We start from the raw sequence: 111716 nt of genomic DNA, 5'->3' as shown, positions 1-111716 counted from the left end.
AAATATCGTCCTATTGAAAATATTTAAAATGAAACAGATAGATAGAAGAATTGATAACTGGTTTCTTGGCTACACACGCAGCGTTCACACCAAATCAGGCAGCCTGAATTTTGGTAGTCGCCACTCGTCCAAACCACTCAAAACAGGTACAGGTTTAACCAATCTACGTGCCGCCGCACAAAAAAAGCCCGAAGTCATGGTAAAAATTCCCAAACGCCACAGCAAAAATTCCAAAGGCATGAAAGGGATACGCAACCATGCGGATTATGTTTCACGCAATGGAGAAATTGCACTGGAAAACCAAGACGGCGAAATTTTTCATGGTAAACGAGCGGTAAAAGAATTTTTGAACGACTGGCAAAGCCATTGCGGTATCGCCGATGAGACACGACACAAAGAAGCCCTGAATATTGTCTTGTCCATGCCCAAAGAAACGCCACCCGATGCCCTATTACAGGCAGCGCGTGATTTTGCCGCAGAGCAATTTCAAGGACACCAATATTTTCTAGGCTTGCACCACAACAGCCATGACCCTGACGAACCCGAACACCCACACGTTCATCTATGCGTACTGATGCGAGATGAACGCGGTCAGCGACTCAATCCACGCAAAAATGATTTGTTTGAGTGGCGTGTCCGTTTTGCCGAAAAGTTGCGTGAAAATGGCGTTGATTGCGCCGCCACCAAGCGCGTACATCGTGGTAAAACCCAAAAGCCTGAAAACAGCACAATCCGCGCCATGCGTGAACGTGGACAAAGCAGCAAAGCAGAGTTGCAGCAGAAACTAGCCATTTCACAAGCTATTTTGTCAGGGAAACGCCCTGAACACCCATTTTTGAATCAAGCGGACAAAACGCGCCAAAAGATTGTTGCAGAATACAAAATGATTGCGCGTGAACTGTACATGAATGGCTACAAAACCGAAGCCAAAGCCATGAGCAAATTTGCCCAAGAAGTGTCTGAAAAAGGATTTACCACCCAAGCGCAACAGGAATTTGACAAGGTTCAGATACAAATCAGGCAGCCTGAAAAATCGCCCGACCGCTCACACGATAATGAAATGGAACGCTGAAATATTTTCAGGCTGCCTGTTTCAATTTGACAACGTACCAAGAAAACCCCTATGCTGATAGCCTATTTTTTCAACCCTATACGGAGTTTCAAAAATGAAACGCATCACTTTATCGGTTCTTGTTTTGATGTTGGCAGCGTGTGGCGGTAAAAACACAGATGATTATGTCGGTGTTTGGCAACGTGATGATGCTGAATTTTTGCAATTTGTAGAAATCAAAAAAGACGGTGGCAATTACCTATTTTCACAAGAAACACAAAACTACACTTTTTCTGAAAAGAATGGGGAATTGGTATTGAACACAGGATTGGGAGAAATTCCATTTACGCTGTCTGACGATAGAAAAACGCTGTCAGCTAATTTGTATTCAAGCGGTAGCAACCGTTTTTTTAAAGTGGAAGATGAATCTTGTAAACAGTTGATTGCAGAATTGCAAACTGCACAAGGAAAATTACCACTGAACGCATTGAGTAATGAATTTAAACAAGCAAGCGCAAATATCAAAGCAATTAGCGAAAAATACATCAGTCAATGTAGTAAAAATTGACGTCCTTCCCTCCGTGAACGAAGGGAATTCCTACGGCGGTTAGCAATGTTTTGCTCACTCGCTTCGGTGGGTTCGTGCTGCTGACAACCTGACTGCATTGTTCACTTCACACGCGCTACGGACACGTCCTGCCCTGATTTTTGTTTTTAGCTTCGCTGAACTTCGTTTCAGGCAGCCTGAATGGCTTGCCCACGTTTTAATATATTGATTGCACCGACTACATCGGCATTGTTTTGATAGCCACACTCTACGCATTCAAAATTCGCCTGCGTTTGGCGGTTGTCTTTTGTCGTATGTCCGCAATTCGGGCAACATCGGCTGGTATTTTGTGGTGGAACAGCAAACACAAAACCACCATTCCAAGCCAATTTATACGCCAATTGTCGCCTAAATTCCGCCCAAGACTGGTCTAAAATCGCCCGATTTAAGCCTGATTTCTGTTTCACATTTTTGCCATGCTGTTCAGCATCGCCTTTTGCTGACTTAGACATATTAGCTACTTGCAAATCTTCAACGTACACAATCGCGTGGTTTTGGCTGATTTGGCTGCTGATTTGATGCAAGTAGTTTTTACGGATATTGCTGATTTTATGGTGCAATTTGGCAATTTTGGCTTTTAACTTTTGCCAATTTTTAGAAAATTTGGTCTTGTTTTTGAAACGTTTTTGTAGTTTCGCTAATTTGCCTTTTAGGTTCTTAAACGCGTTAATCGGCTCAAAATATTCGCCGTTGGACAAAGTCGCGAAGCGCACGATACCCATATCAATACCGACTTCTCCACCGTTTGGCGTAGGCGTTTCCGTCTCAAATTCTGTTTGAATAGAAACATACCACTTACCGCATTTTTGGCTGACGGTTACGTTTTTCAGGCTGCCTGAAATAGCTCGGCTATTGCGATAGCGTACCCAACCCATTTTGGGTAAATAGATGCGGTTATTTCCTTGTTCCAATTTGCAACCTTGCGGAAATCTGAAACTGTCTTTTTCTCCCTTGCGTTTAAATTTTGGAAAGTCCGAACGTTTGGCAAAAAAGTTTTTGAATGCACTTTCCAAGTCTTTTAGACTTTGTTGCAAAACCTGACTGTGGCAGTCTTTGAGCCAAACTAACTCACGTTTCCATTCAGGCAACAATGCGGTTAGTTTTGAATAGCTAAATTTGAATGATTTATCTAACTGATATTGTTCATTTTGATACGCCAAAGCCCGATTGAATACGAAACGCGAACAGCCGCAAAATTGTTTCAGTTTGCGGATTTGTTCTCCGTTGGGTATAAGTTCAAATTTGAACGCTTTGAGTATCAACATTTTTAGGTTTCAGTTTTAAAAAATTGGCTAAATTTTAACATTGATTGGGCTGCTTCGCAGTCCGCGCCTGATATCTCCGCCGTGAACGGCGAAGTTTTACGGCGCATTCAGATAAACGCATCAAAATGAAAAAACGCCCATGGCTGCCTGAAAAAATTCAGGTAGTCATAGGCGTTTTTGGTACAATTTAATAAACTGTTGAAAAAGGAATAATCATGCCTTTACATATCCCCCCAACCAGCAAACAGCGTTACATCAGTGATATGGTCGCGCTCAATATTCGCAGTCCACAAGGTACAGGTGATTGGCATTCAGCCGCAACATTCGCCAGTGCGCTACCTGAACGTGTTTTTGTTTATGGCGATAATCAACCATACAACACCAATCAACTATTAGGCGCAAAAGGTGTTATTGACGGTACAAAACGATTGAATAGCATGGGTATTTTTCCTGAAAATAGCCCAGTTTTCATTGCCGACCACCCACGCGCCTGTTTTGATTTGCTTTACACCGTTGTTTTGCAAAAAGGCGCAATCAATAGCGTAATTTTAGATGATTGGTTTCCAGCACCCGAAGACAAGCGAGCCGTGTACGCGCTGATTCAGGCTGCCGAACCTTATTTAAATCATCAACAAAAAGAAAGATTAGCCACATGGAAACAGAAAAATCCAATCAACTGATTTCACAAGAAGAGCGGAATGCCGCCCATGAAAAGTTAATGGTTGCCATTCTGCAAAATCTTTCTGATACTCCTTTGGTACTCAAAGGCGGCACGGCTTTATATTTGGGCTATGGTCTAAACCGATTTTCAGAAGATTTGGATTTTGATTCCAATAAGAAATTGAATTTATTGAACAAAATAAAAGAATCTACACCTGTCGGTTTTAAGATTGATAATATCAATGTTAAAAAAGATACTGAAACAGTTAGCCGTTATGTAATCCAGTATTCCGTACCTAAAATTGGTTTACAAGATGCGCTGAAAATGGAAATTTCTTACCGTACACCTGTTCCCGAAGAACAGGTTACGGTTAAAGATGGCATTCGCTTTTCATCAATAGAACGGATTATTGACAATAAATTACACGCTGCTTTTGACGGCGATAATACACGCACAAAAGCACGAGATTTATTTGATTTACATTATCTTGCTAAAAACTTTCCCGATAATTTCAACGAGAATCTAGCGCAACGCCTACAATCCTTTTCACAAGACCCTGATAAATTAGTCAGCGCGTATGAAACTGATGCAGAACGCGACCCACTTTTAATCAACACAGATTTGGAAACAATGGCTTTGGAATTGAATGAAATGGCAAATCATATTGCCTTATCACAAGAATACCAAGCTAAACAAAATCTGCTCACACCTGAACAAAAACAAGTTGCTGCCGTTTTTGAACAAAATGCTCACGTTTTACAGCCCGAAACCCAACTGCAAACACGTTCAAATTTGTATCAGAATCAGCTAGATGAAATCAATCAGAGACAATCCCAACATTTTTCTCATGATGAACCCGAAATAGAACGCTAAAAAGCCTACGGCTGCCTGAAAAATATCAGGTAGCCGTAGGTTTTTTTTACGCCTGAAAATTGCCCCTACTCTCTCTTTGTTGACGTCCTCCCCTTGCTAAAGCAAGGGGATTCCTACTGCGGCCAGCAATGTTTTGCTGACTCGCTTCGGTGGGTTCGTGCTGCTGACAACCTGACTGCATTGTTCACTTCACACGCACTACGGACACGTCCTGCCCTGATTTTTGTTTTTAGCTTCGCTGAACTTCGTTTCAGGCAGCCTGAATGGCTTGCCCACGTTTTAACACATTGATTGCACCAACAACATCAGCATTGTTTTGATAGCCACACTCTACGCATTCAAAATTCGCCTGCGTTTGGCGGTTGTCTTTTGTCGTATATCCGCAATTCGGGCAACATCGGCTGGTATTTTGTGGCGGAACAGCAAACAAAAAACCACTATTCCAAGCCAATTTATATGCTAACTGTCGCCTAAATTCATACCAAGATTGGTCTAAAATCGCCCGATTTAAGCCTGATTTTTGTTTCACATTCTTGCCATGTTGTTCAGCATTACCTTTTGCCGATTTAGACATATTCACCACTTGCAAATCTTCAACATACACAATCGCGTGGTTTTGGCTGATTTTGCTGCTGATTTGATGCAAGTAGTTTTTGCGGATATTGCTGATTTTGTGGTGCAATTTTGAAATTTTGGCTTTTAGCTTTTGCCAATTTTTGCTGAATTTAGTTTTGTGTTTGAACTGCTTTTGCAATTTCGCTAGTTTGCCTTTTAAGGCTTTGAAAGCGTTAATCGGTTCAAAATATTCGCCGTTGGACAAAGTAGCAAAACGAACGATGCCCATATCAATACCGATTTCTCCGCCGTTGGGTTTTGGCGTTTCTGTCTCAAACTCTGTTTGAATAGAAACATACCACTTACCGCATTTTTGGCTGACGGTTACGTTTTTTAGGCAGCCTGAAATAGCTCGGCTATTGCGATAACGCACAAATCCTATTTTAGGCAAATAGATGCGGTTATTTCCTTGTTCCAATTTGCAACCTTGCGGAAATCTGAAACTGTCTTTTTCTCCCTTGCGTTTAAATTTTGGAAAGTCCGAACGTTTGGCAAAAAAGTTTTTGAATGCACTTTCCAAGTCTTTTAGACTTTGTTGCAAAACCTGACTGTGGCAGTCTTTGAGCCAAACTAACTCACGTTTCCATTCAGGCAACAATGCGGTTAGTTTTGAATAGCTAAATTTGAATGATTTATCTAACTGATATTGTTCATTTTGATACGCCAAAGCCCGATTGAATACGAAACGCGAACAGCCGCAAAATTGTTTCAGTTTGCGGATTTGCTCGCCGTTTGGTATGAGTTCAAATTTGAACGCTTTGAGTATCAACATTTTTAGGTTTCAGTTTTAAAAAATTGGCTAAATTTTAACATTGATTGGACTGCTTCGCAGTCCGCGCCTGATATCTGTGCCGTGAACGGCGAAGTTTTACGGCGCATTCGGATAAATTATTCTTCATGAAAAAAATAGCCGCATCGCGGCGTTTCCGCACGAGCGGAATGTAAAAAAACGGCGATTTAGTCCGTTTTTTGGCACACTGTGCCTATCCTGCGTTCTAAATTTTTAAGGTTTTTAAATAAAGAAAAATACCTAAAACCGATAAATTACCGATGAAAAATGATAAATACGGATACAATACGATTTATATGCAATAAAAAGCAGGTTAAATTCAACTTAATACGATAAAGATGCATTTTAAATACGATAAAATTTATTCCATAATAGATTTTTTACGATAAAATACAATTTTTTAGCGATAATGGAGTCATCATGGAAAAAAAGATTACCGCAACCGAATTTATGCAACAAAACACCATACCAAAACGTTCAAAACTCACGCCGTTTCAAGATGACATTTTGCTTCTGAAACAAAACGGCTATACCGATAGCCAAGTTTTAGAATTTTTAGCAATGAATGGGGTCAGAGTAGCCCAAAGCACACTCAATGAATTTATCAAAAGAAAAACACGCAATCAAACTGTTCAACCTGCCAAAAACAACGTTAGCCACACCCAAATAACCCCACCACCGCCCACAAACACCGAAATACCCCAAAATCAAGCGGAAAACGCCCCTGTTCGGCGTGGTTTACGAAAACCCACACCCACCCGAAAATTCAACTGGGACGAACGTCCCGACCCCGAAACTTTGAAATAAAAAATCCCCAAGATGGCACACAAACCATCTTGGGGATTTTTTATCCAACTAACTCAATAAACTCAATAATTCATTCCATTTTTTCAATGGCATATCTGAATGAGTGGGCAAATCAACAGACGCAAGCCAGCGTTGCATTGCTCGGGTTTGTACGCCTAATTTTTCTGCGGCTTCACGTTGATTTAAATTGAGTTCGTGCAATAAATGGCGGAGATTATCGGGCGTATAGCCTACATCAGGAAAACCCATTATGCTATCCTTATGAAATAAACAAACGGAAAATGTAACCTGTAACCAGCAAAATTACCCCCCATTTCAATAATTTATGCTGTAAAGAAATTTCTTTTTCAATTTGTTCATTTTGTTCATTCACTTTGTCTTGAAATGATTTCATTTTAATACTCCAAAATAATTTTAAGTGGGTAGGTTGGGAAAATCCATTTTCCCAACCCCTTTATTTAAAAACCAAAAATCTTTTTAATCAAGGCAACCACATTATCCAACCAAGTTACCACCCCTGTAAAGAACACCACCCAAACCATTAACCAATTAGAACGACTGCTTTCACGCTTTGCGATGGCTTGTTGTTTTAAGGCTTCGGCTTTCGCCTTTTCTACTTCAAACTCTTGGACTTGGGCTTTCAATTCAACGTCCAATTCCAAACTTCTGACTTCGGCTTCAAATTTACGATTTTCAAGCTGTTTGCGTTTTAGCTCGGCTTTCTTAAATTCAAGGTCTAGGTCTTTTTGATTGTTACTCATATTTAGCTCCTGTAGCTTTGCTTAATTTATGGGTAAATTACACGTTATTTAAAGACGTAATTCAAGCATTTTCTCGTAAAAAATTAAACTTTTTTCATTTAAATTCAATGAAATAATCATCAGAAAACAGACTTACCCACCACGCCCCAAACTCCACCAAAGAGCATTTTTTCTTCTGATGAATTTTTTCCTGAAAAATCAAATATAACAATCTTGTAACACCCGAATAAGAAAAAAATTATCAAAAGAAACATATTTATGTTGTTTCAAGCTATCTGAAACCTTTCATCAGAAAAATATTCTGATAAATTTTTGTGGTTACAATGGTTACAAATATATAATTATTTGAATTTTAATGAATTTAATTTAAAATTGACTGGTTACACATTATTCCCATAGTGGTTATGGTGGTTACAGTATTCACAAAAAAGTCGCCAAATCTTTAAGCTAGATTTGACGAATTTTTTATAAATTTATGTTTTTTCAGGAATTTCAATTCCATTGATAACATAAAAACGCCCTTTATCACGTTTTGGGTATTTCCAGCGCTTTTCATCTAATCGTTTCAACCACCCCAAATCACACAAAACCTGACACGCTTTTTGAACATCAATGCCCTGAAAAATTTCCTGTTCAAATACCGCAGGAACTATCCAATATTGGATACTCTTGCCATAATCTACTTCCCTGAAATACCCTGCATGATGTGGCGATGTGGTTTTGCATCCCATTGAGCAAAACGCCCATTATCCGCGTTCAGTTGCATGAAGTCCGCCATTTTCTTGATGATTTTCAAATTTTCCTGCGTTCTAGTTTTTAAATGGGTTTAAACGATTTTATAGGGGGTAAAAATTAAAAACAAGCAAAAATATTGCTCAAACCTTGCTAGACTATTTAAATTTGATTGCAAAAACTTGCTATATATTGCAAATAGATTGATAACCTTTATTTTTCATTTCCCAAAACTTGCTAATACCAGAAAATATCTTGCTTATTGCTTGCTAAATGTTGCATAATCATTTTTTTCAAGAAAAAGGGGATTCACGCCATGAACGACATTGAGACTTTTTTAAATCAGCGAAATCATGCCGCGAAATCGGACAAGGTTTCTGTTCTTGAACCGTACAAAGACGAAATTTTTCAGTTGAAAAATATGGGCTACGCAGAAAAAATCATCGTTGAATTTTTATCTGAAATGAAAGGCGTAAATGTCAGCCGTCAAGCCGTTAATCAATTTATCCGCTCACGTTCGGCTCAAATGCACAACACGGCGCAAATCAAGCCGATTATGGCAACAGATAGCGTTGCAGCAATACAAACCACTCAAACGGTTGAAACAGCCCAAAATCAAGCAGAAAATGCACCTGTACGGCGTGGTTTACGAAGACCAACACCCACTAAAAAATTTAACTGGGAAGATAAACCCGACCCCGAAAGCCTGAAATAGCAAAATCCCCAAGAAAATCAATTCTTGGGAATTTCTCAATACGCAATATTCCTACTTATTCACTTTGCCTATTTTTATCTTCCAGCATAGAAAACAATGCTTTCCAATGATGTAAGGGCATATCACGATGTCCATTTTTATCATCGTCCATGAGCCAATTTTGCACATTACGCACCGAGCAGCCTAATTGTTCAGCGGCTTCACGTTGGTTCAAATTCAATAATTTCAGCAAATGCCTTAAATTATCTTGGGTATAACCCACATCAGGAAAATTCTCCATTTCATAACCTATTATTTCAAAAAGAATAAAATCATTGTAATGCAAAATACAATTACGCTCAAAATAGTGAATACTTTTGCACCAGTTTCATAAAATTTGTCATTAACTTTCATATTGATACTCCAAAATATACGTCAAGGAATTGAGACAAGATAAGCCGTTGGGTAGGTTTCTTTTACAAAACCCACCAATAACCACTATTTTAAATAAACTGCCAAGCTACTTAAAATCATCATCAGTAACCCTGCTAATGCTTGCCAAAAGGCTAATTTTTTATCAACAGCATTTTTGATTTTTTGCGCTTCCATGTCTGCATTGTGCTTTTCTTGATTAAATTGGAGTTGTTGCTGATGCGTTTCATATTTAATCAAAGCATCAATGAGAATTTGGATTGCTTCGGCATTGATTTTATTTTCTTCGGCTTCATTCATATCTCAATTCCTTGTATTGATTTACGAAAGGTTTAGCGTTGTGCTTTCCTTTAACTGCTGCCCATTATACTCTCTTTTAGAGAGTAATCAAGCATTTTTCGCCTAATTTTAAAAATAAATTTTCAATAAACTAAACCATTTCAGGCAGCCTGCAATATCATCAACAATAGTCATCATACCACAATTTTTTTCTTGATAAATCAATCAGTTCACTATCTACCATCTCTAAAAAAAGAAAAAATTAAAAAAAACACACCGCTCGGCGTAGCCGAATAAAATTTCTTTGAGTGTAATCTTTATTTTGTAATCTTTGTATATAGCGCGTTGATTTGGTGCAATCTAATCTGTGGTTTATCAGCGAAGTAGTCCGCCGAAAATCAGCAAACATAAGTTTTTAAAAAACTTTTTTCTTGATAAAAAGGCTGCCTGAAACTGCTCTGTAACGTCAAATTCTACCTAAAAAATAGGCAAAACCAATCATCAGACGAAAAAAAACACCCCAAAGGGTGCAAACACATTTTCAGGCAGCCCGAAAGCCCAAAAAATGCGCCAAAATCGCGCAAAATTCAATGTATAGACGTGTTTAAGTACAGCAAGCTATTCACTTGCTGCTATTTTTTACTCAACCCTAGATTTTTTAGCAGGTCTAAACGTCCTGCTGTATTCAAATCTCGTGGCTTTTTAGGTTGTTGCTGCTCTTGCTCGGCTTCTTGTTGCTTCTGCTTCATAAACGCTTCGTATTCGGCTACGGAGCTAGTCGGAGCAGGGGCATGGTTCGGAGCGGATTTATCGGGGCGGTAAAAACCAGCCCAACCCGAAATCAGCGATTTTTGCATCACGTGTTTCAAATCAAATTTTTTTTCGCGTAAATCGGTTAATTGTTGAATAAGCTGTTTCTTTTGCTCTGCGCCAAGTGGTTGTTTAGATTTACTTTTGTTTTCGCGCATTTTGAGAAATTCATTCCATTCGTGCAACGGAATAAATCGGGGAACGTGATAACCGTCTTTATCGGTATGGAACGCCGACTGAAATTCAGGCTGCGACATACCGCGAACTTTGGTGTAAATCAGTTCAAACAGTTTTTCACGGCAAAGACGGTACGCCATTTTGCCAAACACGCCAGCGCGTTTGTATTCAATCAAGCCCATTTCCAATAGGCATTCACGCGCTTTTTCATATTTGTGGCGTGTTAATTTGAGTTCGTTGGCGAAATCTTCGGCGGTTTTGGTAATCCAGCCTTGTTTTTTGGGGCGGTGATTGTCCAGCCATTCAGACCAGCCGAACAGGTTTGCCAGCACAAGCGCGGCTTCGCTGTTTTGACCGCACAACGCAAAAAACTCCACATAAATTGCTGTGAAGTTGGGCGTGAGATGTTGGCGAATGTCGGCGGTTAGCATCATGATTTTAGCGTTTGTATAATTCTGGATTAACAATTAAGGCATTATTACTGATACGCTGTAATTTATATGCCTGTTTCTCGGGGATAATTTCTTTCCATTGGCTAATTGCCGATGGCGATATTTTTAGAACTTCTGCTAGTTTGACAAGTGTTCCGTAGTAATTTAAGACATCTTCTTTGTACATAGCCTTTCTCCATAAAATTTAAGATTTCTTAAAATTATAGGTTGAAAGCACTCTTAAATCAATATGTTTTAAGATTGCTAAAACTTAAATTTTAGGTGGTCTTATGATTGAAACACTCGGACAACGAATTAAGGAGCGTAGAAAAGCCTTAAAACTCACGCAGATGGACTTATCAAGAAGAATGCAAGGAGTTAGCCATGCTGCTATTTCTCAATGGGAAAATGACACCACAAAACCAAATGCAGAAAATTTACTTGATTTATCTATAATCTTAAATTGCGAATTTGGCTGGTTATTGCGTGGTTCTCCTAACCCAAATAAATCTCTATCTGTAATCCCATATTCGCCTCTTGATGAGATGAAATTACCTATTTATGATTGGCAGTCATTAGATAAATTAAAAGAATGTGATACTACTCAACTTGTTGATTTAACAAGAGAGTACATTATGACCGATTTTAAAAAGTCTAAAAATGCCTTTGGTTTGAAAATCAAAGATGATTCAATGTCGCCTGAATTTAAAATTGGCGACGTCATTATTATTGACCCTGATGTAGAACCACAAGCAGGAGAATTTGTAATCGCAAAATATGGAGACGATTTTATTTTCCGTAAATTCAAATTAGATAATGATAATTCAATGAAATCAAATAATTTCATCTTAATTCCATTGAATGACGATTATGGTAGGTTGCATTCTGTAAATGTAGAGTTGCTCATTATTGGTACAATGGTGGAACACCGTATTTACAGAAGAAAACGTTAGTAATCCATTGATTATTATTGAAACCTGTTGCTTTAAAGTCAAAGCAGCAGGTTTTTTGTTATCTTTAATTTAAGAAAACTTAAAAAAATTCTTGTCTTTTATTTTAAGTTATCTTAAAATTGTTTCAGTTAATAAATTTAAGTTCTTTAACAATCTAGTAGCGCAGCAACCCACTAGCCTGATTGGTTTCAGGCGAGCAAGTCGTTAAGCGGTTGCAGGCGGCGTTCAATCCGCCCAAATACAAATGTCGTGCATACGGGTAGCGCGTTGTGCGTCCGTGAACAGGCGGCAATTTGAACGTATCTTGTTAATCGGGGCGTATCCCCGATGCTGGGATTATCTACGGACAAATCCTAACGCCACAAAAATTGCGGTGGCGAATACACAGTTTCAGGCAGCGTTGAGTTTACTCCGCGCTGAAACGTGTCGGAAATCGGGTGCAATGGACGGTTATGAGACGTTCAGTGCGCCCCATGTTTCCAAAATCAAACCTGTTCGCTATGAGCAGGTTTCTTTGTGGGAATATCGCCTGAACACCATGTAAAACTTATGTTTTCAGGCTACATGAGTATCACAGAAAGGGCTGCGATGTATTATCTTCCATCATTGCTATTTGATTATCCTGAAATTTATTACGTTTTGCTTGCCGTTGGCGTCATCGCAATACGTTACAGTTTTACGACAGCACGTTATCCGCAATATATCGCGTGTTATTTTTGGTATGTAGGTTTGGCAGTTATTGCTCTGACGGCAACGCTATCATTGGCTCGCTTCCAAAATGAGATTTTAAAAACGCCAACAGCTACATATTTTTATGTTTACCAATTTGACGGAAAAAATCACGATGTTCGTCATTGCTTTGAAAAATTTAGCCAACAAAATCAAGTAGATTATGCAGATTTTATGGATAAATGTTTACAGCACGAAGAATATCAAAATTTAGTTAAATGAGTTCATTTTGATTATTCAAAACAGAAATTTAAATAAGTTCATGTGTGTATGTTGAGATTGGAATAAGGCAACTAGACCAGTATGGAAAACAAATACTGCGAAATTTGCAGCGAATAAAACGTTTTTCTTGCTTGGATTTAGAAAGCGCAAACCAAAAATGAACGGTTGGCGTTTCATCTGAAAAATTTGGATTTAGCCAATAATCTAGATGGATAGTTCGTGTTGGCGTTTTAGGAAAGCGATAATTTTCATCATATAAGCCAGTGCCATAAGCAAAAAAACGGTAATCTTCTATTCCAATAATTTTAGCGTGATAAAACAAAAATCCGTGTTTTTGTCGTTGAATTTCAATCAAAGCTATATCATAAAATTCATTATCTGTTAATAACTTAACTTTAATTTGAGGTTTAATTTTATGACGATATGGAATAATGCTCAAAATCAGTGCAATGATAGAAACAATGAGAGCTAAAGTTGCGGTATCAATGTCAAGTTTCATGGGCGTTTTCCTTTGATAAGTTATGAAAAGGTGTGGTAACTCAATCATAACACAGAGAAAAACGCCCACCTTTTTTCAGGCAGCCTGAATATGAAAACCAACAAAATTACAGCATACCTAAAAACCGAACTACAAGCTGTTTTAATGTCTTTGTTGCCTTGTGCCATTCCTTTGTCTATGCAAATCAATGGAGTGGTGGATTTTCGCCAAGTGCCACCATCGTTAATAACATTTGCAACAAATTTACCTTTGTATCTATTTGGTTTATTTGGTGTTTTAGGCGGATTGATGTGTTTATATCGGATTATTGTTTGTGTGATTGGGTGTTTCAGGCTACTTTTAGAAAGTAGCCAAAGCTGCTGAAATTGTTTTACAACGAATATCTTTGCGATACGGTCAAACCGATGTACGCAGGGCGCGTTGATGATGCGTGAATTGATTTTCTGCTCGCGCTTGACCGCGATTATTTGCAAATGGCGATTGAATACGTCAATGAATTAGAAATTTAGTTTCAGGCAGCCTGAATCCATTTTCAGACTGCTTTTTTTTCCTGAAAAAAACAATGGGAGTTTCAAAAATGAAAGTTAAACCATTTTTAGCGGTTTCCGCGCTGACTGCCGCGCTGCTTGCGCCTATGACCGCCAGCGCAGACGATAATTTGCTGACAGGTGATGTTCGCTTGGCGTGTGAAGCGGTGCTGTGTTTGTCTAGTGGTAATCGCCCAAGTGAATGTGCGCCGTCTATCAAACGCTATTTCTCTATCAATCATAAGAAATTGAGCGATACTATCAATGCTCGCCGCAGTTTTTTAAATTTATGTCCATCGGGTAATGCTCAAGGAATGCCACAACTGATTGATGCGATTGCCAATGGTGCAGGGCGTTGTGATGCGGCTGCTCTCAATCGTAGGGGGCATTACACAGGCAGTAGCCGTGATGGTACACGCCGTTTTATTGTCAATACGCAAAAACCTGATTATTGCAAAGCGTATGAAAATCATGCGTGGACGCGTGTTACGACTACTAAATTAGAACCGATTTACTGTAATTACACCACAGGTGACACACCTTGGCGGAAAAAACGTGTGGAAAAATACCAATGTGGGCAAAAATGGGTTGATGTCCAATAGTTTCACTCTGCTTGATGGCAGTTTTACCGTTCGCATTGGACGGTTTTTTATGCGTTTCAGGCAGCCTGCAAAATAAAGTGCAGGCTGCCTGAATAGTTAAATCTCATTGAAGAAAGATGATTATGAAAGAAGTACATTTTACCATGCAAGGCAAAGGCGGTGCTGGCAAGTCGTTTATCACTTCTATTTTGGCGCAATATCTAAAAAAACGCATCGGCGATAAAAACGTTACTTGTTTTGACACCGACCCGATTAACCCGACATTGAGTCGCTATGCCGCTCTCAATCCCACCATTATTCACTTGTTGGAAGATGGCAAAATCAACAGTCGCCATTTTGACGAACTCATGGAAATCATTGAAGCGCAAGATGGCATCGGCGTAGTAGATACAGGCGCAGGGACATTCGTACCATTGATGTATTATTTTTCTGAAAACCATATTGCTGAATATTTGTTTGATTGTGAAGTCAATTTGGTGGTTCATGTGCCGATTGTCGGCGGTCAAGCATTCAATGATTGCTTGGTAGTGCTAGACCAAATTTTGAGTAGCATGGGTTGCGATGTCGTGATTTGGTTAAACCATTTTCAGGGGAAAATCACAAATTTCCAAGAAACACAGGTTTACAAAGAATACAAAGACCGCATCATTGGTATCATGGAAATTCAGAACAAAGATTCTGATACATTCGGCAAAGATTTGGAACGCATGACCGAAATGAATTTAACCTTTGATGAAGTGCAAGAATCCAAAATCTTCAAAGGTATGGAACGCAACCGCCTGAAACATTTTGCGCGTGAAATGTTTGAAGATTTGGACAAAATCTCATTCATCGCCACCCTGAAAGATGATGATGAGCCAAGTTCATGAAGCGGAAATCCGCCAACTGATTGCCGATGTGATGCGCGATACTGGTATTCGCATTGATGCTGACGACCCGATTGTTGCCATGCTGTTTGCTCAAAAGCGTGAATTAGCCAAGTTTTTGCAGCAATCCAGCGATGAACAAACCGCGCAACATCAACGCTTTTTAGCGGATTTCAAAACGCTTTCAGACGGCATCATCACTGCTGCTGCCGAATTGCAAAATCAAAAGCAACAAATGGTTGCAGAGTTGATGCAAGCCAACGCCAACGACCGCGCCGAAATAGAACAGAAATTGTTTGGCAGCATCAGTCAGCGCATTCAAACACAATTTCAGGCACAAGCTGCCGAGTTAGCCAAACACATTTCTGGCAGCCTGAAAATGGGCGTGATGGTTTGGGCGGTGGTGCAAATGCTGATTTTTGCTGTGATGATTTTTTTGTTGAAATAACAACAGGCAGCTTGTTTCAGGCTGCCTGAAACGGAGTAATCATGAAAACCTACACCGTAAACGAAGCCGCCGAATATTGCTGCTGCCACCCCGAAACCCTGCGCGAATACATACGAGCAGGAAAACTGGTCGCCAGCAAAGTAGGGCGAGCCTATTGTATTCGTCAAACAAAACTTGACGAATTTTTAGCACAACTTGAAAATGATACCGTACAGGCATCACTCATCAAACGGAGTAAACAAAAATGTCAAAAAATTCAAACGGATTGTACCAACGTAATGGTACATGGTACATGGATATCAGATCGCCAAGTGGTGAGCGCATTAGACGCTCTCTTGGCACACAAGACAAACAAAAAGCCCAAGAATTGCGCGCGAAATTAGAACACGAATTTTGGCAACAAAGCCGTTTAGGCGTAAAGCCCAAAAAATTGTGGGACGAAGCTGCTCTGCAATGGCTAAAAGAAAAGGAGCATGACAAAAAAAGCATTAAAGATGACATCAGTCGCTTGCGAAATTTGCCCCAATTCAGGGGTATTTTTTTGGACGAATTGAGCCGCGAAACTATCATGGCGGTGATTGGTAATTTGCCTTGTGGTAACAGTACAAAAAACCGCTATATTGCATTGATTCGGGCGATTTTATATAAAGCGCGTGATGAATGGAACTGGATTGATACCGCCCCAAAACTCACGCAATATAAAGAGCCAAACAAACGCATTCGTTGGCTCAAACCTGATGAAGCACAGCGATTAATTGCTGCGCTGCCTGAAAACTTTTGGCGGCAAATGGCAATATTTAGCTTATGTACAGGTTTGCGGCAAAGTAATGTATTTGGGCTGAAATGGGAACAGGTGGATTTGGCTAAGCGCATTGCGTGGATTTATCCTGATGAAACCAAAGCGGCAAAAGCAATAGGTGTACCGCTGAACCAAACAGCGGTTCAGATTTTGTCAGATAGGGTTGGTATTCATCAAACCTACGTTTTTACCAATAGCGTGAACAATCCAATCTGCGAACTGGATAGCCGCGTATGGGAACGTAGCCTGAAAAAGGCGCACATCAAAAATTTCAGATGGCATGATTTGCGCCATACTTGGGCAAGTTGGTTGGTGCAAAGTGGTGTACCGCTTTTGGCATTAAAAGAAATGGGTGGTTGGGAGAAGCTGGATATGGTGATGCGATACGCGCATTTAGCAACCGAACATTTGCAAAGTCATGCGGATATTCTGGACACAATTTACACTTTGGGGCACAAAATGGACACAAGCGAAATTGTGGCGCAAAAAGAAAACCGCCTAAACGATTGTTTAGACGGTTTAAATTTGGCTCCCCGAGCTGGGCTCGAACCAGCGACCTGCGGATTAACAGTCCGTCGCTCTACCGACTGAGCTATCAGGGAATGAAATCTGAATTATATACGAATTCTGAAACCTGTCAAACACTATTCGTAAATTATTTTTAACTTATTGTTAAGAAATAAAATTTAGTTTTTCAGGCTGCCTGAAAAAGCGATTATGCTTTATCTAAACCAAATTCTTTATGCAAAACACGCGTTGCCAATTCCATGTATTTTTCATCAATCAACACAGAAACTTTGATTTCAGATGTAGAAATCATTTGCAAATTAATGCTTTCAGCCGCCAAGGCGCGGAACATTTGCGCTGCAACGCCCACATGTGAACGCATACCCAAGCCCACGATAGACACTTTGCAAACCGCGTCATCGCCGCTGATTTCTGCCATGCCGATGGTGCTTTTCAGGCTACTCAACAAATCTAAAGTTGGTTTGAAATCGCCACGTGGCACGGTAAATGAGAAGTCAGTTGTGCCTTCGCTGCCCACGTTTTGAATAATCATGTCCACATCAATGTTGGCATCGGCAACTGCGCCCAAGATTTGGTAGGCAATGCCTGGTTTATCTGGCACGCCACGAACATTGATACGCGCTTGGTTTTTGTCAAAGGCGATGCCTGATACAACCGCTTTTTCCATATTATCGTCTTCCTCAAAAGAAATTAATGTGCCTTCGCCACCTTCTTGCAGGCTGCTTAAAACGCGTAGGCGAACTTTGTATTTGCCTGCAAATTCCACAGAGCGGATTTGCAACACTTTGCTGCCCAAGCTCGCTAGTTCCAACATTTCTTCAAATGTAATGGTATCCATGCGGCGCGCTTCTGGAACAACGCGTGGGTCTGTAGTGTAAACGCCGTCCACGTCAGTGTAGATTTGGCATTCATCGGCTTTTAACGCGGCAGCGAGTGCTACGGCTGAAGTGTCTGAACCGCCGCGACCGAGCGTGGAAATATCGCCTTCGCTGCTGATGCCTTGGAAACCTGCCACAATCACAACTTTGCCAGCTTTCACATCAGCCATCATTTTGTCGCCGTCAATATCTTCAATACGCGCCTTGGTGTGTGCGGTATCGGTTTTCACGGCAACTTGCCAACCTGTGTAACTTTTCGCGTCCACGCCGATGTTTTTCAACGCCATTGCCAGCAAACCGATGGTAACTTGCTCGCCTGTTGCTAAAACCACGTCCAATTCGCGTGGGTCTGGGAACTCTTGCATTTCGTGCGCCAAAGCAACTAAGCGATTGGTTTCGCCGCTCATCGCTGAAACCACCACAACCACATCGTGTCCTTCATCGCGCGCTTTTTTCACGCGATTGGCAACATTCTTAATGCGTTCTGCAGAACCAACCGATGTGCCACCGTATTTTTGTACGATTAAAGCCATTTTATGCTTTCCTTTTGGTAATAGTTTTAAAGATAAAAGGGTGCGAGGATTATAGCACTAAAAGCGTTTTGTAAAAGTATGTAATGCAAAAAATGCAGCCTGAAAATGGTATCATTCCACATCACAAAAAATCTTAAAAATTCCCAGTCATGTCAAACGAATTCCACCCCCTAAAAGCCCCCATTTCCCAAACCAACCTGATTGAAGCCAGCGCAGGCACAGGCAAAACATGGAACATCGCCGCTCTGTTTACCCGACTGATTGTGTTAGAAAAACTCAGCGTGGACAACGTGCTAGTGGTTACGTTTACCAAAGCTGCCACCGCTGAACTCAAAACCCGTCTGCGCGACAGACTAGACGAAGCCCTGCGCGTGTTGCTGCAAACGCCCAACGCCGCTGAAAATCCAGAAACCTTGCTTGCCAACTGCCACAACGACCCCAACGATTTTCTCTACCAACTCCTGCAACAAGCATTAGAACAAGAACCCGACCAAACCAAAATCCAACTGCGCCTAAAAGCCGCCATCAGCAATTTTGATAACGCCGCCATTTACACTATTCACGGCTTTTGCCAACGCATCTTGCAAGACTTTGCCTTTTACTGCCAAGTCCCATTCAGCATAGAACTAGACGAAGACAACGCCCCAAACGACCCCACATTTGCCCAAGATTACTGGCGCAGCCAAATCGCCCACCACGCCCAACGCGCAGACTTGGTATACCACCGCAACGTCAGCCCACAAGACATGGCAAAACAACTCGCCAGCTTCGTGGGGCGACCTTATCTACAATTCAGGCAGCCTGAAAACGCCTTTTTATTGGCAGACGCACAAGACGAATTTGAACGCGCATGGCAACACACCGCGCCACAATTCGCTGCACTCACAGACGCATTCTGGGCATTGCACCCCCAATTAAAATATTACGATGAAGCCCAATACCGCGACAAATTCGCCAAATTAACCCAATTTTCAGGCTGCCCACGCGCCAGCGATTTATGGGCAATGTTCGCCATAGAAGTTTCTGAAAAAGACAAAGCAACAGGCATCACACGCAAATGGATAGAAAACCCATTCAGCCAATTTCTGTTAGAAAAACGCACGCGCAGCAAACAAATTTTAGATGAAACCCAGCTCAACCAAGTGTTATTACTGGGCGAACTCTTACAATGCAGCCTGAAAGTCGCCACCGCAGAAGACCAAGAGTTAATCCGAATCGCCCACGAACTCGCCCACTATTTGCGCGAAGCCCACGAACAAAACAAAAAAAGCAGCCCCACGCGCCAATTTGACGACCTACTGCTAGACGTATTCGCCGCCCTGCAAGACAACCGCGAACACGCCCAAGCACTCGCCAACGCCATTGCCCAAAACTGGCGTGTCGCTCTGATTGACGAATTTCAAGACACCGACCCCCTGCAATACAACATTTTTCAGGCTGCATTTATCCAATCCGCATTCAGGCTGCCTGAAAAATTGCGCCCCACATTATTCATGGTAGGCGACCCAAAACAAGCCATTTACAGCTTTCGCGGCGCAGACATTTTCGCCTACCTAACCGCCGCGCAACACGCCAAAAACCGCTACACCTTGCGAACCAACCACCGCAGCCACCGCAAGTTAATCAACAGCATAAGCGCATTGTTCGCCCACCCAGCCCCGTTTGTGTTGTCGCAAATTGACTACACCTCCGTGAACGCTAGCCGCGAACAAAACAACCTGCCGCAAGGCAACGCCGCCGTGCGCGTATCATGGTTAAACGACCCAGACGCACCCAAAACCGAAAATTCAGACGTATTAACCAAACGCGCCGCCCAATGGTGTGCCGATGAAATCGCCCAAACCCTGCGAACCGCCGCCGCAGGGCGTTTCAGGCTGCAAACCGAAAACGGCGAAAAAACCCTACACGCAGGGCAAATCGCCGTATTAGTCCGCGCCCGAAAAGACGGCGCACGCGTCCAACAAGAGCTAAAAAAACACGGCGTACAAAGCGTGCTGCTCAGCCGTGACAGCATATTTGGCGAAGACGAAGCCCTAGCCATTTACGCCTTGCTCGGATTTTTCATTCAGCCGCAACGCGTCCAACAGCTCAACTATGTGCTTTCAGGCTGCCTATTTGGTTACACTGCCGCGCAACTCACCGAGCTAAACGAAAACGAACACGCCATGACCCAATGGACAGACGCAGCCACACGCGCCTACGAAGAATGGAAAATTAACGGCGTGTTTACCGCGCTGCAAAAATTTCTAGCCGAACACAAAACCGAACAGCAACTGCTCGCCCAAGGCAACGACCGCACGCTGACCAACCTGCACCAAATCATGGAAATCCTAGCTGCGGAAGACGAAAACGGACGCACCCCAGTCGCCCTATATCAATGGCTGGGCGAGAACATTCAGGCTGCAAAAGACGGCACAGCCGCCGCAGGCAACGCCATTTTGCGCTTAGAAAGCGATGAAAACCTCGTGAAAATCGTTACCATGCACGCGTCCAAAGGCTTGCAATACCCGATTGTGTACTGCCCGTTTGCATGGAAAAGCAGCGACAACAATCGCCAAAAATGGTTCATCATTCATCACGAAAACGGCAGCAGCGAATTGCTGCACAAAGACCAAATCCAAGACAGCGACAAAGCGCAAATTGAACGCGAACGCCTGTCCGAAGACTTGCGCCTGTTGTACGTTGCGCTCACACGCGCCGAAGAGCAGCTCAACATTTATATGGGTAGCTATCGCGATAGCAAACACAGCCCATTTGCCTATTTGCTCGGCTGCCAAGACACCGCCAGCAAGCCCGACATTTACCGCGAAAAATGGCAAGCATTCATCAACCAACAAAACCGCGAAGAAACCGACTTCGCGTGGAACGCCCAATTTCAGCCCAACCCCGTTTTAGGCAGCCTGAAAACCCAAACGCAGCCTGAAAACGCCGCCCCAACTGAATACACCGCCGCACAGTACGCCCCACGCAAATACTATTTCACCACGCACACCAGTTTCACATCGCTCAGTCGCCAAACCGAACGCGCCCACGCTGCCGAGCAAAACGCGTTTGACGATGAACTTTTGCCCGCGTTAGACAGCAGCGAACAAACGCCAACAGTAGAAACCGCCGAGCCGTTTTCAGGCTGCCCGAATGATATTTCCGCGTTTCCACAAGGCGCGGCGGCTGGTGTGTGTTTGCATGAAGTGCTGGAAAAATACTGCTTTGCCCAATCGCCAGAAAGCCAAGCGCAGCGCATTGGCGATGTGCTGGAAAAACACGGGTTTGCCGCAGAAACATGGTTGCCAGCGGTGGAGCAAATGATTGACGACACGCGCCACACGCCCCTGTTGCCCGATTTAACTTTGCACAGCGTCTCTGCCGACAAATTGCTGCCTGAAATGGACTTTTTGTTGCACACTAACAATTTCAGGCTGCGTGATTTGCAAACGTGGTTTGCGGAACAATCTGGGCTGCCTGAAAACATGGTTCAGGCGGCGAAAAAATTGAGTTTTCGTGATGTGTATGGGTTTGTGAGTGGCTTTATTGATATGTTGGCGCAAAGCCCGAGCGGCAAGATTTGCGTGATTGACTATAAGTCCAACTGGTTGGGCGAATCGCCTGATGATTACACGCCAGCCGTGCTCAATCAGGCGATTGCGGAACATCACTATTATTTGCAAGCCTTGATTTATGCGATTGCAACAGCGCGTTATTTGCGTAGCCGAAATATGCAGCCTGAAACGATTTTTGTGCGTTATCTGTTTTTACGTGGGTTGAATGGGATTAATGATAATGGGGTTTGGATTTGGGATATTCCTGTGAGCAGTTTGAAAAAATGGTTGTGAAACGCAGCTTGAAAAATGGTGCACGCGGTGCACCCTACGCTAGGTCGTGTGGACATTTCATTTAAAAAAATGAGTATCCATAATTGATTAGATAAAAAAATGGCGAATGAGTAAAATTCAATTTTCACAAAAAAACCTTACCATTCGCCATGCCTCGCCTAATGTTCAACAAGACCTGATTTGACTATTTCGATTTTTCAACCCTGTCCCATCTGGGTCTAAGCCTGTATCCACCAAACCAATAAACACACCTTAACCCGTTTTGGCTGCTTTTTTATCAGCCGCCGCTTGCGCATAGCTGCCTTTAGCGGTGATTGTTTCATCTACTGATTGATTAGATTTGTTGTTTGTTTTACCGCCTAGAACGTTGCTTGTACCAGGTCCTAACGTTAAAGACGCATTCACGCCACCACTGCCGCTGGCAGAGACAAATAGAGACAAATAGAGACAAATACGCTTAATACGGAAACGGTTACCAATTTAAGTTGCGTTTCCATTACATACCTCAAAAATCAAGTTAGAAAATAGGGCGGGGCATTTCTTTAGCGTTACCAGAAAATGGCAGCCTGAAAAAGCAAACACCTCATTGCTATTCTCTATTTGTAAGCAATAGTTAGATTGTGTAAATTTTAACGCCTGTGTGAAAATCAAAACAAACATTTATTTTCAAATACAAAGCTCGTTAAACTGCGTTAAAATAAATCCCATTTCCAATCACAAAAAAGCAGCCTGAAAACCAGTTTTCAGGCTGCAAATACACCATGAACAAAAAAACACTCTCTCAATGGCTCGCCCACCTAGAAACCGCCCACAGCAAAGGCTTAATCGACATGGGATTAGAGCGTATCACCCAAGTCAAAAACGCCATGAATCTCACGCCTAATTGCCCCGTCATCACCGTTGGCGGCACAAACGGCAAAGGCTCAACCTGCGCGTTTCTCTCACAAATCTACACCGAAGCAGGCTACACAGTCGGCACACTCACCAGCCCACACCTACTCACATTCAACGAACGCATCGCCATCAACTGCCAACCCGTCAGCGATGAAACCATCATCGCCGCCTTTGAACGCATAGAAGCCGCGCGTGGCAACATTTCGCTCACCTATTTTGAATTCAACACACTCGCCGCCGTCGATATTTTCAGGCTGCATGATGTTGATGTAATGATTTTAGAAGTCGGTTTGGGCGGACGATTAGACGCAGTGAACATTTTTGATACCGATTGCGCCATTACCACAAGTGTGGACTTAGACCACCAAGCCTTTTTGGGCAACACGATTGAACAAGTCGCCCACGAAAAAGCAGGCATTTTCCGCGCCAACAAACCCGCCATTTGCGGACAAAATCCACCGCCGCAAAGCCTTGTCCAACACGCCCAAAAAATCGGCGCAAAACTGCTTACCGTGCAGCAAGATTTTGTTTACCAAGACCAAGAAACCCAATGGCAATACCAATTTTCAGGCAGCCTGAAAAACCTATTCAAACCTACATTGCAAGGCGATTACCAACTCAACAACGCCGCCTGCACCCTCACCGCCATAGAATGTTTGCGCGACCAACTTCCCGTTAGCGAAGCCGCTATCAATGCAGGTTTGCAAAATGCCCGCAATATCGGACGCTTCCAAATCATGCAGCAAAAACCGCTTGTGATTATGGACGTAGGACACAACCCACATGCCGCACGTGCCCTCAAACGCAGCCTGAAAACCCACGCCGTGTCAGGCAAAAGCCGCGCCGTGTTCAGCATTTTGGCAGACAAAGACAGCGACAGCGTTTTAGAAATCCTGCGCGACGAATTTGATGAATGGTACATTGCCCCCTTGCACCTGCAGCGCGGCATGACCCAAGCCGAACTTGCTAACAAATTAGTCACGCACCAAATCCAAAACGTTCACGCATTTGACAGCGTTCAGGCTGCCTATCAAGCTGCATTCTCGGAATCAGAGGAAAATGATAGAATAGTGGTCTTTGGTTCATTCCATACCGTATCTGAAACTATTACTTTATTTAAACAAGGCGTTGCAGCCTGAAAACCGTTTTTGAAAGAATTACCCATGGACAATCAACAACCCCATTCACCTAATGAGCAAAATCCTATCACCGATGGATACGAATTGCTTAAGAGTCAGAATCGCAGCCGCTTGATTGGCGCGACTGCTATTACATTGGTAGCAGGCGGGTTGTTTTTGGGTGTGGCGAATAACGGACCTCAAGAAACGCCGCAAGCAGTAGAAACCAGCGTACCCAAGCAAACCACGCATACAGAAATTCTGCGTCCTGCTGGTGCAATGGCTTCAACACCCGCAGCGTCTGAGGCTTCAGCGGAAAGTGAAACTGCCAAAAATTCAGGCAGCAAAAACAAAAGAATCCCTGAAGTGGCGCAACAATTAACTGACATTGCTTCACCTGCACCACTGACGAAACCAACCACTAAACCAAGCATTAGCACTGCGCAAGTAGATGCAACAACCGACACAGGCGAAACGCCAGCACAACGTCGTCGCCGTTTGCGTGAAGAGCGTCAAAAAGCGCAAGAGCAACGCCGCATTGAGCGAGAAAAAGCGCGCAAAGAAGTGGAGCAAAAACGAGAACAAGAGCGCAAAGAACGCGAACAAGCGCGTTTGAAAGCGCAGCAAGAGCGCATTGCCAAAGCCAAAGAAGATGAAATTCGTCGTCAAAAAGCGCAAGCGATTGTGGCGCAAGCGGCAGCAGAACGTGCAGCAGAACAAAAAGCGGCAGCGGAGCGTGCGCGTCAAGCACAAATGGCGGCAGAAGCAGCACGTAAAGCAGAACGTGAAAAATTGTTGGCACAACGCAAAGCGGCTGATGAAGCGCGTCGTAAAGCAGCGGCAGACAAAGCGGCTGAGCAAAAACGCCAAGCGGCGTTAGCGGAAAAAGCGAAAGCGGAACAAGCGGCGAAAGTAAAAGCGGAGGCGGCTGCGACAGAAAAAGCGAAAGAAAAAGCAAGTGTTAAAGCAGCGATTCAAGTGGGTGCGTTCAGCGATAAAAATCGTGCGGTGCAAGCCCAACAAAAATTACGCAGCCTGAATTATTCTGCGCATATTGAGGAAGTGAAAACCAGCAAAGGCACGATGTATCGCGTGCAAACGGGCAGTTTTGCGAACCGTGAAGAAGCTAATAAAGCGGCAGAGAAAATTAAAGGTCGCGGTTTAGCGAGTATGATTGTTGAGCATAAATAATGACGGAATTTACAACTTTTGACTTGCTTTCATTAGGCACAATATTGGGCTGCGTGGTGATTTCTGTGCTGCGCGGCTTGGTGGGAGAGGTGTTCTCTTTTGCCAGCTTTATCGTGGCGTTATTGGCTGCCAAAATCTTTTCGGTGCAAGTGGCTGATTTGGTGTTTCCTAACATGAATCCGCGCGAAATTGGGGTGGTGTTCGCTTTTGTGATTACTTATGTGGTGGCAAGAGTGGCGGTGGCACTTATCCGTGAAGTGTTGGAAATGTTTGTGAAGAAAGCGCATCTGTCTTCAATCAATCGCATTGCAGGCGGTGCGCTGGGTGCGGCGAAAGGGGTGATTATGGTGAGCATTGGCACGTTGGCTTGTTCGTTTAGCGATTTGCCGAGTACGCCAGAATGGAAAAATGCGATGACTTCATCTTTTTTTGAAAGCACGGCATCACTAGGAAAACCGTATTTGCCGCCTTTTCTGGCGAGACAAATTGAGTTTAAACACGATGAAGAAACGAAAAGTGAAGGTAAGTTGAAAAGCCCACCTTTGTTGAAAAAGAAATCTTCTGCAAAACCTGCGGCGGAGTTCCAATAAAAAGCAGCCTGAAAATTTTTCAGGCTGCTTTTTATATGGTTAGACAGGTTTGTCGTTTTTTTTGAACATTTTAGGTTTAGCGTTGTTTTCAATCACATCACGCGTAACCACCACTTTCGCCACATCTTTCAAATCAGGCAGCAAATACATGGTGTCCAACAAAGCGCGTTCCACGATTGAGCGCAAACCACGCGCACCTGTTTTGCGTTCCATTGCCAATTTGGCGATGGCGTGTAGCGCGTCTGTTTCAAATTCCAGCTCGGTTTCTTCCATGGCAAACAGGGCTTGATATTGTTTCACCAGCGCATTTTTCGGCTCAGTTAAGATGTTTACCAAAGCCGCTTCGTCCAATTCCGCCAAAGTGGCAATCACAGGCAAACGACCAATCAATTCAGGAATTAAACCAAATTTAATCAAGTCTTCAGGCTCAACGGTTTCAAACAATTCGGTGATGTTCGCGTCGTCATCTTTGCTGTGGACTTGTGCGCCAAAGCCAATGCCGCCTTTTTCGGTGCGCTGGCGAATGACTTTTTCTAAGCCAGCAAACGCACCGCCGCAGATGAACAGAATGTTGGTCGTATCCACATCAATAAATTGCTGGTTTGGATTGCGACGACCGCCTTGTGGTGGCACGCTTGCCATGGTGCCTTCAATCAGTTTCAGCAAGGCTTGTTGTACGCCTTCGCCTGACACATCGCGCGTGATAGATGGATTGTCGGATTTACGTGAAATTTTGTCGATTTCATCAATATACACAATGCCGCGCTGCGCTTGTTCTACGTTGAAATCGCATTTACCCAGCAATTTGGTGATGATTTGTTCCACGTCTTCGCCAACGTAACCTGCTTCGGTTAAGGTGGTTGCGTCTGCCATCACAAATGGTACGTTCAATTTGCGCGCCAATGATTGGGCGAGCAAGGTTTTGCCTGAACCTGTTGGACCAATCAGCAGAATGTTGGATTTGGATAATTCTACGTTGTTGTCGAATTTGGGTTGGCGCAAGCGTTTGTAGTGGTTATACACGGCAACGGCTAGGGCTTTTTTGGCGGTATCTTGCCCAATAACATGGTCGTTTAATTGGCTGACCAATTCGGCTGGTGTGGGCAATTCTTGTTCGTTGAATGAAACGGTTTTTTCGGTTTCGGTTTTGGTGTGGTTTTCTGTGAGCAATGTGCCGCATGAGGCGACGCATTCGTTACAGATATAGACTTCGTTGTCTCCTTCAATCAGGTGTTTTACTTCGTCTTCGTGTTTGCCGCAAAATGAGCAAGTGCGTTCTTGTTTTTTCATTGGGTCTTTCTTTTTTCAGCAATAAACTTTTCAGGCTGCAAAGTATAAAGGCAGCCTGAAACCTTTGCAAAGTTTTCAGGCTGCGATTGATATTAGATTAGCTTAAATGGTTCAACGGCAAAGCGGTTGTATTTTTGATTTCTTTCAATACGAAACTAGATTTTGCGTCCAACACGCACGTCTGCGCCAGCAACACATTCATAACGAAATGAGAAAATGCGTTCATGTCGGTGAAAAACGCATGCAGCAGATAATCGGCTTCGCCTGTGAGTGCAAGGCAAGACAAGACTTCAGACCATGTTTGCACGGCTTCTGAAAATTCGGCGCGCGCTTCGGCGGTTTTGTTGGTGGTTACGCGAATAATCACTTGCAAACCCAATCCCAATGCGGTTGGTGATAATAATGCGGCATATTGCTGAATCACGCCATTGTCTTCCAGTTGCTTCAATCGGCGCAAGCAGGGCGATGGAGATAGCGCAACACGCTCTGACAATTCCACATTGCTCAATCGTCCATTTTCTTGCAGCACTTGAAGTATCTTGAGGTCTGTCTTGTCTAAAACGATTTCTGTTGTCATGATGGATTCCTTTTTTATTTGGATAAAACAGTGTTGTATTCTTGAGTGGATTGAATAGTCTAGTTCATCATAATCTACGCCTGTTTAAAGCACAATACTGTTCAAAAACTTATTTTATTGAAATTTAACGCCAGTCAAATTCCTAAAAATAAAATTCAACTATTACATTATTTTACAGTTTTTAGGCAGCCTGAAATATTATGGATAAAATGATGCAAATACACGACAAAGCAGCCTGAAAGCGATAAAATAAGTCGGTTGTTTGACACACCTTATTTATATCTAAAGGAAAGAAAATACATGAATATCCCACCAGTAAATGAAGAAATGCGGAAATTCATTCACGGTTTATTAACTCACATGGTAAAAAACAAAGGTTCTGACTTGTTTATTACCGCAGGTTTTCCACCAGCCATGAAATTGGACGGCAAACTTACACGCTTGAGCGACAAACCTTTAACCGCCGAACACACCGCACAAATCGCCCGTTCTATCATGGACGACAAACAAGCCGAAGAATTTTTTGGTACAAGCGAATGTAACTTTGCGATTAGCTTGGCAGGCGTATCACGTTTCCGTATCAACGCGATGATTCAACGCGGCGCGGCAGCTTTGGTTTGCCGTGTAATTACCAGTGATATTCCAAAATTTGAAGATTTAAAATTGCCGCCAGTATTGCGTGATGTGGTGATGGAAAAACGCGGTTTGGTGATTTTCGTGGGCGGTACAGGTTCAGGTAAATCTACTTCTTTGGCTGCGATGATTGACTACCGCAATGAAAACAGCTTCGGTCATATCATCACAATTGAAGACCCGATTGAATACGTTCACCCACACAAAAACTGCATCATTTCGCAGCGTGAAGTGGGCGTGGACACAGAAAATTGGTTTGCCGCACTGAAAAACACACTGCGTCAAGCACCAGACGTTATCTTGATTGGTGAGATTCGTGACCGCGAAACCATGGACTACGCGCTGGCGTTTGCCGAAACAGGTCACTTGTGTATGGCAACGCTTCACGCGAATAACTCCAACCAAGCACTTGACCGTATCATCAACTTCTTCCCAGAAGAACGCCGCACGCAGTTGCTGACTGACTTGTCTTTGAACTTGAAAGGCTTTATTTCGCAACGCTTGATTCCGCGCAAAACAGGTAAAGGTCGTTCCGCTGCGGTGGAAATTTTGCTGAACTCGCCATTGATTTCAGAATTGATTTTGAAAGGCGAAGTGCATGGCATTAAAGAAATCATGGCGAAATCGCGTGATTTGGGTATGCAGACATTTGACCAAGCGTTATTTGAATTGTATGAAAACGATATGATTACATTTGAAGATGCGTTGAAAAATGCCGACTCTGAAAACGACTTGCGTTTGCAAATTAAATTGAACAGTAAGAAAAACGGCACGGCGGGCGAAGATGGCGCGCTGGACGGTTTGTCTATTATGGAAGACTACGAACATCAAGCGCAATAATTTGCAGCCTGAAAACAAAAAACAGCACGAGAAATTTGTGCTGTTTTTTGTTTTCAGGCTGCAATTTGGGTAAAAATGGAGCGTCGGCGGCTCGCCGACAAATATTCTGATAAATACAGAAAGAAGTATCGGCAATCAGCCATATTTCAGGCTGCAATTGTTTCCGCCGCTTGCAAAGTATTTTCCAACAAGCTCGCAATCGTCATCGGACCCACGCCACCTGGCACGGGCGTAATCGCAAACGCGCGTTCTTTTGCTGCGGCAAATGCCACATCGCCGCACAAAGTGCCATCTTCCAAGCGATTAATGCCGACATCAATCACCGTTGCGTTTGGCTTAATCCATTCGCCTTTGATGAAGTTTGGTTTGCCCACGCCTGCAATCACAATATCCGCTGCTGCCACTTCTGCTGCTAAATTTTCCGTTGCGCTATGGCAAATGGTGGGTGTGCCGCCAGCCAGCAAAATTTCCAACGCCATCGGTCGCCCCACAATATTGGACGCGCCGATGATGGTTACTTTTTTGCCTTTGATGGGAATTTGATACGCGTTGAGCAGCGTCATCACGCCTTTGGGGGTGCAAGGACGCAAAGTAGGCATGCGTTGCAGCAATCGCCCGACGTTATACGGATGAAAACCGTCCACATCTTTATTGGGATGAATGCGCTCTAACACGGCTTGGCTGTTGATGTGTTTGGGCAGGGGCAGTTGTACCAGAATGCCGTCAACTTCAGGCTGCGTGTTGAGCGTGTCAATCAGCGCGAGTAGCTCGGTTTCGCTGGTGTGTTCGGGCAAGATGTGCGAGAACGATTTGAAGCCAACTTTGTCGCATGCGCGTTGTTTGTTGCGAACGTAAACGGCGCTGGCTGGGTTGTCACCAACCAAAACCACGGCTAAACCTGGTACGCGTTTGCCTTGCGTTTGGCGTTGGGAAACTTGTTCGGCAATGCGTTGCAAGCATTCTTCTGAGACTTTTTTTCCGTCAAGGATTTGAGCTGTCATTTTTTTTGCCTTATGTAGAGTGGAATGAAAAAGGTAGGTCGGATTCTTGAATTCGACCTACAGTTTAATAGTTACACATAATCCAACAATTCTTTCAGGCTGCGAATTTCGTATGTGGGTTTCACGCAGCCTGAAAGGGGTTTTTGCTGTGGATTGTACCAACACGTTGCAATCCCTGCGTTGTGTCCGCCTGTGATGTCGGAAGTGAGACTGTCTCCAACCATTAAAACGTTTTCAGGCTGCGTGTGGGGCATTTGTTTGAATGCGTATTGAAAAATACGTTTGTCGGGTTTGGCAACGCCTGCTTCTTCTGATGTTACCAGTAAATCAATGCAGCCTGAAAGTCGGTGGTGCTCTAGGCGTGGGCGTTGCAAAATGTTGAAGCCGTTGGTGATGATGCCGATTTTGATTTGGTGTTTGCGCAAGGTGTGCAGCAATTCGGTTGCGCCATCTAGCGGTTGGCAGATGGTGGACATGGCAAGCTGTAGCTCGTTGTTGAGCTGTTTGGGGGAGATGCCTGTGCGTTGCGAAAGCTGGGCGAAACGGGTGGCGTTGAGTTGGTCTAGGTTGATTTTGCCGTCTTGGTAGTCGTTCCATAGGTGGTCGTTTAGGGTTTTGAAGTGGCTGTATTCTTCGGGTGTGAAGGTTTGTTTGTGGTGGGTGAGTAGGTGTTCTAAACCGTGATGACCGTTGAAGCTGAAGAGGGTTTGGTCTGCGTCAAATAATATCCATTGGTACATTTTTATTTTTCTTTCAGGCTGCGTTTTGGTGAAACTAAAACTATAGCACGAATTTTGTTTCTTTTAAAATCAGTCGTTTAAAATATTTTTACAATTTGATAATAATTATTATTTGCAAATAAGAAAGATTATGGGTAATATAGCGACATACCAACTGCACAGCAGCAGTTTGAAAGATAACTTGTTGTTATGCAGCCTATTTTGGTAGTGGTTTGTGTTCCTTTTATTATGCCTCGTGCGGATTTTGCACGAGGCTTTTTTTATCTGTATGAAACGCAGCCTGAAAATCACAGTACAATTTCTGTTTTATTAAACGGATTGAAAAAGTGGATTTATTAGCAAAATTTGCAAAATCATTGCCTGATTTGCGCGGAAAACGAGTTTGTGTAGGCTTGAGCGGCGGCGTGGATTCGGTGGTGCTACTGCATTTGCTGACGCGTGCGCGTGAATCGTGCGGTTTGGCGGAATTGTTTGCGGTGCATGTTCATCATGGCTTGAGCGATTTGGCTGATGATTGGTGGGCGTTTTGTGAACAGATTTGCGCGGATTGGGGCGTGCGTTTAGTGGCGGAACGCGTGTCGGTGCAGACGAAAGGCAAGGGGCTGGAATCGGCGGCGCGTTTGGCGCGTTATGCGGTTTACGAGCGGTTGGATTGCGATGTGTTGGCATTGGCGCATCATCGTGATGACCAAGTGGAGACGTTTTGGTTGGCGGCTTTGCGTGGGGGCGGATTGCGTGCGCTGGCGGCGATGCCTGAAAGTCGTGCGCTGGATAATGGGGCGGTTTTGTTGCGCCCGTTGCTGAATTTTGGGCGACAGGATTTGCTGAATTACGCGGCTGAGTTTGGTTTGGATTTTGTGCATGACCCGAGCAATGATGACGGGCGTTTGCTGCGAAATTGGTTGCGTGGAAAATTGCTGCCTGAATTGGTTTTCAGGCTGCCTGAAAGTGGGAAACAGGTGTTGTCGGCGGTGGAATCGTTGCAAGATGAATTGGCGGTTTTGGACGAGATTGTGGCGGCGGATTGGGATTTTGTGTGCGTGAACGGGCAGTTTTTGCGTGAGCGTTGGTTGGCGTTGAGTGCGGCGCGGCGGCGACAAATGTTGGTGCAGTTTGCACGTGTGCATGGCTTGGGTGTGCCGCGTAAACAATCGGTGTGGGATTTTACGCGTGTGTTGAGTGAAGCCGAATCGGCAACTTGGGGTCTGCCGCGTGGTAAGGCGATTTTGTATCGTGGGGTTTTGTTTGCGTGGCGGCAGGATTTTGCGCTGGATTTTTCAGGCTGCGTTTGGATTGGGGACGCGTCTGAGTTTTCAGGCTGCATTCGGGCGGCGCGGCGTGATGATGTGATGTTGATGAAATCGGGGCGCAAATCGGTGTTTCAGGTGTTGCAGGAAATGGGTGTGCCGCCGTTTGCGCGTGAATTTTGGGCGGTGGCTGTGGACGAACAGGGCGTGTGTATGGCGGTGGCGAATGGGCGTAGTGCGATTGAAGCAAAATTACATTGTGAAGCATTGTTAATCTTTCAGGCTGCGTGATTTGTTGTTTTAAAACAACGTTTCAGGCAGCCTGAAAATGGCTTAAGGCGGTTTTCTTTCCATTTATGTTTTACTCAAACCTGCGTTGTTTTATAATTTTTTACATTCAATTTGTTTCACGTGTTCTCTGTGTAAGAGGAAAAAATTATGAAAATGCGCTTGGCAAAATTATCAGCCGCTTTGTTGGCTGTTTTCGCAGTAAACAATGCTTATGCTGCGGAAGTAAACTGTTCACAAAGCTACGGTATTCAATCCACTGTAAATGGCATCGTGGGTCAAACTTATTGCGACAACAATTCGCAAACGTTTATTGATTTGGTGAAAAAGTTGAAAGACTCAAACCCTAACTATAATGAAACCGCTGTGACTGAAGTGTTGGGTCGTTTTAATGATGCAGATATCACCATGAATTATCGCGATAGTTCAACCACGCTTGAATTTTCTTCTCCTGACTTGGGCGTGGAAAAACAAACATTTACAGGCGCGACACGTAAAGAATCGCAAGATATGTTTGTGGATTGGTTGAAAAAAAGCGGCATTATCACGCAAGTGATGCAATACCAATCTAAAAACAGCGCAAACAGCCCGATTACAGGCAGCGCAGGTTTAATGCCTACTTTAGCGCGTAACGATTTTGACACGGCAACAGAAAGTACGTCAAATGTAGCCAACACTTCCAAAATGGAAACCGTTTCAGGCAACTTGGTGGGCTTGGGCTTGAACGTAGGTTCGTACAGCATCGCTGGCGGTGAAAAAGTGGATACAGCGACTTTGCCATTGTCATACACCAAAAAAATGGCAAGCGACCCACGCAAACAATTGATTTTCACTGTGCCAATCAGCATGTATCAAGTGGGTAGTGCGAAAGGTTACCATGTGGGTTTAGGTTTGGCGTATCGCTTCCCTGTGAACGACCGTTGGACTTTAACACCTGCTGCACGTTATGCTGTGACAGGTTCGGTAGACCGCGCAACGGTGGCTTCTGTTATCAGCGGCTCTTTAACCAGCACCTACACCATTCCGTTGGACCAATTTGAATTGACGGTTGCGAACATGGTTGGCTACTACTCAACAGGTAAATTCAAAGCGGGCGAATATTCGTTCAACCCAAAAATCAAAGAAACCATTTTGCGTAATGGTGTGATGTTGTCGCAACCTTTCTATTTGAAAGGCAAAAAATTGGCAGCTGAATACTCTGTTATTGACACACGTTATGTGGGCAGTAACAAGCCATTTATGAGCAATATGCAAGAATATGGCGTAACCGTTGGTTTGCATAAAGACGAAGCGGAGAATAATCCAAAATTGTCTAATATTCGCGTTGGCGTAACTTATATGCACGGCAAAGGCTCGAAAGGCTTTACAGCTAATATGGGTTACTGGTTCTAATTTTTGCAAGACAAAAAGCAGCCTGAAAATAAGTTTTCAGGCTGCTTTTTGTAGGTCGGATTCTTGAATCCGACATTTGCAATGCTTGGAAAAATTGTTGGATACGAGTATCCAACCTACAGCGATAGAATGCAGCCTGAAAAGCAATTTTCAGGCTGCATTATGCGTTATTTAAACAGCGAAGAGAGTTTTCCAAAGAACCCTTTATGTTCCGTTTCTTCAGGCTGCGTTGCCACTTCCGCCACATTTTCAGGTTGCGGTTGCGGTTTCCGCGTAACTGCCAACGCCGCAAAACTTTGCGCCACAGGCATGATTTCAATCGCGTTTACATTCATGTGTTTCGGGCATTGATACAGCCACAAAGCCGTGTGCGCAATATCATCAGCCTGAATAAAATCCACGTTTTCATACAACTTAGTTGCCCGTTCATCATCGCCTTTAAAGCGCACGTTTGAAAATTCCGTGCCACCGCACAAGCCTGGTTCAATATTGGTTACACGAATATTTTTCCCCTGCAAATCCGCACGCAAATTCAAGCTAAACTGACGCACAAACGCCTTAGTCGCCCCGTAAACATTGCCGCCTTGATAAGGATAAGTGCTAGCAACCGAACCTAAATTGATGATATACCCATCATTACGTTCAACCATTTCAGGCAGCACTTGGCGCGTTAAATACGTCAGACCAATCACATTTGTGTGAATCATCGTTTCCCAGTCCGCAAAGTCCGCTTCATACGCGTTGTCCAAACCCAAAGCCAAACCCGCGTTGTTAATCAAACAATCAATTTGCTGGAATTTTTCAGGCTGCGTTGCCAAACTTTTCAGCGCATTGTCCACAGATTCCTTGCTGGAAACGTCCATTTCCAGAGGGAGAAACAGCCCTCCCAATTCTTGCTGCAATTCCGTTAATTTATCCAAACGACGCGCCGCGCCAATTACGGGATAACCTGCTTGTACAAAACGGCGACACATCGCCGCGCCAAAACCTGCCGAAGCACCTGTAATCAAAATAGCCATGGTAAGTCCTTTCTGGTTGAAAAAAATTCGCTTAAAATCATATCATTTTAACGGGAAGACAACCATGAATTTTAAAATAACTTTATTCGCGCTTGCCGCTTTCGGTCTTGCCGCGTGTGGCGACAATGGCGCGGCTGGCGTTTCTGCCACAAAAGGCGATATTTCGCAAAACCGCAGCAGCGCATTCAAATCGTTTATGCCCACGTTTTCCAGCATGGGCAAAGTGGCAAAAGGCGACGATGCTTACGATGTAGAAAAATTCAAAGCCTTAGCCGCCAGTTTTCAAGATGAAGCCAAAGAACCGTTCAATTATTTTCAAAACGACCCGCAAGGCAATGGCGACGCGTTGCCTGTGATTTGGGCGAAACCTGCGGAATTTAAAGCGGAACAAGAAAAGTTTCAGGCTGCCGTAGCGCAATTAAATGCGGCAGCGAAAACGGGGAATTTAGAGAATATTCGCGTGGCATATCAAACGGTTGAGAATCGTTGCAGCGCGTGCCATCAAACGTATCGCCAACCAAAATAACGCAGCCTGAAAGGAATAAAATGGCAAAACAAAAACCGATTTTTCAACCGACTTGGTTGTGGTTAATCAAAAGACCTGTGTGCTTTTTGGGCTTTGGTTTTGGGACGGGACTTGCGCCCAAAGCCCCCGGTACGTTTGGCACGTTGCCAGCGGTGTTGATTGCAGGATTGCTGCTGGGTTGCGGTGTGAGCAAGCTGAGTTTGGCGTTGCTGTGCATTCCCTTGTTTTTCATTGGGATTTGGATTTGCAACGAAACGGAATATGCGCTGGGCGTGCATGATTACGGCGGCATTGTGTGGGACGAGATTGTGGCGATGATGTTGGTTTACGCGTGTGTGCCGCAAGGTTTGGGCTGGTGGACGATTGCGTTTGTGGCGTTTCGCTTTTTTGATGCCGTGAAACCGCCGCCGATTAAGTGGTTTGACCAGCGCATGAGCGGTGGTTTTGGCGTGATGTTGGACGATGTGATTGCAGCGTTTTTTGCGATTGCGGTGGTTTGGGTGTTGGTTGGGTTGAATGCAGCCTGAAAAATAGAAATTGTAGGTCGGATTCTTGAATCCGACATTGTTCAAGTTTCAAGAATTGTCGGATACGAGTATCCGACCTACGAAGACGCAGCCTGAAATATTTGCAAAACTGTTATTTGATGAGACAAAATTTATTTGTGTTCCATTTTAAGTTTACTGAAATTGATAAAAAGTCGGCTTGGAAAGCCGACCTACAAGACTTGTTATGTTTGTAGGTCGCTTCTCCGAGCCGATTTTTCGTTTTCAGGCTGCGTTTATTATTTCTCGTTTCTGCGGCGCAAAAAGGTGGCAAATCTAGGTGTTCCTTTGGCGGTAAATCCGCGATATTTATAAGTAATCACGCTGCCAATGGGTGGCGGATTATCACGGTCTTCGTCTTTGAAACCTGAACCGATACGAAATTCGCCCAACTCGTTTTTGCAGGAAACCGCGCCGAGTGTGTCCGCATATTTGCCTTTGCCTTGGTGGTGTTGCGTAACGGTGCATTCTGCGTCATGCGTGGTTTTCAGCTTGAGCAAATCATTGCTGCGACCTGAGGTGTACGGCGCGTTTGGGTTATGCAACATCACGCCTTCGCCGCCACCTTGTTCAATTTGGCGCAGAAATTGTCGTGCGTGGGCTTCGTCTTTCACCGTGATTTGCGGCACAACAACAAACTGCGCGTTGGGGTGTTTGGCGGCGTGTTGTTTGGCTAGGGAAAGTCGCTGGTATAAGTTGCCTTTGGCATTAGGTACATCAAAAACGTGTAGGCGGATGCCTTGCCAGTTGCCTTGTGTGGAGCGGACGGCGGCGGATACGCGTTCAAATGTGCCGCGTCCTGCGTAAAGTTCGCCATCTAGCGCAAAGGGTGGAAAATCGCGCGTGAAACCTGCGGGTGGCGTGAACACGTTGCCTTGACGACTGATGAGTTGTTTGCCGTCCCAATAGGCGCGTACGCCGTCCATTTTTTCGCTCATTGCCCAGCCTGTGATGTTTTGTTTGTTATAGTGGTTGGCGAGTATGATTTTAGGTGCGGCGGCTTGGGTGGCGGTGGCGAAACAGAGTAGGGCGAAAAATAGGGGTTTCATAAGTTTCCTTGTGATGTGTTTTTCAGACTGAAACCTCTGCAAAATCTTCATCTTTGGCATTTTTCTTCGCCGCACTATGCGGACTGATTTTGTTGCCAAATTAAAATTTGGACAAAATCTAGCATGCACTGCTCGCAAGCTCAACGTACTTGATGTACGTATTCGCTTGCTGTGCTGCTATAGCTTTGAAAACTGCTCAAATCTGAAGTTTTGCAAAGGTTTCAGGCTGCCTGAAAATTTATTCAGGACTATAATGTTATTTTTCCATTTTATTATAAGGATTTTAAGATGAGCAAAACAATTATTCATACAGACAAAGCCCCTGCAGCAATTGGTGCGTACAGCCAAGCGGTTCGCGCTGGGAATACGGTGTATGTGAGCGGTCAAATTCCGCTTGTGCCTGAAACGATGCAACTGGTTTCTGATGATTTTGAGGAACAAGCGCATCAAGTGTTTAAAAATTTACGCGCTGTGTGCGAAGCGGCAGGTGGCAACTTGAACGATATTGTGAAAGTGAATGCGTATTTAACGGATTTGGCGAACTTCGCAACGTTTAACCGTGTGATGGAAGAGTATTTTGCTCAACCGTTTCCTGCTCGTGCGGCGGTGGGTGTGGCTTCTTTGCCACGCGGTGCGGCGGTGGAAGCTGAAGCGGTTTTGGTTTTGGAATAAGGACAACTGTGGTGTTTCAGGCTGCCTGAAAGGGTAAATAACTTTCTGTTCTATGGAAAAGAAGCACACAATCTTTCACAATTTGTGTGCAAACCGTTATGGTACAACCTCGGTACCCCAAAACACACACAAGTTTTAAGGCGGCTTTTCAGGCTGCCTTCTTTTTTATGTGTCAGATTTGTCTTTAGGTAACTTGGTCTGAACCATATTGAAAAAACCGCGCAGAATATCAATGTCTTCCGTAGTCGTGTTGGCACGGTTAAACAGAGAATGCAAGCGGCGCATCATGCGTTCGGCGTTGCGTTTGCGGAAGAAATCCATTTGCTCCATGGCGCTTTGCAAATGCTGAACCATGCCTGCCACTTGGTCGGCGGTGGCAAGATTGCGCTCAGGAATCAGATGGCTCAAATCGGCGTGGGTTTGGCTGAAAATTTCGTAGCAAACCACTTGCACGGCTTGGGCGAGATTGAGTGAGAAGTAGTTGGGATTGCCTGCAATCGTCATCAAGCGGTTGCATTCTTGCACTTCGTCAATGCTCAAGCCGAAAGTTTCGTTGCCAAATACCAGAGCGACTTGCTGCCCTGCTTGCGCGGCGACGAGCAATTCTGGTGTGAGTTCGCGTGGGGTTTTCAATGGGCTGGTGAGTTCGCGGCGACGGCTGGTGAGTGCGCAGCTTAGAACTGTGCCGTACAAGGCTTCAGGCAGCGTGGCGACAATTTTGGCGTTTTCCAGCACATCTACTGCGCCTGACGCGAGAATGAAACTTTCTTCAGGCAGCCTGAAATTGGCGACATCGTCTGGATTAAACACGGGCGGTTCGGGTGTCATCGGCGTTTCCATGATGTTGGGCGCGACGAGTACGAGTTGGCTCAAACCCATGGTTTTCATGGCGCGCGCGGCGGCACCGATGTTGGCTGGGTGGCTGGTGCGGGATAAGACGATGCGGATATTGGCGAGATAATCGGGGATAGGTTGTGCTTGTGTCATGTGTTGCGGCCTGAAAATAATTTAAAGATAGTATTATAGTTCAATCTGCTATAATACTGTGTTTTGAAAATTTCAAAGGACTCAATGAAATGGCTTTCTTAAAAGGCAAAAAAATCTTGATTACAGGCATGATTTCAGACCGTTCAATCGCTTACGGTATTGCAAAAGCATGCCATGAACAAGGCGCAGAATTGGCGTTCACTTATGTGGTAGATAAATTGGAAGATCGCGTGCGCAAATTGGCGGCGGAATTTGGTTCAGAATTGGTGTTCCGTTGCGATGTGCAAAGCGATGAAGAAATCGCGCAAACTTTTGCGGATTTAGGCAAACATTGGGACGGTTTAGATGGTTTGGTTCACGCGATTGCGTTTGCGCCAAAAGAAGCTTTGAGCGGCGATTTTTTGGATAGCATTTCGCGCGAAGCGTTCAATACAGCGCATGAAGTTTCTGCGTACAGCTTGCCAGCATTGGCAAAAGCGGCGCGCCCGATGATGCAAGGTCGCAATGGCTCTATCTTGGCTTTGACTTACTTGGGCGCGGTTCGTGCAGTGCCAAACTACAATGTGATGGGCATGGCAAAAGCGAGCTTGGAAGCGGGTGTTCGTTTCACGGCGGCTTGCTTGGGCAAAGAAGGTATCCGTTGCAATGGTATTTCTGCAGGTCCTATCAAAACTTTGGCGGCGGCTGGGATTGCGGATTTCAGCAAATTGTTGAACCACGTTGCGGAACAAAATCCGTTACGCCGCAATGTAACCACTGAAGAAGTGGGCAATGCAGCAGCATTCTTGTTGTCTGACTTGGCTTCTGGTATCACGGGTGAAATTACTTACGTGGACGGTGGCTACAGTATTAACGCTTTGGCAGATACTGAGTAATTCAATAAAAAAAGCAGCCTGAAAAGTTTTCAGGCTGCTTTTTTATTTGCTGTAATCATTCTTATCGAATGCTGCGCCTTCTTGTTTGACCCATGTGCGTAAGTCATCATCGGTGCGTGATAAAAAGCCGTGTGTGCAGAATGCGTTGTATAACACGCGACGGATTTTGTCGCGGCTGTTGTTTTTGCCGCCGAGCATTTGCCATTGTGCATTTCGTGGCTCAATCCAGCGATTGTTTACGGTGTCTGCATAACCAAATGTTTTGATGCGTGAACCTTCTGAATCCAACAGTTTTGTACCTGTTACGCAATAAATGCCTTCTGCGGTGATGTTGTCGCTGCCGCCTGCGGAGCGATTATTGAACACATAACGAACGCTGCCGTCTGGTGCTTGGGTGATGCTGCTGAGTAAAATGCGCGGTTTGCCTGTGAACTGGTTGTTTACGTATAAGTTGAACCAGTCACCTGATTGTGCATTGGGTACGGCTGGCAAGGGGACTTTGCTTTCTTCAAAAACTCGGTCGGATAAATCTTGGAGTTTTTCGGCAAATTCCATTGAAGATTCTGCGTGGACGGGGTTGGCAAAACAGAAAAATAGGGCGGTGAATATTAGTTTTTTCATGGGTATTCTTTGGAAAAATGCAGCCTGAAAAAATATTTTTTAGGCTGCTTGTATTTGTTATTTTTTCAGTTGAGCAATCACTTGTTCTTTAACTGTTTCAACAGCTTGAGTACCGTTTACTTTGATATAACGTGGCGCGTTGTCGCCAGTTAATTTACTGTAGAAATCTACCAGAACTTCTGTTTGTTCGTGATACACGTCTAAGCGTTTTTTAACGGTTTCTTCTTTGTCGTCATCACGTTGAACTAAGTCTTCGCCTGTTTCGTCGTCTTTACCTTCCACTTTGGGTGGGTTGTGTTTCAAGTGGTATGTGCGACCTGAAGCTAAGTGCACACGGCGACCGCTCATGCGCTCTATAATCACTTTATCAGGCACGTCGATTTCCACAACTGCGTCTAAGTTCACGCCTGCTTCTACCATGGCTTCGGCTTGTGCCAATGTGCGTGGGAAGCCGTCAAACAAAAAGCCGTTGGCGCAATCTGCTTGGGCAATGCGTTCTTTTACCATGCCGATGATGATGTCGTCGCGTACCAAACCGCCTTCGTCAATGATTTTTTTGGCTTCTAAACCCAATGGTGTGCCTGCTTTGATGGCGGCGCGTAACATGTCGCCAGTGGAAATTTGTGGGATACCAAATTCGCGTGTAATAAATTGTGCTTGTGTGCCTTTACCTGCGCCTGGTGCGCCCAATAATAATGCTTTCATCACTTCTGCCTTTGATTTGTGCGTGGTTGAAAAAAAGTGTATGGTAATACGTTTTCAGGCTGCCTGAAAAGGGTTGATTGTTTCTATTGTGTCAAATTGTAAATTTTTTATAATAAACCTTAAGGGAAATAGTGTTTTTTTATTGGCAAATAGGGGCGTAAAAGGCTATTATATCGGTTATTTTTATATTGCTAAGACAACACTATCCGCACATCAGGTTTGAGAATGACGGATATCAGGGAGATAAATTTTGAAAACTCATACAAAAGTGATTGCAACCTCTTTGTCTTTGATGACAACTTACGCTATGGCTGGCGTGGGTGGGTTGAACGTGCAATCTAATTTGGGCGAGCCATTTTCAGGCAGCATTCTTGTAACTGGTCGCGAAGCTGAGGCGTTGATTAAAAGCGGTTCAGTGAGTGTATCGGGCGGCGGTGTGCATGGTACTGTTGTGCCTCAAGGCGAAAATAAAGCTCTGATTCATTTGCGTTCTTCATCTCCTGTGAATGAGCCGATTTTAGATTTTTCTGTTAAAGCAGGTAATCAAACGCGTCAGTACACGGTGATGGTGAACCCATCTAACTATCGTCCAAAGCAAGCAAACAATAGCAACAGTCGTCGTATGCGCAAACAAGCTGCGTACAATGTGCCTGTTCAGCAACCTGCAGAAAATCAACAAGATTTTGCGGCTGTAGATGTTGAAGCATCTGATGAGGTAGTTGCTCAACGTGCGCGCCCAGCAGCGGCTTATCGTCGTGCAGAAACGGGTTATGCACCACGTTATTATCGTGTGCATAGCGGCGAAACATTGGCTTCTATCGCGGCGCGTTACCGTCCACATCGCATGAGCGTTCAACGTGCGATGCGTGCTTTGGTGGCTGCGAATCCACGTGCGTTCCGTAATGGTCGTATGTATCGCAATGTAACGTTGTATATTCCTTCTGCGTCTCAGTGGTATGCGTATTCAAATTCTTACAAAGTGCGTAGTTCTTATCCGCGTTCAGTAGCCCGTCCATCTATCAATAATGTGGTAGATGATGGCATGAACAATAATGCGGCACCAGCAGCTAATACTGCGCCAGTTGCTACACCATCAGCACCTCAAACGCAGCCTGTAACGCCTCCACCAGCTCCAGCTAAAGACGCTACACCTCCAACGCCACCAAAAGCTGAGGTGAAGCCAGAAGTAAAACCTGAGGCGGTGAAACCTGAAGAAAAACCTGCTGTAGCTGTAAAAGCATCTGAAGTGGCTTCTGCTCCAGCAGCTTCAACAACAGCCGTTGCTGCAGAGGAAAAAGTGGCATCAGCAACAGAACTGGTGCCTGCGACAACATCTCAACCTGAAGCAGCACAAGCGGCTTCAGTAGCAGCTGCGAGCAGTGCAAGTGCTGCTGTTGTGCCAGCTTCACAAGCTGCGTCTGCACCAAAACCTAAAAAACGCCCTCCAATGCCAGTGGAAGAGCCTGTTGAGGAAGAAGGTTTTGACTGGTTGGGTTTAGGTGTTCCTGCTGCGGCTGGTTTGGCTGCATTGGGCGGTGGTGCTTATTTCTTGAACCGTCGTCGCAAAGCCAATGCTGAAGATGCTGATGATGAAGAATTCGAAGATGATGACGTGGAATTTGATTCAGAAAACAGCGGCGACAGTAATGATGATTGGGAAGTAGACCAATTTGATACGGCTGATAATACAGCTCCTAAATGGGATACAGCGCCAGCAGCACCAGAAAATAGCTCATTCCAAACAGATGACAACGATTTCTTTGATTTGCCTGCTGCGGAAGAGTCAGCGCCAGCTAAACCTGCAAACAGCACGCCATCGTTTAACTTAGATGACTTTGAACCAAGCAATTTAGCTGATACACCTGTTGCTGCACCCGCAGCAGTAGAAGAAGATGATTTTGAGTGGGCAACTACAGAAACAGCACCTGCAAGTGATGCCTCTACTAACGACTGGTTGGCTGATGACACATTTAGCACAGAATCAGCGCCTGCTGAAACAACCAGCGCAGATGATGACGAATGGTTGCTAGACGATACATTAACCGTGAGCGAGCCAGCTGTTCAGGCTGCCGAATCTGCAGAAGCCAGTAATTTGTTTGACTTTGATTTGCCTGCTGAACCGGTATCTGCACCCACAACAAATACTAATCCAGTAGATGATTTTGACTTGGATATGGCAGAAAGCGCATTAGGTCTTTCTTCTGAACCAGCAACGCCTACGGCAGCAATCGACCCTAAACCAGCCAGCAAAAAATTCGATGAATTAATGAATTTTGATTTGGCAGGGACTGCCGCAACCGCAGCAACTACTGTAGCCGCAACAACAGCCGTAGCAGCGCAATCAAATGAAGATATTTTGTCATTTGATTTACCAAGCGAAGAGCCAAGTGCATCGATTGCAAGCGTTCAGTCAGAACCAGCAGAATTGTCATTAGATGATTTCAGCAGCTTGGATTTCTCAACTGATACTATTGCGACTCAGGCTACAGCAGTTTCAGAAGTGAATGAATTTGCAGATTTTAACTTGGATATGCCTAGTGAGCCTGCTGCGCCAGTAGCCAATGCAGAAGTATCTTTAGATGATTTCGGTTTAGATTTGCCAACAGAAGTTGCTGCACCAGTAGCAGATTTGGCAATGAATAACCTCGACTTGGATACGCCAGCCGCACCAGCAATCGATGCGCTGAACGATTTAAGTTTAGATATGCCAACAATTGAAGAGCCAGCAGTTGCGTTAGATGCGCCAGAGTTTGCATTAGATGATTTGTCATTTGACGCACCTATTCAAGAAGCTGCTCCAGCAGTGGAAGCTGGCTTGGCAGACTTTGACTTGGCAATGGATGCGCCAGCAGCACCAGCCACAGAACCAAGCATGGATTTTGCTTTAGACGACTTTGAAGCACCAGCGCAACCAGCTGCTGAACCAATGGAATTTGTAGATGATTTGTCAATCGATTTATCAGCATTTGAAACCACACAAGCACCGCAAGATGCAGGTTTTGTTTCAGAATCAGTAAGCTCTGAAGCACCGCACGAAGCAAAATTGGAATTGGCAAAAATGTACTTAGAAATTGATGATGCTGTTGCAGCGCGTGAAACTCTGCGTGAATTGCTTGTAGAAGCAGGTAGCGGCGAGTTCTATGACCAAGCAAAACAATTGTTAGATGAATTAGGTGGTTAATCCCCTTCATAAACAAAACACCTTTCAGGCAGCCTGAAAGGTGTTTTTATATCAATAATTAACAAGATTGATTGGGATACTGCCAAACTATAGTTGATTAAAATTGCAATGATACAGCGTTGCTAACGTCCTTATGTGTTATATGCACACGGCGGACGTTGTCGCCTTGTCTCATTTTTATTTTAATCAACTATAGCTCTACATAATCCACGCCCAAAATATTTTGTGGACTGGTTTCAATCAGCGATTCCCCATTTCTGCACACACCACGAAATCCAAATTCAGGTAAATGCTGTTTCAAAATGACTTCCAACCGTTTCAATTCAGCCCAACTGCCTTTCATTCTAAAATGAATAGTTATCGTTGTGCCATGAGTGCTAGATGATGCTTCCCACATCGTAAACGGCTGAATAATCGCTGGCAATTCTTCACGAATACGTGCAGCGCATAGCGCATTTTCTTGAATTGTTTGCGCTTGCTGATTGCTTGCAAATAAAGCAAAACACACAGCAAACCCAACCAAAACAATAAACGCCACACATTGCTGAAACATCGATTTCATTTTTCAGGCAGCCTGAAACGCCTGTTCTTGCAATTCAGTCAATTCAGCAATCCCCTTTTGCCCCAACGCAATCAACTGCTGCAACTCGTCCAACCCAAACGCTGCACCTTCCGCCGTGCCTTGAATTTCAATGATTTTCTCCGCATTCAGCATGACCAAATTCACATCACTATCGCAGCCTGAATCTTCAGGATAATCTAAATCCAACAACGGCACACCGCCCACCACGCCAACCGAAATCGCCGCCACGCTGCCAATCAAAGGCGTTGCAGACAAACGACCATCGTTCAACAATTTTTGCACCGCAATTTTCAACGCCACAAACGCTCCCGTAATACTCGCCGTGCGCGTGCCACCGTCTGCCTGGATTACATCGCAATCAATTAAAATTTGACGCTCTCCCAGTTTCGCCATGTCCACGCAAGCGCGCAAACTGCGCCCAATCAAACGCTGAATTTCTTGTGTGCGACCAGATTGTTTGCCAGCCGCCGCCTCGCGTTTCATGCGCGACTGCGTAGAAGCAGGCAGCATACCGTATTCCGCCGTTACCCAACCCTGATTTTTACCGCGCAAAAAAGGTGGCACATTTTCATCAATCGTCGCCGTGCAAATCACTTTCGTGTTGCCACATTCAATTAATACCGAACCGTCTGCGTGTGGCAAAAAATTTGGGGTAATTTTGATTTTGCGCGTTTCATTTGCCGCGCGAGAAGTGCGTTGGTAAGCCATAAAAATCCTTCAAAAAAAGTGAAATAATAGAGTGAATTATAGCATTTATCACTTTTTCAGGCTGCCTGAAATCTGTTAAGATAACACCGTTTTTTTGAAACTCACTTTAAAGGAAAAAAACATGACTGTACGCAGTATGACAGGCTTCGCCAACGCCTCAGGCGAGTGCGCGGGCAAACGAATTGACTTGGAAATTCGCTCCGTAAACCACCGCTTTTTAGACACACAATTCAAAATTCCTGATGACTTGCGTTCTTTGGAAGGTGCAATGCGCGAGCTGATTAGCAGCAAAGTATCGCGCGGTAAATTGGAATGTCGCATTCAGTTAAACAACTTGCCCAACAGCGCGGCAAGTTTGCACATCAATCACAATTTAGTCGCAGAACTGGCGGACTTAAACGCAAAATGGCGCAAAAAGCACGATGATTTAGCCAAATTGAGCGTGGCAGATATTTTGCGTTTCCCAGGTGTGATTGCTAGCGCAGATGTGGACGGCGATGAATTAGCAGACGCAGTAATGCGCTTGCTGGCACAGGCTTTAGACGATTTTGTGGCTTCGCGTGAACGTGAAGGCGAAAAATTGCACGCGCACATTGTGGAACGCTTGGATTTGATGGATTCAATTGTGTCGGCTTTGGAAGAACTGTTCCCAAGTTTGTTGAATGCGCACATGGAACGCAGCCGCCACCGTTTGGCTGAAGCCGTGAGCAATATTGATGACGACCGCTTGAAATTGGAATTTGCGCTATTTATGCAAAAAGCGGACGTGGACGAGGAATTTAGTCGCTTGCATGGGCATATCACGGAAGTGCGTCGCATTGTAGACGAACATAACGGCACGATTGGTAAGCGCTTGGATTTCTTGATGCAAGAGTTGAACCGCGAAGCGAACACATTGGGCAGCAAAGCGATTGCGACTGAATGCACACAAGTATCGGTTGAATTGAAAGTGCTGATTGAGCAAATGCGCGAGCAAGTACAAAATATTGAATAATGCAGAAAGAGCAGGATTCTTGCCTGCTCTTTTTTTTGAGTACAACACGGCAGCCTGAAAAACCAGTTTCGCGTATAATTTCACTTTTATCTGATTGATTTTTTTAACCATGAAATCTGACATTCGTCTTCAATATTTCCGCCCGATTCAAGACAAAATCGGTTACGCCTTCAAAAATATCAAACTGCTGCAACAAGCCCTCACGCACCGCAGCTATTCTGCGCAAAATAACGAACGCTTTGAATTTATCGGCGACAGTATTTTGGACTATGTTGTCGCCAAAATGCTGTATGACGCGTTCCCCAATTTGCCAGAAGGACGCTTGTCGCCCCTACGCGCTCAGTTGGTAAAAGAAGCCACATTAGCCGAAATCGCACGAGAATTAGGCTTGGGCAACGCGCTGTATTTGGGCATGGGCGAGCTGAAAAGCGGCGGCAATGACCGCGCATCTATTTTGGCGGACGCGATGGAAGCCCTGTTTGCAGCGATTAGTTTTGACGCGGATTTTCACACGGCGGAAAACGTGGTGCGCGGTTTGTTTGCCGACAAAGTGCGCCATTTGAACACCAACACGCAAGCGAAAGACGCGAAAACGCGTTTGCAAGAATGGCTGCAAGGCAAGCGGTTTGCGTTGCCGAAATATCGCATTGAAAAGCAAACGGGCGAAGGCAATGATGCGCGATTTGATGTGTCTTGCGATTTGGGCGAGTTGGGGCAAATTTTTTATGCTCAAGCGCACAGTCGCCGCGCGGCAGAACAGGAATGTGCACAACAGGCGTTGGCGTGGTTGGAAGAGAAATTTGCGAAGAAGAAATGATAGTTGATTGAAATTGCAATGATACGGCGTTGCCAACGCCTTTATGTGCCACGCGCACACGGCAGGCATTGTCGCCTTGTCTCATTTTTATTTCAATCAACTATCGTTTTCAGGCTGCGATGTAGGTCGGTGCATTTATGCCCGACTTTTTCAGGCTGCAAACGATAAAACTTCACAAACCTAAAGCATGGGTATGGCGGCGCAACGCCATGTTCAACGGTAAAATTTAGCGAAATGTATTTGCAGCCTGAAAATGGCAATGACTCTGTTTTCAGGCTGCAAATTATGGAGAAAAAAACAATGTCTAATGTGATGATTGGCGCAATGATTGGCGCGGTAATTGGTATGCTGTATTCATGGACAAGCAGCAACGAAGCGGCGAAAAAATACCCTGTTTTGCGTTTACCTGCGCCCAAAAATGCCGAGCAAGATTTCTTGTTTCAGGCGTGGTGCGATGCAAACCAGTTTAAGCGACAAGGCAACGGGCGTTACATCAAAGGACGCGGCTGGCTGACAAGTTCCACAGAATTGTGGTTTGAACAAGATGAAATGTGCATTCAGGAAACGGTGAATTTTCTCTGCACGAAAATTAAATTTGCACTCAATGCGCCGATGTTTTTGGGTAGACCTGTTCGCATGGCGAAAATTAAGCAGTTGAATAAATTGATTAAACATTGGGGTTTGCCGCCTGTGGTAATGGGGCAGATTGAACCTGTTTTAACGAATAAGAAGAAATTTAGACGTGTTACAAAACAATAATCTTTCAGACAGCCTGAAAACAAATGTGTATGTGAAATTAGTGGTTTATGCGGCGTTGATGTTGCTTGTGCCCATCTATTTTTGGGCGACTGGCAGCGTGTGGACGATGTCGGATATGGTGGGCAAAACGGCGGCAAATCAGGCATGGATTGGGCTGACTTATATGTCGTCCGTGCCTTATGGTGTGATAACGGCGGCGATTTTGACATTGTGTGCTATAGGATTGGCGCGTGGGCGCGTGGATTGGCGGGTGGTGGTGCTTTTGTGCGCGGTTTCGCAGGTGGGGACGCAGGCGATTAAGTCGGGGGTGAAACGGTTGGTGAAAGAGCCGCGCCCGTATGTGGTGGCGTTGCACAAGGCGAATGTGCCTGAGCAACTGGGCTACGCGCCTGATTCGTTTTATGCGCAAACGAAAGATACAAAGCGTGAGATGATTCGCGCAACGGCGTTTGATGACGACACGCGCACGGTGGCGGATTATCAGCAAGATGAACTGGGCTATTCGTTTCCGTCTGGGCATACGAGTTTTGCGGTGTCTTGGGTGTTGCTGTTTGCAGGTTTGCTGTGTGGTCAAATGGGTGTGGTGGCTTGGGGTTTTCAGGCTGCGTTAAGTGTGTGGGCGGCGGCGATGTTATTTAGCCGTGTGCGCTTGGGTATGCACTTTCCGATTGATTTGTTTGCGGCGACGTTGATTTGTTTGGCGTGGCATGGTTGGATTTTTGGGTGGGTGTTGCCGAAGTTGCAAAAGCGGTTTCAGGCTGCCTGAAAAATAAAATATTGAGAAATGTCGGATTCGAGAATCCGACCTACTATAGAAAGTAAAAAATGAACGTAGAAGAATTTTTAGCAAAAGAACAAGCCGCCGCGCAGAATTACCGTTGTGGCTTTATCGCGATTGTGGGTCGCCCAAACGTGGGTAAATCCACGCTGATGAATCATTTAATCGGACAAAAAATCAGCATTACCAGCAAAAAAGCGCAAACCACGCGCCATAAAGTTACAGGCATTTACACCGATGATACGGCGCAATTTGTATTTGTAGATACACCAGGGTTTCAAACAGACCACCGCAACGCGTTGAATGACCGATTGAATTTGAACGTAACCGAAGCGATGAGCGGCGTTGATGCGATTGCGTTTGTGTTGGAAGCGATGCGATTCACGGAAGCCGACCGCACGGTACTGAAACAGTTGCCAAAAAACACGCCTGTGATTTTGGTGGTGAACAAAATCGACAAGGATAAGGCGAAAGACAAAATTGCGCTGAATGCGTTTATTGATGAAGTGCGCGCGGAATTTGACTTTACGGCGGTGGAAGTGGTGAGTGCTAAACACGGCTTGCGGATTGCGAATTTATTGGAAACGCTGAAGCCATTTTTGCCTGAAAGCGTGCCGATGTATCCCGAAGACATGGTTACGGATAAATCCAGCCGTTTCTTGGCAATGGAAATTGTGCGCGAAAAATTGTTCCGCTATTTGGGCGAAGAATTGCCGTACGCGATGAATGTGGAAGTGGAGCAATTTAAAAAAGAAAATGGTATGTATCACATTTATGTTGCTGTTTTGGTGGACAAAGAAAATCAAAAACCGATTGTCATCGGCAAAGGCGGCGAGAAAATGAAGAAAATTTCTACCGAAGCGCGTTTGGATATGGAAAAACTGTTTGATTGCAAGGTGTTTTTAAAAGTTTGGGTGAAAGTGAAATCGGGTTGGGCGGACGATATTCGTTTCTTGAATGAATTGGGACTGTAAACCATTTTTCAGGCTGCATTAAAACGCATTGAATTATCATCAACGCCTGATATTGATGTGCTGTTTTATGGCTCATTGAATGAGCGTCGTGTGAATATTTTGAATCAGTTGCCGAAACAAGGTTTGCGTGTTGAAGTGCTGCAAGATGTCTTCGGCAAAGAGCGCGATAAATGGATTGCCCGTAGCAAAGTCGTTTTAAATATGCACTATTTTGATAGCCAGATTTTTGAAATTGTGCGTTGCTTTTATTTGATGACCAACGGCGTGGCAGTGGTTTCCGAAGTAAATCCCAACACCAGCATTCAGGCTGCGTATTTAAATGGTATTGTTGCTACGCCGTATGAACAGCTGGTGCAAACTTGTGTGAACTTGTGCACGCAGCCTGAAACACGGTTGGCACAACAAAAAGAAGCGTTGCAAACGATGCAAGCTCTACCACAAGCAAACATTATGCAGCAGCTTCTCAAAGCAGCCTGAAAACATAAGGAAAAAACGATGACTGTTTTAAACACCAACATTTGCATTTTAGAGCGTGCAAACGTCCCTATTTTTAACGATATGGCAAACTTGCTGCACCATGCGTTATTAGACAGCAACTGCCATTCACAAATTTCACAAATCAGAGATTACCTGCTGTATAGCTGCATGGTTCAAGGCGCAATCAATATCATCTTAACGCCACATTATTTATTACCCAGCAATTTAGCCCATTTGCAGCCTGAAACAACGATTATTATCAACAGCGAACCCCTATTAGCATTTGAAAAAAGCAACAGTCCCATGCATCTTTCTACCTTACCGAATGGGCGTGATTGGCGTGCCATGCAAGTCATACAAGGTATGTCAATGACACCGATTATTCAGCATCTGTTGCAAGATACTTTTCAGGCAGCCTGAAAGGAAGCTACATGCAACTTATATCGAAAATAGACAAAAGTCGCACCGCAATTAAAAACCATGTTAAACAATAAGGCAGCCTGAAAATGTATCGCAATATCCTCCCATTTTTGCACGACCAAATCCGTGCGCACATTCAATCTGGCGATTGTGTGATAGACGCAACGGCTGGCAACGGGCACGACACATTATTTTTAGCGCAATGCGTGGGCGAAACAGGGCGCGTGTTTGCGTTTGATATTCAGACAGCAGCCTTGCAGCAAACGGAACAGCGTCTGCAACAAAATGGTGTAGCACAACGCGTATCGTTGATTCATGCAGGTCATGAGCAGATGGCGGAGTTTGTAGCGGAAGAAGTGTCTGCGGTGATGTTTAATTTTGGCTATTTGCCTCGTGGTAATCACGAAATCACCACGCAGCCTGAAACGAGTTTGCAGGCCTTTCAGGCTGCATTAAAGTTGCTGAAAGTGCAGGGGATTGTAACGGCAGCTTTATATCACGGGCATGAAGCAGGTAAAGATGAAATGCGGGAAATTGTGTCTTTTGCTGCGCAGTTGCCGCAGGAAAAATTCCGCGTGCTGCGTTATGAATTTATCAATCAACGAAATTGTCCGCCTGTTGGGTTGGTAGCACAAAAGCTAGAAAATTAACGTTGTTTTTATGTCAAAGGTGAATTTGATTTTAGTCAAATACTTGTGATTATTTTTACTGTTTTTAACAAAAATATGGCAAATGAATTATAATTTTTCATCATTAAATTTGTGTGGTAAATTTTTGAAAGTGTAGGAGCTTATTATGGAAATGAAGTGTATTAAAACGGTGAAATATTCAGCTATTGTGTTAAGCATGCTAATGGCTGGTTCTGCATTTGCGGAGGAAATGGCCACTGAGTCGGTTTCCTCTGGCACAGAAACCCCTGCGAAATGGGAAGTTTATGGCAAAGCAGGCTTCCCTGGTGTGGGTTTGGGGGTTGGCTATGGCGTGAATGAAAAATTTACGTTGCGTGCCGATACGATGACGATTGGGCGTGTAAGCCGTGATTTCACTGAACGAGGCATTGCTTATTCTGCTGATGCGCGCAGCGATAAGTTTAATATTCAGGGCGACTTTTTCCCAATGAATAACAGCTTCCGTTTAACGGCTGGTTTGGGATTTGGTCGCACCAAAATTTCAGCAAGTGGTTATAGCGTTTCTGCGGCAGAACAAACGTTTAAAATTGGTGGTAAATCGTATTCAGTGAAATTGGACGGTAAAGACAATGTTCACGTGCAAATGCATTACCCAAAAGTTTCCCCTTATGTGGGCATTGGTTGGGGACACAATGTGGCGCAAAGAAAAGCAGGCACGTGGGGCTTTACGGCTGATTTGGGTATGTATGTGGGCAGACCTAAAACCAATGTAACGCTTAGCAGTACATTGAATGAAAAACTGGTTGAGGCGCAAGCGAAGTTGAATGGCTCTGGCATTAAAATCAGCGATGAAGACAAACAAAAAGCGCAAAATATGATTACGCAACGCGTAGATGATGAAACAAATAAACTGCGCGACCGTTTGCAAAAATACAAAGTGGTGCCTGTTGTAATGTTTGGTGTAACGTATAATTTCTAATGGCAGCCTGAAAAATAAAACCCTATCTCTTACTGAGATAGGGTTTTTCTTTTATTACTGTTTAGTCGCGCCAAATGAACCCAGCACAGGAACATCTATCATTTTATTAGTTTCTTCATTTTTCTCAGCAATTGTGCCTTTAAACACGCCGCCTAATTCTGCCGCTTTCGGACCAAAGAAATGACCTTGCATGCTTACTTTGTCTTTTGTGCCGCTAAATGTTGCGCCGTTGATTTTGCCCTCCAACGGCACATTGTGCAGCGTATTGCCAGCTTCTGTGGTGATTTGCGTATAGCCGGAAATTGTTTTGCTACCAAAATCCACATCAAAGTGCGATTTAGCCAGCGAAGGGTCTTTCATAATAAATGAGCCGCCACCTACGTTCATCACGGTTGAACCTTTATAAGTGGCTTTACCTGTTGGGGGAACAGCATTTTCACCTGTAGTAGGTGTTACTTCGCCGATGGCAAATGTGTACACTTTAGAATCACGTCTTTCATGTATTTCATGCAAACCAAATTTTGCGTATTTGAGTTGTTTGCCGCTGATGATGGTTTCTCTGTTTCCGTTGCGGATGGTGGTAAACGTGCCAGACACGATTCCTGGGTAGTTGATAACAATTTCATGTCCATCCACAACGATTTTGTCTAGATTTGGGTTGGTAATCGATTTAATCGTTGCTTTGCTGGTATCTGGTTCGTTGGAAACCGTAACACTACCTTTGTATTCTGAAGTTGGCGTGTAAGTGGGTTTACTGTTGTTGCTTGTGTTTTTGTTATTCGTCTGATTGTTAGGCGAAGTTTGGTTGGTAGACGAATTTTGATTATTCGTCTGGTTATTGGTTAAGCCTTGTTTGTTTAATGGTTGGCTATTACCTGTGTTTACGTTTGGTGTATGGTGACCACCACCGCCTCCGCCACATGCTGCTAAGCCAAATAAAGTCGTACACACAAGTACAATTGTTTTTTTATTCATTTTGTTTCTCCAAAAGGTTGTAGGGAATTAATATTATTTTGCCACAGTATAACGCTGTTGTAGAGTAATTCAGTTAATTTTACATAAATTATCAAAAAGTATTGATTTTATTTAGTTAAAGATGGGAATGGATATTTTTTTGACAAATGAATAAAAAAGCAGCCTGAAAATAGTTTCAGGCTGCTTTGTTTTTCAGGTTGCGTTGGTATTCATCAAACGCACCACTTTCAAGCATTGATGATGACTGAAATATTCCACTAAACCAATAAATTCGCCGTCAGTTGCATAAGCGCGAAGCGGCGTGTTGCTGGGTAAATCAGTTGCTGTAAATGGCGCGGCTTGCCCAAAGCGCAGTTTTTTGACGCTTTCGCCGTCCAGTTCCACGCGCGGCAAATGTTGCACCAATACATCGCACGGCAAAAGCCAGTTGTCGCGTTTATTTTCAGGCTGCGATTCGATGGCTTCTAGCGTGTGTGTTTGCGCGATGTTAAACCCTGCGGTGGACGTACGGCGCAAGCCTGTTAAATGGGCAAATGTGCCGATGTGCTTGGCTATGTCTTCGCTGAGTGTGCGAATGTATGTGCCTTTGCTGCAACGCACGTCTATCACTGCTTTTGGCGCGGAAAATTCTGTGATTTCAATGGAATAAATCGTGATATCGCGCGGTTTGCGTTCAATCACAATGCCTTTGCGTGCGTATTCATAAAGTGGTTTGCCTTCGTGTTTGAGCGCGGAAAACATGGGTGGCACTTGGCGAATATCGCCTGTGAGCGCGGTACAGGCAGCCTGAAACTCGGCTGCACTGATGTCGCTGCGGGCAGTGTCGATGACTTCGCCTTCTGAGTCGCCTGTGGTGGTGGCTTCGCCGAGTTTGATCGTGGCGGTGTAGGCTTTGTCTGCGTCCAAAAGATATTGGGCGAATTTGGTGGCTTCGCCAAAACACACGGGCAATAAGCCGCTGGCGAGTGGGTCGAGTACGCCTGTGTGTCCTGCTTTTTCGGCGCGGTAGAGACGGCGGGCTTTTTGCAGGGCGGTGTTGCTGCTTAAGCCGATGGGTTTGTCTAACAATAATACGCCGTTAATGGGGCGTTTTTGGGGTTTGGTTGGGGTCATTTGGGGCTTTCGTTGTTGCGTTTTCAGGCTGCGTTTGGGATTTGCAGCCTAAAAGTTTTATTGGATATTTTTCAGGCTGCGATTGTAATAGAAAACGCAGCCTGAAAGTTTATGATTTGTTTCGCTTGAAAAACTGGGCGATGAATGAAAAATCCATACCAAAAAATTTCATAATGCTGGGATATAAAATCAGAAAATGAATGGCTTGGTTAATCATGTCTATGGTGGGGAAATCTTCGGTTGATACTTTTGGCTTGATGAAAATTTCGGTGAACCAAGCGCCTTCAATGGCAATTAGCTCCTATACCATAAAGGAAATCGCCAGTAAATTGTGCGGTTTGGTGGTGTGTGAGCGCATTTTTTGAATAAGGGATTTGTTTATGGTGGTTCCTTTGTTGGACACGGTTAAGAAAACAGAATTAGCCCAACCGCAAACAAGCTATTCGCGCAAAAATGAATTTTGACGACTACGGCGAGTTCTTGCCCTGCTTGTGCTTCATTGTTTGCGTGGTTCAATCGGCAAATATGTCGCCAAACCAAAGGCAAACTGGCAAGCGATAACGCGCTTTGCCATGCGATAAAACCATACAGTGCGTAACACGCGAATGCGGTCAGCAAGAAGGTTTTTTGCAGTTTCAGGCTGCCTGAAAAACTGCAATAGTTGGCGAGTGTGCGTTTGCCTGCAATGAGGTCGCTTTGGCGGTCGCGGATATTGTTGATGTGCAGCACGGCAGCGGCGAGTAATCCGCTACCTGTGGCTGGGAGAAGCAGGCTGGGGTGGTAGCTGTGGGTTTGCAGATAATAGTTGCCGAGTGTGCCGAGCCAGCCGAATGTGAGAAATACGGCAACTTCGCCGAGTGCATAATAACCGTAGGCGTATCGCCCGATGGTGTAGGTGAGCGCGGCGATGAGGGCGGTTGCGCCGAGCAGTAGGAAAATGAACCAGTCGTGGGTGGTTTTCAGGCTGCTGCTTAATAGGGCGATGCCGCTGATTATGCTGGCGATAACGGCGATGATGAGATAGCGTTTGACGGCGTGTGCGTTCTGTGCGCTGGCAACGCTGTAGCGTTTTGGGGCGTGGGCGGCGCGGTGGGTGTCTGTGCCGCGTATGCCATCGCCGTAGTCGTTGGCGATGTTTGATGTGATTTGCAACAGTAGGACGGTGAGTAGGGATAGGGCGAATGTGTGCCAGTTAAAGTGGTTTTGCTGATAGGCTAATGCGTGTGCGCTGATGACGGTGGCGACGGCAAGCGGTAGGGTTCTGGGGCGTGTGAGGGCGAAAATGGGGAACATAGTTTGTGAAGTTAGGTTAGAATTTGCTTTTTCAGGCTGCCTAGTTATTTAGGAGTATTATTATGTATGAAATTCATTCTTCGGTTCAATCTAAATCAGAAAAATATGAGGAATTGCTGCCGCAGTTACGCGCGGTAATGGCGGCGGATTCTGATTTGTTTATTGCCACTTTGGCGAACACTTGCGCGGTGTTGAAAGAGCATTTTGGCTGGTTTTGGGTGGGCTTTTATCTGGTAAACAAGACAGGCGACGAGCTGATTCTTGCGCCATTTCAAGGGACAATTGCTTGCACGCGCATTGCGAAAGGGCGTGGTGTGTGTGGTCAATCTTGGGCGCGAAATGAGATTATGGTCGTGAAAGATGTGAACGCACACCCAGACCACATTGCATGTTCGGCTCTGTCGCAATCAGAAATTGTGTTGCCTGTTTACAATAAACGCGGCGAGATTGTGGGCGTGCTGGATATTGACCACACGGAAATTGCTACGTTTGATGACACGGACGCGCATTATTTGCGTTTAGTGTGCGATAGTTTGACAGAATTGTTAAATGTGCCTGAATTGGCATGAATTGACACGATAAATCGCAGCCTGAAAACCGTTTTAAAAAAACAAACAGGCTGCATAAAAAACAAGATACGTCAGCAAGAACAAAAACTTGTTAAATTGATAAATTGCGTAAATCACGAAAATACACAGCGCAATCGCAAAAATATTTTCCGTAATACGCGAATACATCAAATAAAAGAACAACGTATCTAAAAGAGTATGAAAAACAAGCGGTTTAACCGTACGAAAAAATTGACTCATCATTCAACCATTGTAAACGTTTTTAAACGCATTTGGCAGCCTGAAAACCCAAACAGCGTTATAATCTCTTATCAAAAATTCACAAATGAAACACAGATTATGTCAGTAACCAGCACCACCATTGTCCAACCCAAAACCATTGCCTTTGAGCAACCTTTTACGCTGCAAAACGGCAAAACCTTGCCCCGTTTTGATTTGATTACCGAAACCTACGGCAGCCTGAACGCCCAAAAAGACAACGCCATTTTGATTTGCCACGCCCTGTCAGGCACACATCACGCCGCAGGTCGCCACAGTCCAAGCGACAAACACGCAGGCTGGTGGGACAACATGATTGGCGCAGGCAAACCGATTGACACCAATAAATTTTTTGTCGTCGTGCTGAACAATTTAGGTGGTTGCGCAGGCAGTACAGGTCCAACCAGCATCAATCCCGAAACAGGCAAAATTTACGGCGCAGATTTTCCCCTAGTTACCGTGCGCGACTGGGTACGCAGCCAAGCCATGCTCGCCGACACTTTGGGGATTGAGCAATGGGCGGCGGTAGTTGGCGGTTCGCTGGGTGGCATGCAAGCCTTGCAGTGGGCGATTGATTTTCCTGAACGCGTCAAACACGCACTGGTGATTGCGTCCGCACCCAAATTAAGCACGCAAAACATCGCGTTCAATGACGTGGCACGTCAAGCCATGCTCACAGACCCCGAATTTTTTGAAGGCAACTATTTGGCGAACGAAACCAAGCCGCGTCGCGGTTTAAAAATTGCGCGCATGATGGGACACATCACTTATTTAGCCGAACACGGTTTAGGCGAAAAATTTGGTCGTACCCTGCGAAACGGCGAATATCAATACAATTATGATATTGATTTTGAAGTAGAAAGTTATCTGCGTTATCAAGGCAATAAATTCGCCGAAACTTTTGATGCGAACACTTATTTATTGATGACCAAAGCCTTGGATTATTTTGACCCTGCGGCGGAACACGGCGACGATTTACAGGCTGCGTTAGCGAATGTGAAAAGCAAATTTTTCATCGCCAGCTTCAGCAGCGACTGGCGTTTTTCGCCCGAGCGTTCACGCGAAATCGTACAAGCGTTGGTGGCATCGCGCAAAACCGTGCAATATGTGGAAGTGGAATCACAATTTGGGCATGATGCCTTTTTGATGGACGACGCGGCTTATATGAACGCCGTCCGCGCGTATATGAAAAATATTCAGGTGAGCGTATGAAAGAGTGGCTGATTGGCTTGACTGCGCTGGTGTTGATTGCTGTGGCGTACATCCATATCCCAATGGAATGGCGGCGACAAAAAGACATTGAAATGGGCAATAAAATCATCGCCAATATTGAGCAGTTTCAGCAAAAAAACGGGCGTTTGCCTGCCAACACGGAAGCGGAATTATTACCGCTTGGTTTTCATCACAATCAACAAGGTTGGCAGCCGAATTTTGTTCCCATTGGTAACAATCAATATGAAATCCGTTTTCAAGATGGTTACACGCCGCCGTTTTTAACTTGGCGAAACCGTGAAGAAGGCTGGGTGCTAGTTAAGTAACGTGTAGGTCGGTGCATTTATGCCCGATTTCGCAGCCTGAAAACAAACTAATTAAAAAAGACAAAAACCATGAAATTAAGAGACGATTTACAACTGATTTACGACTGGATTCCGCAAAACGCCCATGTGCTAGATTTGGGCTGCGGCAAGGGCGAATTATTAGAAGCCCTGATGCGCAACAAAAACTGCACAGGCTACGGCGTAGAAATTGCCGTAGATGGCGTTCAGGCTGCGATAGAACGTGGCGTAAACGTGATTCAAGCAGACTTAGAACAAGGATTGTCCGCATTTGGCGACAACAGTTTTGACGTGATTGTGCTGAGCCAAACCATTCAAGCCATGCAAAACACCGAAACCATTTTGCGCGACTTAACTCGCGTGGCAAAACAAGCGATTGTGTCGTTCCCGAACTTCGGCTACTGGCGCAACCGCTTCCAAATTGCGCTGCTCGGACACATGCCCGTTAGCGAACGCATGCCGTATCAGTGGTACAACACGCCCAATATTCATTGGTGTACGCTGCAAGATTTTGACCGCTTGTGCGCGCAAAACAACATCAATGTGCTTGAACGCACCGTAATGGCTGGCGGTAAACGCGTGGAATATTTGCCGAATTTGCTCGGCAGTTTGGCGTTTTATCGCGTGGGTTAAATTGTTTGCAAGATTTTGTAAAATCATATATAAACTCAATCAACCGCAGCCTGAAACAGAAATATAAAGTTTCAGGCTGCTTTTATAATATTTCAGGCTGCGTGTGAAATGCAGCCTGAAAATAATGGCTTGTCTGTGAAATTTTTATTGTAGGTTGGATTCTCGAATCCAACATTTCGCCAGATTGGATAATTGTTGGATACAAGTATCCAACCTACGTATTAAGTTTCTCAGCGTATTTAACGAAAGGAAATATTCATGGGTAATTTCAATCCTATGTATATCACATTCAGCGTGTACCTAATTGCCGTGCTGCTGATTGGTTTAGCCGCGTATTTTTCCACGCGCGATTTTGACGATTATATTCTTGGCGGACGCAGCTTAGGCGCATTCGTAACCGCCATGTCCGCAGGTGCGTCTGATATGTCAGGTTGGCTGTTGATGGGTTTGCCTGGCGCGATTTACTTCACAGGCTTGAGCGAATCTTGGGTGGTAATCGGCTTAGTTTTGGGCGCGTATCTCAACTGGCGATTGATTGCAGGGCGACTGCGCGTGCATACCGAATATTGCAACAACGCCATGACTTTGCCCGATTATTTCTACCACCGCTTCGGCGCAAAAGGACACAGCATTAAAGTTTTGTCGGCATCTATCATCTTGTTTTTCTTTACAGTTTACAGTGCGGCAGGTGTCGTGGCAGGGGCGCGATTGTTCCAAAGCCTGTTTGAAGTAAGCTACACCCAAGCGATGTGGCTCGGTGCAGCCGCCACAATTATTTACACTTTCATCGGCGGTTTCTTAGCAGTAAGCTGGACAGATACTATTCAAGCCACTTTGATGATTTTTGCCCTCGTTTTAACGCCCGTGATGGTGTATTTAAACTTAGGCGGCGCGGACGAAATGTCAGCCGCGATTCAGGCTGCGGCACAAGCTAACGGCAAGTTTTACAGCGACTTTTTGCACGGCACAACCGTAGTCGGCATTATTTCCAGCGTGGCGTGGGGTTTAGGCTATTTCGGACAACCGCACATTTTGGCGCGTTTTATGGCGGCTGACAGTGTGAAATCTTTGGTGAAAGCGCGCCGAATTGGTATGTCTTGGATGATTGCTTGCTTGGGCGGCGCGGTGTTGGTGGGCTATTTTGGGATTGCCTACTTCGGCATGCGCCCTGAAGATGCCGTTTTCATGAAAGGCGACCACGAGCGTGTTTTCATTGCGCTGACAACCATTTTGTTCAACCCTTGGATTGCAGGTGTGATTTTGTCGGCAATTTTGGCGGCGGTAATGTCCACCTTGTCGGCACAATTATTGGTCTGCTCAAGTGCGGTGACGGAAGACTTCTACAAAGGTTTCTTGCGCCCAAATGCGCCACAAAAAGAGCTGGTGTGGATTGGCCGCTTAATGGTGTTGGCGGTGGCTGGCATTGCGATGATTATCGCGTCCGATCCAAACAGCAAAGTGCTGGGCTTGGTTTCGTATGCGTGGGCAGGTTTTGGCGCAGCGTTTGGCCCGATTGTGATTTTGTCTTTGGTGTGGAAACGCATGACAGAGCAGGGCGCGTTGGCAGGTATGCTGGCGGCAGCGGTTACTGTGGTGGCTTGGAAACCGATGACGGGCAGCGCACTTTATGAAATGGTGCCAGGCTTTATCGTTGGCGTGATTGTGGCGATTGCGGTTTCGTTGGCAACTAAGCCAAATGCGGAAGTTGAGAAACGCTTTGAGCAAGCTGAAGAGGCGTTTAAAAAAGAACACATGGAATAAAACACAAGCAGCCTGAAAACACTTTCAGGCTGCTTTTTTCATCGTTTCGCAAAACCTTGTTGCTGCAAAAATGCCAACACATCAGGGCGAACTTCGCGACACAGTGCACCGCTAATCTGTTTCGCCCAATCCAAATCCAGCTGGCTGCGTTCACGATAATAATCCGCAACCATTTGATTATAGGCATTCAAATCATCTGTATTGGCAGCCTGAAAAGCGTTTTCAGACACAATCATACGCGCAGGCAAACGTGGACGCTGCATCGGTTCTTGGTCGGGATACCCCAAACTCATGCCCACAATCGGCACAACGCCGCGCGGCAACGTCAAAATCTGCGCCACTTGCGCCATATCGTTGCGAATGCTGCCCAAGAACACGCCACCTAAGCCCAGCGATTCCGCTGTGAGCAACACGTTTTGCGCAAAAATCCCCACATCAACCGCGCCCATCAGCAGCACTTCTATCCAGTCAATTTGCGCTTCGGGTGCAAGCTGTAAATGGCGCGACACATCGGCGCAGAAAATCAGCAGTTCTGCGCATGCTTCCACATAAGCATGACCGCCTTTGCCGCCGCCCATGCAGATGGTGCGAATTTGAGCGCGTTTTGCCAAATCGGTTACGCGGATAATGCTGACGTTTTGCAAAAAGTTAGACGATGATGCCATTTGCCCCGCCTGAATCAGCGTGTCGAGCAATTCGGGCGCAATTGGCTGCGCAGTGAATTTGCGGATTGAGCGGTGGTTGAGTGTGGTTTCAAGGGTGGGTTTGCTGGTAAACATATTTTTCCTAACCGTGTTTTCGTTGGAATTCTTGCATAAATTCTGCTAACGCTTGCACGCCTTCTAATGGCATGGCGTTGTAAATACTCGCGCGCATGCCGCCGAGCGTTTTGTAGCCTTTGAGTGATTTCAAGCCGCGCAAGTCTGCTTCAAAGATGAATTTTTTGTCTAACTCTTCGCTGCCTGTGTTGAAGATGACGTTCATTTTGGAGCGTGCGCGTGGGGCGATGTTGTTGCGATAGAAGCCGCCGCTTTGGTCGATGGTGTCGTATAGCGTTTGTGCTTTGAGATTGTTGAACTGTTCAATTTTTGCTACACCACCTTGCGTTTGCAACCAACGGAACACCAGTCCTGCCATATAAATTGGGTAGGTGGCTGGGGTGTTATACATGCCGTTGTTGGCTATATAGCGCTGGTAATTCCACACGTTGGGCAATTTGTCGGAGCAGCGTTCCAGCAAATCTTCGCGAATGATGACAATGGTTGCGCCGCTTGGCCCGACGTTTTTCTGTGCGCCTGCGTAAATCACGCCGAAATCTGCTACATTAATCGGGCGCGACAAAATATCGGAAGACATGTCGCAAATCATGGGCGGTGAGTCTGCGCTGAGTTTTGGCACGGGATTATATTGCAAGCCGTGTACGGTTTCGTTGCTCACATAATGCACAAAGGCGGAATCGGGGCTGATGTCCCAGTTTTCAGGCTGCGGTAAATCGGTGTAATTGAATTGCTCGCCGCCGTGTGCTGCGGTGTGAATGGTGCAGTCGGTTACTTTCATCATTTGCTCGTGGGCAATGCGCGACCAGTTGCCGCTAATCACGCTGTCGATGCGTTTGAAGCCGTTGGCGAAATTCATGGCAACGAGTTCAAATTGGGTGCTGCCGCCGCCTTGCATGAAGAGAATTTTGTAATTATTGGGAATGTTCAGCAGTTGGCGCAAATCTTGTTCGGCGTGGTGCAAAATGCTCAGGAAAATATCGGAGCGGTGCGATAGGGTCATCACGGGAAAACCTGTGCCGTTGTAGTCCAGCATTTCTTGCTGGGCGGTTTGCAACACGCTTTCAGGCAGCACGGCTGGGCCGGCAGAAAAATTGTAGATTTTTGGCATGATGATGTCCTTGTCTTGTAAAAAAAGATGGAAGGGATTTTATGCCTATTGTGTTAAATTTTGCAAGGAAAGCAATGGAATGCAGCCTGAAAATGGGTGGGAAAGAATGTAAAGACCTTTGAAATTTACATTGTAAACGTAAAAAAATCTTGATAGATTGTTTAGATTTATTAAATATTGTTTCTTTAGTCATAAAGTAGCGCCCATTCAGAAGCGGTGCGTTCAACACAAACAACAAAGGATTTTCCCCATGAAATTACGCACTACCCCATTATTATTGGCACTTGGTTTGGTATTTGGTTTAACGACTACCGACAACGACGGCAAAACCATTGGCGGCATGGCAGAAAAATGGGATAGTGCAGATACAAATTGTGGACATTCCACTTGCGCGATGCCAAATGGAGCAATGGCGACTCAGTTACCGCAGAAGATTTTGTTTACAGCTTCCGCCGTTTGACTGACCCAGCCTAGCTATTTGGTTGATGTGAAAGTCGCCAACGCGCAAGAAATTGTGGACGGTAAAGCTAAGCCCGATACGTTGGGCGTAAAAGCTGATTTTCCAATGGCGCAAAATGACGGCGAGCCGCCATCGCTCCATTGAAAGCAGCCTGAAAAGTTGTAGCGGGCATCATTATGCGCGACAATCTCGGCTGCCAAATAATTGTAGAGGGCGCCGCGTGCACCCTACGCCAGAATATTTGCGTATTCAAATGCAGCCTGAAAATAGGAAACAAGGACAGAGTGATGACAAGCAACAGAAAAATTGTAGACAAATTTTTGCAAGGTGAGAAAGTGGTGTGGAAGCCGTTGGGCGAGGTATTGAAACGCAGCAAAGGGACAAAAATCACGGCGGGACAAATGAAGGAACTGCACAAAGAGAACGCACCCGTTAAAATTTTTGCGGGCGGCAAAACGGTTGCTTTTGTGGACTACGCGGATATACCCAGCAAAGACATTCAAAATCAGCCGTCTATCATTGTGAAATCGCGTGGTTTTATTGAATTTGAGTATTACGATCGACCTTTTTCACACAAAAGCGAAATGTGGGCGTATCACTCAACAAACGAACAAATTGACACTAAATTTATCTATTATTTTTTGAAGCAACATGAACCGCACTTTCAGAAATTGGGTTCCAAAATGCAAATGCCGCAAATTGCCACACCTGACACGGATAAATTTTTAGTCCCCATTCCACCGCTTCACGTTCAACGTAAAATTGTCAACTTGCTTGACAATTTTACGGAGCTTACAGCACGCAAAAAGCAATATCAATATTATCGTGATTTATTGCTGGATTGCGAAAACCCGAAAAATCCGTTTGCAGGCAGCCTGCAAGTGGAATAGAAGACGTTGGGGGAAACTGTTGAAATTTGTAGAGGAAAAAGATTAGTTCGTAGCCAATTAGATTCAGAAAGTCCATTTCCTGTTTATCAAAATAGTTTGCAACCATTGGGATTTTTTAATGAAAAAAATTGCAACGCAAATAAGAACCCGTATTCACAAACAACTATTTGATAAATTTTAATATTTGTGAAATATACCCTAGTTTAACAAAATTTTCAGCAGATAAATTCGTCTGCTCAAAATCTTTTGCTAAACGTCGAGACCAACCTAACCATGCAAACGTTCGTTCTACAATCCAACGTTTGGGCAGAATATGCCAAGAAATATCTTGAATTCTCTTTGAAATCTCAACAGTTAAACCCAATTGCTCTGATACTTCACGCTCAAATGTATTCCGATAACCTGCGTCCGCACAGAAACCTTTTAAACTCGGATAGGTCTCAAACGCTTTTTTTGCTACAAAAATACCTGCTTTTGTGTCATGAATATTGGCTGCATGAACCACAACAGACAATAGATTACCCAACGTATCAACAGCTATATGTCGCTTACGACCTTTGATTTTTTTACCTCCATCAAAACCTTTATCATGTGCGCTAGAAGCTGTTTTGACACTTTGTGAATCAAGAATGGCATAAGTTGGCATTGCTTGTTTTTGATGGATTAAACGTTTTTTTGAACCAATGCCAAAAGAATTCTATCCCATAAGCCTGATTGATTGGCTCTGCGATAGAAACTCCATACGGTTGAATAAGGTGGAAAATCATTGGGCAGCATACGCCATTGGCAACCTGTTTTGGTGATGTACAAAACGGCATTCACTAATTGACGTTTATCCCATTTGTAGTGGCGTAGCTGGTTAAAATGTGGCTCAATCGCTTGCCATTGGGCATCTGTTAAGTCTGTTGGGTAGGATTTTCTAGTCATAAAGATATTTTATCATTTTTGTGAATACAGGTTCTAAAACTTTTGTGATTTCAGCAGGTGCTGCTGGTGATATTGGATTTAGTTATGTAGATTTTTGGGCTGCTGACGATTGTTATCATTTTGAATGCCCAGAAAATTTGAATGAACGATTTTTGTATTACATTCTAATTTCCCAACAAAAAATAATTAAAAACCAAGTCAGAAAAGCCAGTGTTCCAAGATTGGGGCGAGTATCTATTGAAAAACTTAAAATCCCAATCCCCCCACTAGAAACCCAAGCAAAAATCGTAGAAATCTTGGATAAATTCGACACGCTGGTCAATTCCATCAGCGAAGGTTTACCACGAGAAATCGAATTGCGCCAAAAACAATACGAATACTACAGAGAGCAATTACTAGATTTTCCACGCGAAAACTAAACAAAAGCAGCCTGAAAAAGTTTTCAGGCTGCTTTTTTAACCCAATCGCTGCAAATTCCGCTCACATTGCGCTGCCAATTCTACCAACGAAATCCCACGCAATTCCGCCACAATTTCTGCTACTTTTCGCGTATTCGCAGGCGTGTTGAGCGTGTCGCGCAGCATAAACGGGCTATCGGTTTCCAGCACAATCTGCTCAAGTGGCAACTGCGCGGCAAGTTGGCGCACTTTTTTTGCATTAGGATTAAGCAGCAGCGAACCTAGCCCAATCAGTAAGCCTTGCCCCGTGAGCAATCGCGCTTCTTCCATGCTGCCTGAAAATGCGTGGGCAATGCCGCCGTGCGCAAATTTTGTCTCACGCAAAATCTGCACCAGCGTTTGTGTGCTTTTGAGATTGTGCAAAATCACGGGGCGATGAAATTGCTGCGCGATTTCTATTTGCAGCCTGAAAACGTGTTGTTGCTGTTCACGCGCTTCAGGCGTGGTGGCTCGATGAAAATCCAGACCGATTTCGCCTAGCCACAATTCTGGGTTTTCCGCCAATGTGTTTTTCAGGCTGCGTGAAACAGTTTCGTTCCATTCTGCGGCGAACCATGGGTGAATGCCAATCGCTTTTCGGCGCACAAAGGTTTGTTTTAATGCAAGAATATTTTGCCAATCGGTGAACTGCGCGGCGGGAACAATGCAGCCTGAAACGTTGGCTTGCTGGGCTTGCGCGATGATTTCAGGCTGCGTTTGTGCAAAAGCCACGTCGGTTAAATGGCAATGCGTGTCGGTAAACATGGTTATTGCTCGGGTGGAATATCGAACACTTGGCGCAAATAGGCGAGGAAGGTGTCGTTGTCGGTAACGGTTTTGCCTGGGCTGTCGGACAGTTTGGCGACTGATTGCCCGTTGCATTCTACGAGTTTTAACACGATGTTGAGCGGTTCGTGTCCCATGTCGTTAGTCAGATTTGTGCCGATACCGAAGCTGGTTTTGAAACGCCCTTTGAAATATTGGTGTAAATCCCACGCTTTTTCTAGGTTCAAGCCGTCTGAAAAGGTGAGCATTTTGGTGCGACTGTCGATTTTGAGCTTTTTATAGTGGGCGTAGGCTTTTTCGCCCCATTCGTATGGGTCGCCGCTGTCGTGGCGTAAGCCGTCAAACAGTTTGGCGAAATAGAGGTCAAAATCGCGCAAAAATGCGTCCATGCCGACTACGTCTGTGAGCGCAATGCCTAAGTCGCCTCGGTATTCGTGTACCCATGCTTCTAATGCGGCTTTTTGGAAGTCGCGCAGTTTTACGTCCAACGCTTGAAAGGCTTGCATAAATTCATGCGCCATAGTGCCGATGGGAGTGATGTTGAGTTGCTTGGCAAGATAGACGTTGCTTGTGCCGCGGAAGACATCGGGCGCGGCTTGGACGAATTGTTCAACAACGTGTTTTTGCCATGCGAAGTTATAGCGGCGGCGGGTGCCGAAGTCGGACACTAAGAATGGTGGGTCGTCTGGGTGTTGTCTGCCTTGCAATAGGTTGATGTGTTTGCATTTTTCTTGCAAACGGCGTTCGCCTTCGGCTAGCACTTCGGGGGTTTCTAGGCGGCGGAAATAGAGTTCGTTCACAATCGCTAAGATGTAAATTTCGAAGAACATGGCTTGAATGACTGGCCCTTCAATGCGAATGTGCAATTTGCCGTCTTCGTCGCCCCATACTTTGACGAAGCGGCGTTTGAGTTGGAACAGTTCCATATAGTCCACGAAGTCGCTTTTGATGAAGCGAAGTTGGCGGAGGTAGTCTAGTTCGTCTTGTTGCAGACGCAGTTCGCAGAGGACGTCTAATTCGCGCTCTAAATCGGGGATAATTTCGGCAAGTGGGTAGGCGGTTTTTTTGTTGCGACAGCGAAATTCGTACACGCCGTGTGCTTGTGGGAATTTGTGTAGCACCACTTGGAGCATGGTGAATTTGTATAGGTCGGTGTCGAGGAGGGATTGGATAATGGGCATAGGGATTGTGTGCAAAAAGAAAGTATTTTAAACGATAGGAGTTGTGGGCGTGTAAAAGATTTGTTGGCAGCCTGAAAAATAGAGCGTCGGCAGCTCGCCGACAAAAGCCTTGAATGTGTTTCAAAATGGCAAGATGTCTGTGAGCCGCCGATGTTCCAGTGTGTAGGGTATGCCGTGCGCACCCTACGCACGTTTTCACGCAGCCTGAAAAATTCTATAATTCGCTTCAATATTTGTGTTTCAAGGGGAAATTATGTTTTTAAACCACATTTTGCAGCCTGAAAAATGGCGCGTTTATGTTCAACTGATGCGTGCTGATAAACCGATTGGCACGTTTTTGTTGCTGTACCCCACTTTATGGGCGGTTTGGATTGCATCGGAAGGGCAGCCTGAAATTTTAACGGTGCTGGCGTTTTCGGCTGGCACGTTTTTAATGCGTAGCGCGGGCTGTGTGGCGAATGATTGGGCTGACCGTGATTTTGACGGACACGTTGAGCGCACGAAAAATCGCCCGTTTGCGCGTGGGGCGGTTTCGGGCAAAGAGGCGAAAGCGTTGATTTTGGTACTGTGTGCGCTGGCGACGTTGTGTTTGTTGCCGTTTAATTTTGGGACTTTGCTGATGGCGTTTCCTGCGCTGTTTTTGGCGTTCACTTATCCGCTAATGAAACGCTTTTTTCCGATTCCGCAGTTTTATTTAGGGCTGGCGTTTTCGTTTGGCATTCCCATGGCGTTTATGGCGATTCAGGAAACTGTGCCTGTGATTGCGTGGTGGCTATTTGCGGCGAATGTGTTTTGGACGCTGGCTTACGATACGATTTATGCGATGGCGGACAAGGAAGATGATTTGAAAATCGGCATGAAAACGTCAGCGATTACGTTTGGCGATTGGGACGCGGAAATGGCGATGGTGAGCCATGGAATATTTGATTTGATTATGCTGCAAGTGGGTTGGCTGTTGGACGCAGCTTGGGTGTTTTGGGCGGCTTGGTGCGTGGTGTTTTTTTGGCAAGCGCAGCAATATTGGCGCATTTTGTCGCGAGACCGCGCGGCGTGTTTTGAGATGTTTTTGAGCAATAATAAAATTGGGTGTTTGTGGTTGGTGGCGATTGCGGCACATTTTGCGTTTGTGTGAATGCAGCCTGAAAAGTCGGGCATAAATACGCCGACCTACAAACCAAAAGCAGCCTGAAAATATTTTCAGGCTGCTTTTTTGTATGCTATTTCACGCTTTCCCACCATTTTTCTGTTGGTGTGTTGATGTCAAACACTTGCCCCATCATCGGCGTGAGCATAGGCAAATTTTTCTCTGCGGCAATCTGCGAACTTTCACGCACAGACTCGTCCCATTGGTGCGTAGAAAGTGGATATGCGCCCCAATGAATCGGCATCCAGCATTTCGCTTTTACGTCCAATGCAGCCTGAACGGTTTGCGCTGGGAACATGTGATTGTCTTCCCAAAGCGGATTGTATTGCCCATTTTCTACAAACGCTAAATCTATGCCGCCGAAGCGTTCACCGATTTTCTGAAAATGCGTTGCGTAAGAGCTGTCGCCTGAAAAATAGATTTTTTGCTGCGACGTTTCAAATACCCAGCCTGCCCACAGCGATTTTTTCGCGTCAAACGCGGTGCGTGATGCGTCGTGTCGCGCTGGTACGGCGTGGAATGTGATGCCGAATTGTTCGGTGGATTGCGCCCAGTCTAGCTCTTGGATTTGCTGGTTGGCAATGCCCCAGTTTCGCAGATACGCGCCTAAGCCGAGCGGTGCGATGAATTGGGCTTGGGGGCGATTTTTGGCAAAGTAATCAACGACGTTGTGGTCTAAATGGTCGTAGTGCGCGTGGCTGTATACGATGAAATCAATCGGCGGTAAATCTGCTAGCGCGACTGGTGGGGCTTGAAAACGGTGCATCATTAAGCCAACTGGGGACGCGCTTTCGTAGTAAACGGGGTCGATGAAAATGGTTTTGTTGTTGAGCCGCATGAGTAGGGTGGAGTGTCCAAACCAGATGAAACGGGCGGTTTCGCTGGGGGCGTGAAAGGCTTGCCAATCGGGTTGGACGGTGGGCAGGGGGCGTGGTGGGTGGAATTGCTCTTCTTCGGCGGCTAAACGCCACATTTCGCGCAGTACGCCTGATTTGAGTGGGCGTGTGGCTGGGGTGTTGAAGAATTGGCGTGTTTTGGGGTTGAAGTGGTCGCTTGGGGGGTAGGTGGGGAAGTTGGGGGTGTTGAAGTGGTCGCGGATAAAGGTGGCGATTAGGGGGAGTATTGGGGTGCGTTTCATGGTTTTCAGGCTGCGTGTTGGTGGTTTGTAGGTCGGATACAAGTATCCGACCTACGGGGTTAATCTTGTTCCATGCCGTTGAATGTGAACTCGTTGTCTTCTTCTAATGAGCAATCGGCAAAGCGGTTGTTCAGCAAATTGTCTTCGGCGGACACGGCGAAATCGCAAAAAATTTCTTCTGTGCTTCCTACGAAAAACGAGCAGTACACCATGTGTAATTTGGGTTCAACTTGTGCGCGTTCGGTTTTCAGGCTGCCTGAAAATTTGGGTTCGGCGAATAATTGGGCGATGATGTCGGCACGGTGTTCGTTGAGCCATGTGAGTTTGGCTGAGATGTTTTTTAAGGCGGTAGGAAGATTTGCCATTTCAGGGATGGCGAGGTCTAGCAGAATGGTGCAGTCGTCTCGTTCCCACAGGGTGCATTCGCCTTCTGCAGATTCGGTGGTTTCTACTTCTAAATAGTGGATTTGGGGAATGTGTTGTTGGATTAGGGCGTGGAGGTCTTTTTGTTTTAGCATGGGCGTTCTTTCTTTTGGACGGTAATTGTAGGTTATGCATTTATGCGCAACATTTGCAGCCTGAAAACTGTTGCGCATGAATGCACGACCTACAACTGATGGTTTTCAGGCTGCTTTATAATAGCTTTTCTTTTACTTGTAAATGCAGCCTGAAAATCTTATGAATCGCCGCCAATTTCTCTGTTATGCCGCCACGCTAACTGCCACAGCAACCGCGTCTATGCTCGGTTATCGCTATCTTTCACGCCCGCCAAGTCTTACGCTGAATAAGGTGGGTTTGCCGTTGGCGCATTTGCTACGCGACGGGGAACTGAACACACTGCCTAGCCGTGAACACGTCTGCGAAACGCTGATTTTAGGCAGCGGTGCGGCAGCGTTGTGTGCGGCGTGGACGTTGGTCAAAAATGGCTATCGCAATATTTTGTTGGCGGACGGCTTTGAGCGCCATGGCAATAATGCGGCGTATGCGTTTTCAGGCAGCCTGAACGCGCCAAGTGGGGCGCATTATTTGGCGTTGCCGTCTGCGGAAAGTACACATATGCTTGAATTGCTGGGGGATTTGGGTATTTTGCAGGGATTTGACGCGCTGGGTAAACCTGTTTACAGGGAAACGGATTTGGTTTTTGCGCCTGAAGAGCGGCTGTTTCGGGACGGGGATTGGCAATATGGTCTTGCGCCTGAAAATGATGGGGATACGCGGCGTTTTTTTCAGTTGATTGGGCAGTTGAAACAGGCGCGTGGTTCGGACGGGCGCAAGATTTTTGCGATTCCGATTGCGTTGTCTTCGCAAGATAAGCTGTGGCGGCAACTGGATTCGCTGACGTTTGCGCAGTGGTTGCGGCGTGAGCGTTATCGTTCGCCGCGCTTGCTGTGGTATTTGGATTATTGTTGCCGCGATGATTATGGGCAGGGGATTGAGCAGGTGTCGGCGTTTGCTGGGCTGCATTATTTTGCGGCGCGTGGCAATGAACATGCGACAGTTTTGACGTGGCAAGATGGGCTGAACCATATTTCTGAGGGGATTCGGGCGTTTTGCGGTATGCGGGCGATAAAGTCGCTGCCTGAAAATGGGGAGTTGGTTTTTGCGCGTCCCACAAGTTGTGCGGCGGTGGCAACGCGTGTGCTGGAAACGGCGGACGGGGTGGAGGTGGTGCTGCGTGATGTGGTGTCGGGCGATACGCGGTTGGTTCGGGCGAAAAATGTGATTTGTGCGATGCCGTTATTTGTGGCGAAACGAGTGTTGGCGCAGCCTGAAAAATATGGTTTTGATGTTTTCAGGCTGCCTGAGTATGCGCCTTGGTTGGTGAGCAATTTTGTGTTGCGTGGTTTTCCAAAAGAGCGGCTGCATTCGGAGTTGGCTTGGGATAATGTGGTGTATGGTTCGCGTGGGTTGGGCTATGTGGTGGCGACGAATCAGCAAATTAATGTGGCAAAACCTGAGCGGACGATTTTTACGGCGTATTCTGCGTTGAACCATGATGCGCCAGCAAATGTGCGCCGTGAGTTGTTGCAAGCGCAACCGCAGGATTTGCTGGGTTATGCGGCGCAGGATTTGTTGGCGGTTTATGGGAAGGGGTTTTGGCAGTTTGTGGAGCATGTGGATATGACGGTGCGGGCGCATGCGATGGCTGTGCCGAAGGTAGGTTATTTGGCTGATGATTTGTTGCTGAAACTGCGTGGACATGATTCGCAGATTGTGTTTGCGCATGGGGATTTTAGTGGCTATTCGGTGTTTGAGGAGGCGGCTTGGTGGGGTGTTCAGGCTGCGAAACGGGTTTTGTTGGCGCGTGGGCAAATAGTGTTATAATCCGCAAAATTTTGTTTTCAGGCTGCATTTTGGTTTTACCGCAGCCTGAAAGTTGTTTTATTTTTTCTTTTTGGAGTAACAAATAGATGTTCAGCAAAGCAGGTTTAGGCGGCTTAATGCAGCAAGCACAAAAAATGCAGGAAAACATGAAAAAAGCGCAAGCAGAATTGGCGCAAACTGAAGTGGAAGGTCAAGCAGGTAATGGTTTGGTGAAAGTGGTTGCCACTTGCAGCCATGAAGTGCGCGAAGTCCGCATCGACCCGCAACTGATTGAACAAGCGGTTGATGATGCGGAAATGTTGGAAGATTTGATTTTGGCGGCGTTGAACGATGCGCACCAAAAAGGTGAAGCCACCACTTCTGAACGCATGTCTAAATTCACGCAAGGTTTGCCTGCTGGCATGGGTGATTTCTTTAAATAATTTTTTTCAGGCTGCGTGAGGGAATGCTTATCGCAGCCTGAAACCCTTGTAAACTATGAAATTTAATTCAGAATTTTCCAATTCATTGACCGCCTGTCAGCAAGTGGGCGTTTTATTGATTAACTTGGGTACGCCTGCAGTCCCCACGGCTGAAGCAGTGCGCCCGTTTTTACGCAAATTCCTGTCAGACAGCCGCGTGATTGAATTATCGCCGTTTATATGGCAACCGATTTTGCACGGCTTTGTCTTGCCGTTTCGCAGCAAAAAATCCGCGCATGCTTATGAAAAAGTGTGGCTGAAAGAAGGTTCGCCGTTGGATGTGTTCACGCATCGCCAATTAGAAGGCTTGCGCGAGCGTTTGCCCGAACATGTGCATTGCGCATATGCGATGACTTATAGCGAGCCCAGTGTTCACGAGGCTTTGACTATCCTGAAAAGCAAAGGGGTAGGGCGATTGATTGTGTTGCCGCTTTATCCGCAATATGCAGGCAGCAGCACAGGTGCGGCGTTGGACAAAGTGTTTGCTGAATTGCAAGCAGAGCGAAATCAAATGTCGGTGCGGACGATTTCGCGTTTTTATAACCATTCGGGTTACATCAAGGCAGTCGCGGCGCAAATTCGCAATTATCGTGCCGAGCATGGCAAGGGCGAAAAATTGCTGTTTAGTTTTCACGGCATTCCATTACGCCAGCATGAATTGGGCGACCCTTATCCGCTTGAATGCAAGGAAACGGCGCGTTTGGTAGCGGCTGAATTGGGTTTGAGTGAAGACGATTATTTGGTGTCGTTCCAAAGCCGTTTTGGGAAAAACAAATGGCTTGAACCTGCCACGCAAACGCTGTTTGACACGCTGCCGAAAAAACACAAAATCACGAAGTTGGACGTGGTGTGTGTGGGTTTTACCAGTGATTGTTTGGAAACGATGGAAGAGATTGCTATTGCTGGACGCGAGCAGTTTCATAAGGCTGGCGGTACGCAGTTTCATTACATTCCTTGCTTGAACGATAATGCGGATTGGCTGGACGCTTTGGCTGATTTGGTGTTGGAAAACGGGCAAGGCTGGATTTAATGGTTTGTCGGATACGAGTATCCGGCCTACGTAGGTTGAATTCTTGAATCCAACATGAGTTTGATGATGATTTTTCAGGCTGCTTTTTTCAGGCAGCCTGAAAATGTAATTAGGAGGTTGCCAAGATGAAAAAAATCGAAGCATTGATTAAACCGTTTAAATTAGACGATGTGCGTGAGGCTTTAACAGACGTAGGCATCACAGGCATGACTGTTACGGAAGTAAAAGGCTTTGGTCGCCAAAAAGGGCATACGGAAGTTTATCGCGGCGCGGAATATGCGGTGGATTTTCTGCCGAAAGTGAAAATTGAATTGGTGCTGGCTGATGATATGGTGGAGCGTGTGGTGGAAGTGTTAATGGAAACGGCGCGTTCTGGCAAAATTGGCGATGGCAAAATTTTTATTTACCCTGTGGAAGAAGTCATCAGAATTAGAACAGGGGAAACGGGTGAAGCAACAATTTAAAAAATATCGCAGCCTGAAAATAATTTTCAGGCTGCATTTTCCATAGGAAAAATATGGCAGTATTATTGATTTTATTGGCGATTGTATTGCTGCTGGTGGGTGCTGGTGGCGTGATTTTTCCAGCTTTACCAGGGTTGCCACTGATGTTTGCAGGCGCTTGGCTACTGGCTTACTCAAGCGATTATCAGGTGGTGGGCAGCTTGAGCGTGTTGGTATTGCTGCTGGTGGCATCGTTTGGCATGGCGATGGATTTTCTGGCGGGATTGCTCGGCGCGAAATACACAGGTGCAAGCACGGAAGCCTTATGGGGTGCATTTATTGGCGGTGTGGCTGGCATGTTTTTTGGACTGGCTGGGCTGGTGTTAGGCCCGATGTTGGGCGCGGCAGTGGGGGAATTTGCGGATAAGCGAAACTTGTGGTTGGCTGGCAAAGTGGGGTTGGGGACGTTTATCGGCTTTATGGTGGGAACGGTGGCAAAAATCAGCTCTGCGCTGACAATTTTGCTGGTGTTAGTGGTGCAATATATTGCGTATTATGTTTTTTAAAAAACAGTCTGAAATTTTATAAATATTGCGGTGGAGCGTCGGCGGTTCGCCGATATTTTTTGCACAAATTGAGCTTATCTTCTTGATGATTAGCGATAATGTCGGCAAGCCACCGACGCTCCAGATTTGTGCAGATACTCATATAATAAAACGCAGCCTGAAAACTATTTTTCAGGCTGCGTTTTGTATTAATGTTTATGCTCATGCTTACCGTGTTGATGACCTGCCATGTGTCCCATTTCTTTCACAGTAACGGTAACGGTTTGCGGTTTATTGCGTTCAAACTTCAAAGTTAATGGGAAAGTATCGCCCACTTTCAAAGTTTTTTGCAAATTCATCAGCATAATGTGATAGCTACCTGGTTGAAAGGCTTGAGTTTGACCTGCTGGCAAATCCACGCCGCCTTTTACTTCTCGCATTTTCATTACACCGTTTTCATTGATGTGATTGTGAATTTGAGCGGTTGCCAATTTCGCATCCACTTCCGCACCAATCAATTTATCATTTTGTTTGTCTGTATTGTTGAAATTTAAGAATACACCGCTTGCGTGCATACCTTCCACGGTTGGGCGAGCGTAAACTTCGCTGGTTTCAATGCCTTGCGCCATAGCCATGTTGCACAATAAAGCAGCTGCTAAAGTAAAAACTGTTTTTTTCATGGACGTTCTCCAAAGTAAAATAAGAAGAGTGCAACACTAAAAACCTAGCGTTACACTCGAGATTATAAGAAAGACATTTCTAAAATGTTTTGATGAAAATCAAACAGTTTAATCAGGTTTAAACAGGCTAAACAGCCATGCGACAAAATGAACCAATAAAGAAACCAGTTCATACAAACCTTCCACAAATTATTTACCCCAAGATTGGATAATGTTGTGCGAAATACGCAGTTGGTCAAGAATGCGTGCCACCACAAAGTTAATTATATCATCAACGGTTTTGGGCTGATGATAGAAACCAGCGGCAGGTGGCAAAATGGTGCAGCCTAATCGCGCCAATTTCAGCAAGTTTTCCAAATGCAGCGCAGAAAGTGGAGCTTCGCGTGGCACTAACACCAATGGACGTTTTTCTTTGATTGCCACATCAGCCGCACGTTCCATTAAGCTGTCTGATGTGCCATGTGCAATCGCTGCGATTGTGCCCATGCTGGCAGGACAAATCACCATCGCATCCGCAGTGCCAGTGCCTGAAGCGATTGGTGCGAACCAGTCATCTTGTGCGAACACGCGTAAACGGCTGGCGTCTACATTGAAATGGGCTTGCAAATGCGCTTGGATTTTTTCCGCTTCGGCTGGCAAGTCCAAGTTCATTTCTTGTTTTGCTACCACGCGAGCGGCTTGTGAAAACAGCACATACACGTTTTTACCCGCCGCCAATAAAGTTTCCAACAAACGCCAGCCATAAGGAAAACCTGACGCGCCTGTGAATGCTAAAGTAACCGTTTGAATTTCGTTTTTCAGGCTGCCTGAAACGGCTGGCGTGAATGCAGGTTGTGCAGCAGCTTGGCTGTGGTCTTGGCTCAACCAGCCTTTAGGTTTGTTCATGCCCTGTTCCAATGCAGCAGCAACGCGATTGCCAATTTGCAGAATTTTGCCTTGTGAATTAGGCTTTTGTGAGCGAATTTGGTAGAAATAAGCAGGTTTATCGTAACCGCATAAGCGTGATAATTCTGCGACGTTGCCTGCTTCTCGAATCAATTGTTCAAAATTAACTAAGCGAATTTCTTGAATAGTTGCCATGTTTACTCCGTTTGTATTAAAAAAATGATATAAAACTTGAATGGTTATTCTATCATTATGTCTTTTTGCTGTAAATTTTATAATGATTTATTTTTCAGGCTGCCTGAAAAGCCAGATTTCCATCTTGAAAAATAAGCGTGTAGCCCTTATTTGACTTTCTCTCTTAAATGAACGAAGTTTTATATGATGAATTTAACCAATCATTTTCTTATTGCCATGCCGCAGCTTAAAGACGCGTTTTTTGCCGATAGCGTGGTGCTGATTTGCGAACATACTGAAAATGGCGCAATGGGCGTGGTGCTGAATAAGCCGTCGCCAGTAGATATGGGCGTGATTTTTGTGTCGGCAGGCAAGAAAATTCCTGATCGTTTTCACAATCAATATGTGTTGCTGGGTGGGCCTTTGCAGCCTGAAAGAGGCTTTGTGGTGCATACGCCTGTGGGCAATTGGCAGCACAGCTTAATCGTAAACGATGATATGGCTTTGACGACTTCGCGCGATGTGATTGAGGCGATGAGCGAGGAAAATTTAGTAGAAAACGCGTTGGTAACGATTGGTTATTCCAGCTGGAAAGCAGGGCAGTTGGAAGACGAAATCGCCAAAAATACTTGGCTGGTTGTGCCTGCGGATAACGATATTGTTTTCAGGTTGCCTTTGGAAGAACGCTATCAAGCGGCGTTTGATAAATTGGGCATTCGCCGCGAACAGTTGATGGGAGTGATGGGTCATGCCTAATTTTTTCGCGCCAACGCAAGGCGGTTGCTTGGCTTTTGATTTTGGCGAAACGCGCATTGGCGTGGCGCAAGGCGATTGCAGCATTGCGATTGCGCACCCGATTATCACGATTACAGGCAATAGTAACGATGAGAAATTTGCGAAAATTGAGCAGCAAATTAAAGAGTGGCAGCCTGAAATGTTGGTAGTCGGTTTGCCAACGCATACGGACGGCACGGAACACGAATTAACGCAGTTGGCGCGGAAATTTGGTCGCCGACTGAATGGACGTTTCAGGCTGCCTGTGTATTGGGTAGATGAACGATTGTCGTCGGTTTACGCGGAAGAATTGCTGCGCGAAAGTGGTGTGCGTGGGCGTAAACAAAAACCGATGCTCGACCAAGTGGCGGCTCAGGCGATTTTGCAGAGCTTTTTTGAGGGTGGGGCGGTGGAATATTTTAATGGTCGTGAGGAATATAGTTAATGCACTTATCTTTTGCTACTGAGTTGCCAACGTCCTTATGTGCCACGTGCACACGACGGGCGTTGTCGCCTTGTATCAAAAAATGTACATCAACTATAAAAAAACGCAGCCTGAAAACTTTTCAGGCTGCTTTTGCATTAGTCCGTACCACGCGCACGGTTTTCATGGAATTGCGCTTGCCAATCGGCAAATTTCCCTTGCTCAATCGCTTCGCGCATTTCCGCCATAATCACTTGATAGAAATGCAAATTGTGAATCGTATTCAACTGCGCCCCCAGCATTTCTTTCGCACGGTCTAAATGGTGCAAATATGAGCGGCTGAAGTTTTGGCAAGTGTAGCAAGTGCAGCTTTCATCAAGCGGACGTTTGTCAAAACGATGTTTTGCATTGCGAATTTTCAAATCGCCAAAACGCGTAAACAACCAACCATTTCGCGCGTTTCGCGTTGGCATCACACAGTCAAACATATCCACGCCATGCGCCACACCGTACACCAAATCTTCAGGCGTACCCACGCCCATCAAATAATGCGGTTTGTTTTCAGGCAGCATCGGTGCAAGCGCACGAAGCATGCGATACATTTCAGGTTTAGGCTCGCCCACCGATAAACCGCCAATCGCAATCCCTTTAAAACCAATGTCTTCCAATCCACGCAATGATTGTTCACGCAAATCTTCATACATCGCGCCTTGAATAATCCCGAACAACGCATTTGGATTTTTCAAATCTTCAAACGCTTTTTTGCTGCGCTCTGCCCAACGCAAAGACATTTCCAGCGATTTTTTCGCTTGTGCGTGAGAGGCTTCCCCTGGGGTACATTCGTCCAACTGCATCACAATATCAGAGTTCAAAACCGTTTGAATTTTCATGGAAACTTCAGGTGACAAGAACAATTTATCGCCATTGATTGGGCTTTTGAACGTGCAACCGTCTTCGGTCAATTTGCGCAAATCTGTCAGCGAGAATACTTGGAAACCACCTGAATCCGTCAAAATTGGTTTATCCCAGCCGATGAAATCGTGCAAACCGCCAAATTGTTCAATCACTTCCAATCCTGGACGCAGCCACAAATGATAAGTGTTGCCTAAAATAATTTGCGCTTTGATGTCGTGCAGACCTTGCGGTGTCATGGATTTCACCGAACCCACCGTGCCAACAGGCATAAATACAGGCGTTTCCACTTTGCCGTGATTGAGTTCCACCGTGCCGCGCCGTGCGTAGCCATCTTTTTTGTGTAACGTAAAATTCAACATAAACTTTCCTTGTAAATGGTTTTCAGGCTGCATTCGACATGCAGCCTGAAAAATAAAGTTGGCATTATATAAGTAAAACCCTTTTTCAGGCAGCCTGAAAAAGAATTTGCATTAAAATTTCATTTTCTTTTTGATAGAAATCAATTAGATAAAAAATAGTTGTCATTTTTGTGTCAGATTTTGCGTTGTCATTCGTCTAATGGAATGAAAGAAACAATTATTTTGTTTCAATCACACTTTTTTTAACTACATAGGAATTTTGATTATGAAAAAATTAAGCATTTTGGTTTTGGCAGGTTTATTTTCAGTAGCCGCAAATGCAGACAACAATATGATGAACCAGCCAGCAATGAACGATAGCATGGCAAAACCGATGATGAACGAAACCATGCAGATGACGGACATGAAAACCGCAGACATGAAACCGATGGCTGAGAAAAAAATGAAGCCGATGAAAAAACAGATGATGAAATCTAAAAATATGTCATCGAAACACATGAAAAAATAATTTATAATTTTTGGAGAAATAGAGTTGATGCAATTATTTTTTAAGACAAGGCGACAACACCCGCTGTGTACGAATAGTACATAAGGGCGTTGGCAACGCAGTATTAAAAAATAAGTGCATTAACTATAGAGAAGAGAGTCGTTCCCTTTTAGTCAAAGGGAACGACTATTTTATAAATTCAGGCAGCCTGAAAAAGAAAAAATTATGCCACTTACCCATATTTCCGCCGAAGAATTAGCAAACGTTCGCAGAAACCTACTGCGCTTTGCCAATATACAACTCCCATACGACACCGATTTTGCCGAAGATTTGGTACAAGAAACCCTGCTTTCCGCCTACAAATCTGCCGATAAATTTCGCGGTGAGGCACGGCTAACCAGTTGGCTCATCAGCATTTTAAAAAACAAATTAATTGACCATTTCAGGCAGCAATCCACGCAAAAAGCCGTCTTTGTCGCGCCAGCAGAAGAGCAAATGGACGATTGGTTTGAAAGCTGCTTTGCTGAAGATGGGCATTGGACAGTCGAAGACCGCCCAAGCCCATGGCAAAATCCAGAGCAAAGCCTCAACACCAAAGAGTTTTATGACGTTTTGCAAGTTTGCCTGTATGGGCTGCCTGAAAATCTATCGCGCGTGTTTATGATGTCCGAAATTCTTGGACTGGAAAGCAACGAAATTATCCAGCAATGCCACATCACACGCGCCAATTTTCACACCACCATGCACCGCGCTCGTGAAGGATTGCGCCAATGTTTACAAATCAAATGGTTTAACTACAAGGAATTAGTATGAAAAAATGTCGCAAAGCCACCGTGCTCATTTCCAAACAACACGATAAATTGCCATTAGATGCCAAAGAAAAACTCTTTTTACAGACACATTTACTGGTCTGTCCACATTGCCGCGCGTATAAACAACAGATTGATGTGATTGAAAAAGCAATTAAAAAGCTGTTTTAAGTTTTCAGGCAGCCTGAAAGCATAGAAGTTCACCTATTACACGGTATAATCGCATATTATTTAACCCGATTTAACCAACGCAAAAGGTAAACAAAATGACAGCATTGCAACAACGCGCAGAACTCCAACGCCGTATTTGGCAAATTGCCAACGAAGTACGCGGCTCAGTAGATGGCTGGGATTTCAAACAATACGTTTTAGGCACACTGTTTTATCGTTTCATCAGCGAAAACTTCGCGTCATACATGGAAAGTGGCGACGATAGTGTGAACTATGCTGAATTTGCAGATGATAATCCTATCCTAGAACAAATCAAAAGCGATACCATCAAAACAAAAGGCTACTTCATCTATCCCAGCCAACTGTTCTGCAACGTAGCCAAAACCGCTCATTCAAACGATGATTTGAATACCGATTTGAAAAAAGTATTTGATGCCATCGAATCATCTGCTTCAGGCTACCCATCTGAAAGCGACATCAAAGGCTTGTTTGCCGATTTTGATACCACTTCCACTCGCTTGGGCAACACTGTCGTCGATAAAAACAAACGTTTAGCCGCCGTATTAAAAGGCGTGGCAGACCTAGATTTTGGTGATTTTGAAGACAATCATATCGACCTATTTGGTGATGCGTATGAATTTCTGATTTCTAATTACGCTGCCAACGCAGGTAAATCAGGTGGTGAATTTTTCACTCCACAAAACGTGTCTAAACTGATTGCCCAGCTCGCCATTCATGGACAAAGCAGCATCAACAAAATTTACGACCCTGCTTGCGGTTCAGGCAGCTTATTGTTGCAAGCCAAAAAGCAATTTGATGACCACATCATCACCGATGGCTTCTACGGGCAAGAAATCAATCACACTACCTATAACCTTGCACGTATGAACATGTTTTTGCACAACATCAACTACGACAAATTCCAAATTTCATTGGGCGACACTTTGCTTAACCCAGAATTTGGCGATGAAAAACCATTTGATGCCATCGTGTCTAACCCGCCATATTCTATTAACTGGATTGGCAGCGATGACCCAACCTTGATTAACGATGACCGTTTTGCACCAGCAGGCGTGTTGGCACCCAAATCAAAAGCTGATTTTGCTTTTATTTTGCATGCACTCAGCTACTTATCGCCAAAAGGTCGCGCCGCAATTGTTACTTTCCCAGGTATTTTCTACCGAGGTGGTGCAGAGCAAAAAATCCGTCAGTATTTGGTGGAAAACAACTTTGTTGAAACTGTGATTGCTTTGCCTGCCAACTTATTCTATGGCACATCGATTGCCGTGAATATTTTAGTCTTATCTAAAGGCAAAAAAGACACCAAAGTGCAATTTATTGATGCCAGCGAATTGTTTAAAAAAGAAACCAATAACAACGTTTTAACCGATTAACACATCGCCCAAATCGTCCAATTATTTGCCGACAAAGCCGATGTTGCCCACAAAGCGCAATCTGTTGATGTAGAAACGATTAAAGCCAACGACTACAATTTAGCCGTCAGCTCGTATGTGGAACAAAAAGACACGCGCGAAGTGATTAACATCACCGAACTCAACGCCCAAATCAGCGAAACTGTGCAAAAAATTGACGGCTTACGTAACGAAATCAACAAAATTGTGGCAGAAATTGAAGCGTAAAAAATAAACGAATATTTTTCAGGCTGCCTTTCAGTACACGACAAAAAATGAAAATGTTGCTGTGGAGCGTGGGTTGTCAGCCCACAAAAGCCGCGAAAATTTAACGATTTTGGGGGCAAGCTACCCCCCCGTTCCATTATTTTGTCGTGTACCGAAAGGCTGCCTGAAAACCAAAGGACAACAAAAAATGCAAAAACAAAATATCTTACAAAAAATTCAGACGGCATCGGTGGAGTGGAAGCCGTTGGGAGAAGTTACAAATTATGAACAACCAAGTAAATATCTTGTTAAATCTACAGATTATAAAGATGAATATTCCACGCCAGTTTTAACCGCAGGAAAAACTTTTATTTTAGGTTATACCGATGAAACCACAGGCATTTACCCTGCTTCAGATAATCCCGTTATCATTTTTGATGATTTTACGACAGCGAATAAATGGGTTGATTTTGACTTTAAAGCTAAATCTTCGGCGATGAAAATGATTACATCGGCAGATGAAGAAAAATATATTTTGAAATATATTTATTATTGGCTTAATACACTGCCAAATGAACAAAGCGACAATGACCATAAACGTCAATGGATTGGAAATTATGCAAAAAAGCTAATCCCAATCCCCCCACTTGCCCTGCAACGTAAAATTGTCAACTTGCTTGACAATTTTACGGAACTTACAGCGGAACTTACAGCGGAACTTACAGCGGAACTTACAGCGGAACTTACAGCGGAACTTACAGCGGAACTTACAGCGGAACTTACAGCGGAGCTTACAGCACGCAAAAAGCAATATCAATATTATCGTGATTTATTGCTGGATTGCGAAAACCCGAAAAATCCGTTTGCAGGCAGCCTGCAAGTGGAATGGAAGACGTTGGGGGAAACTGTTGAAATTTGTAGAGGAAAAAGATTAGTTCGTAGCCAATTAGATTCAGAAAGTCCATTTCCTGTTTATCAAAATAGTTTGCAACCATTGGGATTTTTTAATGAAAAAAATTGCAACGCAAATAAAACTTTTGTGATTTCAGCAGGTGCTGCTGGTGATATTGGATTTAGTTATGTAGATTTTTGGGCTGCTGACGATTGTTATTATTTTGAATGCCCAGAAAATTTGAATGAACGATTTTTGTATTACATTCTAATTTCCCAACAAAAAATAATTAAAAACCAAGTCAGAAAAGCCAGTGTTCCAAGATTGGGGCGAGTATCTATTGAAAAACTTAAAATCCCAATCCCCCCACTAGAAACCCAAGCAAAAATCGTAGAAATCTTGGATAAATTCGACATGCTGGTCAATTCCATTAGCGAAGGTTTACCACGAGAAATCGAATTACGTCAAAAGCAATACGAATATTATCGCGAGCAATTATTGAATTTTTCACGCGTTTAATTTTTCAGGCAGCCTTTCAGTACATAATGACACTTGATGCAGCCTGAAAAAAATACAGTTAAATTTTTGCTCAATCATTTAATTGAAAATTATCATTATTGGAAGGAATCCTAAATGACCACCGAAACCACCCCTATCGCTGAAACCAATCATTTCATCGTATTAGACCAATACGAAAAAATTGAGCAATCCGACTCATCTTATCAATCAGAAAACTCGCTGGAAAAAGAATTGATTGCAGATTTGCAAAATCAAGGTTTTGAATATTGCACAGATTTAAATTCACAAGAAAAATTATTGGCAAACGTGCGCGTTCAATTGCAGAAATTAAATGAGCTAGTGTTTTCTGATGCAGAATGGGCGCGGTTTTTGGTGGAGTTTTTAGATTGCCCATCTGAAAATATGATTGAGAAAACACGCAAAGTTCACGATAACTATATCAAAGATTTTGTGTTTGATAGCGGCGAAATCCGCAACGTCTATTTGTTCAACAAAACAAACATCAATCAAAATATTGTCCAAGTCATCAATCAATTTGAGCAAACAGGTAAACATAAAAACCGTTACGATGTAACCATTTTGGTGAATGGTTTGCCGTTGGTGCAAATTGAGCTGAAAAAACGCGGGGTAGCCATCAGAGAAGCCTTCAATCAAATTCATCGCTACACCAAAGAAAGTTTCAATACAGAAAATTCACTGTTCAAATATCTACAAATTTTCGTTATTTCCAATGGCACTGATACGCGCTATTTTGCTAACACCACTCAGCGCGATAAAAATAGCTTTGATTTTACAATGAATTGGGCGCGCGCCAATAATGAGCCAATTAAGGATTTGAAAGATTTTACCGCGACATTCTTTCAAAAAAATGTGTTGTTGAGTGTGTTGCTGCGCTAGGGGCTAATGACATTTTAGCTATAATTTCAACCAAATCAAAGCACAAGCTAATGACACGGTACTTTCATAATTACGTTTTAATTTATCGTACCGTGTTGCCAGCGCACGAAAATGCTTTAATCGTGCAAAAGCGTTTTCTACCAAGTGCCTGATTTTATATAAATACCAATCTGTGTCCACATTAAGATGCTCTCTACTTTTCTTATATGGAATATTGGCTTTACTTTGTTTAGAATGAATTAACCGACGAAAAGTATCACTGTCAAAACCCCTATCAGCACACACGGTTTCATTATCACTTAAGTCCAATTGTGCCAATAAATCAGGCGCAACAACAATCTCATTTACATTACCAGCTGTAATCATAAATTCAATTGGATTACCACAAGCATCAACCGCTAAATGAATTTTAGACGTATGACCTCCGATACTCTTACCGACAGCTTGATGCACAATGGATTTTTTACCCATGCCGTGTTGATGAACACGGATATGACTACCGTCCATAAAGACCCATTCCATATCGGGTGTATCTGCCAAATGTTTAAATAATTTGGTAAAAATACCGCGTTTAGACCAGCGATTGAAACTTTGGTAAAGGCTGTTTGCTTTACCAAAATAACTAGGTATATCAGCCCATTGGCAGCCTGTACGTAAGCGAAACAGGATACCTTCTACTGTTTTGCGTAAATTTTTCTTGCGATAAATGCCAAGCTGTTTCAAAATAGGCAACAGTCTTGACCATGTTTCATTTGTAAGCGTGTTTCGGGACATGGCAAAGGTTTAGGATGGTTGTATGGAAACAATATCTTAAATCCTTTGCCTCTTTTTTTGAATTGTCAATAGCCCCTATTCGGTGTTTGACACCAGCGACACATTGTTGATTATGCGTCCGTATCAAATTGCGGCAGTAGAACGGATTTTATGGAAAATCCAAAGTTCTGCGCAGGCGAAAAATTGGAGCAGCACAGAAAGCGGCGGTTATATTTGGCACACAACAGGCTCAGGCAAAACGCTCACGAGCTTTAAAGCCGCGCGTTTAGCAACAGAGTTGGACAGCATTCATAAAGTGTTCTTTGTGGTGGATAGAAAAGACTTGGACTATCAAACTATGAAGGAATATCAACGCTTTTCAGAAGACAGCGTAAATGGTTCAAACAGCACGGCTGGATTGAAACAGAATTTAGAAAAAGATGACAATAAAATCATCGTAACCACCATTCAAAAATTAAATAACCTGATGAAAAGTGAAGATAATTTACCGATTTATCAGAAAAACGTCGTATTTATTTTTGATGAATGCCACCGCTCACAATTTGGTGAAGCGCAAAAAAATCTGAAGAGGAAATTTAAGAAATTCTGCCAATTTGGTTTCACAGGCACACCGATTTTTCCAGAAAACGCATTAGGTGCAGAAACCACCGCAAGCGTGTTTGGTCGTGAATTGCATTCATATGTGATTACCGACGCGATTCGTGATGAAAAAGTGCTGAAATTCAAAGTGGATTACAACGATGTACGCCCACAATTTCAGTCCCTAGAAAAAGAAACCGATGAGAAAAAACTAACAGCCGCAGAAAATCGTCAAGCTCTGTTGCACCCAAAACGGATTGAAGAAATCACGCAATATATTTTGGCGAATTTCAAACAGAAAACGCACCGTTTGAATGCAGGTGGCAAGGGTTTCAATGCGATGTTTGCCGTGAGTAACGTGGAAGCCGCCAAAGCGTATTATGAAGCATTTAAAACCGCGCAATCAGGCAGCCTGAAACCGCTTAAAGTGGCAACCATTTTCTCGTTTGCCAGCAATGAAGAACAGGACGCAGTAGGCGACATTGCTGACGAAAGTTTTGAAGTGTGCGCGATGAATGCCAGCGCGAAGGAGTTTTTGCAGGCTGCTATTGATGATTACAACGTTCATTTTCAAACCAATTACAGCGTGGACAGTAAGCAATTTCAAAATTATTACCGCGACTTGGCGAAACGTGTGAAAAATCAGGAAGTGGATTTGTTGATTGTAGTGGGCATGTTTTTAACAGGTTTTGATGCGCCGACTTTGAACACGTTATTCGTGGATAAGAATTTGCGTTATCACGGTTTGATGCAAGCCTTTTCGCGCACCAATCGCATTTATAATGCCACCAAAACATTTGGCAATATCGTAACGTTCCGCGATTTAGAAAAAGCAACGATTGACGCGATTACCTTATTTGGTAACAAAAATACCAAAAATGTCGTGCTGGAAAAAAGTTACGCCGAATACATGGAAGGCTATACTGACTTGCAAACAGGCGAAGCGCGTCGAGGCTATTTGGCAGTGGTAAAAGAGTTAAACGAGCGTTTCCCTGAACCCGATAAAATCGAGAAAGAAAGCGATAAAAAAGAATTTGCAAAACTGTTTGGCGAATATTTGCGCGTAGAAAATGTGCTGCAAAATTACGATGAATTTGCCGCGCTGCAAGCCATACAAAAGCTGGATTCAAGCGATGAAGAAGCCGTTGCTGCGTTCAAAGAAAAATATTATTTGAACGATGAAACTTTTGCTCAAATGCAAACCATCGAAACGCTGCCTGAAAGAAAAGCGCAAGATTATCGTTCAACGTATAACGATATTCGCGATTGGTTGCGCCGCACCAAGTCTTCACAGCGAGAAGAAACGTCGCAAATTGATTGGGACGATGTGGTTTTTGAAGTGGACTTGCTCAAATCGCAAGAAATCAATCTGGACTATATTTTGGAACTGGTTTTTGAACACAACAAAAAAATCAAAAACAAATCTGCTCTGGTTGAGGAAATTCGCCGCGTGATTCGTGCTAGCATCAGCAACCGCGCCAAAGAAACATTGGTGGTGGATTTCATCAATCAAACCGATTTAGATAAAGTGAAAGATAAGCCCAGTATGTTGCAAGCATTTTACGAGTATGCGCAAGCGAAACTGAAAGAAGAGGCTGCAGAATTGATTGCAGAAGAATCTTTGCATGAAGAAGCCGCTAAGCGTTATCTGCTTAACTCATTGAACCGAGGTTATGCCAGCGAAAATGGCACAGAGCTCAATGGCGTGCTGCCTAAAATGAGTCCGCTCAATCCAAAATACCTCACTTTGAAACAGTCTATTTTTGAACGAGTTTCACGATTTGTAGAGAAATTTAAAAACATCGGCAAAGAGATTTAAAACGCAGCCTGAAAATGGGTTTGCCTTGAATACGCCCCTTGTTTTCTCTATAATTTCGCGCTAGAAATTCATTTTCAGGCTGCCTGAAAACACTTCAGGCAGCCTTCATCATTTAAAGAGAAAGAACAAAATGTTAAACATTACTCTACCAGACGGCAGTGTCCGTCAATATGAATCGCCCGTAACCGTTGCCCAAATCGCCGAAAGCATTGGCGCAGGTTTGGCAAAAGCGACTGTGGCTGGCAAAGTAAACGGCGCACTCGTGGACGCTTGCGACCCAATCACTCAAGATTCAACCGTTCAAATCATCACGCCAAAAGACCAAGAAGGCGTGGAAATTATCCGCCACTCATGCGCCCACTTGGTGGGACACGCGGTTAAGCAATTATTCCCGACTGCCAAAATGGTTATCGGTCCTGTGATTGAAGAAGGCTTTTATTACGATATTTTGCCTGAAAAACCGTTCACGCCCGAAGACATGGCAGCGATTGAAGAGCGCATGAAACAGCTTATCAATCAAGATTACGATGTCATCAAAAAAATGACCCCACGCGCCGAAGTCGTAGAAATTTTCAAAAGTCGCGGCGAAGAATACAAATTGCGCCTGATTGACGACATGGACGACAGCATTCAAGCCATGGGCATGTATTTCCACCAAGAATACGTGGATATGTGTCGCGGTCCACACGTTCCAAACACGCGCTTTTTGAAACATTTTAAATTGACCAAAATGTCAGGTGCGTACTGGCGCGGCGACAGCAATAACGAACAATTACAACGCATTTACGGCACAGCTTGGGCAAACAAAGACGAACTGAAAGCCTACATTACTCGCATTGAAGAAGCCGAAAAACGCGACCACCGCAAATTAGGCAAACAATTAGATTTGTTCCACTTGCAAGACGAAGCCCCAGGTATGGTGTTCTGGCACCCACGTGGCTGGGCATTGTGGCAAGTGATTGAGCAACACATGCGCCGCGAATTGACCGAAGCGGGCTACCAAGAAGTGAAAACGCCACAAGTCATGGACAAAACTTTCTGGGAAAAATCAGGGCACTGGGCGAACTACAAAGACAATATGTTCCTGACATCATCAGAAAAACGCGAATACGCCGTGAAACCCATGAACTGCCCTGGACACGTTCAAATTTTCAATCACGGTTTGCGTTCATACCGCGATTTGCCGATGCGTTTGGCGGAATTTGGTTCATGCCACCGCAACGAGCCAAGCGGTGCATTGCACGGTTTAATGCGTGTACGCGGTTTTGTGCAAGATGACGCGCATATTTTCTGTACCGAAGACCAAATCGCCGAAGAAACCAAAGCATTCAATTTGTTAGTGATGAAAATTTACCAACAATTTGGTTTCAAAAATGTCAGCATTAAATTGTCGTTGCGCCCTGAAAAACGCGCTGGCAGCGAAGAAATTTGGGACAAAGCCGAACAAGGTTTGCGTGATGCCTTAACTGCTTGTGGCGTGGAATGGGAAGAATTACCTGGTGAAGGCGCGTTCTACGGACCAAAAGTGGAATACCACATCAAAGACGCATTGGGACGTTCATGGCAATGCGGCACGATTCAGCTGGATTTTGTGCTGCCTGAACGCTTGGAAGCGGAATACGTTGCCGAAGACAACACGAAAAAACGTCCTGTGATGTTGCACCGCGCCATTTTGGGTTCGCTGGAACGCTTTATCGGCATTTTGATTGAAGAACATGCAGGCTCATTCCCATTGTGGCTTGCGCCTGTGCAAATGGTGGTGATGAACATCACCGAAAAACAAGCGGATTACGCGAAAGAAGTGCAAGCGAAATTGCAGGCTGCTGGTTTCCGTGTGGATTTGGATATTCGCAATGAAAAAATCGGCTACAAAATCCGCAGCAACAGCGAAATGCGTTACCCCTATCAATTAACCGTTGGCGATAAGGAAATGGAAAACGGTCAAGTATCTATTCGTAAAAAAGCGGATAATTTGGGTAGTGTGAGCGTTGATGAGTTTATCGCGATGTTGCAAGATGAATTGAAACAAGCGGTTGAAGTTTAATTTTTAAAAATTCAGGCAGCCTGAAAGTTGGTTTTCAGGCTGCCTGAAATCCGTTTGTAATCTCCCTTTCATTAACCAATAAAAAGAAAGCAAACCATGTCCACATACGTTATTTTTATCCGCGACAAAATGTTAGACTAAAACGCCTACAACCAATATTTAGAAGTAGCCGCACCTACATTAGCCCCACACAACGGCGAAATCATCGTATTCAACGGCGAAAACGAAGCATTGGAAGGTGCAGACATTGATGGTTCTGTCGTGTTGCGTTTCCCCGATATGCAATCGGCAAAAGCATGGTATAACAGTCCAGAATACAGCCAAGTGCGCAATATGCGTATCAACGCGACGTTAGGTCGTGCAGTATTGGTTGAAGGTGCAAATTTCGGTGCGTAATACACTCACAAAGGCAGCCTGAAAACTTTTCAGGCTGCCTTTCGCTTATTTTGCAAACGCGCATAAAGGTTTATAGAAAAACCCCAGTATGTTATGATTGTCTCCATTTTTATCATTATTTAGATACTCGTTATCCCATGAAAAAATCCCTAATTGGCGGCGCAACAGCGGCAGTGATTGCCGTAAGCGGCGGTTTAACTTTCCCCAAATATTTAGGCAGCAAAGCGCACGAAAGCCTAGAGTTGCAACGCGCAACGATTGCCAACACATTCTTCTTAAAAGAAGTCAGCCACCAATACGATGAAGGCTGGTTCACTTCCACAGAAACCACAGTTTTACAAATCAAACCCGAAGTGCTGAACAATTTAGGCGACAAGCTGCCTGAAAACATCCGCGCCGTACTCAGCAAACCGATTACGATGATTCACCACGTTCATCACAGCCCCTTTGCCAACGGCGCAGCGCCTGTTCGTGCAGTCGTGGAAACCGAATTTCAATACGACCCCGAAGTGAAAAAAACCTTAGCGCGATTCTTCGGTGAACAAACGCCCGTAACCATGCGCAACGTAATTCACCTAGACGGCAGCGGCGAATTAACCTTCAACGTTTCCCCATTTGATTATGAAGAATTGTCAGGCATCAAGCTGAACTGGAAAGGTTTGGACGGCAATATCAACTATCAACACGGTTTCGCGTCTTACAAAACCCATTTCGTTATGCCATCATTTATCGCCCAACTGGCAGATAAAGGCAGCCTGAAATTTGAAAACTTGGACATCACCAGCGACAGCAGTATGGGCAGCAACGGCGTAACCGTACTCGGCTCGTCCAAAACCAAATTGGGGCATTTTGAAGCCTCGTGGAAAGAAGGCATCAATTACGATGTGCGCCTGAACGACCTGATTAACACCATTACCGATTTGCAAATCGGCGCCTTCATCAACCCAACGGGCACGATTGCGCCAAGTAGTATCAGCGTGGACAACCTGACTTACGACACCACAACAAGCGAACCCGAAAAAGGTTTCATCAATTCAGAAGGAGCGTTCACGTTTGCCAAGCTCAATTATGGCGACAAGCAATACGGACCGTTAGACATTGATATTGCAGCAGAACATATCCATACAGACAGCTTGTTAGCGTTGAAAAACAAATGGCAATCTTTAGCGGCTGATGAAAAACAAACCAAAGTCGCCGCCAATGTTGCAGCCGCTAGCGCCTCTGAACCTGCCGCAGCAATCGCTTCAGATGTGGCAACGCAGCCTGAAAACATTGCCGCAGAAGACGCGCAACAAGCGAAATATTTAACAGCCGTTCGCACAGAAGGCGCAGGGATTTTTACAAACAACCCTGTTTTCACTGTGAAAAAATTTAATTTCCAAACCCCAACAGGGCATATTCAAACTTCAGGCAGTCTGAAATTCACAGGCTTGCAAAAAGAAGATTTGAACGCGATTGCTCCGATGTTGGCAAAAATGCACGCGGAATTAAATTTAGACGTTTCACAAAGTTTGATTGAAGATTTCTCGATTGCACAAATGCGTAGCTTGTTTGCGGTAAACGACCCAACCAACGAACAAGAACAACAAGAAGTTGGCGAGACCATTCGTTTGCTGGTGGCGCAAACCATCAAAAACATGCAGCAAGACGGTTATTTGGTGCAAGAGAATGGTTCAGTTAAAACCAAACTGGTGGTAGATAAGAGCCAAATTATGTTGAACAATCATCAGTTTAAAACGCAAACTGATGAAGATTTGTTTGCAGGTTTGGAAGAAGATAACGCGGCTTCGGCTGCACAATAAAATAGTTAATGCACTTATCTTTTGCTACTGCGTTGCCAATGCCCTTATGTGCTATATGCACACGGCGGGCGTTGTCGCCTTGTATCAAAAAATAATTGCATCAACTATATTTTCAGGCTGCCTTATTTTTTCAGGCAGCCTGAAAATTAAACAACACAATAGTAGGGTGCGCCTCGCGCACCAAAATATTCAGGCAGCCTGAAAACTAAACAAAGGATAACCCCATGACACAGCTTCAAAATGATACTTTTTTGCGTGCTTTGCTGCGCGAACCTGTTGAATACACCCCAATTTGGTTAATGCGCCAAGCAGGGCGTTATTTGCCAGAATACAAGGCAACTCGTTCATTTGCAGGCAATTTTTTGGATTTATGCCACAGCGTAGATTTGGCAACCGAAGTCACCTTGCAGCCGATTGACCGCTACAATTTGGACGCAGCCATTTTATTTTCAGATATTTTGACCATTCCAGACGCAATGGGTTTGGGCTTGTATTTTGAAGCTGGCGAAGGCCCGAAATTTGAACGCCCGTTAGACGATGAAGCCAATATTGAATTGCTGACTGTGCCTGATATGGAAAAATTGCGTTATGTGTTTGACGCAGTTTCATCTATCCGCAAAGCGATTGATGGACGCGTGCCATTGATTGGTTTTTCAGGCAGCCCGTTCACTTTGGCGTGCTACATGATTGAAGGTGGCGGCAGCAAAGATTGGCGCAAAGTGAAAACGATGTTGTATTCACACCCTGATTTGTTGCACAAAATTTTGGATATTACCGCGCAAACGGTTACGGAATATCTAAACACGCAAATTGTTTGCGGCGCACAAGCGGTGCAAATTTTTGATACTTGGGGCGGTGTGTTGAGCCATTCTGCATTCCAAGAATTTAGTTTGCGTTATATGAAACAAATCATTAGTGGTTTGAAACGTGAAAATGAAGGTCGCCGTGTGCCTGTGATTGTGTTCACAAAAGGTGGTGGACAATGGCTGGAATTGCTGGCAGATACAGGCGCGGACGCGTTGGGCTTAGACTGGACGGTGGAGATGGCGCAAGCGCGCGCACGCGTCGGCGATAAAGTGGCGTTGCAAGGCAATATGGACCCGTTTGCGCTGTTTGGTACGCAAAAATCAATTTGCGCGGAAGTGGCGCATATTTTGGAAGCGTATGGCAACGGTTCAGGTCATGTGTTCAATTTGGGACACGGTATCAATCAGTTTACTAACCCTGAACAGGTGGAAATTTTGGTGGAAACGGTGCATGATTTGTCGCGCCATTATCATCAGGCAGCCTGAAAATGAGCCATTTGGATTATGCGGTTTTGCTGTATATGCTCGGTATTCCGTTGCTGGCGTTGGCTGGCTTGTGGCAGATGTATGTGATGCTCACGGAAACTTATACGCTGAACCGCTATCAAAATTCGCCCAAAATGATATGGGTGGCGATTTCCTTATTTTTTAGCTTTAGCTTGAGCGTGTATTGGGTTTGCCCGAATGCGCGAAAAAAGGGAATTGTGTTTGCGATTTTGAGCGTTTTGGGTATCGCGTGTTATGCGATGGCGATGTGGTTTAAAGCGCACCCATAATAAAAAGCAGCCTGAAAAATAACTTTCAGGCTGCTTTTTGTTGTTTGGTTTACCAACCGCGCATTGCGTCGCCAGCTTGCTCTAGTGTGCGCAAGATAATCGGCAACGGTGTGTTGCGGCGCACGATGGCGAAAATCAATACGTTGTCGAAATGTGGAACAAGATAGTGAATCAGATTATAGTGCGGTGTTACAGTAATCATGTGTTCTACTACGTCGCAGAAATCCATGTCTAAAATAGAATTGCGTTGGTAGCGAATAGTGTCTGATGCGCTTTCTACTATGTCTTTCATCGGCAATGAATTACCAATTGGTTCTTCAAGTAGTTGTTTACTTTCAAAATTGGTAATAATTGCGCCGTATAGACCAGGTAGCTCGTTTAAAATTGCAGCGGAACGTTTAAAACTCATTTTTTCTCGTGTCCTTCTAAAGAATTGGCATTTTATAATAGTAGTATTTTGCAGTAAAGAGTGTTATTTCTGCTGAATAATTTTCGTATTTTAGCATAAGTTATCATTTAATTGACAAGCAAGGAGTAAAAGTCATGTCTGAAATAGTCTTAGATTTAACGGGGTTAAAGTGCCCCATGCCGATGTTGCGCACCAAAAAGGCGTTGGCAATGATGGAGAGTGGGGCGGTGGTGAAAGTGTTGGCGACGGACGCTGGCGCGCCTGATGATTTTGCGGCATTTTGCAAGCATACTGGGCATGAGTTACTTTCATTGACTACGCGTGAAGACGGTGTGTTTGAGTTGGTGATTAAGCATAAATAGTTTTCAGGCTGCCTGAAAAATTTAATTTAACAAGAAAGGTTTAGAATGAATAAAGCAACTTATTTCAATGAAAAATATGGCATGACAGTAACCCATTCTGCGGTGGTCGCAGCGGTGGAAGAGCATGGAGTGAAACCAACAACCGCGCTGGATTTGGGTTGTGGTCAAGGGCGAAACGCGTTGTATTTGGCGTTGAACGGTTTTGATGTAACGGCTTGCGATTACAACCCTAGTGGCGTGTCGCAACTGGCGGATTTGGCGGCGCATGAAAATTTGCCAATGAATACGCTGACTTATGATATGAATCAAGCGCAAATTCAAGGCGAATATGGTTTGATGGTGGCGACTGTGGTGTTCATGTTCTTGCAACGTGAGCGCGTGCCTGCGATTTTGGCGGACATGCAGGCGCATACGGTTTCGGGTGGGTACAATCTGATTGTGTCGGCGATGGATACGGCGGATTATCCGTGCCACATGCCGTTTTCGTTTACGTTTAAAGAGAATGAATTGCGTGAATATTATGCGGATTGGGAAATGGTGGAATACCGTGAAGAAATCGGTTCAATGCACGCGCGTGATGCGAATGGCAATCCTGTGCAGTTGAAGTTTGTTACGATGTTGGCGCGTAAGCCGTAACCAATAAGGCAGCCTGAAAATAGTTTTCAGGCTGCCTTATTGGTTTAACCGATGTTCTAATTCATTCGCGCGTTTTTCTGTTTCTGTCAGAATCACGCCATCGCCATTGAGCAAATCCATTGTGCCACCTATTTCGGTATAGGCTGCGTCTGTTTGCTGGTGTATGTTTTTTAACCAAGCACGTTGCTCGTGGCGCAGAGCTTTTTGTTTCTCAGGCGATAATTTAGACAGTAGTTTTTGATAGACTTGATTGAGCCGTTTATCATGGTATTCAGTTTCAAGCGCGGTGCAATCTCGCATTTCTGATGTGATACCGTTTGCTTTTGTTTTATTCCAACACTCTGTAATTTTGGTTGGTTTGCTGGCAAAACTTGGCGCACTCAATAACAATGTCGCACTGATTAATAAATTGATTTTATTCATTGTTTACTCCCGTTTCAGGCAGCCTGAAAGTACATGACAATTTGTAGGCTGGGTCGCGACCCAGCCTACATTTTTGTTGTTTACTAAAAAAGCAGCCTGAAAATTTATTTCAATAATTCAACCATCATTTTTTCATACACAGCGGATAATTTTGGAATGTCTGCCAATTCAATATGCTCGTCAATTTGGTGGATGGTCGCATTCACAAAACCCAATTCAATCAATTCACGCGCAATCGCTTTGATGAAACGCCCGTCTGACGTGCCGCCTGTGGTGGACAATTCGGGCGTAACACCGCAAATTTCGGCGCACGCAGCTTGGGCGATTTCGGTTAATTTGCCAGCTTCGGTCAAAAACGGATTGCCCGACAAATTCCACACCAAATCGTAATCCAAGCCGTGTTTATCCAAAATTTCGTGAACGCGCGTTTTCAGGCTGCCTTCGGTTTGTTCGGTGGAAAAACGGAAGTTGAATTTCACGTTTACGGTGGCTGGGATTACATTTGTTGCGCCTGTGCCACCATTGATGTTGGAAATTTGGAAGCTGGTGGCTGGGAAATAGGCGTTGCCTTTGTCCCATTCAGTGGCAGCGAGTTCTGCGAGTGCTGGGGCGGCGGCGTGGATTGGGTTTTTCGCTAAATGGGGATAGGCGATGTGTCCTTGTTTGCCTTGCACAGTCAGGCTGCCTGAAAGTGAGCCGCGTCTGCCGTTTTTCAGCATATCGCCAACTTGGTTCACGGCGGTGGGTTCGCCGACAATGCAGTAATCTAAAGTTTCGCCGCGTTCTTTTAATTTTTCAACGACTTTGGTTGTGCCGTCGTAGCCGTCGCCTTCTTCGTCTGATGTGATTAATAGGGCTAGGCTGCCTGAAAAATCGGGGTTTGCGGCAACGAAGCGTTCGCAAGCGGTAACGAAGCAGGCAATGGCGGTTTTCATGTCTGCTACGCCGCGTGCGTAGAGTTTGCCGTTGTGTTCGGTGGGCGTGAATGGGTCGAATGTCCATTTGCTCAAATCGCCTGTTGGCACGACATCGGTGTGTCCTGCGAAACAGAGTACGGGCGCGGTGTCGCCGAGTTTGGCGTAGAAATTTTTGGTGTCGCCAAAGTGCATTTCTTTGATACTAAATCCGATGGCGCGTAGGCGGTCAATCAGGATTTTTTGGCAATTTTTGTCGTCTGGGGTAATGGATTGTTCGGCTAGGATTTGTTTGGCTAATTCGAGTGTTTTCATGTTTCAGGCTGCCTGAAAAGGGTTTAAAAGGGGAATTTTAACGTAATTTAGCATTTTCAGGCTGCCTGAAAATAAATTGCGCTAGTTGGATTTCCAATACCGTCTTCGTTCATCAATAATAAGCACGATACAAATCAGACAATATGTTAATGAACCGCCAGCGAGCGCATACCATATCCAAAAACTTCTTTTGGTAGAGGAGATGGAATTTTGCACAAAATCGGATTGCTTATTGATATTTAAAACAATGGTTTTCCCATTTGTATAAAATGTGCCTTTTAGAAAAATGCCGTCTTTTCTTGAGTGCATAAGGTCTAAAAATTCGATGTTTTTTGCTTGAATGGTTTGGCCAACCAAAGATTTATCACAGAGGATTTTATATTCTTGAGGAGCTAATTTATTCGTTCTTACATTACATTGCACTCTTGCTGTTCGGCCGCCTAATTGAAAAGAAAGAAAATCATAGTTTTTATATACATAATTTCAATAAATCAAAGTGTTAGCAACATAATGTTTCTGTGTTGCCATAAAAAACGATTTTTCTGATAGATGAAAATTCCAACCAGAGAAAGTGGTAAAAATTAGGCTACCCAGTAACATAAGTGCAAATAAGAAACTGTCTTTATTGAAAAACATGGTAATTTTCTTGTTTGAGTTATTTAGTGTGCCATGGGTTTTCAGACTGCCTGAAAACGCCATTTTATCGTCAATAAACTAAAAGCGACTACCGCGCAATCTACCGCGCGAATCACAGCAGTCGCCAAATTCCCCAACGCCACAGGCGCAAGCCATTGCCACAATCCCAAACCAATCAATGCCAACGCGCCACATTTCGCCCAAAAATGCCATTTCTGTTGTTTCGATACGCGCCCATTTTGCGCCACTCGAAATCGCCACATAAACCAGCCACACGCCGCCAAACCCAAAACGCCGCCACTATATTGCAGCCATTTAAACACAGGCAGCCCCAAAAAATATTCACGCAAAAACGGCAAATGGTTTACAAAATAACCTGTTTCATGCGTAAAAGCGTCTAAAAAATCATGCGTTGCGATTCCGAAAAACAGCGAACACAGCCAAATCCACCATTCAGGCAGCCTGAAAGTGGGCGTAAATGGATTGATGCAACAAGGCAAATAATCTCGCAATGCTTCACGCCAAAATTTCACATAAAAACCATACAAAATAGCGCATAACGGCACTAAATACACCGCGCCAAGCAACGAATGCCCCCAGCTAAACGCCGCACGTCCGCCCAAAAAATATGGCAAATCAGGCGCAATGCTGCCCAGCACCAATGCAGGCAAATATGCGTAACGACAACGCGCCAATGGTAAAACGGCGACAGGGTGGGCAAGGGTAAATGGCATTTATTTCTCCTGTAAATTTAAATTAACTATCGTTTTATTTTAATGTAAAAATTAGCTTTCAGGCAGCCTGAAAATGTGTTTTGCTACAATTCCATTTTTTCACACATCAAATCTATGAAAGCAAAATTCATTTACTGGACAAAACAAATCGCACAAACGCTGCTGATGCTGCTCATCATTAGCGTGGCGGTAGATTATTGGCGCAAACCGTCCGCACCTGTGAACGCAGCAACTGCGCCGTTTACCACGCTGCAAAACCGCCAAACCACGTTGGCAACGGCAAGCGAAAACCAAACTTTGGTGCTGTATTTTTGGGGTAGCTGGTGTGGGATTTGCAAACACACATCGCCTGTGATTCAAGATTTACACGCGGACGGTGTGCCTGTTTTGGGTGTGGCGTTGCGTTCAGGCAGCTTGAAAGAGGTGGGCGATTATTTGCAGCAAAATCAGCTTGCGTTTGACACGATTAACGATGAACGCGGCGAATTATCGCAAGCGTGGGGCGTGAAAGTTACGCCAACAATCGTGTTAATTAAAAATGGGAAAGTGGTTCACAGCACAACGGGATTGGCAAGCTATTGGGGCTTGAAAACGCGAATTGTGTTGGCGAATATTTTTCAGGCTGCCTGAAGTATGGCAAAATACGACTCTTTCCTATTTAGCTCAGCCTGAAAACCCAAACCCATGCAAAAATGGCAAACCACCCTATACGCCACCCCCGTTTGGCTCTTACAAACACTAGGTGGCATTCTTATTGTTGTCGCGATTATTCTCGCACTCGTTAGCCGCACCCAATTTGCGCGACAATTCCGCCACGTTATCACCCCCTGTCTCGACAAAAAAAGCAGCCTGAAAATCATCGCATTCATCATCGCCATGCTTATCCTGCTGCTCACTGAAGTCCGCCTAAACGTATTAAGCACCTTTATGTCCAGCGGTTTATACACGTCCATGCAAGATATGAACGTAACCGCCTTTTGGCAATTCGCCGCCATGAACACCGCCGTTGTGCTGCTGCGAACATTCAACGGCGCAGTAAACGATTTCTTCGACCAAGCTCTCGCCATCAAATGGTCAGAGCGGCTCAACCGCGTCCTTATCACCAAATGGCTCGCGCACAAAAACTATTACCACCTACAAATGCGCCGCTACACCCCCGATAACATCGACCAACGTATCCAGCAAGATGCACAAACCTTCATCGATAACACCATCGAATTTGTGCGCGGAATGCTCAATTCCGTGATTTCATCGCTCGAATTTGGCATCGTATTATGGGGACTGGCAGGTGTGTTAAACGTCTTCGGAATCAGCATTCCCCACGGCTTAGTTTTCGCTGTGTTTACTTTTGTTATCCTTGCCACATTTGCCGCCATGTGGATAGGTAACCCACTGATTCAATACAATTATGAAAATGAACGGCTCAACGGCGACTACCGCTATTCCCTCATCCGAGTGCGCGACCACGCCGAAAGCGTCGCTTTTTATCACGGCGAAACCGTCGAGCAACAACGCCTATCGCAATGCTTCGCCGACATCATTCGCAACCGTTGGCGAATCGCCCGACAAAGCATAGGACTCAGCGGCTTCAACGACATGTTTTCGCAAGGCATACAACTCTTGCCGATTATTTTGCAAGCCCCACGCCTGTTCGCAGGGCAAATCAAAATCGGCGACATTCAGCAAACCGTGCAAGCCTTTGCCCGACTGCAAAAAGCCCTATCGTTTTTCCGCCTATTTTACGAACAATTCACCGCCTATCGTGCCCGATTAGAGCGGCTCAGCGGTTTTCTCGCCAGCATGGAAACCGACCCACACCCCACGCAGCCTGAAAGACAAATCGTTTCAGGCAGCCTGAAACTTAGCCAAGTTGCCCTGTTGCGCCCTAATGGCGAAATCTTGATTGATAACATCAACTTAAACGTGAAAAACGGCGAAAGTTTGCTGATTAAAGGCGTTTCAGGCTGCGGTAAGACATCGCTGCTGCGCTTGCTTGCGAACTTGTGGACGCATGGCGGTTCAGGCTGCATTTGCGCCCCCGATTTGCGCGAAACCATGTTCGTGCCACAACGCGCGTATGTGCCACAAGGCAGCCTGAAAGAAGCGATTTGCTATCCCGATTTGTCGCCCGATGAAGACACGCTGCGCCGCGCGTTGAATGATTGCTCGCTCGCGCATTTGGTTGAACACCTGCACAAAGTGAAAGACTGGCAACACATTTTGTCGCCTGGTGAATTGCAGCGCATTGCGTTTGTGCGCGTGTTGCTCGCCCAGCCCAAACTGATTTTGTTGGACGAATCTACCGCCGCGCTGGACGAACCGACTGAAACCGCGCTGTATCAGCTTATCCGCAAAACGCTGCCCGAAAGTATGATTGTGAGCGTGGGGCATCGCAGCACGTTGGAAGCGTTGCATAGCAAAAGCGTGAATATTGTGGGCGGTTGTGATTGTTGATAAGTGTTTATTGGTGAGCAAAATCCGTAACAGAATAATGCTAATTCTTCAAATATCCTACGAGAGGGTAATCATATGAAAAATAAATTTGCACTTATTAATGATTTGTATGTGGAAAGAGATAATCAAGGGAATTTGGTGAGTTATATTAAGTGCGACCATAGTCCTAGAGTCCAACAGTGTGAATTAAGATTCGGTATGGAACCAGAGCTAAGGATTCTTTTAGTTGTTCTATTTCAAAAATTCCAACTTAAGAACAGGAAAGGGATTAAAGAAAGTACCAAAACCATTATGCGTGGTTTAATTAACAATCAAATTAAATAAGTGGTATGTCGGGTTCATAGCCGACATATTTTTCAGGCTGCAACAAGCCACATTTCACAAACCCAAAGCGTGGGTATGGCGGCGCAACGCCATGTTCAACCGCAAAAATTCACAAACCTATTTGCAGCCTGAAACAACGCCCCCATTTTTCAGGCTGCATTTTCAAACTTCAAAAAAAAAGAACCCAAACCATGAACGACCAACAACTTCTGCGATACAGTCGCCATATTTTGCTGAACGAAATCGGCATAGAAAACCAAGAAAAATTGCTGCAATCCACCGCGCTTGTGATTGGCTGCGGCGGACTCGGTTCTGCTGCGCTGCCGTATCTTGCCGCCGCAGGGCTAGGCAAAATCATCATCGCCGACCTCGACACGATTGACGACACGAACCTACAACGCCAAATTCCCTACGCGGAAACCGACATCGGCAGCCTGAAAGCCGAAAAAATGGCGCAATTTTTGCAGCAAAGAAACCCCAGTTGCCAAGTGGAAGTCCACACGCAATACCTTGGCAAAACTGAGTTGAACCAACTTGCCCAACGCGCTGATGTTGTCTTGGATTGCAGCGACAATTTCGCTACGCGCCAAGCGATTAACGCGGCTTGTGTCGCGCAGAAAAAGCCGCTGGTTTCAGGCGCGGCGGTGCGTTTTGATGGGCAGCTTGCTGTGTATCGCCCTGATTTGGGCTGTTATGCGTGCGTGTTTGATATGGCGCAGGCAGACGATGGTGCGTGTGCGTTGTTTGGCGTGTTTTCGCCGCTCGTGGGTGTGATTGGCAGCTTGCAAGCGGTGGACGCGCTGAAAATTTTAATGGGTCTGCCCGTGCCAAATAACGTGCTGCGCTGTTATTCCGCGCTGACGGGGGAGTGGCAGAATTTTAAATTTGCGAAAAATCCACGTTGTACAGTGTGCGGTACACATGAATAAAACAGTTTTCAGGCTGCGTTTTACAGAACAAAACGCAGCCTGAAAACATTTTCGCAGCCTGAAACATTTGCAAAACTTCAGATTTGAGCAGTTTTCAAAGCTATAGCAGCGCATAGCGAAGAAAAATGCCAAAGATGAAGATTTTGCAGAGGTTTCAACCTGAAAAAAGCGTATGATTACCCTTTTAAAACCACAAAACAAAGGACACAAATCATGTACGCATTCAGTTTCTGCAATCCCACACGTATCGAATTTGGCGAAGACAAAGAGCAACACATCGGTGAATATATGCAAGCGTTTGGCGTAAAAAAAGCCCTGCTGGTGTATGGCAGCAACCGCATCAAACAATCAGGTTTATTCGACACTGTTTCAGGCAGCCTGAAAGTGCAAGGCATTGATTTTGTGGAACTCGGCGGTATTAAAAGCAACCCAGTCTTCAGCAAAGTAGAAGAAGGGATTACGCTGGCAAAATCATCAGGCGCAGACTGCATTTTGAGCGTGGGCGGTGGCTCGTGCTTGGACAGCGCGAAAGCCATTGCCGCAGGCGCAAAATACACAGGCAATCTGTGGGACTGTTTCCTAAACAAAACGCCAATTACCGAAGCCTTGCCGATTTTTGACATCATGACCCTAGCCGCCACAGGCAGCGAAATGAACGGCGGCTGCGTGATTACCAACGAAGCCACGCTGCAAAAATATTCACTTTACGGCGCAGCGTTGTACCCAAAAGTTTCCGTGATTAACCCAAAATTGCAAGCCACCGTGAGCCGCGATTATTTGGTGTATTCCGCTTCAGACGTGATTGCGCATTCTATTGAAGGCTATTTCACGGCAAAAGTGCAGCCTGAAATCATTAATTTGCAAGTGGAAGCCAACATCAAAACCATCATCAAAACGACTGAGCTTTGTTGGTAAATCCTGACGATACCGAAGCGCGTGGCGATTTTGCATGGGCGGCAACAATGGCGTTGAATGGTTTAACGCACGTTGGCACGTTTGGCTTGTCGTTCCCTAATCACATGATTGAACACGCAATGGGCGCGGTGTGCGATGTGCCGCATGGGGCTGGGTTGTCTGTGGTAATGCCTGCTTGGATGACTTGGTTTAAAGAGCGCAATCGTCCGCAATTTGAGCGTTTTGCCAAAGAGATTTTTGGTTTGAACACGGCAGAAGAGGGGATTGCGGCATTGAAAGCGTGGTTTGACAAAATTGGTACGCCAACCAGCTTGGCACAACTGAATATTTCAGGCAGCGTGTTGGAGCAAGTGATTGATACGGCTGCAAAAGATGCGGTTTATAAGCAGTTGGATGATGTTTACACGCGTGAAGCGATTGCTGAGATTTTTGCGTTGGCGAAATAACGAAAAACCCTGTTTCTGAATGAAACAGGGTTTTTGAATATGGCACGCCACAGGGATTTTGTTATTCGCAATAAATCAATAAATTACATTTGTTCATTTTCAAAAAAATGCACGCAAATTTTATTTTTTTGAACAAATTAAGACAAATAAGCCACAAAAAAGCAGCCTGAAAAAACGTAAGTTATTGATTATTGCCATAAGCTGAAAATTCAGCCGATGGGAAATACAAAAAAATGTTGCAATTTTTAGAAAAGGAAAAATTAGTTAAGTTATTGATTATTGCCTATTCCTGAAAATTAAGGAGATGGAGAATGCAAAAAAATTTGCATTTTTGAAATAAGGCGATTATGATTCGGGCTTCCTATCCTTACGTTGCCAACCGTGCAACAGCACGGCTTTTTTGTATCTATACATCTTCTATTTCTCATTTTGTTGCCCTTTCGTGTGTTATTGCAACAGAATTTCAAGTTATGGGGGGTTGTGGGTATCGGTAACGACCCAACACATTCGTTTTGTGTAGGACAACCTCCACCCATTTTGGGTAATTCTTTTTTACAAATCCGCCATGTGCGGATTTTTTTGTTACCTATCTATTAGTCTAAATTATTGATTTTTATATGTTCCGCATATTTGCGGAACACTGAAATTAAAAAAATCTTGACAAGCAGCCAACAGCAAGGCAGAATTTACAACATCACTTACTAATAGCGGTTCACAATCGCACCCGTCAGATGCGGCTTTTTTGTGTCTATCTCAAAAATTAAGATTTAAGCCTTTGATTTTATTTCACTCCTCAAATATGCGGACTGAAAAATAACAGGTCAAAGGCGGGTCGAGAGAACGTAATACAATACCTGCAAGGGAAATAAGTTCCGCCGACTATTAGCGGTGATTGAAGCCCGCCACCTATTTTGTGGCAATCATCAATCAATTACTAATAGGAGTTCATCATGAACATTCAAATCTCTAATGTGGCAATTCGCCAAAATGACAATCAATTTTTCAATTTAAATGATTTGCACAAAGCAGCAGGCAGTAATGAAAATCACAAACCAGTCAAACTGGCTGCGTAACCAACAAACCCAAGAACTGATTGCCGAAATTGAAAGCGAAGGCAAAACTGCAGTCACCACTTCACAAGGTGGCAAAAATCGCGGCACATTCGTTTGCAAAGAGTTGGTTATTCATTATGCGATGTGGATTTCGCCTGAATTTTCTCACACAACAAAACGTAGCCTGAAAATGCCACAAAAACATTTTCAGGCTACGTTTAATCACCCATTTCTAAAAAATTCCTTCATTTCCATTGCGCGGCGATTAGCCAATCCTTGAATTACACGCCCACCAGCCTTGTTATACAACGCAAACGCCTTGCATGCTGCCTGATATTTTTGCTGATTGAGCAAGCGGCAAATGCTTGACTTCGCAAACGCGCCAACACCAATGTTGTAGCACAAACTCACACACGCGTTTAATTGCGATTGTGTTAGTACTACTTTCACGGCGTTTTTGACACCGTTTTCATACGTCAAAACTTGATTAGCAAATTCCGAACGGATTTCATCATCACTCAAAAAATCCCCCATTTTCACCGCTTGCCCAGCACGTTCACCCAAAGTATAGCGTGTGAAACCAATGCCGATTGTGGGAATTTTCACGCTATCCAAATAAGCGTGATTACGTTTACCTTCCAGCCGTGCAATCAAATCAAAGCCTACATCATCAACATGTAAATCAGCATTCACTGTTTCAGCAACCACTTCAGCCGCTGATTTTTTCAGCATTTCAGCCATTTCAATTCCTTTCAAAAAAATGCAGCCTGAAAAATCCCAAGCAGCTACTACTTCCCAAACATCACATACTTCAACCGCCCAATCCGCCAAGACCGCGCGACAAAATAAGCCGCCACGCCCACACGAAACGACAAACTTTCCAGCGTTGGCGGCGTTTCCGACATAGCAATACCTACGGAACAAGGCAACAAAAACACATACGACCAAAATTCAAGGCTCGCATGCTGCCACTCTTTACCGCCCAAACGGCACGCGCAAAACACAAAAATAATCACCCCACAAATCCCGTTCAAAATCATCATGATTTATCCCCTTTGCCAACATATTTCGCCCACAAAACATCCGCTTTCGCAATAATGCGCGGTAACGCCCATTGCCAGCCGCCGCCAATCGCAAACGGCACAAGCGCCTTGAAATACAGCACTTCTTCTTGCGGTGCACCCAAATCCACATGATTAATTAACCACGCCGCCACTGCTGGGCTTGCTGTGCCTGCAAACATCATGCTTGCAATAATCGTGCTGACCGCCTTACCACGCGTTACAATGCCACCACGCCCCAACGCGATTGCGCAACCTGCCGCGCCTAAAATCATCGCCTCAATCGGCATGCCTAAAAACGTTCCCGTAATCCCGACCAAACCAACATTCAGCGCATAAACACCGTGAGCCGTAGCCGCTCCAGTTTCAACTGACATATTTTTTCCTTTCTGTGAAAAAATGCAGCCTGAAAACTCATTTCAGGCTGCGTGAATAATCTGCACTGCAAAATAACCCATAATCGCCAACACCGCCGCCGCGCCCAATAAAACAAATCCCCTGAAAGTTCCAGTTTCAGGGATTTGTATTTACAAAAAAATGCAGCCTGAAAAAAACTTCAGGCTGTTAAGTTCGCGCTTTCAACTGCTGCTGCAATTTATTGATAACTTGCTGCGCGGCTTGATTAACTACATCTTTATCACGGCGATTAAGCTGACTAGTCAGCCCGCTCAAATCAAGCTTACCCAAATCCACAGACGGCGCTTCAGGCAACGAAATAGACACGGGCTGCTTAACCGTTTTCGCCTGCGCCTGTTCGCGCTGTTGGCGTTCTGCTTCTTCTTGCTGTGCTTGACGTTCTGCTTCAACACGCTCCGCCTCTTCCTTCGCTTTAGCTTCAGCTTTTTGCTGAGCTTTCAAACGGTAAGTCTGCTCGGTAACGTTAATCGTGGCTTGATAATCCTGCGCCGCTTTGGTGTTGCCTTTGCGCTCTGCGTCTTTTTGCTTTTTGCTCAATTCCGCAATTTTTTGTTTTCGTTCCATATCCTCCACTTGCTCGGTTTTGCCTTGCAGTTTCAGCAGTTCTTTTTCTGCGGTTTGAAGAGTGTTAGCTGCATCTTCTGCTAAGGCTTGCATTTCTTGACGAGCTTGAGCGATGGCGTTTTTCAAGTTATCCAGCGTGGTTTTATCCAGCTTGTCGGCATTGTTGGCAGCTAGAACTTCGGCTTTTGCCAACGCTTGTGCTGTGCCGATGCCGCTTTCCGTGGATTGATTGAGCTGAGAAATCGCGCGGTTTACTTCATCGTGCATGTTCCACATATAGTCCACGAATTGCGACCATGCGCCATTTGCCATTAGTGCAGCGCCCATCTGTGCATCAGCAAAGCTATAGCCCAGCGGGTGAATATTCCTGTATGTTTCAATAATTTTTTGACCAAATTCAGAAATTTGTTGTCCGCTACTTTGCGCAGCAGCACCAATGCTTTCAGTACTTTGCGCCGTTTCATCTGCCGCTTCGCTGGCTTTATTAAACGCTTGCGTCTGCGTTTGGGCTGCCTGTTTAACTTGTTGAGCAGATTCCAGCGCGGCTTTGCCTGTTTCGTCCACTTTAACCTTATAGTTATACGCAGAAGCCTGAGCTTTCACCCACGCTTGTTGTGCCGCATCGCCCGATCGCAACATCGCTTCAGCTGTTTTTTCAAACGCCTTTTTCACTTCGTCCGCCGTTGCCTGTCCGCTTTGCTTCACACGTTCAAAAGCCTGTTTGCTTTCCTCCGCCGACAACTTCATTGCTTCCTTAGTCTGCACGCCCAATTTCTTAAACGCTTGTGCCGTAGGATCGGTTTCTTCGCGCAATTCCTGCAAACGCATTTTTGCCGACAAAACACCGCTTTCCACGTCCTGCATCGACAACTTACCCGCCTGCCCCAATTCCTGATATTTCGCAACAATCGCCGCAATATCTTTTTCATTGATTGCGTTTTTCAGGCTGCCTGAAAGAGCTTCACGGATTAACCGCCCAGCGTCCACACTTTTTTGTTTCAGCACATCAAAGTTATCCGCCAGCTTTTGCACGTTCTCCAACGCTCCAGTGGTTGCCGCGCCTACTTCATTGGTTGCCGCTTTCATGTCCACGCCCAAATCTTGCGCGGCGGATTGCGCGTCCTTGAATGCCTTATCTAACTCTTTGGCTTTTTGCTGCTCTTGGGTTAAGGCTTGCGCGTATTCTTCCGTGGCAGCAGTTGCTTTTTGTGTTGCGGCGGCGGTTTGGTCGTATGCCACGCCTGCGCTGTTGCTCGTTTCTGCAATATTCACCAACACTTTTTTCAGGCTGCTATCAAACTGCATGGCTTGCTGTTGCGCTTTATCGTAGCTTTCCTGCGCCTTATTGTGCATACGGTCAGCGTAGTTTTCCAAATCACGCGATAGGTCGCCAAACGACAATTTGGATAAGTGCATTGCTACAGCACTCATCAAATCCTTAACCGCGCCTGCAAACATATTAAACGCAATTTGCACACCGCTCACGCCGTCCCCAATCGCCGCCATAGCCAGCGCAACGCCATTTAACGCGCCTTGCAGCAAAGTAACCTTTTGTTCCCCGTCCCCAAATGAACTAAACATATCGGTAGCTGTAGATTGCAGCGTATCAAACACACCAATCGCAGTTGTGCCAATCTGCTTAATCAACTCATAAGCTTGTTTCAACGCAGCCTGAAGTTGTTGCCCGTCCTGCGATTGCATAAACTCATTGAGTTTGGTTTGAACCGTGTCCATAGCAGACGAAATGTCTTTAAAAATCGCAATCGCCGCATCGCCCACACCGCCATTACCCAAGCTCGTTAAAAACTCGTTGTAACGGTTTTTCAGCAAATTGATTTGACCCGTCAAACTTTCCGCGTTTTTCGCCGCCGTATCACTAAACGCATCTTCCAAAGCCGCGCCGAATTTTGGCAAGAATTTTTCAGCAGAAATGCCGTTCTCAACCATTTTTTCTAATTCAGCCGTGGTTACGCCCATCGCCTTAGCCGCAATACTCATCGCAGGTGTTAAGCGTTCGCCCAACTGACCGCGCAGCTCTTCCATGCTGACTTTGCCTTTACCTGCGATTTGGCTCAACGCAAGGAAAACACCGTTCGCCTCATCTGCCGACAAACCCATGCCAGCCACAGCACTTGCCACACCCTTAAAAATGCCCTGCGTTTGCTCCTGACTGATGTTCAATTCTTTGGTTGCGGACGCTAATTGCGCGTAACCATTTGCCGCGCCTGTAAATTCCAAGCCTAAACGGTTCGCCTCTTCACGAACAAATTGAAGCTGTTTTGCGCCCTCTTCCGCACCGTTAAACGCATAAGTGAAGCGCGTTTGAATGGCTTGCAATTCCTGCGTTGCCGCCAATACATCGCTAACACCTTTGCCCAAAGCTGCCACAGAAGCCACCGCGCCCACAGCCGCCGCGCCAATACCGCCAATAGACATAGACAACGGCGAAAGATTGGTTTTTGGCGCGTCTTTCAATTCCGCGTTCAACTCTTTCACACGCGCTTTAGCGGCTGCGGCTGCGCGTTGCAATTCCGCGCCTGTTGCCGTGCCGCTCGCTTTCAAGGCTTGCAACGATAATTGAACCTTTTTGATTTCCGCTTCAATTTCGCCTTTTGAGCGGATACCAATATCTTGATACAAACCAGCCTGAAAATTCTTGCCAGCCACTCTTTCTTGCGCTGCCTGTTTTTCAGACAGCGCTTTTTCTTTTGCGGCTTCTTTTGCGGCGCGTTCCGATTTCACGCGTTCACGTTCCAACTCGCGCGCCAACATTCGCGCCGTACGATTGTGTTCACGCTCCGCCTGCGTGCGTTCTTTCGCTGCGCGTTTGGCTTCTGCGGTTTGCGTGTTGTTTGCTGTTGGTTTTGGCACAAGACTGGCGTTGCTGCGAACTTGTTTTAGCTCATCATTAACCTTTTTCAACGCCTTGCTGAAATCCGCTGTTTCCGCTTTCAAGCGCATTTTAAAATCTAAATTTGTGTTTGACATGATGTTTTATCCGTAATTTAGGCTGCTTTTTTTACTCAACCGCTTTGACCAACGCCCCATGCCGTGCCTTGCAATCGTGATACAAATGCACCGCCTGCACGCTCCACAGCCGTATTGCGCCTTGCCGTGCCGATAAACCAACACATTCAACGCAATCAAGCAGCCTGCACGCTCCACAGCCGTATTGCGCCTTGCCGTGCCGATAAACCAACACATTCAACGCAATCAAGCAGCCTGCACACGCCAACGCATACGCAATCATTTTCCAGTATTTTAATATCCATATAAGCATAACCCTATCTCCATGAAAAAAACGCCCGAAAGTGTTATATTTTCGGGCGTGTTGTTGTAAAAAATATTATATTTTTCTTGACTTTTATTATATCTGCGACTATAATATACACATTGAGATTAAGAGCTTCCAAAAGAAAAGCCCTGCACGGTGCAGGGCTTGTTGCAAGAGAAAGGAGGTTAATATGAAGAAAGTCTTAATCACTTTGATTTTGTTGCTTATCGCTTCCAACGTTTGGTAACAAAACCTAAATAAACAATTCGACTAACTCAACCCAGCGCGAAATTGGAGGCTTCGCGCTGTTTTCGCTTGTAGGTTTAACTATAACACGCGCCAATAATCTTGTGCAAGTGCAGGCTGCTTTTTATTATAAAAAAACTTGACACCAAGTGGCAGGCTGCCTTATGATTGCGGCACTACTAAACACATAGCGGTACAAATCGCCCCGTCAGCGCGGCTTTTTTGTATCTATACAATCTAACTTGTTGAATTTTTGCTGTTCTGCAAATTTGCAGAACACAAAATCCTAGCAATGGCGGGTTGATAGCCGTGAATAAAATACCTTTCGGGGAAATAGCGGCAGCCGTCTATGTGCGGTAGTTGAAACCTGCCCCCTTAATTAGGGCATTCTTTAAACTAAATCACATAGGAGTTCGTCATGAACATTCAAATTTCAAACGTAACCATTCGTCAAACTGATAATCAACTTTACAATCTGAACGATTTACACAAAGCCAGCGGCGGGGATGAAAAACAACAACCTGCTTTTTGGCTGCGTAATAAACAAACCCAAGAGCTGATCGCCGAAATCGAAGCGCAAGGCGGCGTGGCTGTTACCACATCGCAAGGCGGCAAAAATCGCGGCACTTTCGTCTGCAAAGAACTGGTTTACGCTTATGCTACTTGGATTAGCGCAAAATTCTTTTTGCTGGTTATCCGCACCTTTGATGCGGTGGTTTCAGGCAGCCTGAAAATCGCCCCTAAAACCACATCAGACGACAGAACACCGTTGCGCAATGCTGTGAATATGCTCATTGTTAAAAAAGGTCTCAACTATTCCGAAGCCTACAAGCTGATACATCAACGCTTTGCTGTTGGCGCGTTGGACGAATTAAGCCAAGCGCAGTTACCCGAAGCGGTGGAATATGTGCATCGCGTATTAATGGGCGAAGTGCTGGATAAGCCAGCCGAACCCATGGCGACAACGGTTGATGATGAGTTGGTTTTGGCTATGGGGCGTTTGCTGTTTCACGCTCAAGATATGCGTTTGTTTGTGAAACGTTATCTGTCTGCGTTTTGCGATTTGGGCTTGAGCCGATCGGGTGCGCTGTGGTCTTTTGTGCATGAGACTGAGCCGACTTTTAAAATGGTTCGTTCGTTTTTCTTGGAACACAATCCGCAAAATTTATCCGCTTTGACATGTGATGCGACTGAGTATGTGAAACGACAGGTTATTGCTACGGCTGCGGTTTGATTGGGCTAGTTGTATTAATGTGAAACGTGATTGAGCAGCTTGTATCCTTTTGGGGTGCAGGCTGCTTTTTTGCTACCGCCAAAACAGGCAAAATAAACGTAACTCATTGATTTTTTCGGAAAGCTGAATTTTCAGCTGTCCGAGAAATCAAAAAAAATAAATACGCAGCCTGAAACCCTCACAAAACCCGTAGTTCCACCAACGGCAAATCAGGCGCGGTTTCCAAAATCGCGCCTGTGCTGCGTTCATAAAACACATTATCGCCCACGTTGTAGCTGCTGCCACGTAAGCGAACTTCATTCCCCGATTGCGTTTGCGCGATGTAACCCGTCTCCGTTTTCACCGTGATTTTGGCGACAGACCGCGTTTCATTTTTAAAAATCGCATTGAATTGTTGTAATAAATTCATGTTATTCCTTTCAGGCTGCCTACTCACCCAAATACCGAAACACGCCCACGCTTTGCATGATTTTGGGCGCATCGTTTTCCATTTCAACCGAAATACTCACACTCTTCACCACGCTCACCCACGAACCATTAGTTTCCGCCACTTGCCAAATATCGCCCAACTTTGCGCGTCCCAGCCCATACTTCGGCATAATCGGCAAATCGATTTGTTCCGTTTTGCTTGCCCCTGTATCACTCAAAGCGGCAATCCCTGCCGACTGACACACACTGTTTTCCGTATAAAGCGCATGACTTAATGTGCTAGCTTCAGGGCTACCTGCGCTTTCTTGGCGAACCACTTTCCGAAACACTCCTTGATTATGCGTCGCAACCACAAACACGCCGTAACATTGCGTTGAAATCTGCTTTTGACCGCTAATCTGCACAATCACATTCGTTGGCACAGAAACATCAAATTGTGCCTGCTGAAGTAACCACGCCGCCGTTTTGTAACGCGGTTTCACATGAATAATCCGCTCGCTCGTATCGCTTTCCACAAAACCGCCTGCCGCTTCCGCAATATCTGCAATCACAGCAATCGGCGTTTTATCCGCCAAGCTATACACATTTGCTGGCACAAGCCAATCGGGAATGGACCAATCGCCAATACGATAGCCCGTGTCCGCCAACACATTGTCTGCAATTTGTCGGGCGTACAGGGCTTGTTTGATTGTGCCTTGCTTGATTTGGGCGTAATCCGCGCCCAGTCTTGCCGTTTGGCTGCGTCCACTGACGGTGTAGCTGTTTTGCCCAAACTGGCGATTATCACGGTAACTTTCAGCGATAAAAGTAAACGTGTCTTCATTGATTTGCAGCGTAATCAGCGGCTCTTTGCCTTGGTCGTATTGCGCCAAATTCAGCGCGGCGAAATCATCGGGCGGTAAAGTGGTTTCGCACGTCCAATAATAACCCGATGTGTCGCATGACGCGCTGGCAGATAGGGGATTGAGTTTCAGGCTGCCTGAAGTCGCAGAAATAATGTTGAGCATAATGTAGCTTTCCAATCGTGGGAT

Annotated in this window: 123 protein-coding genes, 1 tRNA gene and 7 pseudogenes (2 of these 131 cut by a window edge); 78 read left to right on the top strand and 53 right to left on the bottom strand. The window is 44.9% G+C overall.

What is annotated here, in order from left to right; genetic code table 11:
- The 3 genes from mobC to QEO93_RS04740 all read left to right on the top strand — a co-directional run.
- A protein-coding gene (gene mobC / locus QEO93_RS04750; RefSeq protein ID WP_245190630.1) for a plasmid mobilization relaxosome protein MobC crosses the window boundary here: on the top strand, positions 1-27 show its 3' portion. 516 nt of this gene lie to the left of the window's left edge; the window shows 27 of its 543 coding nt (coding positions 517-543); its start codon lies beyond the left edge, outside the window; the stop codon is at positions 25-27.
- A gap of 1 nt (position 28) precedes the next feature.
- Positions 29-1072, top strand: coding sequence for a relaxase/mobilization nuclease domain-containing protein (locus QEO93_RS04745; protein ID WP_032136829.1), 1044 nt, complete (start codon positions 29-31; stop codon positions 1070-1072).
- Positions 1073-1166: 94 nt separating this feature from the next.
- Positions 1167-1619 carry a hypothetical protein gene (locus tag QEO93_RS04740; RefSeq protein ID WP_143445755.1) on the top strand — a complete coding sequence of 151 codons (453 nt, stop codon included), beginning with the start codon at positions 1167-1169 and terminating at the stop codon, positions 1617-1619.
- Positions 1620-1786: 167 nt separating this feature from the next.
- Here QEO93_RS04740 and QEO93_RS04735 read toward each other — a convergent pair whose 3' ends face one another.
- Positions 1787-2923: an RNA-guided endonuclease InsQ/TnpB family protein gene (locus QEO93_RS04735; protein WP_085815612.1), complete on the bottom strand. Its 1137-nt coding sequence runs from the start codon at positions 2921-2923 to the stop codon at positions 1787-1789.
- A 215-nt stretch (positions 2924-3138) separates the two neighbouring features.
- Here QEO93_RS04735 and QEO93_RS04730 point away from each other — a divergent pair, with 215 nt between their 5' ends.
- Positions 3139-3603, top strand: a complete 465-nt coding sequence (locus QEO93_RS04730) for a hypothetical protein (RefSeq protein ID WP_032136831.1) — start codon at positions 3139-3141, stop codon at positions 3601-3603.
- The gene (locus tag QEO93_RS04725; RefSeq protein ID WP_085815613.1) at positions 3576-4457 is read left to right on the top strand and encodes a nucleotidyl transferase AbiEii/AbiGii toxin family protein; all 882 of its coding nucleotides are present in this window, start codon (positions 3576-3578) and stop codon (positions 4455-4457) included. The genes QEO93_RS04730 and QEO93_RS04725 overlap by 28 nt, the downstream gene beginning before the upstream one ends.
- Positions 4458-4707: 250 nt before the next feature.
- Here QEO93_RS04725 and QEO93_RS04720 read toward each other — a convergent pair whose 3' ends face one another.
- Positions 4708-5844 carry an RNA-guided endonuclease InsQ/TnpB family protein gene (locus QEO93_RS04720; protein WP_284627626.1) on the bottom strand — a complete coding sequence of 379 codons (1137 nt, stop codon included), beginning with the start codon at positions 5842-5844 and terminating at the stop codon, positions 4708-4710.
- 438 nt (positions 5845-6282) lie between these two features.
- Here QEO93_RS04720 and QEO93_RS04715 point away from each other — a divergent pair, with 438 nt between their 5' ends.
- On the top strand, positions 6283-6669 hold the full coding sequence (locus tag QEO93_RS04715; RefSeq protein ID WP_085815611.1) for a hypothetical protein: 387 nt from the start codon (positions 6283-6285) through the stop codon (positions 6667-6669).
- Between the two features lie 48 nt (positions 6670-6717).
- Here QEO93_RS04715 and QEO93_RS04710 read toward each other — a convergent pair whose 3' ends face one another.
- The 4 genes from QEO93_RS04710 to QEO93_RS04695 all read right to left on the bottom strand — a co-directional run bounded on the left by QEO93_RS04710 (position 6718) and on the right by QEO93_RS04695 (position 8161).
- On the bottom strand, positions 6718-6918 hold the full coding sequence (locus QEO93_RS04710) for a helix-turn-helix domain-containing protein (RefSeq protein WP_085815610.1): 201 nt from the start codon (positions 6916-6918) through the stop codon (positions 6718-6720).
- A gap of 10 nt (positions 6919-6928) precedes the next feature.
- On the bottom strand, positions 6929-7063 hold the full coding sequence (locus QEO93_RS04705) for a hypothetical protein (RefSeq protein ID WP_281251092.1): 135 nt from the start codon (positions 7061-7063) through the stop codon (positions 6929-6931).
- A 64-nt stretch (positions 7064-7127) separates the two neighbouring features.
- Entirely contained in the window at positions 7128-7430 is a 303-nt protein-coding gene (locus QEO93_RS04700) for a hypothetical protein (protein ID WP_085815609.1), read from the bottom strand.
- Positions 7431-7903: 473 nt separating this feature from the next.
- A complete protein-coding gene (locus QEO93_RS04695) occupies positions 7904-8161 on the bottom strand; it encodes a hypothetical protein (RefSeq protein ID WP_085815608.1) in 258 nt (85 codons plus the stop codon).
- A gap of 317 nt (positions 8162-8478) precedes the next feature.
- Between QEO93_RS04695 and QEO93_RS04690 the strand changes: the two genes are divergently transcribed.
- Entirely contained in the window at positions 8479-8877 is a 399-nt protein-coding gene (locus tag QEO93_RS04690) for a hypothetical protein (RefSeq protein ID WP_085815607.1), read from the top strand.
- Between the two features lie 55 nt (positions 8878-8932).
- On the opposite strand, the gene QEO93_RS04685 is transcribed toward QEO93_RS04690, so the two are convergent.
- From QEO93_RS04685 to QEO93_RS04670, 4 genes are all read right to left on the bottom strand, one after another.
- Positions 8933-9157 carry a hypothetical protein gene (locus tag QEO93_RS04685; protein ID WP_085815732.1) on the bottom strand — a complete coding sequence of 75 codons (225 nt, stop codon included), beginning with the start codon at positions 9155-9157 and terminating at the stop codon, positions 8933-8935.
- Between the two features lie 197 nt (positions 9158-9354).
- On the bottom strand, positions 9355-9588 hold the full coding sequence (locus QEO93_RS04680) for a hypothetical protein (RefSeq protein WP_085815606.1): 234 nt from the start codon (positions 9586-9588) through the stop codon (positions 9355-9357).
- 611 nt (positions 9589-10199) lie between these two features.
- On the bottom strand, positions 10200-10988 hold the full coding sequence (locus tag QEO93_RS04675; RefSeq protein ID WP_085815605.1) for a hypothetical protein: 789 nt from the start codon (positions 10986-10988) through the stop codon (positions 10200-10202).
- Between the two features lie 4 nt (positions 10989-10992).
- On the bottom strand, positions 10993-11172 hold the full coding sequence (locus tag QEO93_RS04670) for a Cro/CI family transcriptional regulator (protein WP_085815604.1): 180 nt from the start codon (positions 11170-11172) through the stop codon (positions 10993-10995).
- 103 nt (positions 11173-11275) lie between these two features.
- Between QEO93_RS04670 and QEO93_RS04665 the strand changes: the two genes are divergently transcribed.
- Entirely contained in the window at positions 11276-11938 is a 663-nt protein-coding gene (locus tag QEO93_RS04665) for a LexA family protein (RefSeq protein ID WP_085815603.1), read from the top strand.
- A gap of 154 nt (positions 11939-12092) precedes the next feature.
- On the opposite strand, the gene QEO93_RS04660 is transcribed toward QEO93_RS04665, so the two are convergent.
- The gene (locus QEO93_RS04660; RefSeq protein ID WP_157686357.1) at positions 12093-12230 is read right to left on the bottom strand and encodes a hypothetical protein; all 138 of its coding nucleotides are present in this window, start codon (positions 12228-12230) and stop codon (positions 12093-12095) included.
- A gap of 81 nt (positions 12231-12311) precedes the next feature.
- Between QEO93_RS04660 and QEO93_RS04655 the strand changes: the two genes are divergently transcribed.
- Together QEO93_RS04655 and QEO93_RS04650 are read left to right on the top strand one after the other, a co-directional pair.
- Positions 12312-12482 carry a hypothetical protein gene (locus QEO93_RS04655; RefSeq protein ID WP_179184669.1) on the top strand — a complete coding sequence of 57 codons (171 nt, stop codon included), beginning with the start codon at positions 12312-12314 and terminating at the stop codon, positions 12480-12482.
- A gap of 20 nt (positions 12483-12502) precedes the next feature.
- The gene (locus tag QEO93_RS04650; RefSeq protein ID WP_179184668.1) at positions 12503-12889 is read left to right on the top strand and encodes a hypothetical protein; all 387 of its coding nucleotides are present in this window, start codon (positions 12503-12505) and stop codon (positions 12887-12889) included.
- Between the two features lie 28 nt (positions 12890-12917).
- Here the strand turns inward: QEO93_RS04650 and QEO93_RS04645 are convergent, their stop codons facing one another.
- Positions 12918-13388 (bottom strand): hypothetical protein, encoded by a 471-nt coding sequence (locus QEO93_RS04645; RefSeq protein ID WP_085815601.1) that lies wholly within the window; start codon positions 13386-13388, stop codon positions 12918-12920.
- 90 nt (positions 13389-13478) lie between these two features.
- Here QEO93_RS04645 and QEO93_RS04640 point away from each other — a divergent pair, with 90 nt between their 5' ends.
- From QEO93_RS04640 to QEO93_RS04615, 6 genes and pseudogenes are all read left to right on the top strand, one after another.
- Positions 13479-13751, top strand: a complete 273-nt coding sequence (locus QEO93_RS04640) for a hypothetical protein (RefSeq protein ID WP_085815600.1) — start codon at positions 13479-13481, stop codon at positions 13749-13751.
- Positions 13752-13965: 214 nt separating this feature from the next.
- On the top strand, positions 13966-14517 hold the full coding sequence (locus tag QEO93_RS04635; protein ID WP_085815599.1) for a TrbM/KikA/MpfK family conjugal transfer protein: 552 nt from the start codon (positions 13966-13968) through the stop codon (positions 14515-14517).
- A gap of 122 nt (positions 14518-14639) precedes the next feature.
- Positions 14640-15386, top strand: coding sequence for a nucleotide-binding protein (locus tag QEO93_RS04630; RefSeq protein ID WP_085815731.1), 747 nt, complete (start codon positions 14640-14642; stop codon positions 15384-15386).
- Positions 15370-15831 carry a transcriptional regulator gene (locus QEO93_RS04625; protein ID WP_245832177.1) on the top strand — a complete coding sequence of 154 codons (462 nt, stop codon included), beginning with the start codon at positions 15370-15372 and terminating at the stop codon, positions 15829-15831. Before QEO93_RS04630 ends, QEO93_RS04625 begins: the two co-directional genes overlap by 17 nt.
- A gap of 41 nt (positions 15832-15872) precedes the next feature.
- Positions 15873-16214: a helix-turn-helix domain-containing protein gene (locus QEO93_RS04620; RefSeq protein ID WP_085815597.1), complete on the top strand. Its 342-nt coding sequence runs from the start codon at positions 15873-15875 to the stop codon at positions 16212-16214.
- Positions 16124-17122 (top strand): annotated as a pseudogene (locus QEO93_RS04615) (tyrosine-type recombinase/integrase); the annotation flags it as partial. The gene QEO93_RS04620 and the pseudogene QEO93_RS04615, both read left to right, overlap by 91 nt.
- 34 nt (positions 17123-17156) lie before the next feature.
- Here QEO93_RS04615 and QEO93_RS04610 read toward each other — a convergent pair.
- Positions 17157-17232 (bottom strand) — tRNA-Asn (locus QEO93_RS04610).
- Positions 17233-17345: 113 nt separating this feature from the next.
- A complete protein-coding gene (locus QEO93_RS04605) occupies positions 17346-18569 on the bottom strand; it encodes an aspartate kinase (RefSeq protein ID WP_032137746.1) in 1224 nt (407 codons plus the stop codon).
- A gap of 149 nt (positions 18570-18718) precedes the next feature.
- On the opposite strand from QEO93_RS04605, the gene recB reads away from it, so the two are divergent.
- Positions 18719-22399: an exodeoxyribonuclease V subunit beta gene (gene recB, locus QEO93_RS04600; RefSeq protein WP_032137745.1), complete on the top strand. Its 3681-nt coding sequence runs from the start codon at positions 18719-18721 to the stop codon at positions 22397-22399.
- 252 nt (positions 22400-22651) lie between these two features.
- Here recB and QEO93_RS04595 read toward each other — a convergent pair whose 3' ends face one another.
- Positions 22652-22840 (bottom strand): hypothetical protein, encoded by a 189-nt coding sequence (locus tag QEO93_RS04595; protein ID WP_085815596.1) that lies wholly within the window; start codon positions 22838-22840, stop codon positions 22652-22654.
- Positions 22841-23160: 320 nt separating this feature from the next.
- Here QEO93_RS04595 and folC point away from each other — a divergent pair, with 320 nt between their 5' ends.
- The 3 genes from folC to QEO93_RS04580 are packed head-to-tail and all read left to right on the top strand — an operon-like array spanning position 23161 to position 26192.
- Entirely contained in the window at positions 23161-24432 is a 1272-nt protein-coding gene (folC, locus tag QEO93_RS04590; RefSeq protein ID WP_032137744.1) for a bifunctional tetrahydrofolate synthase/dihydrofolate synthase, read from the top strand.
- Positions 24433-24456: 24 nt separating this feature from the next.
- Entirely contained in the window at positions 24457-25602 is a 1146-nt protein-coding gene (locus tag QEO93_RS04585) for an SPOR domain-containing protein (RefSeq protein ID WP_052368819.1), read from the top strand.
- Entirely contained in the window at positions 25602-26192 is a 591-nt protein-coding gene (locus QEO93_RS04580) for a CvpA family protein (RefSeq protein WP_044250380.1), read from the top strand. The genes QEO93_RS04585 and QEO93_RS04580 overlap by 1 nt, the downstream gene beginning before the upstream one ends.
- Positions 26193-26231: 39 nt before the next feature.
- Here the strand turns inward: QEO93_RS04580 and clpX are convergent, their stop codons facing one another.
- Positions 26232-27482 (bottom strand): ATP-dependent Clp protease ATP-binding subunit ClpX, encoded by a 1251-nt coding sequence (clpX, locus tag QEO93_RS04575; protein WP_032137743.1) that lies wholly within the window; start codon positions 27480-27482, stop codon positions 26232-26234.
- A 97-nt stretch (positions 27483-27579) separates the two neighbouring features.
- Positions 27580-28059: an Lrp/AsnC family transcriptional regulator gene (locus QEO93_RS04570; protein ID WP_032137742.1), complete on the bottom strand. Its 480-nt coding sequence runs from the start codon at positions 28057-28059 to the stop codon at positions 27580-27582.
- A gap of 300 nt (positions 28060-28359) precedes the next feature.
- On the opposite strand from QEO93_RS04570, the gene QEO93_RS04565 reads away from it, so the two are divergent.
- Positions 28360-29532: a PilT/PilU family type 4a pilus ATPase gene (locus QEO93_RS04565; RefSeq protein ID WP_032137741.1), complete on the top strand. Its 1173-nt coding sequence runs from the start codon at positions 28360-28362 to the stop codon at positions 29530-29532.
- Positions 29533-29678: 146 nt separating this feature from the next.
- Here the strand turns inward: QEO93_RS04565 and folD are convergent, their stop codons facing one another.
- Positions 29679-30533 carry a bifunctional methylenetetrahydrofolate dehydrogenase/methenyltetrahydrofolate cyclohydrolase FolD gene (gene folD / locus QEO93_RS04560; RefSeq protein WP_032137740.1) on the bottom strand — a complete coding sequence of 285 codons (855 nt, stop codon included), beginning with the start codon at positions 30531-30533 and terminating at the stop codon, positions 29679-29681.
- A 71-nt stretch (positions 30534-30604) separates the two neighbouring features.
- The gene (gene yjjG, locus QEO93_RS04555) at positions 30605-31273 is read right to left on the bottom strand and encodes a pyrimidine 5'-nucleotidase (protein WP_032137739.1); all 669 of its coding nucleotides are present in this window, start codon (positions 31271-31273) and stop codon (positions 30605-30607) included.
- A gap of 326 nt (positions 31274-31599) precedes the next feature.
- Here yjjG and tilS point away from each other — a divergent pair, with 326 nt between their 5' ends.
- Together tilS and QEO93_RS04545 are read left to right on the top strand one after the other, a co-directional pair.
- Positions 31600-32811 carry a tRNA lysidine(34) synthetase TilS gene (gene tilS, locus QEO93_RS04550; RefSeq protein ID WP_245190675.1) on the top strand — a complete coding sequence of 404 codons (1212 nt, stop codon included), beginning with the start codon at positions 31600-31602 and terminating at the stop codon, positions 32809-32811.
- Positions 32812-32958: 147 nt separating this feature from the next.
- The gene (locus tag QEO93_RS04545; RefSeq protein ID WP_245190674.1) at positions 32959-34200 is read left to right on the top strand and encodes a hypothetical protein; all 1242 of its coding nucleotides are present in this window, start codon (positions 32959-32961) and stop codon (positions 34198-34200) included.
- A gap of 167 nt (positions 34201-34367) precedes the next feature.
- On the opposite strand, the gene QEO93_RS04540 is transcribed toward QEO93_RS04545, so the two are convergent.
- A complete protein-coding gene (locus tag QEO93_RS04540; protein ID WP_032137737.1) occupies positions 34368-35219 on the bottom strand; it encodes an SDR family oxidoreductase in 852 nt (283 codons plus the stop codon).
- A gap of 64 nt (positions 35220-35283) precedes the next feature.
- Here QEO93_RS04540 and QEO93_RS04535 point away from each other — a divergent pair, with 64 nt between their 5' ends.
- Positions 35284-35745, top strand: a complete 462-nt coding sequence (locus tag QEO93_RS04535) for a c-type cytochrome (RefSeq protein ID WP_085815730.1) — start codon at positions 35284-35286, stop codon at positions 35743-35745.
- A gap of 20 nt (positions 35746-35765) precedes the next feature.
- A complete protein-coding gene (locus QEO93_RS04530; RefSeq protein WP_032137736.1) occupies positions 35766-36272 on the top strand; it encodes a phosphatidylglycerophosphatase A family protein in 507 nt (168 codons plus the stop codon).
- A gap of 257 nt (positions 36273-36529) precedes the next feature.
- Here QEO93_RS04530 and QEO93_RS04525 read toward each other — a convergent pair whose 3' ends face one another.
- Complete coding sequence (locus QEO93_RS04525) at positions 36530-37339, bottom strand: DNA ligase (RefSeq protein WP_032137735.1); 810 nt, start codon at positions 37337-37339, stop codon at positions 36530-36532.
- 288 nt (positions 37340-37627) lie between these two features.
- Here QEO93_RS04525 and QEO93_RS04520 point away from each other — a divergent pair, with 288 nt between their 5' ends.
- The gene (locus tag QEO93_RS04520) at positions 37628-38011 is read left to right on the top strand and encodes a RidA family protein (RefSeq protein ID WP_032137734.1); all 384 of its coding nucleotides are present in this window, start codon (positions 37628-37630) and stop codon (positions 38009-38011) included.
- Positions 38012-38176: 165 nt separating this feature from the next.
- Here QEO93_RS04520 and QEO93_RS04515 read toward each other — a convergent pair whose 3' ends face one another.
- On the bottom strand, positions 38177-38998 hold the full coding sequence (locus tag QEO93_RS04515; RefSeq protein WP_032137733.1) for an RNA methyltransferase: 822 nt from the start codon (positions 38996-38998) through the stop codon (positions 38177-38179).
- An 89-nt stretch (positions 38999-39087) separates the two neighbouring features.
- Between QEO93_RS04515 and fabI the strand changes: the two genes are divergently transcribed.
- On the top strand, positions 39088-39873 hold the full coding sequence (fabI, locus tag QEO93_RS04510) for an enoyl-ACP reductase FabI (protein ID WP_032137732.1): 786 nt from the start codon (positions 39088-39090) through the stop codon (positions 39871-39873).
- A gap of 42 nt (positions 39874-39915) precedes the next feature.
- On the opposite strand, the gene QEO93_RS04505 is transcribed toward fabI, so the two are convergent.
- Positions 39916-40494 carry a CNP1-like family protein gene (locus QEO93_RS04505; RefSeq protein ID WP_044250374.1) on the bottom strand — a complete coding sequence of 193 codons (579 nt, stop codon included), beginning with the start codon at positions 40492-40494 and terminating at the stop codon, positions 39916-39918.
- A gap of 57 nt (positions 40495-40551) precedes the next feature.
- Positions 40552-41199 carry an adenylate kinase gene (gene adk, locus QEO93_RS04500; protein WP_032137731.1) on the bottom strand — a complete coding sequence of 216 codons (648 nt, stop codon included), beginning with the start codon at positions 41197-41199 and terminating at the stop codon, positions 40552-40554.
- Positions 41200-41449: 250 nt separating this feature from the next.
- Between adk and QEO93_RS04495 the strand changes: the two genes are divergently transcribed.
- On the top strand, positions 41450-44380 hold the full coding sequence (locus QEO93_RS04495; RefSeq protein WP_032137730.1) for a FimV/HubP family polar landmark protein: 2931 nt from the start codon (positions 41450-41452) through the stop codon (positions 44378-44380).
- Between the two features lie 190 nt (positions 44381-44570).
- On the opposite strand, the gene QEO93_RS04490 is transcribed toward QEO93_RS04495, so the two are convergent.
- The gene (locus QEO93_RS04490) at positions 44571-44942 is read right to left on the bottom strand and encodes a hypothetical protein (protein ID WP_032137729.1); all 372 of its coding nucleotides are present in this window, start codon (positions 44940-44942) and stop codon (positions 44571-44573) included.
- Positions 44943-44945: 3 nt separating this feature from the next.
- Positions 44946-45671 (bottom strand): ribonuclease PH, encoded by a 726-nt coding sequence (rph, locus tag QEO93_RS04485; protein ID WP_032137728.1) that lies wholly within the window; start codon positions 45669-45671, stop codon positions 44946-44948.
- A 121-nt stretch (positions 45672-45792) separates the two neighbouring features.
- Here rph and QEO93_RS04480 point away from each other — a divergent pair, with 121 nt between their 5' ends.
- The 9 genes from QEO93_RS04480 to QEO93_RS04440 all read left to right on the top strand — a co-directional run bounded on the left by QEO93_RS04480 (position 45793) and on the right by QEO93_RS04440 (position 52498).
- Positions 45793-46665, top strand: coding sequence for a YicC/YloC family endoribonuclease (locus QEO93_RS04480; protein WP_032137727.1), 873 nt, complete (start codon positions 45793-45795; stop codon positions 46663-46665).
- Between the two features lie 109 nt (positions 46666-46774).
- On the top strand, positions 46775-47482 hold the full coding sequence (rnc, locus tag QEO93_RS04475; RefSeq protein WP_085815729.1) for a ribonuclease III: 708 nt from the start codon (positions 46775-46777) through the stop codon (positions 47480-47482).
- A 285-nt stretch (positions 47483-47767) separates the two neighbouring features.
- Positions 47768-48241, top strand: coding sequence for a hypothetical protein (locus tag QEO93_RS04470; protein ID WP_143445753.1), 474 nt, complete (start codon positions 47768-47770; stop codon positions 48239-48241).
- On the top strand, positions 48225-49007 hold the full coding sequence (locus QEO93_RS04465) for a phosphatase PAP2 family protein (RefSeq protein WP_052368816.1): 783 nt from the start codon (positions 48225-48227) through the stop codon (positions 49005-49007). The genes QEO93_RS04470 and QEO93_RS04465 overlap by 17 nt, the downstream gene beginning before the upstream one ends.
- A gap of 59 nt (positions 49008-49066) precedes the next feature.
- Positions 49067-49993 carry a GTPase Era gene (era, locus tag QEO93_RS04460; protein WP_032137726.1) on the top strand — a complete coding sequence of 309 codons (927 nt, stop codon included), beginning with the start codon at positions 49067-49069 and terminating at the stop codon, positions 49991-49993.
- A 57-nt stretch (positions 49994-50050) separates the two neighbouring features.
- Positions 50051-50470 carry a hypothetical protein gene (locus QEO93_RS04455; protein WP_052368814.1) on the top strand — a complete coding sequence of 140 codons (420 nt, stop codon included), beginning with the start codon at positions 50051-50053 and terminating at the stop codon, positions 50468-50470.
- 18 nt (positions 50471-50488) lie between these two features.
- Positions 50489-50890, top strand: a complete 402-nt coding sequence (locus tag QEO93_RS04450; RefSeq protein ID WP_032137725.1) for a hypothetical protein — start codon at positions 50489-50491, stop codon at positions 50888-50890.
- Positions 50891-50976: 86 nt separating this feature from the next.
- Positions 50977-51540 carry a tRNA 5-(aminomethyl)-2-thiouridylate-methyltransferase MnmM gene (mnmM, locus tag QEO93_RS04445; protein ID WP_085815595.1) on the top strand — a complete coding sequence of 188 codons (564 nt, stop codon included), beginning with the start codon at positions 50977-50979 and terminating at the stop codon, positions 51538-51540.
- A gap of 145 nt (positions 51541-51685) precedes the next feature.
- Complete coding sequence (locus tag QEO93_RS04440) at positions 51686-52498, top strand: hypothetical protein (protein WP_245832176.1); 813 nt, start codon at positions 51686-51688, stop codon at positions 52496-52498.
- 54 nt (positions 52499-52552) lie between these two features.
- Here QEO93_RS04440 and QEO93_RS04435 read toward each other — a convergent pair whose 3' ends face one another.
- On the bottom strand, positions 52553-53473 hold the full coding sequence (locus tag QEO93_RS04435; RefSeq protein WP_032137723.1) for a transferrin-binding protein-like solute binding protein: 921 nt from the start codon (positions 53471-53473) through the stop codon (positions 52553-52555).
- Between the two features lie 192 nt (positions 53474-53665).
- Positions 53666-54586 carry a tRNA pseudouridine(55) synthase TruB gene (gene truB, locus QEO93_RS04430; RefSeq protein WP_032137722.1) on the bottom strand — a complete coding sequence of 307 codons (921 nt, stop codon included), beginning with the start codon at positions 54584-54586 and terminating at the stop codon, positions 53666-53668.
- Between truB and QEO93_RS04425 the strand changes: the two genes are divergently transcribed.
- The gene (locus QEO93_RS04425; protein ID WP_257874913.1) at positions 54566-54691 is read left to right on the top strand and encodes a hypothetical protein; all 126 of its coding nucleotides are present in this window, start codon (positions 54566-54568) and stop codon (positions 54689-54691) included. The two genes, truB and QEO93_RS04425, sit on opposite strands and share 21 nt — an antisense overlap.
- A 95-nt stretch (positions 54692-54786) precedes the next feature.
- Positions 54787-54951, top strand: coding sequence for a hypothetical protein (locus QEO93_RS04420; RefSeq protein WP_157686353.1), 165 nt, complete (start codon positions 54787-54789; stop codon positions 54949-54951).
- 40 nt (positions 54952-54991) lie between these two features.
- Here QEO93_RS04420 and menA read toward each other — a convergent pair whose 3' ends face one another.
- Positions 54992-55879: a 1,4-dihydroxy-2-naphthoate octaprenyltransferase gene (gene menA, locus QEO93_RS04415; protein WP_032137721.1), complete on the bottom strand. Its 888-nt coding sequence runs from the start codon at positions 55877-55879 to the stop codon at positions 54992-54994.
- 62 nt (positions 55880-55941) lie between these two features.
- On the opposite strand from menA, the gene QEO93_RS04410 reads away from it, so the two are divergent.
- From QEO93_RS04410 to putP, 5 genes are all read left to right on the top strand, one after another.
- Positions 55942-56448 carry a GAF domain-containing protein gene (locus QEO93_RS04410; protein WP_032137720.1) on the top strand — a complete coding sequence of 169 codons (507 nt, stop codon included), beginning with the start codon at positions 55942-55944 and terminating at the stop codon, positions 56446-56448.
- A gap of 339 nt (positions 56449-56787) precedes the next feature.
- Positions 56788-57918 carry a homoserine O-succinyltransferase MetX gene (gene metX, locus QEO93_RS04405; RefSeq protein WP_032137753.1) on the top strand — a complete coding sequence of 377 codons (1131 nt, stop codon included), beginning with the start codon at positions 56788-56790 and terminating at the stop codon, positions 57916-57918.
- Positions 57915-58244 carry a hypothetical protein gene (locus QEO93_RS04400; RefSeq protein ID WP_032137718.1) on the top strand — a complete coding sequence of 110 codons (330 nt, stop codon included), beginning with the start codon at positions 57915-57917 and terminating at the stop codon, positions 58242-58244. The genes metX and QEO93_RS04400 overlap by 4 nt, the downstream gene beginning before the upstream one ends.
- A 69-nt stretch (positions 58245-58313) precedes the next feature.
- Positions 58314-58895 carry a methionine biosynthesis protein MetW gene (metW, locus tag QEO93_RS04395; protein ID WP_032137717.1) on the top strand — a complete coding sequence of 194 codons (582 nt, stop codon included), beginning with the start codon at positions 58314-58316 and terminating at the stop codon, positions 58893-58895.
- Positions 58896-59153: 258 nt separating this feature from the next.
- Positions 59154-60656, top strand: a complete 1503-nt coding sequence (gene putP / locus QEO93_RS04390; RefSeq protein ID WP_032137716.1) for a sodium/proline symporter PutP — start codon at positions 59154-59156, stop codon at positions 60654-60656.
- Between the two features lie 38 nt (positions 60657-60694).
- On the opposite strand, the gene nfsA is transcribed toward putP, so the two are convergent.
- Together nfsA and serC are read right to left on the bottom strand one after the other, a co-directional pair.
- Positions 60695-61435 carry an oxygen-insensitive NADPH nitroreductase gene (gene nfsA / locus QEO93_RS04385; protein WP_032137715.1) on the bottom strand — a complete coding sequence of 247 codons (741 nt, stop codon included), beginning with the start codon at positions 61433-61435 and terminating at the stop codon, positions 60695-60697.
- A 7-nt stretch (positions 61436-61442) separates the two neighbouring features.
- The gene (gene serC, locus QEO93_RS04380; RefSeq protein ID WP_089152872.1) at positions 61443-62543 is read right to left on the bottom strand and encodes a phosphoserine transaminase; all 1101 of its coding nucleotides are present in this window, start codon (positions 62541-62543) and stop codon (positions 61443-61445) included.
- 289 nt (positions 62544-62832) lie between these two features.
- Between serC and QEO93_RS04375 the strand changes: the two are divergent.
- Positions 62833-63099: pseudogene (locus tag QEO93_RS04375) on the top strand (ABC transporter substrate-binding protein); the annotation flags it as partial.
- Between the two features lie 191 nt (positions 63100-63290).
- Positions 63291-63893: a restriction endonuclease subunit S gene (locus QEO93_RS04370; RefSeq protein ID WP_044250370.1), complete on the top strand. Its 603-nt coding sequence runs from the start codon at positions 63291-63293 to the stop codon at positions 63891-63893.
- A gap of 163 nt (positions 63894-64056) precedes the next feature.
- Here the strand turns inward: QEO93_RS04370 and QEO93_RS04365 are convergent, their stop codons facing one another.
- Both QEO93_RS04365 and QEO93_RS04360 read right to left on the bottom strand, forming a co-directional pair.
- Positions 64057-64539, bottom strand: coding sequence for an IS5 family transposase (locus QEO93_RS04365; RefSeq protein WP_085815393.1), 483 nt, complete (start codon positions 64537-64539; stop codon positions 64057-64059).
- A 17-nt stretch (positions 64540-64556) separates the two neighbouring features.
- The gene (locus QEO93_RS04360) at positions 64557-64820 is read right to left on the bottom strand and encodes a transposase (protein ID WP_003789867.1); all 264 of its coding nucleotides are present in this window, start codon (positions 64818-64820) and stop codon (positions 64557-64559) included.
- Between the two features lie 20 nt (positions 64821-64840).
- Between QEO93_RS04360 and QEO93_RS04355 the strand changes: the two genes are divergently transcribed.
- The gene (locus tag QEO93_RS04355) at positions 64841-65239 is read left to right on the top strand and encodes a restriction endonuclease subunit S (RefSeq protein WP_052368764.1); all 399 of its coding nucleotides are present in this window, start codon (positions 64841-64843) and stop codon (positions 65237-65239) included.
- A gap of 36 nt (positions 65240-65275) precedes the next feature.
- On the opposite strand, the gene QEO93_RS04350 is transcribed toward QEO93_RS04355, so the two are convergent.
- Together QEO93_RS04350 and pncB are read right to left on the bottom strand one after the other, a co-directional pair.
- Positions 65276-66022: a TatD family hydrolase gene (locus QEO93_RS04350; RefSeq protein WP_032137432.1), complete on the bottom strand. Its 747-nt coding sequence runs from the start codon at positions 66020-66022 to the stop codon at positions 65276-65278.
- A gap of 2 nt (positions 66023-66024) precedes the next feature.
- Complete coding sequence (gene pncB, locus QEO93_RS04345; protein ID WP_032137431.1) at positions 66025-67224, bottom strand: nicotinate phosphoribosyltransferase; 1200 nt, start codon at positions 67222-67224, stop codon at positions 66025-66027.
- Positions 67225-67477: 253 nt separating this feature from the next.
- Here pncB and ubiA point away from each other — a divergent pair, with 253 nt between their 5' ends.
- Positions 67478-68356, top strand: coding sequence for a 4-hydroxybenzoate octaprenyltransferase (gene ubiA / locus QEO93_RS04340; RefSeq protein WP_032137433.1), 879 nt, complete (start codon positions 67478-67480; stop codon positions 68354-68356).
- A gap of 85 nt (positions 68357-68441) precedes the next feature.
- On the opposite strand, the gene QEO93_RS04335 is transcribed toward ubiA, so the two are convergent.
- Positions 68442-69506, bottom strand: coding sequence for an MBL fold metallo-hydrolase (locus tag QEO93_RS04335; protein ID WP_085815594.1), 1065 nt, complete (start codon positions 69504-69506; stop codon positions 68442-68444).
- 59 nt (positions 69507-69565) lie between these two features.
- A complete protein-coding gene (locus tag QEO93_RS04330; RefSeq protein WP_032137698.1) occupies positions 69566-70024 on the bottom strand; it encodes a hypothetical protein in 459 nt (152 codons plus the stop codon).
- A 160-nt stretch (positions 70025-70184) separates the two neighbouring features.
- On the opposite strand from QEO93_RS04330, the gene QEO93_RS04325 reads away from it, so the two are divergent.
- From QEO93_RS04325 to QEO93_RS04305, 5 genes are all read left to right on the top strand, one after another.
- The gene (locus QEO93_RS04325; RefSeq protein WP_085815727.1) at positions 70185-71831 is read left to right on the top strand and encodes an NAD(P)-binding protein; all 1647 of its coding nucleotides are present in this window, start codon (positions 70185-70187) and stop codon (positions 71829-71831) included.
- 86 nt (positions 71832-71917) lie between these two features.
- On the top strand, positions 71918-72253 hold the full coding sequence (locus tag QEO93_RS04320) for a YbaB/EbfC family nucleoid-associated protein (protein ID WP_032137691.1): 336 nt from the start codon (positions 71918-71920) through the stop codon (positions 72251-72253).
- Between the two features lie 55 nt (positions 72254-72308).
- On the top strand, positions 72309-73322 hold the full coding sequence (hemH, locus tag QEO93_RS04315) for a ferrochelatase (RefSeq protein WP_085815593.1): 1014 nt from the start codon (positions 72309-72311) through the stop codon (positions 73320-73322).
- 125 nt (positions 73323-73447) lie between these two features.
- Positions 73448-73786 carry a P-II family nitrogen regulator gene (locus tag QEO93_RS04310; RefSeq protein ID WP_032137689.1) on the top strand — a complete coding sequence of 113 codons (339 nt, stop codon included), beginning with the start codon at positions 73448-73450 and terminating at the stop codon, positions 73784-73786.
- A 53-nt stretch (positions 73787-73839) separates the two neighbouring features.
- Positions 73840-74331 (top strand): DUF456 domain-containing protein, encoded by a 492-nt coding sequence (locus QEO93_RS04305; protein WP_032137688.1) that lies wholly within the window; start codon positions 73840-73842, stop codon positions 74329-74331.
- Positions 74332-74347: 16 nt separating this feature from the next.
- Here QEO93_RS04305 and QEO93_RS04300 read toward each other — a convergent pair whose 3' ends face one another.
- From QEO93_RS04300 to QEO93_RS04290, 3 genes are all read right to left on the bottom strand, one after another.
- Positions 74348-74536 carry a hypothetical protein gene (locus tag QEO93_RS04300; protein WP_143445751.1) on the bottom strand — a complete coding sequence of 63 codons (189 nt, stop codon included), beginning with the start codon at positions 74534-74536 and terminating at the stop codon, positions 74348-74350.
- Positions 74520-74990 (bottom strand): copper chaperone PCu(A)C, encoded by a 471-nt coding sequence (locus QEO93_RS04295; RefSeq protein ID WP_032137687.1) that lies wholly within the window; start codon positions 74988-74990, stop codon positions 74520-74522. The genes QEO93_RS04300 and QEO93_RS04295 overlap by 17 nt, the downstream gene beginning before the upstream one ends.
- 189 nt (positions 74991-75179) lie before the next feature.
- Positions 75180-75779, bottom strand: a complete 600-nt coding sequence (locus QEO93_RS04290; protein WP_245190668.1) for a flavin prenyltransferase UbiX — start codon at positions 75777-75779, stop codon at positions 75180-75182.
- A 477-nt stretch (positions 75780-76256) separates the two neighbouring features.
- Here QEO93_RS04290 and QEO93_RS04285 point away from each other — a divergent pair, with 477 nt between their 5' ends.
- On the top strand, positions 76257-76805 hold the full coding sequence (locus QEO93_RS04285) for a YqgE/AlgH family protein (RefSeq protein WP_032137695.1): 549 nt from the start codon (positions 76257-76259) through the stop codon (positions 76803-76805).
- Positions 76798-77268 (top strand): Holliday junction resolvase RuvX, encoded by a 471-nt coding sequence (gene ruvX, locus QEO93_RS04280; RefSeq protein WP_032137686.1) that lies wholly within the window; start codon positions 76798-76800, stop codon positions 77266-77268. The genes QEO93_RS04285 and ruvX overlap by 8 nt, the downstream gene beginning before the upstream one ends.
- 137 nt (positions 77269-77405) lie before the next feature.
- On the opposite strand, the gene tgt is transcribed toward ruvX, so the two are convergent.
- Positions 77406-78521, bottom strand: coding sequence for a tRNA guanosine(34) transglycosylase Tgt (gene tgt / locus QEO93_RS04275; protein WP_032137694.1), 1116 nt, complete (start codon positions 78519-78521; stop codon positions 77406-77408).
- Between the two features lie 265 nt (positions 78522-78786).
- Between tgt and QEO93_RS04270 the strand changes: the two genes are divergently transcribed.
- From QEO93_RS04270 to QEO93_RS04245, 6 genes and pseudogenes are all read left to right on the top strand, one after another.
- Positions 78787-79029, top strand: a complete 243-nt coding sequence (locus QEO93_RS04270) for a hypothetical protein (RefSeq protein ID WP_032137685.1) — start codon at positions 78787-78789, stop codon at positions 79027-79029.
- 204 nt (positions 79030-79233) lie between these two features.
- The gene (locus QEO93_RS04265) at positions 79234-79821 is read left to right on the top strand and encodes a sigma-70 family RNA polymerase sigma factor (protein ID WP_032137684.1); all 588 of its coding nucleotides are present in this window, start codon (positions 79234-79236) and stop codon (positions 79819-79821) included.
- Complete coding sequence (locus QEO93_RS04260; RefSeq protein ID WP_081907001.1) at positions 79818-79988, top strand: zf-HC2 domain-containing protein; 171 nt, start codon at positions 79818-79820, stop codon at positions 79986-79988. Before QEO93_RS04265 ends, QEO93_RS04260 begins: the two co-directional genes overlap by 4 nt.
- A gap of 95 nt (positions 79989-80083) precedes the next feature.
- Positions 80084-81628: pseudogene (locus QEO93_RS04255) on the top strand (type I restriction-modification system subunit M).
- 187 nt (positions 81629-81815) lie between these two features.
- Positions 81816-83018: a restriction endonuclease subunit S gene (locus QEO93_RS04250; RefSeq protein ID WP_284627621.1), complete on the top strand. Its 1203-nt coding sequence runs from the start codon at positions 81816-81818 to the stop codon at positions 83016-83018.
- Between the two features lie 114 nt (positions 83019-83132).
- Positions 83133-83909, top strand: a pseudogene (locus QEO93_RS04245) (type I restriction endonuclease); the annotation flags it as partial.
- A 24-nt stretch (positions 83910-83933) separates the two neighbouring features.
- Here QEO93_RS04245 and QEO93_RS04240 read toward each other — a convergent pair.
- Positions 83934-84689 carry an IS5 family transposase gene (locus QEO93_RS04240; RefSeq protein ID WP_085815434.1) on the bottom strand — a complete coding sequence of 252 codons (756 nt, stop codon included), beginning with the start codon at positions 84687-84689 and terminating at the stop codon, positions 83934-83936.
- A gap of 76 nt (positions 84690-84765) precedes the next feature.
- Here QEO93_RS04240 and QEO93_RS04235 point away from each other — a divergent pair.
- The 6 genes and pseudogenes from QEO93_RS04235 to QEO93_RS04210 all read left to right on the top strand — a co-directional run.
- Positions 84766-87087: pseudogene (locus QEO93_RS04235) on the top strand (type I restriction endonuclease subunit R, EcoR124 family); the annotation flags it as partial.
- Between the two features lie 130 nt (positions 87088-87217).
- On the top strand, positions 87218-89131 hold the full coding sequence (gene thrS, locus QEO93_RS04230; protein WP_003786176.1) for a threonine--tRNA ligase: 1914 nt from the start codon (positions 87218-87220) through the stop codon (positions 89129-89131).
- A gap of 156 nt (positions 89132-89287) precedes the next feature.
- Positions 89288-89527 (top strand): annotated as a pseudogene (locus QEO93_RS04225) (DUF1330 domain-containing protein); the annotation flags it as partial.
- 137 nt (positions 89528-89664) lie between these two features.
- Positions 89665-91329 (top strand): YdgA family protein, encoded by a 1665-nt coding sequence (locus QEO93_RS04220; RefSeq protein ID WP_032137527.1) that lies wholly within the window; start codon positions 89665-89667, stop codon positions 91327-91329.
- Positions 91330-91553: 224 nt separating this feature from the next.
- The gene (gene hemE, locus QEO93_RS04215; protein ID WP_032137526.1) at positions 91554-92621 is read left to right on the top strand and encodes a uroporphyrinogen decarboxylase; all 1068 of its coding nucleotides are present in this window, start codon (positions 91554-91556) and stop codon (positions 92619-92621) included.
- Positions 92622-92623: 2 nt separating this feature from the next.
- A complete protein-coding gene (locus QEO93_RS04210) occupies positions 92624-92911 on the top strand; it encodes a hypothetical protein (protein WP_032137525.1) in 288 nt (95 codons plus the stop codon).
- Between the two features lie 49 nt (positions 92912-92960).
- On the opposite strand, the gene QEO93_RS04205 is transcribed toward QEO93_RS04210, so the two are convergent.
- Positions 92961-93320, bottom strand: coding sequence for a hypothetical protein (locus tag QEO93_RS04205; protein ID WP_032137524.1), 360 nt, complete (start codon positions 93318-93320; stop codon positions 92961-92963).
- A gap of 134 nt (positions 93321-93454) precedes the next feature.
- Between QEO93_RS04205 and QEO93_RS04200 the strand changes: the two genes are divergently transcribed.
- Together QEO93_RS04200 and tehB are read left to right on the top strand one after the other, a co-directional pair.
- Positions 93455-93682 (top strand): sulfurtransferase TusA family protein, encoded by a 228-nt coding sequence (locus QEO93_RS04200; RefSeq protein WP_032137523.1) that lies wholly within the window; start codon positions 93455-93457, stop codon positions 93680-93682.
- A gap of 39 nt (positions 93683-93721) precedes the next feature.
- Positions 93722-94318, top strand: a pseudogene (gene tehB, locus QEO93_RS04195) (tellurite resistance methyltransferase TehB); the annotation flags it as partial.
- Positions 94319-94354: 36 nt separating this feature from the next.
- Here tehB and QEO93_RS04190 read toward each other — a convergent pair.
- The 3 genes from QEO93_RS04190 to QEO93_RS04180 form a co-directional block, all read right to left on the bottom strand.
- The gene (locus tag QEO93_RS04190; RefSeq protein ID WP_052368769.1) at positions 94355-94741 is read right to left on the bottom strand and encodes a lysozyme inhibitor LprI family protein; all 387 of its coding nucleotides are present in this window, start codon (positions 94739-94741) and stop codon (positions 94355-94357) included.
- A 104-nt stretch (positions 94742-94845) separates the two neighbouring features.
- Positions 94846-95970, bottom strand: coding sequence for a succinyl-diaminopimelate desuccinylase (gene dapE / locus QEO93_RS04185; RefSeq protein WP_032137521.1), 1125 nt, complete (start codon positions 95968-95970; stop codon positions 94846-94848).
- 677 nt (positions 95971-96647) lie between these two features.
- Positions 96648-97340 (bottom strand): DUF4184 family protein, encoded by a 693-nt coding sequence (locus tag QEO93_RS04180; RefSeq protein WP_032137519.1) that lies wholly within the window; start codon positions 97338-97340, stop codon positions 96648-96650.
- 114 nt (positions 97341-97454) lie between these two features.
- Between QEO93_RS04180 and QEO93_RS04175 the strand changes: the two genes are divergently transcribed.
- The 8 genes from QEO93_RS04175 (at position 97455) to QEO93_RS04140 (ending at position 103740) form a co-directional block, all read left to right on the top strand.
- On the top strand, positions 97455-97970 hold the full coding sequence (locus QEO93_RS04175; protein WP_032137530.1) for a protein disulfide oxidoreductase: 516 nt from the start codon (positions 97455-97457) through the stop codon (positions 97968-97970).
- Positions 97971-98024: 54 nt separating this feature from the next.
- Complete coding sequence (locus QEO93_RS04170) at positions 98025-99794, top strand: ABC transporter ATP-binding protein/permease (protein ID WP_085815592.1); 1770 nt, start codon at positions 98025-98027, stop codon at positions 99792-99794.
- Positions 99795-100118: 324 nt separating this feature from the next.
- Positions 100119-100250 (top strand): hypothetical protein, encoded by a 132-nt coding sequence (locus tag QEO93_RS04165; RefSeq protein WP_280642253.1) that lies wholly within the window; start codon positions 100119-100121, stop codon positions 100248-100250.
- 59 nt (positions 100251-100309) lie between these two features.
- Positions 100310-101047, top strand: coding sequence for a HesA/MoeB/ThiF family protein (locus QEO93_RS04160; RefSeq protein ID WP_032137516.1), 738 nt, complete (start codon positions 100310-100312; stop codon positions 101045-101047).
- A 213-nt stretch (positions 101048-101260) separates the two neighbouring features.
- Complete coding sequence (locus QEO93_RS04155) at positions 101261-101962, top strand: iron-containing alcohol dehydrogenase (RefSeq protein ID WP_209434858.1); 702 nt, start codon at positions 101261-101263, stop codon at positions 101960-101962.
- Positions 101953-102408: a dehydroquinate synthase/iron-containing alcohol dehydrogenase family protein gene (locus QEO93_RS04150; protein WP_209434857.1), complete on the top strand. Its 456-nt coding sequence runs from the start codon at positions 101953-101955 to the stop codon at positions 102406-102408. The genes QEO93_RS04155 and QEO93_RS04150 overlap by 10 nt, the downstream gene beginning before the upstream one ends.
- 950 nt (positions 102409-103358) lie before the next feature.
- Complete coding sequence (locus QEO93_RS04145) at positions 103359-103481, top strand: hypothetical protein (protein WP_280642252.1); 123 nt, start codon at positions 103359-103361, stop codon at positions 103479-103481.
- Positions 103447-103740: a KilA-N domain-containing protein gene (locus tag QEO93_RS04140; RefSeq protein WP_052368768.1), complete on the top strand. Its 294-nt coding sequence runs from the start codon at positions 103447-103449 to the stop codon at positions 103738-103740. Before QEO93_RS04145 ends, QEO93_RS04140 begins: the two co-directional genes overlap by 35 nt.
- On the opposite strand, the gene QEO93_RS04135 is transcribed toward QEO93_RS04140, so the two are convergent.
- The 5 genes from QEO93_RS04135 to QEO93_RS04115 all read right to left on the bottom strand — a co-directional run bounded on the left by QEO93_RS04135 (position 103683) and on the right by QEO93_RS04115 (position 108782).
- Positions 103683-104192 carry a lysozyme gene (locus QEO93_RS04135; protein ID WP_245832175.1) on the bottom strand — a complete coding sequence of 170 codons (510 nt, stop codon included), beginning with the start codon at positions 104190-104192 and terminating at the stop codon, positions 103683-103685. The genes QEO93_RS04140 and QEO93_RS04135 overlap by 58 nt on opposite strands.
- A gap of 56 nt (positions 104193-104248) precedes the next feature.
- Positions 104249-104503 (bottom strand): hypothetical protein, encoded by a 255-nt coding sequence (locus QEO93_RS04130; protein ID WP_032137060.1) that lies wholly within the window; start codon positions 104501-104503, stop codon positions 104249-104251.
- Entirely contained in the window at positions 104500-104898 is a 399-nt protein-coding gene (locus tag QEO93_RS04125; protein WP_032137061.1) for a hypothetical protein, read from the bottom strand. The genes QEO93_RS04130 and QEO93_RS04125 overlap by 4 nt, the downstream gene beginning before the upstream one ends.
- A gap of 187 nt (positions 104899-105085) precedes the next feature.
- The gene (locus tag QEO93_RS04120) at positions 105086-108490 is read right to left on the bottom strand and encodes a tape measure protein (protein WP_085815591.1); all 3405 of its coding nucleotides are present in this window, start codon (positions 108488-108490) and stop codon (positions 105086-105088) included.
- 31 nt (positions 108491-108521) lie between these two features.
- A complete protein-coding gene (locus tag QEO93_RS04115; protein ID WP_143445750.1) occupies positions 108522-108782 on the bottom strand; it encodes a hypothetical protein in 261 nt (86 codons plus the stop codon).
- 658 nt (positions 108783-109440) lie between these two features.
- On the opposite strand from QEO93_RS04115, the gene QEO93_RS04110 reads away from it, so the two are divergent.
- Positions 109441-110256, top strand: a complete 816-nt coding sequence (locus tag QEO93_RS04110; protein ID WP_085815590.1) for a KilA-N domain-containing protein — start codon at positions 109441-109443, stop codon at positions 110254-110256.
- A 178-nt stretch (positions 110257-110434) separates the two neighbouring features.
- On the opposite strand, the gene QEO93_RS04105 is transcribed toward QEO93_RS04110, so the two are convergent.
- Positions 110435-110665, bottom strand: a complete 231-nt coding sequence (locus QEO93_RS04105) for a hypothetical protein (RefSeq protein WP_085815589.1) — start codon at positions 110663-110665, stop codon at positions 110435-110437.
- 19 nt (positions 110666-110684) lie between these two features.
- Positions 110685-111716 carry the 3' portion of a hypothetical protein gene (locus tag QEO93_RS04100; RefSeq protein ID WP_052368711.1) on the bottom strand. The gene runs 783 nt beyond the window's last position, so only the last 1032 of its 1815 coding nucleotides appear in the window; its start codon lies off the right edge, out of view; it ends in the stop codon at positions 110685-110687.

Origin of the sequence: Kingella negevensis, assembly GCF_030177895.1 — a bacterium.
Taxonomy (GTDB): Bacteria; Pseudomonadota; Gammaproteobacteria; order Burkholderiales; family Neisseriaceae; genus Kingella_C; species Kingella_C negevensis.
Note: the sequence above shows the minus strand (reverse complement) of the source record. Positions and strands in the feature narration are given on the sequence as shown.

Excerpts from the sequence above, each read along its gene's own strand:
- ubiA (WP_032137433.1), top strand. The coding sequence starts at position 67,478 with ATGTTTTTAAACCACATTTTGCAGCCTGAAAAATGGCGCGTTTATGTT.
- menA (WP_032137721.1), bottom strand. The coding sequence starts at position 55,879 with ATGTTCCCCATTTTCGCCCTCACACGCCCCAGAACCCTACCGCTTGCC.
- fabI (WP_032137732.1), top strand. The coding sequence starts at position 39,088 with ATGGCTTTCTTAAAAGGCAAAAAAATCTTGATTACAGGCATGATTTCA.
- QEO93_RS04360 (WP_003789867.1), bottom strand. The coding sequence starts at position 64,820 with ATGACTAGAAAATCCTACCCAACAGACTTAACAGATGCCCAATGGCAA.
- clpX (WP_032137743.1), bottom strand. The coding sequence starts at position 27,482 with ATGAAAAAACAAGAACGCACTTGCTCATTTTGCGGCAAACACGAAGAC.
- QEO93_RS04740 (WP_143445755.1), top strand. The coding sequence starts at position 1,167 with ATGAAACGCATCACTTTATCGGTTCTTGTTTTGATGTTGGCAGCGTGT.
- QEO93_RS04695 (WP_085815608.1), bottom strand. The coding sequence starts at position 8,161 with ATGGGATGCAAAACCACATCGCCACATCATGCAGGGTATTTCAGGGAA.
- QEO93_RS04680 (WP_085815606.1), bottom strand. The coding sequence starts at position 9,588 with ATGAATGAAGCCGAAGAAAATAAAATCAATGCCGAAGCAATCCAAATT.
- ruvX (WP_032137686.1), top strand. The coding sequence starts at position 76,798 with ATGCCTAATTTTTTCGCGCCAACGCAAGGCGGTTGCTTGGCTTTTGAT.
- QEO93_RS04530 (WP_032137736.1), top strand. The coding sequence starts at position 35,766 with ATGGCAAAACAAAAACCGATTTTTCAACCGACTTGGTTGTGGTTAATC.
- QEO93_RS04175 (WP_032137530.1), top strand. The coding sequence starts at position 97,455 with ATGAAAGCAAAATTCATTTACTGGACAAAACAAATCGCACAAACGCTG.
- QEO93_RS04745 (WP_032136829.1), top strand. The coding sequence starts at position 29 with ATGAAACAGATAGATAGAAGAATTGATAACTGGTTTCTTGGCTACACA.
- QEO93_RS04335 (WP_085815594.1), bottom strand. The coding sequence starts at position 69,506 with ATGAAACGCACCCCAATACTCCCCCTAATCGCCACCTTTATCCGCGAC.
- pncB (WP_032137431.1), bottom strand. The coding sequence starts at position 67,224 with ATGCCCATTATCCAATCCCTCCTCGACACCGACCTATACAAATTCACC.
- QEO93_RS04420 (WP_157686353.1), top strand. The coding sequence starts at position 54,787 with ATGGCTTGGTTAATCATGTCTATGGTGGGGAAATCTTCGGTTGATACT.
- QEO93_RS04730 (WP_032136831.1), top strand. The coding sequence starts at position 3,139 with ATGCCTTTACATATCCCCCCAACCAGCAAACAGCGTTACATCAGTGAT.
- folC (WP_032137744.1), top strand. The coding sequence starts at position 23,161 with ATGAACAAAAAAACACTCTCTCAATGGCTCGCCCACCTAGAAACCGCC.
- QEO93_RS04630 (WP_085815731.1), top strand. The coding sequence starts at position 14,640 with ATGAAAGAAGTACATTTTACCATGCAAGGCAAAGGCGGTGCTGGCAAG.
- QEO93_RS04625 (WP_245832177.1), top strand. The coding sequence starts at position 15,370 with ATGAGCCAAGTTCATGAAGCGGAAATCCGCCAACTGATTGCCGATGTG.
- putP (WP_032137716.1), top strand. The coding sequence starts at position 59,154 with ATGGGTAATTTCAATCCTATGTATATCACATTCAGCGTGTACCTAATT.
- QEO93_RS04135 (WP_245832175.1), bottom strand. The coding sequence starts at position 104,192 with ATGCTGAAAAAATCAGCGGCTGAAGTGGTTGCTGAAACAGTGAATGCT.
- QEO93_RS04490 (WP_032137729.1), bottom strand. The coding sequence starts at position 44,942 with ATGAAATCGATGTTTCAGCAATGTGTGGCGTTTATTGTTTTGGTTGGG.
- dapE (WP_032137521.1), bottom strand. The coding sequence starts at position 95,970 with ATGAAAACACTCGAATTAGCCAAACAAATCCTAGCCGAACAATCCATT.
- QEO93_RS04620 (WP_085815597.1), top strand. The coding sequence starts at position 15,873 with ATGAAAACCTACACCGTAAACGAAGCCGCCGAATATTGCTGCTGCCAC.
- QEO93_RS04520 (WP_032137734.1), top strand. The coding sequence starts at position 37,628 with ATGAGCAAAACAATTATTCATACAGACAAAGCCCCTGCAGCAATTGGT.
- QEO93_RS04665 (WP_085815603.1), top strand. The coding sequence starts at position 11,276 with ATGATTGAAACACTCGGACAACGAATTAAGGAGCGTAGAAAAGCCTTA.
- hemH (WP_085815593.1), top strand. The coding sequence starts at position 72,309 with ATGAAATTTAATTCAGAATTTTCCAATTCATTGACCGCCTGTCAGCAA.
- QEO93_RS04330 (WP_032137698.1), bottom strand. The coding sequence starts at position 70,024 with ATGCTAAAACAAAAAGACCTCCACGCCCTAATCCAACAACACATTCCC.
- QEO93_RS04310 (WP_032137689.1), top strand. The coding sequence starts at position 73,448 with ATGAAAAAAATCGAAGCATTGATTAAACCGTTTAAATTAGACGATGTG.
- QEO93_RS04525 (WP_032137735.1), bottom strand. The coding sequence starts at position 37,339 with ATGAAACCCCTATTTTTCGCCCTACTCTGTTTCGCCACCGCCACCCAA.
- QEO93_RS04545 (WP_245190674.1), top strand. The coding sequence starts at position 32,959 with ATGAAAATGCGCTTGGCAAAATTATCAGCCGCTTTGTTGGCTGTTTTC.
- hemE (WP_032137526.1), top strand. The coding sequence starts at position 91,554 with ATGACACAGCTTCAAAATGATACTTTTTTGCGTGCTTTGCTGCGCGAA.
- QEO93_RS04650 (WP_179184668.1), top strand. The coding sequence starts at position 12,503 with ATGAGTATCACAGAAAGGGCTGCGATGTATTATCTTCCATCATTGCTA.
- QEO93_RS04220 (WP_032137527.1), top strand. The coding sequence starts at position 89,665 with ATGAAAAAATCCCTAATTGGCGGCGCAACAGCGGCAGTGATTGCCGTA.
- mnmM (WP_085815595.1), top strand. The coding sequence starts at position 50,977 with ATGTATCGCAATATCCTCCCATTTTTGCACGACCAAATCCGTGCGCAC.
- QEO93_RS04515 (WP_032137733.1), bottom strand. The coding sequence starts at position 38,998 with ATGACACAAGCACAACCTATCCCCGATTATCTCGCCAATATCCGCATC.
- QEO93_RS04205 (WP_032137524.1), bottom strand. The coding sequence starts at position 93,320 with ATGAGTTTTAAACGTTCCGCTGCAATTTTAAACGAGCTACCTGGTCTA.
- QEO93_RS04105 (WP_085815589.1), bottom strand. The coding sequence starts at position 110,665 with ATGAATTTATTACAACAATTCAATGCGATTTTTAAAAATGAAACGCGG.
- QEO93_RS04640 (WP_085815600.1), top strand. The coding sequence starts at position 13,479 with ATGAAAACCAACAAAATTACAGCATACCTAAAAACCGAACTACAAGCT.
- QEO93_RS04480 (WP_032137727.1), top strand. The coding sequence starts at position 45,793 with ATGACTGTACGCAGTATGACAGGCTTCGCCAACGCCTCAGGCGAGTGC.
- QEO93_RS04670 (WP_085815604.1), bottom strand. The coding sequence starts at position 11,172 with ATGTACAAAGAAGATGTCTTAAATTACTACGGAACACTTGTCAAACTA.
- QEO93_RS04250 (WP_284627621.1), top strand. The coding sequence starts at position 81,816 with ATGCAAAAACAAAATATCTTACAAAAAATTCAGACGGCATCGGTGGAG.
- QEO93_RS04570 (WP_032137742.1), bottom strand. The coding sequence starts at position 28,059 with ATGACAACAGAAATCGTTTTAGACAAGACAGACCTCAAGATACTTCAA.
- serC (WP_089152872.1), bottom strand. The coding sequence starts at position 62,543 with ATGCCAAAAATCTACAATTTTTCTGCCGGCCCAGCCGTGCTGCCTGAA.
- QEO93_RS04440 (WP_245832176.1), top strand. The coding sequence starts at position 51,686 with ATGGAAATGAAGTGTATTAAAACGGTGAAATATTCAGCTATTGTGTTA.
- recB (WP_032137745.1), top strand. The coding sequence starts at position 18,719 with ATGTCAAACGAATTCCACCCCCTAAAAGCCCCCATTTCCCAAACCAAC.
- QEO93_RS04130 (WP_032137060.1), bottom strand. The coding sequence starts at position 104,503 with ATGATGATTTTGAACGGGATTTGTGGGGTGATTATTTTTGTGTTTTGC.
- QEO93_RS04605 (WP_032137746.1), bottom strand. The coding sequence starts at position 18,569 with ATGGCTTTAATCGTACAAAAATACGGTGGCACATCGGTTGGTTCTGCA.
- yjjG (WP_032137739.1), bottom strand. The coding sequence starts at position 31,273 with ATGTACCAATGGATATTATTTGACGCAGACCAAACCCTCTTCAGCTTC.
- QEO93_RS04325 (WP_085815727.1), top strand. The coding sequence starts at position 70,185 with ATGAATCGCCGCCAATTTCTCTGTTATGCCGCCACGCTAACTGCCACA.
- QEO93_RS04365 (WP_085815393.1), bottom strand. The coding sequence starts at position 64,539 with ATGCCAACTTATGCCATTCTTGATTCACAAAGTGTCAAAACAGCTTCT.
- QEO93_RS04115 (WP_143445750.1), bottom strand. The coding sequence starts at position 108,782 with ATGCTTATATGGATATTAAAATACTGGAAAATGATTGCGTATGCGTTG.
- QEO93_RS04675 (WP_085815605.1), bottom strand. The coding sequence starts at position 10,988 with ATGATGCTAACCGCCGACATTCGCCAACATCTCACGCCCAACTTCACA.
- QEO93_RS04295 (WP_032137687.1), bottom strand. The coding sequence starts at position 74,990 with ATGAAAAAAACAGTTTTTACTTTAGCAGCTGCTTTATTGTGCAACATG.
- QEO93_RS04145 (WP_280642252.1), top strand. The coding sequence starts at position 103,359 with ATGAACATTCAAATCTCTAATGTGGCAATTCGCCAAAATGACAATCAA.
- QEO93_RS04140 (WP_052368768.1), top strand. The coding sequence starts at position 103,447 with ATGAAAATCACAAACCAGTCAAACTGGCTGCGTAACCAACAAACCCAA.
- QEO93_RS04580 (WP_044250380.1), top strand. The coding sequence starts at position 25,602 with ATGACGGAATTTACAACTTTTGACTTGCTTTCATTAGGCACAATATTG.
- QEO93_RS04450 (WP_032137725.1), top strand. The coding sequence starts at position 50,489 with ATGACTGTTTTAAACACCAACATTTGCATTTTAGAGCGTGCAAACGTC.
- QEO93_RS04535 (WP_085815730.1), top strand. The coding sequence starts at position 35,284 with ATGAATTTTAAAATAACTTTATTCGCGCTTGCCGCTTTCGGTCTTGCC.
- QEO93_RS04300 (WP_143445751.1), bottom strand. The coding sequence starts at position 74,536 with ATGAGCATAAACATTAATACAAAACGCAGCCTGAAAAATAGTTTTCAG.
- QEO93_RS04240 (WP_085815434.1), bottom strand. The coding sequence starts at position 84,689 with ATGTCCCGAAACACGCTTACAAATGAAACATGGTCAAGACTGTTGCCT.
- QEO93_RS04735 (WP_085815612.1), bottom strand. The coding sequence starts at position 2,923 with ATGTTGATACTCAAAGCGTTCAAATTTGAACTTATACCCAACGGAGAA.
- QEO93_RS04505 (WP_044250374.1), bottom strand. The coding sequence starts at position 40,494 with ATGAAAAAACTAATATTCACCGCCCTATTTTTCTGTTTTGCCAACCCC.
- QEO93_RS04725 (WP_085815613.1), top strand. The coding sequence starts at position 3,576 with ATGGAAACAGAAAAATCCAATCAACTGATTTCACAAGAAGAGCGGAAT.
- QEO93_RS04540 (WP_032137737.1), bottom strand. The coding sequence starts at position 35,219 with ATGGCTATTTTGATTACAGGTGCTTCGGCAGGTTTTGGCGCGGCGATG.
- QEO93_RS04705 (WP_281251092.1), bottom strand. The coding sequence starts at position 7,063 with ATGAAATCATTTCAAGACAAAGTGAATGAACAAAATGAACAAATTGAA.
- QEO93_RS04270 (WP_032137685.1), top strand. The coding sequence starts at position 78,787 with ATGAAAAAATTAAGCATTTTGGTTTTGGCAGGTTTATTTTCAGTAGCC.
- QEO93_RS04565 (WP_032137741.1), top strand. The coding sequence starts at position 28,360 with ATGAATATCCCACCAGTAAATGAAGAAATGCGGAAATTCATTCACGGT.
- QEO93_RS04120 (WP_085815591.1), bottom strand. The coding sequence starts at position 108,490 with ATGTCAAACACAAATTTAGATTTTAAAATGCGCTTGAAAGCGGAAACA.
- era (WP_032137726.1), top strand. The coding sequence starts at position 49,067 with ATGAACGTAGAAGAATTTTTAGCAAAAGAACAAGCCGCCGCGCAGAAT.
- QEO93_RS04585 (WP_052368819.1), top strand. The coding sequence starts at position 24,457 with ATGGACAATCAACAACCCCATTCACCTAATGAGCAAAATCCTATCACC.
- thrS (WP_003786176.1), top strand. The coding sequence starts at position 87,218 with ATGTTAAACATTACTCTACCAGACGGCAGTGTCCGTCAATATGAATCG.
- QEO93_RS04710 (WP_085815610.1), bottom strand. The coding sequence starts at position 6,918 with ATGGGTTTTCCTGATGTAGGCTATACGCCCGATAATCTCCGCCATTTA.
- QEO93_RS04180 (WP_032137519.1), bottom strand. The coding sequence starts at position 97,340 with ATGCCATTTACCCTTGCCCACCCTGTCGCCGTTTTACCATTGGCGCGT.
- QEO93_RS04265 (WP_032137684.1), top strand. The coding sequence starts at position 79,234 with ATGCCACTTACCCATATTTCCGCCGAAGAATTAGCAAACGTTCGCAGA.
- folD (WP_032137740.1), bottom strand. The coding sequence starts at position 30,533 with ATGACAGCTCAAATCCTTGACGGAAAAAAAGTCTCAGAAGAATGCTTG.
- QEO93_RS04110 (WP_085815590.1), top strand. The coding sequence starts at position 109,441 with ATGAACATTCAAATTTCAAACGTAACCATTCGTCAAACTGATAATCAA.
- nfsA (WP_032137715.1), bottom strand. The coding sequence starts at position 61,435 with ATGTTTACCAGCAAACCCACCCTTGAAACCACACTCAACCACCGCTCA.
- QEO93_RS04125 (WP_032137061.1), bottom strand. The coding sequence starts at position 104,898 with ATGTCAGTTGAAACTGGAGCGGCTACGGCTCACGGTGTTTATGCGCTG.
- tgt (WP_032137694.1), bottom strand. The coding sequence starts at position 78,521 with ATGTTGAATTTTACGTTACACAAAAAAGATGGCTACGCACGGCGCGGC.
- QEO93_RS04685 (WP_085815732.1), bottom strand. The coding sequence starts at position 9,157 with ATGGAGAATTTTCCTGATGTGGGTTATACCCAAGATAATTTAAGGCAT.
- QEO93_RS04720 (WP_284627626.1), bottom strand. The coding sequence starts at position 5,844 with ATGTTGATACTCAAAGCGTTCAAATTTGAACTCATACCAAACGGCGAG.
- QEO93_RS04715 (WP_085815611.1), top strand. The coding sequence starts at position 6,283 with ATGGAAAAAAAGATTACCGCAACCGAATTTATGCAACAAAACACCATA.
- QEO93_RS04645 (WP_085815601.1), bottom strand. The coding sequence starts at position 13,388 with ATGAAACTTGACATTGATACCGCAACTTTAGCTCTCATTGTTTCTATC.
- QEO93_RS04470 (WP_143445753.1), top strand. The coding sequence starts at position 47,768 with ATGGAGAAAAAAACAATGTCTAATGTGATGATTGGCGCAATGATTGGC.
- adk (WP_032137731.1), bottom strand. The coding sequence starts at position 41,199 with ATGAAAGCATTATTATTGGGCGCACCAGGCGCAGGTAAAGGCACACAA.
- QEO93_RS04200 (WP_032137523.1), top strand. The coding sequence starts at position 93,455 with ATGTCTGAAATAGTCTTAGATTTAACGGGGTTAAAGTGCCCCATGCCG.
- truB (WP_032137722.1), bottom strand. The coding sequence starts at position 54,586 with ATGACCCCAACCAAACCCCAAAAACGCCCCATTAACGGCGTATTATTG.
- QEO93_RS04690 (WP_085815607.1), top strand. The coding sequence starts at position 8,479 with ATGAACGACATTGAGACTTTTTTAAATCAGCGAAATCATGCCGCGAAA.
- QEO93_RS04400 (WP_032137718.1), top strand. The coding sequence starts at position 57,915 with ATGAAAGAGTGGCTGATTGGCTTGACTGCGCTGGTGTTGATTGCTGTG.
- QEO93_RS04350 (WP_032137432.1), bottom strand. The coding sequence starts at position 66,022 with ATGTTTACCGACACGCATTGCCATTTAACCGACGTGGCTTTTGCACAA.
- QEO93_RS04160 (WP_032137516.1), top strand. The coding sequence starts at position 100,310 with ATGAACGACCAACAACTTCTGCGATACAGTCGCCATATTTTGCTGAAC.
- QEO93_RS04285 (WP_032137695.1), top strand. The coding sequence starts at position 76,257 with ATGAATTTAACCAATCATTTTCTTATTGCCATGCCGCAGCTTAAAGAC.
- QEO93_RS04170 (WP_085815592.1), top strand. The coding sequence starts at position 98,025 with ATGCAAAAATGGCAAACCACCCTATACGCCACCCCCGTTTGGCTCTTA.
- QEO93_RS04210 (WP_032137525.1), top strand. The coding sequence starts at position 92,624 with ATGAGCCATTTGGATTATGCGGTTTTGCTGTATATGCTCGGTATTCCG.
- QEO93_RS04410 (WP_032137720.1), top strand. The coding sequence starts at position 55,942 with ATGTATGAAATTCATTCTTCGGTTCAATCTAAATCAGAAAAATATGAG.
- QEO93_RS04635 (WP_085815599.1), top strand. The coding sequence starts at position 13,966 with ATGAAAGTTAAACCATTTTTAGCGGTTTCCGCGCTGACTGCCGCGCTG.
- QEO93_RS04260 (WP_081907001.1), top strand. The coding sequence starts at position 79,818 with ATGAAAAAATGTCGCAAAGCCACCGTGCTCATTTCCAAACAACACGAT.
- QEO93_RS04155 (WP_209434858.1), top strand. The coding sequence starts at position 101,261 with ATGTACGCATTCAGTTTCTGCAATCCCACACGTATCGAATTTGGCGAA.
- rnc (WP_085815729.1), top strand. The coding sequence starts at position 46,775 with ATGAAATCTGACATTCGTCTTCAATATTTCCGCCCGATTCAAGACAAA.
- QEO93_RS04700 (WP_085815609.1), bottom strand. The coding sequence starts at position 7,430 with ATGAGTAACAATCAAAAAGACCTAGACCTTGAATTTAAGAAAGCCGAG.
- QEO93_RS04320 (WP_032137691.1), top strand. The coding sequence starts at position 71,918 with ATGTTCAGCAAAGCAGGTTTAGGCGGCTTAATGCAGCAAGCACAAAAA.
- metW (WP_032137717.1), top strand. The coding sequence starts at position 58,314 with ATGAAATTAAGAGACGATTTACAACTGATTTACGACTGGATTCCGCAA.
- QEO93_RS04190 (WP_052368769.1), bottom strand. The coding sequence starts at position 94,741 with ATGAATAAAATCAATTTATTAATCAGTGCGACATTGTTATTGAGTGCG.
- QEO93_RS04435 (WP_032137723.1), bottom strand. The coding sequence starts at position 53,473 with ATGAATAAAAAAACAATTGTACTTGTGTGTACGACTTTATTTGGCTTA.
- QEO93_RS04370 (WP_044250370.1), top strand. The coding sequence starts at position 63,291 with ATGACAAGCAACAGAAAAATTGTAGACAAATTTTTGCAAGGTGAGAAA.
- rph (WP_032137728.1), bottom strand. The coding sequence starts at position 45,671 with ATGGCTTACCAACGCACTTCTCGCGCGGCAAATGAAACGCGCAAAATC.
- metX (WP_032137753.1), top strand. The coding sequence starts at position 56,788 with ATGTCAGTAACCAGCACCACCATTGTCCAACCCAAAACCATTGCCTTT.
- QEO93_RS04305 (WP_032137688.1), top strand. The coding sequence starts at position 73,840 with ATGGCAGTATTATTGATTTTATTGGCGATTGTATTGCTGCTGGTGGGT.